Source organism: Microbispora oryzae, assembly GCF_017896165.1.
Lineage (GTDB): Bacteria > Actinomycetota > Actinomycetes > Streptosporangiales > Streptosporangiaceae > Microbispora > Microbispora oryzae.
On the sequence record NZ_JAFCNB010000001.1, the window covers coordinates 398,686 to 513,592 of the forward strand.

Annotated in this window: 98 protein-coding genes and 2 tRNA genes (2 of these 100 running past the window's edge); 46 read left to right on the forward strand and 54 right to left on the reverse strand. The window is 72.0% G+C overall.

What is annotated here, in order from left to right; translation table 11 throughout:
• Positions 1-1,995: the 5' portion of a bifunctional [glutamine synthetase] adenylyltransferase/[glutamine synthetase]-adenylyl-L-tyrosine phosphorylase gene (locus JOL79_RS01830; protein ID WP_307848288.1), read on the reverse strand. The gene continues 1,014 nt to the left of window position 1, outside the view; the window shows 1,995 of its 3,009 coding nt (coding positions 1-1,995); it begins with the start codon at positions 1,993-1,995; its stop codon lies beyond the left edge, outside the window.
• A gap of 346 nt (positions 1,996-2,341) precedes the next feature.
• Positions 2,342-3,058 (reverse strand): type 1 glutamine amidotransferase, encoded by a 717-nt coding sequence (locus JOL79_RS01835; RefSeq protein WP_210153826.1) that lies wholly within the window; start codon positions 3,056-3,058, stop codon positions 2,342-2,344.
• 64 nt (positions 3,059-3,122) lie between these two features.
• Between JOL79_RS01835 and JOL79_RS01840 the strand changes: the two genes are divergently transcribed.
• Complete coding sequence (locus JOL79_RS01840) at positions 3,123-4,040, forward strand: alpha/beta hydrolase (RefSeq protein WP_210153827.1); 918 nt, start codon at positions 3,123-3,125, stop codon at positions 4,038-4,040.
• On the opposite strand, the gene JOL79_RS01845 is transcribed toward JOL79_RS01840, so the two are convergent.
• The 3 genes from JOL79_RS01845 to JOL79_RS01855 form a co-directional block, all read right to left on the reverse strand.
• Entirely contained in the window at positions 4,024-4,734 is a 711-nt protein-coding gene (locus JOL79_RS01845; protein WP_307848243.1) for a hypothetical protein, read from the reverse strand. The genes JOL79_RS01840 and JOL79_RS01845 overlap by 17 nt on opposite strands.
• Before the next feature lie 295 nt (positions 4,735-5,029).
• Positions 5,030-6,391, reverse strand: coding sequence for a type I glutamate--ammonia ligase (gene glnA / locus JOL79_RS01850; RefSeq protein ID WP_210153829.1), 1,362 nt, complete (start codon positions 6,389-6,391; stop codon positions 5,030-5,032).
• Between the two features lie 108 nt (positions 6,392-6,499).
• Positions 6,500-7,495 (reverse strand): ArsR/SmtB family transcription factor, encoded by a 996-nt coding sequence (locus JOL79_RS01855; protein ID WP_210153830.1) that lies wholly within the window; start codon positions 7,493-7,495, stop codon positions 6,500-6,502.
• A gap of 71 nt (positions 7,496-7,566) precedes the next feature.
• Here JOL79_RS01855 and JOL79_RS01860 point away from each other — a divergent pair, with 71 nt between their 5' ends.
• Together JOL79_RS01860 and JOL79_RS01865 are read left to right on the forward strand one after the other, a co-directional pair.
• On the forward strand, positions 7,567-8,793 hold the full coding sequence (locus JOL79_RS01860) for an MDR family MFS transporter (RefSeq protein ID WP_307848244.1): 1,227 nt from the start codon (positions 7,567-7,569) through the stop codon (positions 8,791-8,793).
• Positions 8,794-8,854: 61 nt separating this feature from the next.
• Complete coding sequence (locus JOL79_RS01865; protein WP_210153831.1) at positions 8,855-10,606, forward strand: NAD+ synthase; 1,752 nt, start codon at positions 8,855-8,857, stop codon at positions 10,604-10,606.
• Positions 10,607-10,667: 61 nt separating this feature from the next.
• Here JOL79_RS01865 and JOL79_RS01870 read toward each other — a convergent pair whose 3' ends face one another.
• The 3 genes from JOL79_RS01870 to JOL79_RS01880 all read right to left on the reverse strand — a co-directional run bounded on the left by JOL79_RS01870 (position 10,668) and on the right by JOL79_RS01880 (position 14,315).
• On the reverse strand, positions 10,668-11,294 hold the full coding sequence (locus JOL79_RS01870; RefSeq protein WP_210153832.1) for a TetR/AcrR family transcriptional regulator: 627 nt from the start codon (positions 11,292-11,294) through the stop codon (positions 10,668-10,670).
• A gap of 7 nt (positions 11,295-11,301) precedes the next feature.
• A complete protein-coding gene (locus tag JOL79_RS01875; protein WP_307848245.1) occupies positions 11,302-12,864 on the reverse strand; it encodes an MFS transporter in 1,563 nt (520 codons plus the stop codon).
• Between the two features lie 134 nt (positions 12,865-12,998).
• On the reverse strand, positions 12,999-14,315 hold the full coding sequence (locus tag JOL79_RS01880) for an MFS transporter (protein ID WP_307848246.1): 1,317 nt from the start codon (positions 14,313-14,315) through the stop codon (positions 12,999-13,001).
• 291 nt (positions 14,316-14,606) lie between these two features.
• Between JOL79_RS01880 and panB the strand changes: the two genes are divergently transcribed.
• Positions 14,607-15,452, forward strand: coding sequence for a 3-methyl-2-oxobutanoate hydroxymethyltransferase (gene panB / locus JOL79_RS01885; protein ID WP_210153833.1), 846 nt, complete (start codon positions 14,607-14,609; stop codon positions 15,450-15,452).
• Between the two features lie 43 nt (positions 15,453-15,495).
• Here panB and JOL79_RS01890 read toward each other — a convergent pair whose 3' ends face one another.
• Positions 15,496-16,692 (reverse strand): trans-sulfuration enzyme family protein, encoded by a 1,197-nt coding sequence (locus JOL79_RS01890; protein WP_210153834.1) that lies wholly within the window; start codon positions 16,690-16,692, stop codon positions 15,496-15,498.
• 112 nt (positions 16,693-16,804) lie between these two features.
• On the opposite strand from JOL79_RS01890, the gene JOL79_RS01895 reads away from it, so the two are divergent.
• The 3 genes from JOL79_RS01895 (at position 16,805) to JOL79_RS01905 (ending at position 19,702) form a co-directional block, all read left to right on the forward strand.
• Positions 16,805-18,490, forward strand: a complete 1,686-nt coding sequence (locus JOL79_RS01895) for a sensor histidine kinase (RefSeq protein WP_210153835.1) — start codon at positions 16,805-16,807, stop codon at positions 18,488-18,490.
• Positions 18,481-19,128 (forward strand): response regulator transcription factor, encoded by a 648-nt coding sequence (locus tag JOL79_RS01900; protein ID WP_210153836.1) that lies wholly within the window; start codon positions 18,481-18,483, stop codon positions 19,126-19,128. Before JOL79_RS01895 ends, JOL79_RS01900 begins: the two co-directional genes overlap by 10 nt.
• Before the next feature lie 157 nt (positions 19,129-19,285).
• Complete coding sequence (locus tag JOL79_RS01905; RefSeq protein ID WP_210153837.1) at positions 19,286-19,702, forward strand: hypothetical protein; 417 nt, start codon at positions 19,286-19,288, stop codon at positions 19,700-19,702.
• Here JOL79_RS01905 and npdG read toward each other — a convergent pair.
• Both npdG and JOL79_RS01915 read right to left on the reverse strand, forming a co-directional pair.
• Entirely contained in the window at positions 19,689-20,357 is a 669-nt protein-coding gene (gene npdG, locus JOL79_RS01910) for an NADPH-dependent F420 reductase (protein ID WP_210153838.1), read from the reverse strand. The two genes, JOL79_RS01905 and npdG, sit on opposite strands and share 14 nt — an antisense overlap.
• 51 nt (positions 20,358-20,408) lie before the next feature.
• On the reverse strand, positions 20,409-21,554 hold the full coding sequence (locus JOL79_RS01915; protein WP_210153839.1) for a lipase family protein: 1,146 nt from the start codon (positions 21,552-21,554) through the stop codon (positions 20,409-20,411).
• Between the two features lie 129 nt (positions 21,555-21,683).
• Here JOL79_RS01915 and JOL79_RS01920 point away from each other — a divergent pair, with 129 nt between their 5' ends.
• Positions 21,684-22,265 carry a hypothetical protein gene (locus tag JOL79_RS01920; RefSeq protein WP_210153840.1) on the forward strand — a complete coding sequence of 194 codons (582 nt, stop codon included), beginning with the start codon at positions 21,684-21,686 and terminating at the stop codon, positions 22,263-22,265.
• 58 nt (positions 22,266-22,323) lie between these two features.
• Here JOL79_RS01920 and JOL79_RS01925 read toward each other — a convergent pair whose 3' ends face one another.
• Positions 22,324-23,277, reverse strand: coding sequence for a LysR family transcriptional regulator (locus JOL79_RS01925; RefSeq protein ID WP_210153841.1), 954 nt, complete (start codon positions 23,275-23,277; stop codon positions 22,324-22,326).
• Between the two features lie 103 nt (positions 23,278-23,380).
• On the opposite strand from JOL79_RS01925, the gene JOL79_RS01930 reads away from it, so the two are divergent.
• Positions 23,381-23,779, forward strand: a complete 399-nt coding sequence (locus JOL79_RS01930; RefSeq protein ID WP_210153842.1) for a CBU_0592 family membrane protein — start codon at positions 23,381-23,383, stop codon at positions 23,777-23,779.
• 168 nt (positions 23,780-23,947) lie between these two features.
• Here the strand turns inward: JOL79_RS01930 and JOL79_RS01935 are convergent, their stop codons facing one another.
• A complete protein-coding gene (locus JOL79_RS01935; protein WP_372446716.1) occupies positions 23,948-24,130 on the reverse strand; it encodes a hypothetical protein in 183 nt (60 codons plus the stop codon).
• Between the two features lie 37 nt (positions 24,131-24,167).
• On the opposite strand from JOL79_RS01935, the gene map reads away from it, so the two are divergent.
• Positions 24,168-25,016, forward strand: coding sequence for a type I methionyl aminopeptidase (gene map / locus JOL79_RS01940; protein ID WP_210153843.1), 849 nt, complete (start codon positions 24,168-24,170; stop codon positions 25,014-25,016).
• 1 nt (position 25,017) lies between these two features.
• Here map and JOL79_RS01945 read toward each other — a convergent pair whose 3' ends face one another.
• The 4 genes from JOL79_RS01945 to JOL79_RS01960 form a co-directional block, all read right to left on the reverse strand.
• On the reverse strand, positions 25,018-27,012 hold the full coding sequence (locus tag JOL79_RS01945) for a bifunctional copper resistance protein CopD/cytochrome c oxidase assembly protein (protein ID WP_307848247.1): 1,995 nt from the start codon (positions 27,010-27,012) through the stop codon (positions 25,018-25,020).
• The gene (locus JOL79_RS01950) at positions 27,009-27,581 is read right to left on the reverse strand and encodes a copper resistance CopC family protein (RefSeq protein ID WP_210153844.1); all 573 of its coding nucleotides are present in this window, start codon (positions 27,579-27,581) and stop codon (positions 27,009-27,011) included. The genes JOL79_RS01945 and JOL79_RS01950 overlap by 4 nt, the downstream gene beginning before the upstream one ends.
• Positions 27,582-27,695: 114 nt before the next feature.
• Positions 27,696-28,994, reverse strand: coding sequence for a helix-turn-helix domain-containing protein (locus JOL79_RS01955; protein ID WP_210153845.1), 1,299 nt, complete (start codon positions 28,992-28,994; stop codon positions 27,696-27,698).
• Positions 28,995-29,319: 325 nt separating this feature from the next.
• A complete protein-coding gene (locus tag JOL79_RS01960; RefSeq protein WP_210153846.1) occupies positions 29,320-30,858 on the reverse strand; it encodes a PucR family transcriptional regulator in 1,539 nt (512 codons plus the stop codon).
• Between the two features lie 151 nt (positions 30,859-31,009).
• Here JOL79_RS01960 and JOL79_RS01965 point away from each other — a divergent pair, with 151 nt between their 5' ends.
• Positions 31,010-33,235, forward strand: a complete 2,226-nt coding sequence (locus JOL79_RS01965) for a xanthine dehydrogenase family protein molybdopterin-binding subunit (RefSeq protein ID WP_210153847.1) — start codon at positions 31,010-31,012, stop codon at positions 33,233-33,235.
• A gap of 18 nt (positions 33,236-33,253) precedes the next feature.
• Here the strand turns inward: JOL79_RS01965 and JOL79_RS01970 are convergent, their stop codons facing one another.
• Positions 33,254-33,880: a hypothetical protein gene (locus JOL79_RS01970; RefSeq protein ID WP_210153848.1), complete on the reverse strand. Its 627-nt coding sequence runs from the start codon at positions 33,878-33,880 to the stop codon at positions 33,254-33,256.
• Positions 33,881-34,002: 122 nt separating this feature from the next.
• Entirely contained in the window at positions 34,003-35,358 is a 1,356-nt protein-coding gene (locus tag JOL79_RS01975; protein ID WP_210153849.1) for an excalibur calcium-binding domain-containing protein, read from the reverse strand.
• 156 nt (positions 35,359-35,514) lie between these two features.
• On the opposite strand from JOL79_RS01975, the gene ald reads away from it, so the two are divergent.
• The gene (gene ald, locus JOL79_RS01980; protein ID WP_210153850.1) at positions 35,515-36,633 is read left to right on the forward strand and encodes an alanine dehydrogenase; all 1,119 of its coding nucleotides are present in this window, start codon (positions 35,515-35,517) and stop codon (positions 36,631-36,633) included.
• A gap of 29 nt (positions 36,634-36,662) precedes the next feature.
• Here the strand turns inward: ald and JOL79_RS01985 are convergent, their stop codons facing one another.
• A complete protein-coding gene (locus JOL79_RS01985; protein ID WP_210153851.1) occupies positions 36,663-37,334 on the reverse strand; it encodes a thioredoxin-like domain-containing protein in 672 nt (223 codons plus the stop codon).
• Between the two features lie 112 nt (positions 37,335-37,446).
• Here JOL79_RS01985 and JOL79_RS01990 point away from each other — a divergent pair, with 112 nt between their 5' ends.
• The gene (locus tag JOL79_RS01990; protein ID WP_210153852.1) at positions 37,447-38,151 is read left to right on the forward strand and encodes a DUF305 domain-containing protein; all 705 of its coding nucleotides are present in this window, start codon (positions 37,447-37,449) and stop codon (positions 38,149-38,151) included.
• 25 nt (positions 38,152-38,176) lie between these two features.
• Here the strand turns inward: JOL79_RS01990 and JOL79_RS01995 are convergent, their stop codons facing one another.
• The 3 genes from JOL79_RS01995 to JOL79_RS02005 are packed head-to-tail and all read right to left on the reverse strand — an operon-like array spanning position 38,177 to position 42,074.
• Positions 38,177-39,253 carry a threonine aldolase family protein gene (locus JOL79_RS01995; protein ID WP_210153853.1) on the reverse strand — a complete coding sequence of 359 codons (1,077 nt, stop codon included), beginning with the start codon at positions 39,251-39,253 and terminating at the stop codon, positions 38,177-38,179.
• Between the two features lie 36 nt (positions 39,254-39,289).
• Entirely contained in the window at positions 39,290-39,943 is a 654-nt protein-coding gene (locus JOL79_RS02000) for an SDR family NAD(P)-dependent oxidoreductase (protein ID WP_210153854.1), read from the reverse strand.
• 28 nt (positions 39,944-39,971) lie between these two features.
• Complete coding sequence (locus tag JOL79_RS02005; RefSeq protein ID WP_210153855.1) at positions 39,972-42,074, reverse strand: DUF6421 family protein; 2,103 nt, start codon at positions 42,072-42,074, stop codon at positions 39,972-39,974.
• Between the two features lie 357 nt (positions 42,075-42,431).
• Between JOL79_RS02005 and JOL79_RS02010 the strand changes: the two genes are divergently transcribed.
• Both JOL79_RS02010 and JOL79_RS02015 read left to right on the forward strand, forming a co-directional pair.
• Entirely contained in the window at positions 42,432-44,162 is a 1,731-nt protein-coding gene (locus tag JOL79_RS02010) for a zinc ribbon domain-containing protein (RefSeq protein WP_210153856.1), read from the forward strand.
• 31 nt (positions 44,163-44,193) lie between these two features.
• Positions 44,194-46,074, forward strand: a complete 1,881-nt coding sequence (locus JOL79_RS02015) for a serine/threonine-protein kinase (protein WP_210153857.1) — start codon at positions 44,194-44,196, stop codon at positions 46,072-46,074.
• 55 nt (positions 46,075-46,129) lie between these two features.
• Here the strand turns inward: JOL79_RS02015 and JOL79_RS02020 are convergent, their stop codons facing one another.
• A complete protein-coding gene (locus JOL79_RS02020) occupies positions 46,130-46,888 on the reverse strand; it encodes an adenosylcobinamide amidohydrolase (RefSeq protein ID WP_307848248.1) in 759 nt (252 codons plus the stop codon).
• Positions 46,885-47,763, reverse strand: coding sequence for a Gfo/Idh/MocA family protein (locus JOL79_RS02025; protein ID WP_210153858.1), 879 nt, complete (start codon positions 47,761-47,763; stop codon positions 46,885-46,887). Before JOL79_RS02025 ends, JOL79_RS02020 begins: the two co-directional genes overlap by 4 nt.
• A gap of 121 nt (positions 47,764-47,884) precedes the next feature.
• Here JOL79_RS02025 and JOL79_RS02030 point away from each other — a divergent pair, with 121 nt between their 5' ends.
• Positions 47,885-48,478 carry a histidine phosphatase family protein gene (locus JOL79_RS02030; protein WP_210153859.1) on the forward strand — a complete coding sequence of 198 codons (594 nt, stop codon included), beginning with the start codon at positions 47,885-47,887 and terminating at the stop codon, positions 48,476-48,478.
• 110 nt (positions 48,479-48,588) lie between these two features.
• On the opposite strand, the gene JOL79_RS02035 is transcribed toward JOL79_RS02030, so the two are convergent.
• From JOL79_RS02035 to JOL79_RS02045, 3 genes are all read right to left on the reverse strand, one after another.
• Entirely contained in the window at positions 48,589-48,873 is a 285-nt protein-coding gene (locus JOL79_RS02035; RefSeq protein WP_230984015.1) for a hypothetical protein, read from the reverse strand.
• Between the two features lie 119 nt (positions 48,874-48,992).
• Positions 48,993-49,226 carry a DUF397 domain-containing protein gene (locus JOL79_RS02040; protein ID WP_036321981.1) on the reverse strand — a complete coding sequence of 78 codons (234 nt, stop codon included), beginning with the start codon at positions 49,224-49,226 and terminating at the stop codon, positions 48,993-48,995.
• Complete coding sequence (locus tag JOL79_RS02045) at positions 49,227-50,093, reverse strand: Sco1979 family transcriptional regulator (protein ID WP_504739979.1); 867 nt, start codon at positions 50,091-50,093, stop codon at positions 49,227-49,229.
• A 155-nt stretch (positions 50,094-50,248) separates the two neighbouring features.
• Between JOL79_RS02045 and JOL79_RS02050 the strand changes: the two genes are divergently transcribed.
• The 3 genes from JOL79_RS02050 to JOL79_RS02060 all read left to right on the forward strand — a co-directional run bounded on the left by JOL79_RS02050 (position 50,249) and on the right by JOL79_RS02060 (position 54,654).
• Positions 50,249-50,758: an ATP-binding protein gene (locus tag JOL79_RS02050; protein ID WP_307848249.1), complete on the forward strand. Its 510-nt coding sequence runs from the start codon at positions 50,249-50,251 to the stop codon at positions 50,756-50,758.
• Positions 50,759-51,115: 357 nt separating this feature from the next.
• On the forward strand, positions 51,116-53,503 hold the full coding sequence (locus tag JOL79_RS02055) for a helicase-associated domain-containing protein (RefSeq protein ID WP_210153862.1): 2,388 nt from the start codon (positions 51,116-51,118) through the stop codon (positions 53,501-53,503).
• Positions 53,504-53,640: 137 nt separating this feature from the next.
• A complete protein-coding gene (locus JOL79_RS02060) occupies positions 53,641-54,654 on the forward strand; it encodes an endonuclease/exonuclease/phosphatase family protein (RefSeq protein WP_210153863.1) in 1,014 nt (337 codons plus the stop codon).
• On the opposite strand, the gene JOL79_RS02065 is transcribed toward JOL79_RS02060, so the two are convergent.
• Positions 54,607-55,566, reverse strand: a complete 960-nt coding sequence (locus JOL79_RS02065; protein WP_210153864.1) for a helix-turn-helix domain-containing protein — start codon at positions 55,564-55,566, stop codon at positions 54,607-54,609. The two genes, JOL79_RS02060 and JOL79_RS02065, sit on opposite strands and share 48 nt — an antisense overlap.
• 71 nt (positions 55,567-55,637) lie before the next feature.
• Between JOL79_RS02065 and JOL79_RS02070 the strand changes: the two genes are divergently transcribed.
• Positions 55,638-56,960 (forward strand): APC family permease, encoded by a 1,323-nt coding sequence (locus tag JOL79_RS02070; protein WP_210153865.1) that lies wholly within the window; start codon positions 55,638-55,640, stop codon positions 56,958-56,960.
• Here the strand turns inward: JOL79_RS02070 and JOL79_RS35295 are convergent.
• Positions 56,875-57,306, reverse strand: coding sequence for a helix-turn-helix domain-containing protein (locus tag JOL79_RS35295; protein WP_210153866.1), 432 nt, complete (start codon positions 57,304-57,306; stop codon positions 56,875-56,877). The two genes, JOL79_RS02070 and JOL79_RS35295, sit on opposite strands and share 86 nt — an antisense overlap.
• 345 nt (positions 57,307-57,651) lie before the next feature.
• On the opposite strand from JOL79_RS35295, the gene JOL79_RS02080 reads away from it, so the two are divergent.
• From JOL79_RS02080 to JOL79_RS02090, 3 genes are all read left to right on the forward strand, one after another.
• Positions 57,652-58,416 carry an RlpA-like double-psi beta-barrel domain-containing protein gene (locus JOL79_RS02080; protein ID WP_210153867.1) on the forward strand — a complete coding sequence of 255 codons (765 nt, stop codon included), beginning with the start codon at positions 57,652-57,654 and terminating at the stop codon, positions 58,414-58,416.
• Between the two features lie 73 nt (positions 58,417-58,489).
• Positions 58,490-58,810, forward strand: coding sequence for a GroES family chaperonin (locus JOL79_RS02085; protein ID WP_210153868.1), 321 nt, complete (start codon positions 58,490-58,492; stop codon positions 58,808-58,810).
• Between the two features lie 128 nt (positions 58,811-58,938).
• Positions 58,939-60,117 (forward strand): M20 metallopeptidase family protein, encoded by a 1,179-nt coding sequence (locus JOL79_RS02090; protein WP_210153869.1) that lies wholly within the window; start codon positions 58,939-58,941, stop codon positions 60,115-60,117.
• On the opposite strand, the gene JOL79_RS02095 is transcribed toward JOL79_RS02090, so the two are convergent.
• The gene (locus tag JOL79_RS02095) at positions 60,074-61,528 is read right to left on the reverse strand and encodes an MFS transporter (RefSeq protein ID WP_307848251.1); all 1,455 of its coding nucleotides are present in this window, start codon (positions 61,526-61,528) and stop codon (positions 60,074-60,076) included. The genes JOL79_RS02090 and JOL79_RS02095 overlap by 44 nt on opposite strands.
• A gap of 181 nt (positions 61,529-61,709) precedes the next feature.
• Here JOL79_RS02095 and JOL79_RS02100 point away from each other — a divergent pair, with 181 nt between their 5' ends.
• A complete protein-coding gene (locus JOL79_RS02100) occupies positions 61,710-62,699 on the forward strand; it encodes a LysR family transcriptional regulator (RefSeq protein ID WP_307848252.1) in 990 nt (329 codons plus the stop codon).
• Here JOL79_RS02100 and JOL79_RS33655 read toward each other — a convergent pair whose 3' ends face one another.
• The 4 genes from JOL79_RS33655 to JOL79_RS02120 all read right to left on the reverse strand — a co-directional run bounded on the left by JOL79_RS33655 (position 62,700) and on the right by JOL79_RS02120 (position 69,432).
• The gene (locus JOL79_RS33655; protein WP_307848253.1) at positions 62,700-63,116 is read right to left on the reverse strand and encodes a TIGR02611 family protein; all 417 of its coding nucleotides are present in this window, start codon (positions 63,114-63,116) and stop codon (positions 62,700-62,702) included.
• 144 nt (positions 63,117-63,260) lie between these two features.
• Positions 63,261-64,445, reverse strand: a complete 1,185-nt coding sequence (locus JOL79_RS02110) for an acetate/propionate family kinase (RefSeq protein ID WP_210153872.1) — start codon at positions 64,443-64,445, stop codon at positions 63,261-63,263.
• A complete protein-coding gene (pta, locus tag JOL79_RS02115) occupies positions 64,442-66,499 on the reverse strand; it encodes a phosphate acetyltransferase (RefSeq protein ID WP_210153873.1) in 2,058 nt (685 codons plus the stop codon). The genes JOL79_RS02110 and pta overlap by 4 nt, the downstream gene beginning before the upstream one ends.
• A gap of 176 nt (positions 66,500-66,675) precedes the next feature.
• Positions 66,676-69,432 (reverse strand): cellulose-binding domain-containing protein, encoded by a 2,757-nt coding sequence (locus JOL79_RS02120; protein WP_210153874.1) that lies wholly within the window; start codon positions 69,430-69,432, stop codon positions 66,676-66,678.
• A gap of 216 nt (positions 69,433-69,648) precedes the next feature.
• Between JOL79_RS02120 and JOL79_RS02125 the strand changes: the two genes are divergently transcribed.
• Positions 69,649-70,473, forward strand: a complete 825-nt coding sequence (locus JOL79_RS02125) for a patatin-like phospholipase family protein (RefSeq protein ID WP_210153875.1) — start codon at positions 69,649-69,651, stop codon at positions 70,471-70,473.
• A gap of 48 nt (positions 70,474-70,521) precedes the next feature.
• On the opposite strand, the gene JOL79_RS02130 is transcribed toward JOL79_RS02125, so the two are convergent.
• Positions 70,522-71,433, reverse strand: coding sequence for a LysR family transcriptional regulator (locus JOL79_RS02130; protein ID WP_210153876.1), 912 nt, complete (start codon positions 71,431-71,433; stop codon positions 70,522-70,524).
• A gap of 154 nt (positions 71,434-71,587) precedes the next feature.
• Here JOL79_RS02130 and JOL79_RS02135 point away from each other — a divergent pair, with 154 nt between their 5' ends.
• From JOL79_RS02135 to JOL79_RS02150, 4 genes are all read left to right on the forward strand, one after another.
• Positions 71,588-72,091: an SRPBCC family protein gene (locus tag JOL79_RS02135; protein WP_210153877.1), complete on the forward strand. Its 504-nt coding sequence runs from the start codon at positions 71,588-71,590 to the stop codon at positions 72,089-72,091.
• A 236-nt stretch (positions 72,092-72,327) separates the two neighbouring features.
• Complete coding sequence (locus JOL79_RS02140; protein ID WP_210153878.1) at positions 72,328-72,471, forward strand: hypothetical protein; 144 nt, start codon at positions 72,328-72,330, stop codon at positions 72,469-72,471.
• Positions 72,472-72,554: 83 nt separating this feature from the next.
• Positions 72,555-74,228, forward strand: a complete 1,674-nt coding sequence (locus JOL79_RS02145) for a sodium:solute symporter family protein (RefSeq protein ID WP_210153879.1) — start codon at positions 72,555-72,557, stop codon at positions 74,226-74,228.
• A 9-nt stretch (positions 74,229-74,237) separates the two neighbouring features.
• Complete coding sequence (locus JOL79_RS02150; RefSeq protein WP_210153880.1) at positions 74,238-74,507, forward strand: hypothetical protein; 270 nt, start codon at positions 74,238-74,240, stop codon at positions 74,505-74,507.
• Here the strand turns inward: JOL79_RS02150 and JOL79_RS02155 are convergent.
• Positions 74,492-75,538 (reverse strand): substrate-binding domain-containing protein, encoded by a 1,047-nt coding sequence (locus JOL79_RS02155; RefSeq protein ID WP_210153881.1) that lies wholly within the window; start codon positions 75,536-75,538, stop codon positions 74,492-74,494. The two genes, JOL79_RS02150 and JOL79_RS02155, sit on opposite strands and share 16 nt — an antisense overlap.
• Before the next feature lie 261 nt (positions 75,539-75,799).
• Here JOL79_RS02155 and JOL79_RS02160 point away from each other — a divergent pair.
• From JOL79_RS02160 to JOL79_RS02170, 3 genes are all read left to right on the forward strand, one after another.
• A tRNA-Ile gene (locus JOL79_RS02160) sits at positions 75,800-75,876 on the forward strand.
• Positions 75,877-76,126: 250 nt separating this feature from the next.
• A complete protein-coding gene (locus tag JOL79_RS02165; RefSeq protein WP_210153882.1) occupies positions 76,127-76,366 on the forward strand; it encodes a hypothetical protein in 240 nt (79 codons plus the stop codon).
• A 484-nt stretch (positions 76,367-76,850) separates the two neighbouring features.
• On the forward strand, positions 76,851-79,508 hold the full coding sequence (locus JOL79_RS02170) for an RICIN domain-containing protein (RefSeq protein ID WP_210153883.1): 2,658 nt from the start codon (positions 76,851-76,853) through the stop codon (positions 79,506-79,508).
• Between the two features lie 251 nt (positions 79,509-79,759).
• Here the strand turns inward: JOL79_RS02170 and JOL79_RS02175 are convergent, their stop codons facing one another.
• The 7 genes from JOL79_RS02175 to JOL79_RS02210 form a co-directional block, all read right to left on the reverse strand.
• Positions 79,760-80,107 (reverse strand): hypothetical protein, encoded by a 348-nt coding sequence (locus JOL79_RS02175; RefSeq protein WP_210153884.1) that lies wholly within the window; start codon positions 80,105-80,107, stop codon positions 79,760-79,762.
• 1,086 nt (positions 80,108-81,193) lie between these two features.
• Positions 81,194-83,662, reverse strand: coding sequence for an ATP-binding protein (locus JOL79_RS02180; protein WP_210153885.1), 2,469 nt, complete (start codon positions 83,660-83,662; stop codon positions 81,194-81,196).
• 508 nt (positions 83,663-84,170) lie between these two features.
• Positions 84,171-84,560, reverse strand: a complete 390-nt coding sequence (locus JOL79_RS02185; RefSeq protein WP_210153886.1) for a DUF7715 family protein — start codon at positions 84,558-84,560, stop codon at positions 84,171-84,173.
• A gap of 183 nt (positions 84,561-84,743) precedes the next feature.
• Positions 84,744-85,562 (reverse strand): SDR family oxidoreductase, encoded by an 819-nt coding sequence (locus JOL79_RS02190; RefSeq protein ID WP_210153887.1) that lies wholly within the window; start codon positions 85,560-85,562, stop codon positions 84,744-84,746.
• Positions 85,563-85,944: 382 nt separating this feature from the next.
• Positions 85,945-87,675: a glucuronoarabinoxylan endo-1,4-beta-xylanase XynC gene (gene xynC, locus JOL79_RS02200; protein WP_307848255.1), complete on the reverse strand. Its 1,731-nt coding sequence runs from the start codon at positions 87,673-87,675 to the stop codon at positions 85,945-85,947.
• A gap of 430 nt (positions 87,676-88,105) precedes the next feature.
• Positions 88,106-88,711 carry a TetR/AcrR family transcriptional regulator gene (locus tag JOL79_RS02205; protein ID WP_210153888.1) on the reverse strand — a complete coding sequence of 202 codons (606 nt, stop codon included), beginning with the start codon at positions 88,709-88,711 and terminating at the stop codon, positions 88,106-88,108.
• A gap of 34 nt (positions 88,712-88,745) precedes the next feature.
• Entirely contained in the window at positions 88,746-91,235 is a 2,490-nt protein-coding gene (locus JOL79_RS02210; RefSeq protein ID WP_210153889.1) for an AfsR/SARP family transcriptional regulator, read from the reverse strand.
• Between the two features lie 210 nt (positions 91,236-91,445).
• Between JOL79_RS02210 and JOL79_RS02215 the strand changes: the two genes are divergently transcribed.
• The 4 genes from JOL79_RS02215 to JOL79_RS02230 all read left to right on the forward strand — a co-directional run bounded on the left by JOL79_RS02215 (position 91,446) and on the right by JOL79_RS02230 (position 94,284).
• The gene (locus JOL79_RS02215) at positions 91,446-92,222 is read left to right on the forward strand and encodes an AfsR/SARP family transcriptional regulator (RefSeq protein ID WP_210153890.1); all 777 of its coding nucleotides are present in this window, start codon (positions 91,446-91,448) and stop codon (positions 92,220-92,222) included.
• A 147-nt stretch (positions 92,223-92,369) separates the two neighbouring features.
• Complete coding sequence (locus JOL79_RS02220) at positions 92,370-93,005, forward strand: hemerythrin domain-containing protein (protein WP_210153891.1); 636 nt, start codon at positions 92,370-92,372, stop codon at positions 93,003-93,005.
• Positions 93,006-93,131: 126 nt separating this feature from the next.
• Positions 93,132-93,671: a MarR family winged helix-turn-helix transcriptional regulator gene (locus JOL79_RS02225; protein WP_307848256.1), complete on the forward strand. Its 540-nt coding sequence runs from the start codon at positions 93,132-93,134 to the stop codon at positions 93,669-93,671.
• 133 nt (positions 93,672-93,804) lie between these two features.
• Complete coding sequence (locus tag JOL79_RS02230) at positions 93,805-94,284, forward strand: nitroreductase family deazaflavin-dependent oxidoreductase (protein WP_210153892.1); 480 nt, start codon at positions 93,805-93,807, stop codon at positions 94,282-94,284.
• A gap of 40 nt (positions 94,285-94,324) precedes the next feature.
• On the opposite strand, the gene JOL79_RS02235 is transcribed toward JOL79_RS02230, so the two are convergent.
• On the reverse strand, positions 94,325-95,533 hold the full coding sequence (locus JOL79_RS02235; protein WP_210153893.1) for a YbfB/YjiJ family MFS transporter: 1,209 nt from the start codon (positions 95,531-95,533) through the stop codon (positions 94,325-94,327).
• A gap of 240 nt (positions 95,534-95,773) precedes the next feature.
• On the opposite strand from JOL79_RS02235, the gene JOL79_RS02240 reads away from it, so the two are divergent.
• From JOL79_RS02240 to JOL79_RS02265, 6 genes are all read left to right on the forward strand, one after another.
• Positions 95,774-96,001, forward strand: coding sequence for a PF20097 family protein (locus tag JOL79_RS02240; RefSeq protein WP_210153894.1), 228 nt, complete (start codon positions 95,774-95,776; stop codon positions 95,999-96,001).
• 100 nt (positions 96,002-96,101) lie between these two features.
• Positions 96,102-97,013, forward strand: a complete 912-nt coding sequence (locus JOL79_RS35300; protein WP_307848257.1) for a helix-turn-helix domain-containing protein — start codon at positions 96,102-96,104, stop codon at positions 97,011-97,013.
• Positions 97,010-97,432, forward strand: coding sequence for a VOC family protein (locus JOL79_RS02250; RefSeq protein ID WP_210153895.1), 423 nt, complete (start codon positions 97,010-97,012; stop codon positions 97,430-97,432). Before JOL79_RS35300 ends, JOL79_RS02250 begins: the two co-directional genes overlap by 4 nt.
• 83 nt (positions 97,433-97,515) lie before the next feature.
• The gene (gene galK, locus JOL79_RS02255) at positions 97,516-98,637 is read left to right on the forward strand and encodes a galactokinase (protein WP_210153896.1); all 1,122 of its coding nucleotides are present in this window, start codon (positions 97,516-97,518) and stop codon (positions 98,635-98,637) included.
• A gap of 18 nt (positions 98,638-98,655) precedes the next feature.
• Positions 98,656-99,300, forward strand: coding sequence for a hypothetical protein (locus JOL79_RS02260; RefSeq protein ID WP_210153897.1), 645 nt, complete (start codon positions 98,656-98,658; stop codon positions 99,298-99,300).
• Positions 99,301-99,403: 103 nt separating this feature from the next.
• On the forward strand, positions 99,404-99,898 hold the full coding sequence (locus JOL79_RS02265; protein WP_210153898.1) for a GNAT family N-acetyltransferase: 495 nt from the start codon (positions 99,404-99,406) through the stop codon (positions 99,896-99,898).
• Between the two features lie 162 nt (positions 99,899-100,060).
• On the opposite strand, the gene JOL79_RS02270 is transcribed toward JOL79_RS02265, so the two are convergent.
• Together JOL79_RS02270 and JOL79_RS02275 are read right to left on the reverse strand one after the other, a co-directional pair.
• Entirely contained in the window at positions 100,061-100,588 is a 528-nt protein-coding gene (locus JOL79_RS02270; protein WP_210153899.1) for a hypothetical protein, read from the reverse strand.
• 327 nt (positions 100,589-100,915) lie between these two features.
• Positions 100,916-100,988 (reverse strand) — tRNA-Asn (locus tag JOL79_RS02275).
• 153 nt (positions 100,989-101,141) lie between these two features.
• Between JOL79_RS02275 and JOL79_RS33670 the strand changes: the two genes are divergently transcribed.
• Entirely contained in the window at positions 101,142-101,447 is a 306-nt protein-coding gene (locus JOL79_RS33670; protein ID WP_230984019.1) for a YtxH domain-containing protein, read from the forward strand.
• Positions 101,448-101,634: 187 nt separating this feature from the next.
• Here JOL79_RS33670 and JOL79_RS02285 read toward each other — a convergent pair whose 3' ends face one another.
• The 3 genes from JOL79_RS02285 to dnaG form a co-directional block, all read right to left on the reverse strand.
• On the reverse strand, positions 101,635-102,153 hold the full coding sequence (locus tag JOL79_RS02285) for a hypothetical protein (protein ID WP_230984020.1): 519 nt from the start codon (positions 102,151-102,153) through the stop codon (positions 101,635-101,637).
• Positions 102,154-102,402: 249 nt separating this feature from the next.
• Positions 102,403-103,542 carry an RNA polymerase sigma factor RpoD gene (rpoD, locus tag JOL79_RS02290; RefSeq protein WP_210154182.1) on the reverse strand — a complete coding sequence of 380 codons (1,140 nt, stop codon included), beginning with the start codon at positions 103,540-103,542 and terminating at the stop codon, positions 102,403-102,405.
• Between the two features lie 145 nt (positions 103,543-103,687).
• Positions 103,688-105,607 (reverse strand): DNA primase, encoded by a 1,920-nt coding sequence (dnaG, locus tag JOL79_RS02295; RefSeq protein WP_210153900.1) that lies wholly within the window; start codon positions 105,605-105,607, stop codon positions 103,688-103,690.
• A gap of 172 nt (positions 105,608-105,779) precedes the next feature.
• On the opposite strand from dnaG, the gene JOL79_RS02300 reads away from it, so the two are divergent.
• Positions 105,780-106,601 carry a M23 family metallopeptidase gene (locus JOL79_RS02300; RefSeq protein ID WP_210154183.1) on the forward strand — a complete coding sequence of 274 codons (822 nt, stop codon included), beginning with the start codon at positions 105,780-105,782 and terminating at the stop codon, positions 106,599-106,601.
• Here the strand turns inward: JOL79_RS02300 and JOL79_RS02305 are convergent.
• Positions 106,588-107,901 carry a deoxyguanosinetriphosphate triphosphohydrolase gene (locus JOL79_RS02305; RefSeq protein WP_210153901.1) on the reverse strand — a complete coding sequence of 438 codons (1,314 nt, stop codon included), beginning with the start codon at positions 107,899-107,901 and terminating at the stop codon, positions 106,588-106,590. The two genes, JOL79_RS02300 and JOL79_RS02305, sit on opposite strands and share 14 nt — an antisense overlap.
• A gap of 76 nt (positions 107,902-107,977) precedes the next feature.
• On the reverse strand, positions 107,978-110,614 hold the full coding sequence (ppdK, locus tag JOL79_RS02310; RefSeq protein ID WP_210153902.1) for a pyruvate, phosphate dikinase: 2,637 nt from the start codon (positions 110,612-110,614) through the stop codon (positions 107,978-107,980).
• Between the two features lie 361 nt (positions 110,615-110,975).
• Between ppdK and JOL79_RS02315 the strand changes: the two genes are divergently transcribed.
• Positions 110,976-112,457, forward strand: coding sequence for an alpha/beta hydrolase (locus tag JOL79_RS02315; protein ID WP_307848259.1), 1,482 nt, complete (start codon positions 110,976-110,978; stop codon positions 112,455-112,457).
• A gap of 88 nt (positions 112,458-112,545) precedes the next feature.
• Here the strand turns inward: JOL79_RS02315 and JOL79_RS02320 are convergent, their stop codons facing one another.
• A complete protein-coding gene (locus tag JOL79_RS02320) occupies positions 112,546-113,931 on the reverse strand; it encodes a glycine--tRNA ligase (RefSeq protein WP_210153903.1) in 1,386 nt (461 codons plus the stop codon).
• Positions 113,932-114,134: 203 nt separating this feature from the next.
• Positions 114,135-114,479 carry an antibiotic biosynthesis monooxygenase family protein gene (locus JOL79_RS02325; RefSeq protein ID WP_210153904.1) on the reverse strand — a complete coding sequence of 115 codons (345 nt, stop codon included), beginning with the start codon at positions 114,477-114,479 and terminating at the stop codon, positions 114,135-114,137.
• Positions 114,480-114,580: 101 nt separating this feature from the next.
• Here JOL79_RS02325 and JOL79_RS02330 point away from each other — a divergent pair, with 101 nt between their 5' ends.
• Positions 114,581-114,907, forward strand: the 5' portion of a protein-coding gene (locus JOL79_RS02330; RefSeq protein ID WP_307848260.1) for a DUF6703 family protein. 96 nt of this gene lie beyond the right edge of the window; 327 of the gene's 423 nt are visible here — the first part of the coding sequence; its start codon is at positions 114,581-114,583; its stop codon lies beyond the right edge, outside the window.

Sequence of the window (114,907 nt, forward strand, 5' to 3'; positions counted from 1 at the left end):
CTCCCTGCGGCGCAGCGCGCGCACCGCCGCCACGGCCTTCTCCGTGTCCTCGCCGTGGCGGGCGACAGCGGCGGCGGCCTCCGCCGCCAGCGTCGCGGCCGGTCGTACGGCGAGCTCGGCCGGTGAGCCCAGCATCCCGACAGCGTCCGGGGCGTGCAGCAGTAAACCGGTGACGTAGCGGCTGGTGCCGAGCAGGCGGGCCAGCCGCTCGGCGACGGCGGTCTCGTCGCGCAGCAGCCGCAGATACCAGGGGGTGCCGCCGAGCTTGTCGCTGACCTGGCGGAAGCCGAGCAGGCCGGCGTCCGGGTCGGGCGCGTCGGCGAACCAGGCCAGCATGACCGGCAGCAGGGTGCGCTGAATGGCCGCGCGCCGGGAGACTCCGCTGGTCAGGGCGGCGATGTGGCGGAGCGCGCCCTCGGGGTCGGCGTACCCGAGCGCCTCAAGCCGGGCGGTCGCCGCGGCCGCGGACAGCCGCGTCTCCGACTCCGGCAGCCGGGCGACGGCCTGCAGCAGCGGACGGTAGAAGAGCTTCTCGTGCAGCCGCCGCACCTCCAGGGCGTGCCGCTTCCACGTCGTGGTGAACTCGCCCACCGGGTCGGTGGTCATGCCGAGGCCGCGGCCGATCCGGCGCAGCTCGGCGGTGTCCGCGGGGACGACGTGGGTGCGGCGGAGCCGGTGCAGCTGGAGCATGTGCTCGACCTGGCGCAGGAACGTGTACGCCTCGGCCAGCGCCTTGGCGTCGTCGCGCCCGACGTATCCGCCCCTCGACAGGGCCGCCAGCGCCGACAGCGTCGCGCGGCGCCGCAGCAGCGGGTCGCCGCGGCCGTGCACGAGCTGGAGGAGCTGGACGGCGAACTCGATGTCCCGCAGACCGCCGGGGCCCAGCTTGATCTGCCGGTCCGCCTCGCCGGCCGCCACGTGGGCCTCGACCCGCCGGCGCATCGCCTGGACGTCCTCGACGAAGTTGGGCCGGGCCGCCGCCTGCCAGACCAGCTCGTTCGCCGCGCCGACGTACGCCTCGGCGAGCTCGGCGTCGCCCGCGACCGGCCGCGCTTTCAGCAGCGCCTGGAACTCCCAGGTCTTGGCCCAGCGGCGGTAGTAGGCGAGGTGGCTCTCCAGGGTGCGGACGAGTGGGCCCATCTTGCCCTCGGGCCGCAGGTTGGCGTCCACCTCCCACAGCGAGCCCTCCGGCGTGCTGGTGGAGCACGCGCGCATCATGCCCTGCGCGAGGCGGGTGCCCGTGCGCAGCGCCTTGGTCTCGTCGACCCCGTCTCTCGGCTCCGCCACGAAGATCACGTCGACGTCGGAGATGTAGTTGAGCTCCCGGGCGCCGCACTTGCCCATGCCGATGACGGCGAGCCGGACGTCGCCCGCGTCGGCGACCTCGGCCCGCGCGATCGCCAGGGCGGCGTCGAGGGCGGCCGAGGCGAGGTCGGCGAGCGCCGCCGCGGTCTCGGCGAGTGTGGCCCGCCCGGTCACGTCGCGCCCCGCGAGCTGCAGCAGGCGGGTCCGGTAGGCGATCCTCAGCGCCTCCATCGCGGGCCCGGCGACGGCGGGTTCCGCGGTCTCCAGGGTCGCGCCGCCCGCCACGGGTTCCGCCGCCGCGGGATCGGCGCCGACCGCGAGCAGCAGGTCGTCCCGCAGCTCCCGTTCAGCGGGCCGGTCCGCGGCGGCCAGCACGGCGATGCACTCGGGGTGCCTGACCACGTGATCGCCCAGCGCGGCGCTCAGTCCGAGAACGCCGAGCAGCCTGCGACGCAGCCCCGGCTCGGCGCGGAACGCCCCGAGTACACTCGGATCCCGCTCGACGAGGCGGGCCAGCGACATGAGCGCCAGATCGGGGTCGGCGGCGCCGACCAGGTCGTCGAGCAGCGCGAAGTCGCCGACCGCCTCAGGCCCGAGCTCGTCGAGCAGGCGTTCGGCGCGTGCGCCGTCGGCGAACCCCAGGGCCGCCAGGCGCCCGGCTGTCGTCTGAATGCGCGGCGCGGCGTTCACCGTTCCTTCCTCCAGCCCGACGTCGATCACGTCGGCCCCCCGAGACAGGCCTTCCCAGTAAAGGTACACATGGGGCGGAAGCCTCCTCGCAGAGATCGGCCCCCCGCGGGGACCGCTCCTCACTGACGCCACTGACGGGCGCCGCCGCTGTCGCCTGGTGTGCTCCCCGGCCGTCCGCATGGGGTCGGACGTGCCGGTGGAGCACATCGCACACGGTAGCCCGTGACCTCGTCGCAGTCCTTAGCGGTTTCTCTGCGTAATCGTTACATCACGCGGATTGCCCGCGCACCTTGCGCGGCGCGCACACGTTGCCCGTCGTTCACGCCGCCGTCATCGGCCGTACGGCTCAGCGGTCACCGGTCACCGGGCGGGAGGCGACGACGGCGGCGAAGGCCTCGGCCAGCGGCCGCCAGGCCGCCGCCATCTCCGCCTCCGCCTCCTTCACCCCGGCGTTCAGCTCCTCGATCAGCTCCGGGCCGAGATCGCTCGTGCCGGTCCAGGAGACGAAGATCTCCGCCGTCGCCTCGGGGTGGAACTGGACGGCCCAGGCGGCGGCGCCGAGCCGGTACGCCTGGTTGGGGTAGCGCGGGCTGCCGGCCAGCCGCATGGCGCCGTCCGGCAGCCTGGTCATCGCGTCGTAGTGGTACTGCACGGCGGGCAGCGGGCCGGGCGGCAGCGCGGAGAAGAGGGGGTCGTCCGCGGCCGCCGGGAGCGGCCTGATCTCCCCGGCGCCGATCTCGGGGCCCGCCGTCCCCGGCTCTACCGCGCCGCCGCAGGCCAGGGTCATGAGCTGGGCTCCCAGGCAGATCCCCAGAGTCGGAACGCCCTCCTCGACGGCCCCGGCCATGAGGTCCCTGGTCGCGGGCAGCCAGCCGTAGCCCTCGTCGTCCCAGGCCGACGCGGCGCCTCCGAGGACGACCAGTCCGTCCCCCGCCCGCCCCGGGACCGGCTCCCCGAGGTACGGCCGGACGACCCGGCACGCGATCCCCGCGGCCGCCAGCCATCCCTCGAAGAATCCGAGGCCCGCCTCGGCCTCGTGCTCGATCACCACGACAGTGCGCATGGGCCGAGCTTAGGGAGACGACATGAGAGAGAGGCAGGTGGGTTATCCCGTAAAGTCCGCAATCATGAGGATTGACGAGGTCGCCGTTCCCGGCGGGCGGATGCGCATCGCGCGGTTCGGCGAGGGCTCCCGCCTGATCATCGCGACGCACGGCACGACCGCCTCCCTGATGGCGTGGGGCGCCGTCGCCGCCGCGCTGCCGCCCGGATGGTCGCTGGTCGCCGCCGACCTGCGCGGGCGCGGGCACAGCGCCGGTCTCCCCGGCCCGTACGGCGTGGACCGGCACGCGGACGACCTCGAACTGGTGGCCGAGCACGTCGGCGCCGACTCCACGAGCGTGCTGACCGGCCATTCGCTGGGCGCCTACGTGGCCGTGATGCACGCCGCCCGGCGGGACTACGCCCGCGTGGTGCTGGCCGACGGTGGCCTGCCGCTGCCGGTCGCGCCCGGCCTCGACTCCGACGAGGCGCTGGAGCGCACGCTCGGCCCGGCGGTGCAGCGGCTGCGTCGGACCTTCCCCGGCGTGGCGGCCTACGTCGGCTTCTTCCGGGCCCATCCCGCCCTCGCGGATCACTGGACGCCCGCTGTCGAGGAGTACGTCCGCTACGACGCCGCGGGACCGGCTGACGCGATCCGCTCCCGTGCCGTCGAGGAGGCCGTACGGCAGGACCACCGCTGGCTGCTGACCCGGGGAGCGGACGTCGCCGCCGCGCTGGAGGCGATCCGCTCGCCCCTGATCCTGCTCCGGGCCCCGCGGGGGCTGCTCGACCAGCCGATCGGGTTCCTGCCCGACGACCTCGCCGCGCGGTGGCGGGACCGCCTGCCCGCGCTGCGGGACGAGGTCGTCGGCGACTGCAACCACTACACGATCCTGTTCGACCCCCGATGCGCGGCCCTCGTGGCGGCCCGCCTCACCGGCGAGGCCGCCAGGGGCGACGAGGACTCCGGGGACGACGGAGGCGCGGCTACGGACGCGGGGTGATCCAGGTGGCCCGGGCGGCCGCGACCAGGGTGCCGTCGAGCTCGTAGACGGCGCTCACGCCGAACAGCTTGCGGCCCTCGCGGCCCACCGCGCGGCCGACGACGGAGTAGGACCCCATCGGGTAGACGCGCCGGAAGATCTGCCCCGTCAGCCGGCCGAGCAGGGCCGACTCGACCGGGTGGGGGGACGCGCAGCCGGGGTGATGCGCCCAGCCCGTGACGCAGTCGAGGGCGGCCCAGACGATGGAGTCGGGCACCACCCCCTGGTCGTCCGTCACCCCGTACGGCACCCGCCAGCCGGCCGCCACGAGGTCGGTGCCCTCGACGGGGCCGGGGAAGATCCGCAGACCGTCGCCGGGCTCACGCACCCCGCAGGCGAAGCAGCCGGCGATCGCCTCGCTGTGACGGCCGGGGAAGCCGGCCTCCGCGCGGGCGGCGTCGGTGAACGGCACGAACGGCGGCGGCTCCAGCGTCTCCGCCACGGGGATGGCCTCCACCAGGTGCCGCTCGTCGCGGCGCAGCACGACCGTGTTGCCGACATGGTCGACGGCCAGCTCGGTCTCCAATGGGACCGGCGCGTGCAGGGTGACCTCGATGGGGGTGTCGTGCGCGCCCCCCGCGAGGGCCCCCGCCAGGGTGCCCGCTATCCATCCGCCGTTGGCGATTCCCTCCGGACCCCGGAAACGCCTGGGCACGGTCAAAACGGTCTGCAACCCCGCAGCCGTCCTCATAGAGATACGCCCCTCCCCATGTCACATGCCGAAAAGCTCGTCAGTAAACGACCTAACACGCAGGCCGATTTTACTGTTCCTGGCAGGACATCAGAAAAACATGCGGGAGTGTCAGGATCATTAGCGGACTGTAACGCCGCCATGACGCCATCCGCCCGTCCGGGCGGGCCCGCACGCACGGCGCGCGGCAGACCCGGCCGATGAGGCGGCGGCCCGGCCGGTGACGTCCACCGGCCGGGGAAGGCGCGCTACCGGTGGTTCACAGGACCGGCAGGTAGCGGCCGAGCTCGAACTCGGTGACCTGACGGCGGTACTCCTGCCACTCGGTCCGCTTGTTGCGCAGGAAGTAGTCGAAGACGTGCTCGCCGAGCGTCTCGGCGACCAGCTCGCTGTGCTCCATCGCCGCGATGGCCTCGTCGAGCGACTGCGGCAGCGGCTGGATGCCGAGCGCGCGCCGCTCGGCCGACGTCAGCGCCCACACGTCGTCCTCGGCGCCCGCCGGCATCTCGTACCCCTGCTCGATGCCCTTGAGGCCGGCGGCCAGGATGACCGCGAAGGCGAGGTAGGGATTGCACGAGGAGTCGAGCGAGCGGAACTCGATCCGGGTCGAGCCGCCCTTGTGCGGCTTGTACATGGGCACCCGGACCAGCGCGGACCGGTTGTTGTGGCCCCAGCAGACGTACGCGGGCGCCTCACCGCCGGCCCCGGCGATCGCCTCCGCGCCGCCCCACAGCCGCTTGTAGGAGTTCACCCACTGGTTGCAGACGGCGGTGATCTCGGGGGCGTGCCGCAGCAGCCCGCCGATGAACGACCGGCCGATCTTGGAGAGCTGGTAGTCGGCGCCGGGCTCGTAGAAGGCGTTCCTGTCGCCCTCGAACAGCGACATGTGGGTGTGCATGCCGGAGCCGGGGTAGTCGGTGAACGGCTTGGGCATGAACGAGGCCCACACGCCCTGCTCCAGCGCGACCTCCTTCATGACCAGGCGGAACGTCATGATGTTGTCGGCCGTGGTGAGCGCGTCGGCGTAGCGCAGGTCGATCTCCTGCTGGCCGGGGGCGCCCTCGTGGTGGCTGAACTCCACCGAGATGCCCATCGACTCCAGCATCATGATCGCGTTGCGCCGGAAGTCGTGCCCGGCACTGTGCGGTGTGTGGTCGAAGTAGCCGCCCTCGTCTATGGGCAGGGGCCGCTCGCCCTTCTCCGGCCGCTGCCGCAGCAGGAAGAACTCGACCTCGGGATGCGTGTAGAAGGTGAAGCCCATGTCGGCCGCCTTCGCGAGGGTGCGCTTCAGCACCCACCGGGGGTCGGCGTGCGACGGGGAGCCGTCCGGCATCAGGATGTCGCAGAACATGCGGGCGGCGCCCGGCGACTCACTGCGCCACGGCAGTATCTGGAAGGTGGCCGGGTCGGGCTTGGCCAGCATGTCGGACTCGTACACGCGGGAGAAGCCCTCGATGGACGAGCCGTCGAAACCGATCCCCTCGGCGAAGGCGCCCTCCAGCTCCGCGGGCGCGATCGCCACGGACTTGAGGAAGCCGAGCACGTCGGTGAACCACAGCCGGATGAACCGGATGTCTCGCTCTTCGAGCGTACGGAGGACGAACTCCTGCTGGCGGTCCAAGGCGTACCTCTCGGGAATACAGGTCTGGGCACTTACCAGTGTGCCCTTCGTGTGTTTCACAGGGGTTACGAGGGGGTGTGAGGTCGCCTCCACCTGGCGTGAGACACCTCACTGCCCCGGCGCGACCCGGGCCCGCGCGCGGTCGGGCCCGAGGGCGAGCGCGTCGCCCATCGCGGTCCGCCGGTAGAGGACCTCCCGGCCGAGCCGCTGCCGTGTCACCAGGCCCCCATCGTGCAGCACCGTGAGGTGCTGGCTGACCGCGCCGGGCGTCAGATCCAGCCGCCGGGCGAGGCCGGTGGTCGAGCCCGGCTCGTCCAGGGCCGTCAGGATCTGCGCGCGGGTACGGCCCAGCAGCGCCGACAGCGCCCTCGGCGTGCAGGGCGACCCCTGCGACCACAGCGCGCCGACGCCGCGGGCCGGGTAGCCGATCATCGGCTGGTACGGCTCGTACATCACCAGGACGTCCGGCCAGGTGAACGCGCTCGGCACGAGCACCAGGCCCTCCCCTCCGATGTCGCCGGCGTACGAGTGCCGCTTCGCCGTCACGAGCCGGTCGCCGTGCCAGCCGATCGAGGGGTGGAGGTCGGCGAACAGCTCACGCACCCCGCCGGCCGCCAGCCGCCGGGAGCGCCACATCACATCGGCCTCCAGCAGCGCCCGGACGCGCGGCCACGACTCCTCGAACGCGACGGTCCAGTACTCCCCCAGCCGGTCGGTCACCCGGCGGACGCCCTCGGCGGGGTCGTCCCTGAACCGCGCGAGCGCCGCGGGGTCCGCTCCGGGCACCCAGGCCACCTCGTCGGCCGCGATCAGCGGGTCGGTCCGCCGCACCCGCTCCAGCTCGGCGCCGAAGTCGGGCAGCGGCGTGTCCGGCGGCGGCGTCAGGAAGTCGGGCATGTAGCCGGCGACCGGCACGAGGGCGAACAGCTCGGTCAGGTCGAGCCCGCGAAGGCGCGGTCGCACGGTCCGGATCCAGGGCAGGTGCAGCGAGTGACGGGCCGGGGACCGCAGCACCCGGAGACTGGTGACCAGCTCCCACAACGGGGAGAACGCGAACCGCAGCCGCGCCACGTCGTCCGGCGTGAACCGCCACTCCACCGCCACGGAACCCCCCGACCCTTCAGCTCTCGCTAAAACATTGGCATGCCGGGAGGCGGGTGTCCAAGGGTGGCCTCGTGACCACGGTGATCGAGAGACCAGGATTCCTCCAATCGCGGCTCGGCGGGCTGCCCCGCGCGTTCTGGGTGCTGTTCGCCGGCACCCTCGTGAACCGCCTCGGCACGATGGTGGAGCCGTTCATCGGCATCTACCTCACCCAGGCGCGCGGCATGTCCCTCGCCGCCGCCGGGCTCGTGATGACGACGTTCGGCGCGGGCTCGCTGCTGTCGCAGCCGGTCGCCGGCTGGCTGACCGACCGCTTCGGGCGCCGGGTGACCCTGACCGGCGGGATGACGGCGACGGCGGTCACCTTCGTCGCCCTCGGCTACACGACGAGCCTGGCCGGCATCGTCGTGGCGATGCTCGTGCTGGGTGTCGTGGTGGACGCCTACCGCCCGGCGTCCCAGGCGCTCGTCGCCGACCTGGTGTCGCCGGACGACCGGCCCCGGGCGTACGGGCTGCTGTTCTGGGCCATCAACCTCGGCTTCGCCGTCGCCATGGTCAGCGGGGGCTGGCTGGTCCGGTCGGGCTTCACCGTCCTTTTCTGGGTGGACGCGATCACCTCCCTCGTCTTCGGGGTGCTGGTGTGGCGGGCGATCCCCGAGCGGCGGCCCGCGCGCGAGGAGCGGCAGGAGGGCGGATTCGCCGCCGTGTTCCGCGACCGGCCCATGGCCGTGTTCGTGCTGATCAGCTTCGGGTACGCGCTGGTCTACCTGCAGGCCTACACCACGCTGCCGCTCGCCATGACGGGAGGGGGCCTGACGCCCGGCGCGTACGGCGTCGCGATGGCCGTCAACGGCGTGCTGATCGTGCTGGTGCAGCCGCTCACCAACTCCTGGGTGTCCCGGCGCGACCCGTTCCGGACGCTGGCGGGCGGCTTCGTGCTCGTGGCCGTGGGGCTCGGGCTGACCGCCCTCGTCTCGACGACGGCCGGCTACGCCCTCACCGTCGGCGTCTGGACCGTCGGCGAGATCTTCACCGCGGGCATCCCCGGAGCGATCGTCGCCTCCCTCGCCCCCGCCCACCTGCGCGGCCGCTACTCCGGCGCGTACGGCCTGGCCTGGTCGGCCGGTGGCCTCCTCGCGCCCCTGCTGGGGACCCGGCTGCTCGCCGTCTCGCCCTCGGTGGTGTGGCCGGTCACCTGCGGTCTCGGGCTGCTGGCTGCGGCGGGGCTGCTCGTCCTCGGGCCGGCCGTGCGCAGGCGGGCCGCCGCCGCGGAACAGGCGGCTCACTCCGAGTCCTGACGTCACATCACCCCTTATCGTCGCTTTGACGACAAATAGGGGGACGGCTTAGGGTGGTCCCGTGCCTCAACTGCGTATCGCTCTCGCCCAGACCAATCCGGTCGTCGGTGACATCTCCGGCAACGCCGACAGGCTCGTCGAGTGGACGCACCGGGCCGCCGAGCGCGGCGCCCACCTCGTGGTCTTCCCCGAGCTCTACCTGACCGGCTATCCCGCCGAGGACCTGACGCTCCGGTCGTCGTTCGTGGAGGCCTCCGTCTCCACCCTGTCGGCGGTGGCGGCGCGGCTCGCGGACGAGGGGCTCGGCGACCTCGCGGTGGTGGTCGGCTATCTCGACCGCGCCGACCTCGCCCCCCGCGTCGGCCAGCCCAAGGGCTCCCCTCTCGACGCCGCCGCCGTTCTCCACCGGGGCGGCGTGGCCGTCAGGTCGGCCAAGCACCACCTGCCCAACTACGGGGTCTTCGACGAGTACCGCTACTTCATCCGTGGCGACAGGTTGCCGATCTTCCGCCTGCACGGGGTCGACGTGGCCCTCGCCGTCTGCGAGGACCTGTGGCAGGAGGGGGGGCCGGTGTCCGTCGTCGCCGGGGCCGGCGCCGGGCTCCTGGTCGTGCCGAACGGCTCGCCGTACGAGACCAACAAGGACGACGTGCGGCTGGAGCTGTGCGCCCGGCGGGCCAGAGAGGCGGGCTGCGCGCTCGCCTACGTGAACATGGTCGGCGGCCAGGACGAGCTGGTCTTCGACGGTGACTCGCTGGTCGTGGACGCCTCCGGGGAGCTGGTGGCCCGGGCGCCCCAGTTCAGGGAGCACCTGCTGGTCACCGACCTCGACCTGCCGGAGGCCGCGGGCGAGCTCGGCGAGCTCCCGGTGGACGCGCTCGACGGCACGGTCATCACCGTCGACCGGCTGCTGCTGTCGGCTGAGCCGCTCCCGCCGTACGAACCGGTGGCCCCGGTCGTGGCCGAACGGCTCGACGACCTGGCCGAGATCTACGCGGCCCTGGTCCTGGGCGTGCGTGACTACGTCGCCAAGAACGGCTTCCGCTCGGTGATCCTCGGCCTGTCCGGCGGCATCGACTCCGCGCTGACCGCCACCATCGCGTCCGACGCCATCGGGCCCGAGCGGGTGCACGTGGTCCTCATGCCGTCCCGCCACTCCTCCGCGCACTCGGTCGCCGACGCCGAGGAGCTGGTGCGGCGGCAGGGGCTGAACAGCAGGGTCGTGCCCATCGCCGACATCGTCGCGGCGTTCGAGAAGGAGATCGAGCTGCACGGGCTGGCGGCCGAGAACCTGCAGGCCCGCGTGCGCGGCATGCTGCTGATGAGCCTGTCGAACGAGCACGGCCATCTGGTCCTCACCACGGGCAACAAGAGCGAGCTCGCCACCGGCTACTCCACCCTCTACGGCGACTCGGCCGGCGGCTACGCGCCGATCAAGGACGTGCTCAAGAGCGTGGTGTGGGACCTGTCGCGGTGGCGGAACGCCCAGCCGGGGACGCCGCCCATCCCGGAGAACTCCATCACCAAGGAGCCGAGCGCCGAGCTGCGGCCGGACCAGCGGGACACCGACTCGCTCCCGCCGTACGAGGTGCTCGACCCGCTCCTGCGCGACTACGTGGAGCGGGACATGGGCCGCGACGACCTGATCGCCGCCGGCCACGACCCCGAGCTGGTGACCAAGGTCATCCGGCTGGTCGACCTCGCCGAGTACAAGCGCCGGCAGTATCCGCCGGGGCCCAAGATCACCCCGAAGAACTTCGGCCGCGACCGCCGGCTCCCGATCACCAACCGCTGGCGCGAGTCGCTCACCTGACGCCGGGACGCGCGACGGGGCCGCCGGTGGGAATACCACCAGCGGCCCCGTCCTGTGCCGATCAGTTCTCCGCGGCTCGCTGCCGGAAGCCCTTGAGCGCCTCTTCGACGATCCGCTCGGGCAGCCGCGCCTCGGTGGCCTCGCCCGGCCAGACCCACTTCGTCTGCCACATCATGGCACCGCTGATGATCGCCATCGCGATGTCCACATCGAGGTCGCCGCGCAGCTCGCCGGTCTCGATGCCCTTGGCGAGGATGGCGCGGACGATCTCCCGCCGCGGTTCCAGGGCGACCTCCCGGAACCGCTCGGCCAGCCTCGGGTGCCGGTCCGGATCGCTCAGCGCGATGTTCATGATGCAGCGGGTCCGCTGGTGGCGAGACTCCTCGGCGATCACCTTGAGGTAGGTGACCAGGCTCTCCCGCACGGACGCACCCTGCGGCAGCGGGATCGGCGGCTTGAGGGTGGCCATCGCGTCGACCACCAGGTCCTCCTTGTTGGACCAGCGGCGATAGATCGTCGTCTTACCGACACCGGCCCGGGCGGCGATCGCCTCGATCGACAGCTCCGACACCCCGATGCCCTCACCGAGCAGGTCGAGGGTGGCGTCGATGATGGCCTTCTCCGCCTTCTCGCTCCGGGGCCGGCCCGCTGGGCGGGTCATTCCCTCAGCCGTCTGCTGCATGCTCATCGCCCGCTCACACTACCGCTGATTCCTTCTGCACTTCCTCCTGCGCGACCGGGGCCTGCCCGGTCGTCTTGCCCGGCATCCAGCGTGCCACGACGAGGGTGCCGATGAGGGCCACCACGGCAGATCCGAGGGCGGCCCAGTGGATGCCCGAGACGAAGGCGTCGTTCGCCGCGTTCATCACCGCGGCGCCGCGGGCGCCGAGCTGCTGGGCGACCCCGGCCGCCCCCGAGATCGACTCCGTCACCACCTGGCGGAGCTGCTCGGGCAGAGCCGTCACCTTGCCCTCCATGCCGTTGCGGTAGCTGGCCGACAGGGCCGCGCCGAGGATGGCGATGCCCAGCGTGCCGCCGACCTGGCGCACGACGTTGCTCATGGAGGAGCCGACACCGGCCTTCTCCCTGGGCAGCGCGTTCATGATGGCGGTGGTCGCCGGCGGCATGATGTTGGCCATCGCCGCGCCCTGGACGAAACCGAGCACGAGGATCAGCCACACCGGGGTGTTCACGTCGATCAGGGCGTAGGCCGCCAGGGCCAGCGTGATCACGAGCATCGCCACCGTGCCCACCATCCGAGCGCCGTACTTCTGCACCATCTTCGCGCTCTGCGGAGCGAAGATCAACTGGGAGGCCGCGAACGGCAGCACCAGCGCGCCGGACTGGAGCGGGGTGTAGCCGCGGACGATCTGCCAGTAGAAGGCCAGGAAGAACATCACGCCCATGGCCGAGAAGAAGACCAGGCCGACCGCGGCGATGGCGGTGGAGAAGCCCGCGTTGCGGAAGTTGCGGACGTCGAAGGCGGGGTGATCGATCCGCGACTCGTACCAGACGAAGGCGGCCAGGATGGCCAGGCCCACCAGCGTCGGCACGAGGACCGAGGCGTCGGCGACGGTGCCGAGGTCGCTGATCTTCACGATGCCGTAGACGAGGCTCACCAGGCCGATGATCGAAAGCAGCACGCCGACGGGGTCGAGGGCGGCGCGGTTGGGGTCCTTGGAGTCGGGCACCAGGCCGCCGATGAGCGCCAGGCTGATCAGCACGATCGGCACGTTGACCAGGAAGACCGAGCCCCACCAGAAATGCTCGAGCAGGATGCCGCCGGTGATCGGGCCGATCGCGACGGCGATGCCGACGCCGCCCGCCCAGATGCCGATGGCCTTGCCCCGCTCGTGGATCGGGAAGACGTTCGAGATGATCGCCAGGGTCGCCGGCATGATCGCGGCGCCGCCCAGGCCCATCAGCGCCCGTGCTCCGATCAGCTGCATCGGGTCCTGCGCGTAGGCACTCGCCAGGGATGCGAGGCCGAACAGGACCATGCCGGTCATGAGCATCTTCTTGCGGCCGTACCGGTCGCCGAGCACCCCGAAGGTGAACAGCAGGCCGGCGAAGACCAGGGTGTAGCTGTTCATCGCCCACTCGAGCTCGCTCTGGGTGGCACCCAGGCCGTGGACGGGATCGGCGATCGTCTTGATCGCCACGTTGAGAATGGTGTTGTCAAGCACGACCGCCAACAGGCTGAACACCATCACGCCGAGGACCTGCCAACGGCGTGGGTGACCGGTGTGCGCTTCCACTGACCCCCCAGAAATTTCGATACGATGTTGTTTCGCAACGCGAGCGTAGCGCTTTTTATTTCGATACGCAACAGACTCGTTTCGCAATGCCGATCACTCTCGCGCGGTGACCGTCCGCCGGCCGTACGGGCCGGTCAGGACCGCGCTGAGTCCGCGAGCACGGCGCCGCCGACGGCCGCCGTCTCTCCACGGGTCGCGTCGCCGCCGGCCGTGCCGCCACCGGCCAGGTCTCCGCCGGCCAGGTCTCCGCCGGCCACAACGGGGCCGGGCACCGCGGGCGGGCTCAGGACGCGCCGGAACGGGGTCGCCGCGAGCGCGAGGAGCGCCACCAGAGCCCCCGACGCCGCGAAGGCCCAGCCGGGCCCGTAACCGTCGACGACGGCGCCGGCGAGCGGGCCCGCGGCGGCCACCCCCATGGTCAGGGCGGTGCCGTGCAGGCCCATCGCCTCACCGCGGGCGGACGCGGGAACCCTCCGGTTGACCGCGTCGACGGTGGACGACAGGGCGGGAGCGCAGAGCAGCCCGCACGGAACCACCGCCAGGCAGAGCCACCACCATCCGCCGTGCGCCAGGCCCACCGGCATGGTGGCGGCGCCCAGGCCGCCGATCAGCAGCAGCGGGGACAGCCCCCGGCTGAGGCCGCCGTAGACGAATCCACCGATCATCGAGTAGCCGCCCCACAGGGCGACCACCAGGCCCGTCCACTCGGTGGCGCCGTCGAGCCTGAGGGTGGCCACCAGGGACAGCTCCGTCGCAGTGAGCACGAACGTCAGCCCCGCCGCCAGGCCCAGCAGCATGATCAGCCCCGGGCGGAGCCACTGGCGGCGCGGCACGGCCTCCCGCTCCGCGGACTCGGCCTCGGTCCTGGTCGGCGGGTTCAGCAGGAACAGGCCCAGCCCCGCGCCCACGAGCCCGGCCGCCACGCCGTACATGGTCGCCGGCGCGCCGAACGCGGTGACGGACGCCACCGCGAGGGCGGGCCCCACCATGTACGACACCTCCACCGCCATGGAGTCGAGCGCGAACCCGGTCCGATGGTCGGCCTGCGGCACCAGGGCCGCGACGCACTGCCGGATCGCGCCGAACACCGGCTGGCTGAGGACCCCGGCCACGAGCGAGCCCGCCAGCAGCGCCTGGTAGGGCAGATGGGGCGCCGCGCACCAGAAGGCCGCCTGCGCCGCGGTCGTCGCCGCGAGCACCGGCCGCAGGCCGCTGCGGTCGACGAACCTGCCGGCGATCGGCGAGCCGAGCGCGGAGCCGCCCATGCTCACCGCCCCGACCAGGCCCGCCTGCAGGAACCCGAGCCGCAGGTCGCCCACGACGTGCAGGGTCAGCGTGATGCCGGTTCCGGTCAGCGGGACGCGCGCGATCAGGCCCACGAGCAGCAACGCCCGCATGCCCGGCAGGGCCAGGACCCGCCGATAGGGCTCGATCGCCATCGTCTCGCTCACCTCCGCACGGCATTGTGCCGGGTGGCACCGACAGTTCCGCCACTCAATTACCGCACCCCGGCGCGAGGGCCGGGTGACCGGGTGGTGGACGGAACGGGACCACCCGGCGTAATCCCGGGGCCCTGATCGCGGGGCCCGGCAGGCGTCTCACCAGGCCGGATCGCTCGCCGGGGACAGGGGTGTCGCTGCCCTTGACGGCATGCGATGATCTGAATGTCCGGGGACGCCATAGGGGCGCCACGAGGCCTGGAGGTAGCCATGTCCTCTGTTTCCACTGTGCCGGTTCCATCCATGTCCGGTACGTCCACCGCCACCACGACCGCCCTGTACGGCGGCCGTTCGGGCCGCAGAGTCACCGTCCGCGACATCGCGGCCGCGAAGGAACGGCACGAGAAGTGGCCGATGGTGACGGCCTACGACGCGATGACCGCCAGGGTCTTCGACGAGGCCGGGATCCCCGTCATGCTCGTCGGCGACTCGGCCGCCATGGTCGTCTACGGCTACGACTCGACCCTGCCCGTCACGACCGACGACCTGATCCCGCTCACCGCCGCCGTCGTCCGCGGCTCGTCCCGCGCGATGGTCGTCGCCGATCTGCCGTTCGGCTCCTACCAGGCCTCTCCGCAGCAGGCCCTGGAGACGGCGGCCCGCTTCATGAAGGAGGCGGGCGCGCACGCGGTGAAGCTGGAGGGCGGCCAGCGGGTGCTGCCGCAGGTCGAGCTGCTCGTGTCGGCGGGCATACCCGTCATCGCCCACCTCGGCCTGACCCCTCAGTCGGTCAACGCCCTCGGTGGTTACCGGGTGCAGGGACGCGGCCAGGCGGGCGACGAGCTGATGGCCGACGCCAAGGCCCTGCAGCACGCGGGCGCGTTCGCCCTGGTGCTCGAGTGCGTTCCGGAGGACCTGGCCCAGCGGGTGACGACCTCGCTGAGCATCCCCACGATCGGCATCGGCGCCGGGCCGTACACCGACGCGCAGGTCCTCGTCTGGCAGGACCTCATGGGTCTCACCCCCGAGCCCGCCAAGTTCGTCAAGAGGTACCTCGACCTCGCCGGCGAGATGGACCGGGCGATCCGGGCGTTCGCCGACGAGGTCGTCTCGGGGGCGTTCCCCACCCGCGAGCACAGCTACCGCTGAGCGCCGCCGGCCGCCCCGGATCGGCGCGGCCGGCGCGGGACGGTCAGGCCCCGTCGAGCCCGGCGAGCCCGTCGAGGGCCTGACGGAAGTCGGCCCACAGATCCTCGGAATGCTCGATGCCGACGGCCACCCTGACCGTTCCCTCGCCGATGCCGGCCGCCGCGAGCGCGTCGGCGTCCAGCGACCGGTGCGACGTCGTGGCGGGATGGAGGATGAGCGTCTCCACCCCGCCGAGCGACGGCGCGAGCAGCGCCAGCCGTACCCGCCGCATGAACTCCTCGCCCGCCCCGCGCCCGCCCGCGAGGTCGAAGGAGAAGACGCCGCCGAAGTCGGGCAGCAGCTTCGCCGCCAGCTCGTGCGACGGATGCGTCGGCAGCCCCGGCCAGTGCACCGCCGACACGGCCGGGTGCTCGGCGAGTCGGGTGGCGAGCACCCGGGTGTTGGCGCAGTGGCGCTCCATGCGCAGCGGCAGGGTCTGCATGCCGCGCAGCGTCAGCCAGGCCGCGAACGGATCCGGCGTGGCCCCCAGCCCCAGCGCGTACGACCAGACCGTGCGGTGCAGTTCCTCGGACGCGAAGACGGCGACGCCGCCGAGGACGTCGGTGTGCCCGGACAGATACTTCGTGGCGGAGTGGACGACGACGTCCGCGCCGTGCTCGATGGGGCGGCACAGCACGGGCGAGGCGAAGGTGTTGTCCACGACGGTGACGACGCCCGCCTCCCGTGCCGTCGCGCACATGCCGGGCAGATCGGCGACCTGGGTCATCGGGTTGGCGATCGTCTCCAGGTACAGCAGCCGGGTGGAGGGCCGGACGGCGGCCCGGACCGCGGCCGGGTCCGCCTCGGGCACGTAGGTGACGGCCACGCCGAACCGCTCGGACAGGTCCGCCAGCGCGTGGGCCGTGCCGCCGTACAGCGGGCCCTGGGCGACGACGTGGTCGCCGGGCGACACCAGGGCGAGCAGCACGGAGTTGATCGCGCCCATTCCGGAGCCGGTCGCGACGGCGGCGACCCCGCCCTCCAGCCCGGCGACCGCCTCCTCAAGCGCCCGGACCGTGGGGTTGGACAGCCTGCCGTAGACGTACGCGCCGTCGGGCCGGCCCATCCCGTCGGCGAAGACGGCCGGGTCGTCGAAGACGAAGCCCGATGTCTGGTAGATCGGCATGGAGATCGGCCTGCTGCCCTCGATCACGGGCCGGGGCAGGTGGACGGCACGGGTTTCCGGGTGAAGGGAGCTCATGGCGACCAGAATGACCGATAACGTCCTACTTGTCAGATCAGGGGCCCGATAACCGTTTACGCGGGTGGCGGAGAGCCCCCCCGAGGCCGGGTTCCGCGGTCAGGATGAAGCCATGGACGCCGTCCCCACGCCCGTCCCCACGCCCCTCCCCGGTCTCGGCCCTCCCGGCGCGGCGCACGAGGTGATCTCCGTCGTGACCGCCGCCGGCGTCGCGGTGGCCTTCGTGGGCGCCGGGCTGCTCGCCGTACGAGGCCGCCCCGCCGGTCCGCTGGGCCCGCTGCTGATCGCCGTAGGCGTGCTGTGGGCCCTGGCGAAGCTGGCGCCGTGGCCCGGTCCGCCCGGCCTGCGGACGGCGGCGGCCGGGCTGTGGGCCGCGGTGCTGGCCCATGTCGTCCTGGCCTTCCCCTCCGGCCGCCTCGCCACCCGGCCCCGGCGGGCCGCCGCCGCGCTGGCCTACCTGAGCGTGGCCGTCGTCGCGCTCCTCGGCGCCGCCCGCGCGTGGGAGTGGGCGGGCGCCCGGATCCCGGCGACGGCGGTCCAGGCGGCCGCCACGGGCGGCGCGGTGGTGAGCGGGCTGGTGGTGCTGGGCGTCCAGATCTCCCGCGGGCGGGCCGCCTCCGCGGCCGGACGGCGGTCGTCCGGGCCCGTGCTCGGCGCGGCCGCGGTGGCCGCCGCGCTGTTCGCGACGCTGAAACCGGCGGTGATCGGAGGCGTCGCGGTGGGCTGGGCCGAGCCCGTGCTGCGCCTGGCGCTCGCGGCCGTCCCTCTGGCGTACGCCGGTCTTCTCGTGCGGCGGGAGATCGACCGGGCCGGCGTCGCGGAGCTGGTGGTGCGGCTGCGCGGCCCCGTCCGGCCCGACGGTGTCGAGCGCGCCCTCGCCCGCGCGCTGCACGACCCGGATCTGCGGGTGGGCTATCGCACGCCCGGCCCTGACCTGCCGCGGGGCGCCGGCCCCGACTCCCCCGGCCGGTACGTGGACACCGCGGGCCGGCCTCTGCGCCTGCCTCCGGAGGACGGCAGGGTGGTCACCCGGGTCGACCACGAGAGCACTCCGCTGGCAGTGGTCGTGCACGACCCGGCACTGCTGGACGACCCGGAGCTCCTGGAGGCGGCCTGCGCGGCGGCCGGGCTCGCCCTCGCCCACGAGCGGCTCACCGCCGAGCTGCGGGCCCGGCTGCACGAGCTGGAGGAGTCCCGCGGCCGGATCCTGCGGGCGGCGGAGACGGAACGCCGCCGTCTGGAGCGCGACCTGCACGACGGGGTGCAGCAGCGCCTGCTGTCCATCCCGCTGACGCTGGGGCTGGCGGAGTCGGCGCTGCGCGAAGGTCCCGCCCCCGCCCTCGCGCTCGTCGGCGAGGCGAAGGAGACCGCGCTCGCCGTGCTCGGCGAGTTGCGCGCCCTGTCCCAGGGCATCCACCCGCCCGTGCTCAGCGAGCGGGGTCTCGCCGGCGCGATCCGGGAGCTCGCGGCGCTCGCCCCGCTGCCGGTGCGGCTGGCGCTCGACGTCCCGGACGCCGTCCCCGAGCAGGCCGAGACGGTGGCGTACTACGTCGTCGCCGAGGGCCTGGCCAACGTGGTCAAGCACGCCGGAGCGGGCCGCGCGCACGTGACCGTCGGCCCCCTCGGCGGCGGGCTGCTCGTCGAGGTGGGCGACGACGGGCGGGGCGGCGCGGACCCCGAGCGCGGATCGGGATTGCGCGGGCTGACCGGCCGCGTCGCCGAGGGCGGCGGGACGCTGCTGATCGACAGTGCCGCCGGGAGTGGCACGCGGATCCGGGCGGTGCTGCCGTGCGCGTAGTCATCGCCGAGGACAACATGCTGCTGCGCGAGGGCATCGCGCGGCTGCTGGCCGAGGGCGGGTGCACCGTCGTGGCGGCCGTGGAGGACTCGCCAGCTCTGCTCGACGCGGTGACCCGGCACCGGCCGGACGTGGCGGTCGTCGACATCCGCCTGCCGCCGACCCGCACCGACGAGGGGCTGCGGGCGGCCCGCGAGATCCGCCGCGCCCATCGCGGCACCGGCGTGCTGGTCCTGTCGCAGTACGTCCGGGTCAGCTACGCCCGTGAGCTGCTCGACCAGGGCGCGGGCGGCGTCGGATACCTCCTCAAGGACCGGGTCGGCGACCTCGCCGAGTTCACTGCGGCCGTCCGCCGGGTCGGTGGCGGCGGCTCCGCGTTCGACCCGATCGTGATCGATCACCTGGTCGGCCGGCACGACCGGAGCGGCGACCCGTTGCGTGAGCTCAGCGGCCGGGAGCGGGAGGTGCTCGCACTGATGGCGGAGGGCCGCACCAACCAGGCCATCGCGGAGCGGCTGGGCGTCGCGGAGCGGACCGTCGAGAAACACTGCACGAGCATCTTCGGCAAGCTCGGGCTCGCCGCGAGCCCCGGCGACCACCGCCGGGTGCTGGCCGTCCTCCGCTATCTCAACGCCTGAGCACCCCGGCGCCGGGATGGTGCGGTTGACCGCACCTCCTCCGGCCCCCTCGGGTGCGGACGGCCGCCCGCGCCCCCCGTGCTGCCCGGCTACCCGCGCCCGCCGGGAGTACGCAGACTGGGTCGCCGTGACGCAGGCGACGAGAACGGAGTCCGAGATGACGCCGACGGTGACAACAGGGCGGGCGACGGCACGGGAGGCGTGGACGCGGCGGGTGACGACGGGGAGCCGATGGGTGGCGGCCGCGCTGACACTCGTGATGGCGGTCTATTTCGTCACGTCGGACGCGATCCGCGCGGGCAATCCCTTCCTGCTGCCCGACGCCGTCCTCACCCTGCTCCTCGCGGGGGCGACGGTCGTGCGGGGACGGCTCGCCGCCCCGGCGATGATCTTCGCTTTCGCCTGGGCGGCGGCCGTGTGGACGGTGTCGCTGTGCACGTACGCCACGCGGGGAGCCTTCGCGGAAGGGGCGAACCACATCGCGCTGATCGTCCCCTGCGTCGCCGCCGCGGCCGCGCTGGCGATCACCGGGTGGCCGTCACCGGCCGGGCCCGATTCCGCTAGACGTCCGTGACCCGGATCCCGGCGTGCGCCTTGTAGCGGCGGTTGATCGAGATGAGGTTGGCGGTCAGCGCCTCGATCTGGTGGGCGTTGCGCAGCCGTCCCCCGTACACGCCGCGGGCGCCGGGGATCCGGGACGCGAGAGCCCGCACGATGTCGGTCGCCTCCCGGTCGTCGCCCAGGACGAGGATGTCGAGATCGATCCCGGGCACGGACGGGTCGAGCAGCAGCGACGCCGACACGTGGTGGAAGGCCGCGACGACGCGGCTGCCGGTCAGCACGGCGGCGGCCTGCTGCGCGGCGCTGCCCTCCTCCACGGGCAGCGCGTAGGCGCCCTGCTTGTCGAAGCCGAGCGGGTTCACGCAGTCGACCACGATCTTGCCGGTGAGCGGCTCCCGCAGGGACTCCAGCAGGGCGCGGTGTCCGTCCCACGGCACGGCGACGATGACCAGGTCGGCCTCGGCCGCGACGGTGGCGTTGTCCGCGCCCCGCGCCCCGATCTCCTCGGCGGCCCGCTGGGCCCGTTCCGCGCTGCGCGACCCGATCAGCACGGTGTGGCCCGCCGCCGCGAACCGGACGGCCAGGCCCCTGCCCTGGTCGCCGGTCCCGCCCAGGATGCCGATGGTCAGCGTCGAGACGTCGGGAAGATCCGTGGTGTGCTCTGCCATGTGATCGATGATGCCAGCCTCCGCGACGGGCCCGTCCCGCCGGGGCGCGCGTCAGCAGTTGCCGACGGCGGGCAGGCCGAGGACACGGGAGACCAGCCAGGCCACCGCGAGCGGCCCTCCCTCGGCCGCGCCCAGCACGTGGCTCGGCGCGGGCACCCGGGCCCACAGCACGTCGGCTCCCCGCGCGCAGTAGCGCTCACGCAGGGCCCGGCCCACGGCGTACGGGACGACCTCGTCGTGGCCGGCGTGGTAGAGGAAGAGCGGCGCCCGCGGCGCGGACCCGCCGAGCCGGTTCTCCGCCAGCCGCGCCCGCCACTCGGGAAGGCTCATGACGTCGGTGGTCGTGTAGTCGGACAGCCGGTGCCCGGCGAACCGGGACCGCAGGCGCAGCACGCAGTCGTCGCCCGCCGCGGCGAACAGGGCCGCCCCCTGGGGGGTCAGGTGGTCGGCCAGGCGGAGCTCCGGGTAGGCGGCGTCGAGTCCCATGCCCGCGGCGGCGGCCAGGCCGAACTCGGCGGTGCCGTCGAGGTGGCCGGCCACCGCTCCCAAATCGGCCGGCACCCCGCCCGCCGCGACGCCACGAAGGCGCAGCTCGGAGGCGTACGACGGCTGGAGCTCGGCGGCCCACGCGGCCGACGCCCCGCCCTGGGAGTAGCCCATGACGACGACGGGGGCGTCGGCGGACAGGTCCGCGCCGGGCACGCGGGCGGCCGCCCTGATCGAGTCGAGCACGGCGTGCCCCTGTGACAGCCCGGCCATGTACGTGTGCGGCCCCGGGGTGCCGAGCCCCTCGTAGTCGGTGACGGCGACGGCCCAGCCCTTGGCCAGCAGCAGGCTCATCAGGACGAGCTCCGCCTCGGTGCCTCTCGACATGGCGGCGGAGGCCGCGCACCGGTCGCCCAGCCCGTGGGTGCCCACGGCGTATCCCACGATCGGTCGGCGGCCCGCGTACGGCGTCCTGGGCACGAGGAGCGTGCCGGACACGACGTCCGGCTCCCCGGTGGCCGTGGTGGACCGGTAGAGCAGGTGCCAGGCGCGCACCGGCACCTTCAGCAGTTTTCCCGGGACCACGTAGACCGTGGTGGATCGCGCTTCGACGATCTCGCCCGCGACGACCGCGCGGGCGGGACCGGCCAGGACCGGCAGCAGGAGGAAGACCCCGATCACGGACAGGATGGCGCGAGAACGGAGGTGCATGAAGCCGCCTTCCGGCGATCGGATCACGTTCGACGACGGCGCCGTCGACCGATCGTGACGTTGAGGTGACTCCGTGTCAAGGGGCCGGAACGGCCGCCCTCGTACCGGCGCGTCGGGCACGATGGCCACATGGACGCCGCATCGGTGAACCTGCTCCGCGAGGTGCTCGCCTCGACCGGCTGGCTGGAGCGCACCCGCGATCTCGGCCTCGCCCTCCGGACCACCCGGTCTCCGGGGGGCCTGCTCGTCGTCGGCACCCCGGACGACGAGCCGTGGCACATGACCGCCCACCTGGCCGACGAGGCCCGGCTGTCGGGCCTGGCCCAGCTCTCCCCCACGCTGGTCCGCTGGCAGCCGCCGCCGGACGCGCCGACCCACCTGCGGGTGGGGCTCGACCGCATCCGCGGCGCCGGCCGCGGCGAGACGCTCTTCGTGGTGGCGGAGAGCCGGGCGCCGGTGCCGCTGCTGGAACGGGTGGACGACGCCCGGCGCACGGGCGCGACCATCCTCGCCCTGGACGGCGGCGATCCCGAGCTGGAGTCGCTGGCCCACGACGCCGTGGTCATTCCGCAGGAGGGGGCGGCGCTGAGCTTCGACGGCGCGCAGCACCTGGTCAGCGCGGCGGCCGGGGAGATCACGCGACGACCGGGGCTGCGCGAGCGGCTGGCCCGCCTGGCCGACCGCGTCACCGGTCCCCGTGTCAGCGACTGAGGGCCCGATCGGGTCGTTCTCCCCCGGCCGGCCGCACCGAGCCGCCGGCCCCGCCGCCTCAGCTCTCGCCGCCGCCGGGCCCGCTCAGCTCGCCCACCTGCCGGGCCGCGCCCGCCGCCGCCTCGGCCAGCGCCTCGACGACCACGGCCTGCACCGGGTCGGGCTCACCCGAGGTCGTACGGCTCACGCGGGTCAGCGCCTCGATCCGGCGCGCGCCGACCCCGCGGACGCGGGTGACCTCGACCTCGCCGGGAGGCACGTCCAGCAGGGCGAGCGAGGGCACGATCGCCACGCCCTGCCCGGCGGCCACCAGCGCGAGGACGGGCGGGAACTCGCCGATCACGTGGGCCCGGCGCGGCGTGAAGCCGTGCAGCTGGGCGAGCCGTTCCAGCGCCTGCCCGCAGGCCTGGTCGGGCAGTCCGGCCACCCACGGCAGCTCGGCCAGATCGGCCACGGTCCGCACGGTGGACGCCCAGGCGGGCGGCGCGACGATGCGGTACTCGTCGTCGAGCAGGGCGTGCCGCGAGATCGACGGCGGCGAGCCCGCGGGCCGGCTCGTGTCCCGCTCGGCCACGACGAGGTCGACCCCGCCCAGCCTGAGCTCCCGCATGGCTCCCGGGCCGAGCAGCTCGCGGATCACCGGCGTGATGCGCGGGTGCCGTACGGCGAGATCGGACAGCGCGGGGACGAGCAGGTGGCGGATCACCGTGTGGAAGGCGGCGATCGTGACGGGTCCCGACAGGCGTTCGGTGAAGCGGTTGAGCTCCTGACGCGCCTCGGCGAGCTGCTCCTCGATCCGTTCGGCGTGCACGGCGAGCACCCGGCCGGCCGGGGTGAGGGCGACCCGGCGCTGCGAGCGGTCGACGAGCGCGAGGCCGACCTCCCGTTCGAGCTGGGCGAGCTGCTGCGAAACCGCGGACGGGGTCAGGTGCAGCGACTCGGCCGCCTTCATCACGCCGCCCCTGCGGGCCACCTCGTGCAGGATCCGCAGCCGGCGGGGGTCGATGTCCATACAGCAGAGCTTACGCAAGGCTTAAGGAATCTTCACTTGCCCTACATTTCGAATGGGCGGGATCATCGGACCATGAGAATTCCGGCCGGGGGACGGTAGTCGCATGTCCACATTGATCACGATTGTCGGAACCGTCGGAGCCGTTGTCATGCTCTACGGCTACGCCATGGTGTCGGCCGGGAGGATGTCCGGGGACGGCACCGCCTTCCAGGTCCTCAACCTCGCCGGGGCGGTCACGCTCATGGTGAACAGCGGCTACCACAGCGCGTGGCCGTCCGCCGTGCTCAACATGGTGTGGAGCGGGATCGGCGTGTTCACCCTGGGCCGGCTCGTCAGCAGGCGGGCAGCCGCCCGCCGGGCCGCCGCCGGACCAGGCCCGGCGGACGGCGCGGCGCAGGAGACAGCGCAGGACACCCCGGGGGACACCCCGGGGGACACAGTGCGGGACACCCCAGGGGACACAGCACGCGAGTACGGCCGGGAGCCGGCCCCCGTGGGGTGACGTGCCGGGGTGGCACGCCGGGAGGGGGACACGCCGGGGTCGCATGCGGGGGCCCCATGCGGGAGTGACACGCCGATGACACGCCGATGACACGCCCGGGGCGGCGCTGCCCCGGCGGCGTCGCTCCGGTGTCAGCCCGGCATCAGCAGGGGCGCCGGCCGGCCACGGTCACTCGTCCCATTCGCGGTCCTTCTCGGCCCAGGCCTTGTTGCGCTCCGACGCTGTTTTCAGGGCGTCCGCAGCGGCGCTCTCCGACTCGTAGGGGCCGAGCCGGTCCTTGTTGGGGCAGCCCTTCTCCGGCTCCACCCGCATGTGCTTGAGACAGAACCACCATTGATCGCTCACGCTCATCATCGTGCCCTCTGTGCGCGCAACTAGACTTGTCGCCATGACGACGCTCCTCCGTCCTGGCCGAATCTCACCCACGCGCAAGGTCCCCGCCTCGATTCCGCGCCCCGAGTACGTGGGCAGGCCCGAGCCGAAGAAGGGCGGCGGCGACGTCCAGACGCCGGAGACCGTCGAGCTGATGCGGGTCGCGGGGCGGATCGCGGCGCAGGCGCTGGAGGAGGTCGGCCGGCACGTCGCCCCCGGGGTGACCACCGACGAGCTCGACCGCATCGGGCACGAGTTTCTGTGCGACCACGGCGCCTATCCCTCGACGCTCGGCTACCGCGGCTACCCCAAGTCGCTGTGCACCTCGATCAACGAGGTCATCTGCCACGGCATCCCCGACGACACCGTGCTCAACGACGGCGACATCATCAACGTGGACATCACCGCCTTCATCGGCGGCGTCCACGGGGACACCGACGCGACGTTCCTCGTCGGCGAGGTCGACGAGGAGTCGCGGCTGCTGGTCGAGCGGACCCGCGAGGCGATGATGCGGGCGATCAAGGCGGTGGCCCCCGGGCGGCAGCTCAACATCGTCGGCCGGGTCATCGAGGCCTACGCCAAACGCTTCGGCTACGGCGTGGTGCGCGACTTCACCGGACACGGCATCGCGACGTCGTTCCACTCGGGGCTGATCGTGCCCCACTACGACGACCCGTCGCTGTCGGTCACGCTGGTGCCGAACATGACGTTCACGATCGAGCCGATGCTCACGCTCGGCACCATCGACTACGAGATCTGGCCCGACCGCTGGACCGCCGTCACGAAGGACCGCAAGCGCACCGCCCAGTTCGAGCACACGATCCTCGTCACCGAGACGGGCAGCGAGATCCTCACCCTGCCGTAGGCTACTCGGCGGCGCGGTCGCGCCGGTCCAGCGAGGCGAGGTAGTCGTTGTAAGCGTCGAGTTCGGCGTCGCCCGAGCCGCCGTGCTTCGCCGCGGCGGCGTCGGCCCGCCGGTCGGCGCGGCGCGCCGCGCGCTCGTCGTCGCGCCACCACTGGAATCCCAGCGCCAGCAGCACGATCAGCGTGGGGATCTCGCCGAACGCCCAGGCGATGCCGCCGCCCGTCTGCTGGTCGGCCAGGGACGACGCGCCCCAGGTGCGGCCGAGCTGGCCGTACCAGCCGGAGGCCAGCACGGTGCCCATGCTCATAAGCGCTATCCCGAAGAACGCGTGGAACGGCATCGTGACCATGAGAAGCAGCAGCCGGCCCACGTGGGGCAGCCGGTGCGGCGCGGGGTCGATCCCGATGATGACCCAGAAGAACAGGAAGCCGCTGAACAGGAAGTGCACCAGCATGGCGATGTGCCCGAGGTGCTCCTCCATGGCGGAGCCGTACAGCGAGGTGAAGTACAGGGCGTAGGTGGACACCACGAAGATCGCCGTCGCGATCGCCGGATGGGTGAGCACCGACGCGACCCGGCTGTGCAGGATCACCATCAGCCACTCGCGCGGGCCTCGGTCGCCCCGCCGTACGGCCGGCTTGAGCGCGCGCAGCGCGAGCGTGATCGGCGCACCCAGCACCAGGAAGATCGGCACCAGCATGGAGAGCACCATGTGCTGGGTCATGTGCACGCTGAACAGCACCGGCCCGTATCGGGCGACACCGCTCTGGGTGGTCAGGACCAGGATGACCACGCCGATCGACCAGCTCACCGTCCGGCCCAGCGGCCACGCGTCGCCCCGGCGGCGCAGCCGCACCACGGCGGCGCCGTAGAGCCCGGCCATCGTCGCCGCCAGCGCCGCGAAGAACAGGTCGAACCACCACAGCGTGACGAGGTTGACGAGAGAGACCGGCGGCGGCATGAGATAGCCGAGGAGATCGAAGGCCCGGTCGACCGGCACGGTCACCGGGGGCGGCGCGGTCCTCGACAGCGCGACCGCGAGGCCGACGGTCCCCGACATGATCAGCAGTTCGCCGAGGGCGAGGCGCTGGAAGGCGTGCGGCTCCCCCGCCGCCAGGCGGGGCACCGTCCGCACACGGTGTGCCCGGCCCACGACCCCGAGCCCCGCGAAGGCGGCGGTCTTGGCCAGCAGCAGCAGCCCGTACGCCGAGGTGAACAGGGCCTCCACGGTCGACAGGCGGGCCACCGCGCTCGCCACGCCGGACAGGCCGACCCCGATGAAGCACCACAGCGCCATCCGGGAGAACCGGGCCGCGGCCACGTCGAGCCCGCCCGCGCCGCGCATCGCGTGCAGGCACAGTACGCCGAGACCGCCGACCCACAGGGCCAGGAAGAGCAGGTGGAGGGCGACCGAGGTGGTGGCCAGACCGTGGTTGGGCGCCGAGGACGAGTGGCCGGTCAGGGCGGGCGGCAGCAGCGTCAGGAGGGCGAAGACCAGCAGGCCGCCGGCCGCGCCGACGGTGATCGCGCCCCGGGCGAACAGCGCGATGGCGACCGCGAACAGCACCACCAGTGTGAGCGCGATGCCCTGGGGCACCTGGCTGGCGAAGCTCGTCAGCTCGTCGCCACCGAGGATGTCCGTCGCCGGCGCGCCGAGCGTCTCGGAGAGGGTGAAGACCAGCGACGAGCCCGCCGCGACCGCCCACACCAGCGCGCTCCACGAGGCGGCCTTGACGTATCCCTGCGCCGATTTGCCGAGCACGCCCTTGTCGCTCGGCAGCAGAGCCGCGGCGAAGGCCAGCAATCCGACCGTCACCAGGCCGCTCACGTCGACGGCGAGCTTGGAGATCGGGAGCATCCAGCGGGTGAGCGTGCCCTCGTCGGGCAGGCCGGGAATGACCCGGGGGGTGGCCGCGCCCCCGGCCACCATGCCGATCACGAGCGCCGCGACCGCGGCGCACAGCGCGGTGAGGGCGAGGCGCGCCCCCCTGCTCACGGCTTCTTCCGAAGGCTAAGGAACATCCCGATGCCGATCCCGGCGATACCGAAGATCACGGCCCACACCCATCCGGGCACCGTGCCCGAGCCGCTGTCCGCGGACGCGTCCGCGGGCTCGGAGCCGGGAGCCTGGGTGCCGGGAGCCTGGGCCGCGGCGGAGTTCTGTGCGGCCGGGCCGGCGGCGGTGGCGGTGCCGGCGGAGCCTCCGCCCGTCAGGGTGAAGGGGATCTCTCCCTCGACCGGGTGGCCGTCCGACGAGACCACCCGCCAGGCGATCGTGTAGCGGCCCGGTGGGGCACCGCCGGTCACGGCCTCGGTCACCCTCGGGCCGTCGACGGTCGGCTCGCCGCTCTCGTATCTCTTGCCGTCCGGGCCGTTCACCACCACCACGGGGAACCGTACGGACTCGGTGAACTCCAGGACCACCCGGCTCAGCCGGTCGACCTGGGCGCCGCTCTTCGGGTCGCTGCTCCTGAGCGAGGTGTGCGCCTGCGCGGGCAGGGCGGGAGCCACGGAAAGCAGGAACGCGACGGCGAACGCGACGGCGGCGAGGATGGTCTTCTTCATGGCACTGCCAAGGCTACCGACGCGGGGGCGCGGTCACTCATCCCGCTCCCGCGGGGGACGGCCGGGCGAAGGGCCGCCGCGCCCCCCGCGGACGGGAGGCGCGGGGCCCGCCGATCAGAGGCCGGCACAGGCGAGTGCGCGCCTGAACGCCACGTTGCTGCTCTCGTGCCGGCCGAGCCTGGCCAGCGTCTCGGCGGCGGCCTGCCAGTTCTCCGCGATCAACCGGGTGGTGGGCAGGGTGTCCAGGGTCCGGACGGCCGACTCGGTCTCCGCCAGGGACTCCTCGTCCATGCGCCGCATCCAGTACGCCTGCCCGAGCACGATCTGGGTGTCGCCGATGACGGCGGAGCTGCCGCCGTCCCCGAGGAGTTCCCGGGCGGCGCGGGCGTGGTCGAGCGCCTCCTCGGCGTTGCCGAGGGCCATCTCGGTGCGGGCGATGTTGAGCTCGCAGCGGGCGATCGACATCTTGCCCGCCGACGACTCCTTCAGCTCCTGCAGCGCCCGCTTCGCCAGCTCGCGCACCATGAGCGGGTCGTCGGGCCGCACCTGGAAGAGCAGCATCGCGTACTGCGAGCGGAGCCGGGCGAGGTTGCGCGCGTCGCCGTTCTCGGACTGGATGGCCAGGGCCCGCTCGACCAGCGACTTCGCCTCCTCGTACGAGCCGACGATCTGGGCGTAGATGGCGGCGTTCCAGCAGGCCGCGACGATGGAGCGCGGGCTGCCGAGCTGTTCGGCCGCGGCCAGCAGCTCGGCGGAGAAGTGCCGGGCGCGGAGGAGGTCGCCACGCTCCAGGTACACGAGCAGCAGGGTGGAGCCGAGCTCGATCAGGGCGTCGGTCCACTGCGGGCGGGACACCGCCGGGCCGAGGCTCGACTCGCCGACGCGCACGGCGGACTGGAAGTCGCCGAACTCGCGGTAGCAGCGGCAGAGCGCCACGGCGATCTGGGTGCGGCGCTCCGGCGCCGGCGCCTCGCCGGTCTCCCGGCTCAGGGACTCCAGGACCGCGATGGCCTCGGGCAGGTTGCCGCACGCCTCGGTGGCCAGCGCGTAGCCGTACTGGGCGTCCTGCCTGAGGGCGGGCAGGCCCGCGAGGTTGTTGTTGTCGAGCAGCTCGGCGTAGAGCCGCCTGGCCTCTTCGAGGTCGCCGTTCTCCAGCGCGAGGGCGGCGAAGCGCAGCCCGAGCTCCAGCTCCTCCATCTGCTCGGCGGTGACGCCGTTGACGAGATAGGTGAGCGAGCAGTCGAGCTTCTGGGCCAGCAGCTCCAGCACGGCCGGGGTCGGCGTGCGCTTGCCGCTCTCGATGAGGGACACATAACTGTCGGAAAGCTCGGGGTGAGCCAGCTGCGCCTGGGAAAGACCACGCTGGCGGCGAATTGTCTTAATTCGCTCGCCGACCAAACCTTGACTGGTCACTTATACCCCTTGAGAAGATAGAGACCGGACAGTCGTTCCCCTACGAAAGAGACCCTCATGCGCCGCCTCGTACTGTTTGCCCTCGCCGCCCTTATCACGGCAGGCGTGGCTACTGCCGGCAATGTTACGACCGTGAGTGCCTCCCCGTCGATAAGGGCGGGCCTCTACGAAGGCTGCTGCTGACCCGGTCCCCCAAAGATCTTCCGGGTTCTTCAGCCGTCTTCCGACCGGCTCGGACACAGCCGGGGGAGGCGAATGCACGATCCTCCCCAGTCGGCCACGGGGCTCCCTCCGCTCACGTGGAGGCAGCCCCTGTGGACCGGGATCACCCGGCGCGCAGGGCGAGGAAGAGGTCGACGCGGTCGGCCATCGACGACAGGTCCCTGCCGGTGAGCTCCTCTATCCGCCGGACGCGGTAACGCACGGTGTTGACGTGGACGTGCAGCCGCTCGGCGCAGCCGTTCCACGAGCCCGCGCAGTCGAGGAACGCCCCGAGCGTGCGGACCAGCTCGGCCCCGTGTGACCGGTCGTAATCGAACAGCGGCCCGAGCAGCCGGTCCGCGAACGACCTGCGGACGTCTCCGGGGACGGTCGCCAGCAGCAGGGCGTGCGTGTAGATCTCGTCACTGGTGACCACTCCCCCGCCGCGCGCCTCGGCCACCCGCCGCGCGTGCCCGGCCTCCTCAACACCGCCGCGGATCGCCGCAGGACCGGTCAGCTCGCCGCTGACCCCGATGGCCACGGTCGTGCCAGCGAGCCCCGCGGCCAGCCGGGCCGCCCGCTCGCGAAGGGCGCCCGCGAGCTCGCCCGCCGCCGTTCCCCGCAGCGGAACCAGCGCCACCGAGCCGTCCGCCCCCGCCGCCGCCACGGCGCGGCGGTCCAGAAGCTCCTCCACCACCCGCCCGCCGAGCAGGGCCGGATCGGGCCCGTCGCTCGCGCCCTGCCTGGCCGCGGTGGCCGTGACCACGGCGTACGGCTCGGCCACGTCGATCCCGCAGGTCCGCAGGCGGGCCGACAGCTCCGACGGGTCGCCGCCCGCGAAGGCGAGCGCGACGAGCTGCTCGGCCAGCCGCCGCTCCACCCGCCGGCCCTCCTCCAGCCGGGTGCGCTCCATGGCCACGCACGCGGCCAGCTCGAAGCCGATCTCCGCGTCGACCTCCCCCCGGCACACCAGCGCCCATCCGGCCGCCCGCGGCGAGCGGTCCACCGCGAACACGGTGTACGCCGCCTCGCCGAGCGGGTCGCGGCGGCCGGGCCGGCCGCGGACCACGACCGGCAGGGCGACCGCGGAGAGGTAGTCGCGGGCCAGCCGTACGGCGTGTTCCTCCGGCAGGTCGCCGGCGACGACGGAACCGGCCGCGGTGACGACCGCGGCGGCGACGCCGAGCTCGGCCGACACCAGCGCGAACAGCTCGCCGAGGCTCGCGCCCTCGGCGACGGCGGCGACGATCCTGCGGTGCCTGCCGAGCGCGCCGCGCAGGTCGCCGGCCCGGATCGCGGTGATCCTGCGGTCCACGAGCTCGGTGACGGCGCCGAACGACACCTCGACGGGCACCTCGATCAGGGGCAGGCCCCGCTCCCGGCAGGCCTCGACCAGATCGTCCGGCACCAGGCCGAGCCGGGCGTCGCCCGCGCCGAGCGCCGCGACTCCCGCGTCCACCAGGGCGTCCACGAAGCCGGCCGAGTCGCCCGCCCCCCGCCGCCACATCAGGCCGGTGAGCACGAGCAGGCCCTCGGACAGGTAGCGGCGCGGGTCCGGCAGATCGGTGATGAGGACGCCGCCGATCTCGCGGTCGAGCGCGTCCTCCCCCGCCAGCAGGGCGAGCCGCAGCTCCGGCACGGCGAGTAGATCCCTGAGCAGCACGGGGACAGCGTATGCCGCGCGGCCCGCGCCGTTGGAGGAACCTACAAGCGCGGCCCGGCCGCCCGCCGCCGGTTTCACCGTGGCGCCGATAGGCCGCCCGCCGCCCCGGTTGATGTACTGCCGGAAAACGGGATCCAGAGCGGAGCGGCCGATGACGACGGAGACGGGGCGGCGCTCCGGCGTGGGCGAGAGCGTCCTGCGGCCGGACGGCACGCTGAAGGTGACCGGCGAGTTCGCGTACTCCTCCGACCTGTGGCTGGAGGGCATGCTCTGGGGCGCCACCCTCCGCAGCCCGCACCCCTCCGCGTGGATCAGGTCGGTCGACGTCGGCCCGGCCCTCGCCGTGCCCGGCGTCTTCGCCGTGCTGACGCACGAGGACGTGCCGGGCGACAAGTTCTACGGCTACGAGCACAGGGACCAGCCGGTGCTCGCCGTCGACCAGGTCCGCTACCAGGGCGAACCGGTGGCCCTCGTCGCCGCCGACCATCCGGAGACGGCCCGCCGGGCCGCCGCGGCGATCGTCGTCGAGTACGAGCCGCGCGAGGCGGTCGTCGACCCGCGGCGCGCCGCGTTCGACCCCTCCTGCCCGCCCGTCCACCCGGAGGGCAACGTGGTGCGGCACCAGCCGATCAGGGTGGGCGGCACGTTCGCCGCCGAGATCGTGGTGACCGGCGAGTACGAGGTGGGCATGCAGGACCAGGCATTCCTCGGGCCGGAGTCCGGCCTCGCCGTGCCCGCGGAGGACGGCGGGGTGGATCTCTACGTCGCCACCCAGGGGCTGCACATCGACCAGGGGCAGGTCGCGCCCTGTCTCGGCCTCCCGCCGGACCGGGTGCGGCTGACGCTCGCGGGCGTGGGCGGCGCGTTCGGCGGCCGGGAGGACCTGTCCATGCAGGTCCACGTCTCGATGCTGGCCCTGCGCACCGGCAGGCCGGTCAAGATGGTGTACGGCCGGGAGGAGTCGTTCTTCGGGCACGTCCACCGGCACCCGGCCCGGATGCGGTACGAGCACGGCGCGGACCGCGACGGCCGGCTCGTCTACGTCACGGCCGAGATCGTGCTCGACGGGGGCGCCTACCGGTCGTCGACGCCCGCCGTCGTCGGCAACGCCGCCTCCCTGGGAGTCGGGCCGTACGAGGTGCCCAACGTCCGGGTCGACGCGTACGGCGTCTACACCAACAACCCGCCCTGCGGCGCGATGCGGGGCTTCGGCGCGGTGCAGGCCTGCTACGCGTACGAGTCCCAGATGGACCGGCTGGCCGAGGCGTGCGGCCTGTCCCCGGTCGAGATCCGGGTGCGCAACGCCGTCTCCCAGGGCTCCCGCATGGTCACCGGGCAGGTGATCGACTCCCCGGCCCCGCTCGCGGCCATGCTGCGGGAGCTGGAGGCCATGCCGCTGCCCGCGCGGGGCGGCTCCGGCGACCTGCGGACGCTGCCCGGCGGCGTCGCCCAGACCACGCACGGCGAGGGCGTGCGCCGCGGCGTGGGCTACGGCGTCGGCATCAAGAACATCTGTTTCTCCGAGGGCTTCGACGACTACTCCACCGCGCGGGTCCGGGTGGAGCTGATCGGCGGCGAGCCGCACGTCCTGGTGCACACCGCCGCCGCCGAGGTCGGGCAGGGCCTGGTGACCGTCCAGGCGCAGATCGCCAGGACCGAGCTCGGCATCGAGACGGTGACCGTCGCCCCCGCCGACACCAGGGTCGGCAGCTCCGGGCCGTCGTCGGCGTCCCGTCAGTCGTACGTGACGGGCGGCGCCGTCAAGACGGCCTGCGAGGCGGTGCGGGCACGGCTCGACGCGATGCGGGCCGCGGATCCCGGTCTGACGCTGCCGGAACTGCTCGCCCGGTCGGGGCCCGTGGAGGAGACCCGGGAGTTCCACCACCGGCCGACCTCCCCGCTCGACCCGGTGACCGGGCAGGGCGACTCGCACACCCAGCTCGCGCTGTGCGTCCACCGGGCCGTCGTCGACGTCGACGTGGAGCTCGGCCTGGTCAAGGTGGTGGAGCTCGCCGCCGTCCAGGACGTGGGCCGTGTCCTCAACCCGCTGGCGTTGGAGGGACAGATCCACGGCGGCACCGCTCAGGGCCTCGGGCTCGCCCTGATGGAGGAGATCCAGGTGCGCGACGGGCGGGTGCTGAACCCGTCGTTCACCGACTACCTCATCCCCACGATCCTGGACATGCCGCCCATGCGGCTCTCGATCCTGGAGAACGCCGACCCACACGCGCCGTACGGGCTGCGGGGGGCGGGCGAACCGCCGACGCTGTCGTCCACCCCCGCCATCACGGCGGCCGTACGGGCCGCCACCGGGCGGGAGCTGACGCGCGTGCCGGTGCGCCCCGAGGACATCGCCCTCTCGCCCGCCGGCGCGTGAGGGGGCCGGGCGGCCCGCTCAGTCGGCGATGAAACCGACCGACCGGACCTCGTACCCGGCGCTCTTCGATCCGCGGACGTGCAGCACGGTCGCGCCGCCCTCATAGGAGTAGGCGCACGCGTAGCCGTGCGGCTCGGGGTTGCAGCCCTGGAAGAAGTACGTGACGCCGTGCGGGTCGAATCTCCCCCGGAACAGCGTGGCCACGGCACCGCTCCGGCCCACCTCCAGGGCCCGGTAGCGGTCGTGCCGCTTCCAGGAGTCGAGGAAGTACGCGGCGACCGCGGACGGCCGGGTGATGTGCCGCGACTCGTAGACCTTGACGACCTTCCGACCCGACACGATCATCAGGACGCCGTTCAGCCCGCCGGGCACCCGCACGCTCGTGTGCGTGAAGCGGCAGACGGATCCGGAGCACCCGGCGAAGGCGTCGGGCGCGCGGTAGGGGTAGGCGAACAGGGTGGCGACGGCCGCGGGCGCGGCCACCTGGGCGGCGGCCGCCCGATCGTGGCGCAGCCAGGCGCCCATCAGCTTCTTGGCCACCGTGGAGGGCCGGGGCGCCGCGGTCGCCGAGGCGGGGGCGGCGGAGAGCAGGAGCGCGGCGGCCGCGGCCGTGGCGGCGGCGCCGGCGAACCATCGTCTGGACACGTCCCGGACGGTATCCGCGGCCCCTTGCACCGCGGTTGCCCCCCGGTTGCAGCCGATCCGGTCAGGCGTCCGGATCACAGACCGTCCGGATCACAGGCTGCCCGGCTCACACCTCGTCTGGCTCACACGTCGTCGGGATCGCAGGCCACGCCGTCGTTGTCGACGTCGCGGTACCAGCCGTACTCGACGTGTACGCCCTTGGTGTACGGCCCGAGCCCGGCCGCTATGGCCTCCTTGCAGGTGGAGTACCGCTGGGTCGCGCCGTTCTGGTGCCCCGTCGTCTGCACCGCCAGGCCGCCCGTCCCCGTGTTGGAGAGAGACGTGCCCGGTGACGTACCGCCCGACGTGCCCCCGGACGTGCCCTGCCGGCTCTGCTGACCTTGCTGGTTCAGCGGGCTCTGCTGACCCTGCTGGTTCAGCGGGTTCTGCTGCCCCTGCGGGTTCTGCTGACCTTGCTGGTTCAGCGGGTTCTGCTGACCCTGCTGGTTGAGCGGGTTCTGCTGACCGGAGGCGCCACCGGGGCTCGCGCCCGGCTGGGCGGCGGGCGGCGCGGAGCCGGTCAGCAACGCCAGCAGGCTCTCCGCCTGTTCCTTGGCGAAGCCCGCCACGCTCAGCGTGTCCTGCGTGATCTCCTGGGCCACCCGCGGAGCGGCGACGACCTTGTTGTCCACCACGATCGCCAGTTGCTGGTTGACGGTGTCGTGGGTGAGCTCGGCGACCTGGTCGCGGTCGGCCGGCGACAGCACGACGCGGACCGAGTAGGTGCCGTCCCGCTCGGGCGTGAGCTGCACCTTCTGCACGGTCGTCACGCTGACGCCGGGGTCGAGCTGATAGCAGGTGACGCCCTTGTCGTCGGGGACGGCGTCGTCGGCCGGGCACGGCGCCGGACGCACCCCGGTGACCGGGGCCAGGTGCATGGGCGTGCGCAGGCGGACCGACGTCGCCTTGGTCAGCGGCGGCGCGTCCGGGTTCTGGGTCATGAGGATCGCCACCGCGCCGAGCACGCCCGACATCACCACGATCAGGATCAGCGCCACGACCAGGGCGATGGTGATCCCCCTGCCCGCGTGGACCGGCGCGGCGGCCGCGTCGCCGGAGCCGTCCGCCTTCTCCGCGTCCTTCTCAGGGTCCTTCTCGGGGTCCTTCTGCTCGAGACTCGCCGCGGGGCCGGGATCGTCGTGCTTCCTCCGCCTGCCCCTCCTGCCCCGTCTGCCCCGGCTCTCGTTGTCCGGTGCGGCCGGGGAGGGCTCGGCCGGCGCCGTCCCGGAGGAGGGGTCCATCGGGCCGGCGGCGTCCGCGGGCTCGGCGGGCGGCAAGACCTCGGTGGCGAACCCCGCGTCAGCGAACCCCGCGTCGGCGAGACCGGCGTCGGCCGCTCCGGGAGTCCCGGCCTCGGCCGTGCCCGGCTCCGGCCACCGTCCAGCCGGCTCGTTACCCGGAACGGGTGCGCTGTGCATCCCCACCTCGATCCCTGCCATCGCCCGAGAGCCTACCGACCTCCGCCATGCGCCGGTAATCGCCGGGCCAAGGAACGGTCAGTCAGCCACTTTATTCACCATTTGTTACGAATGGCTGGCAAATGGTTGCACCCTCCCGGATGGCCTCCGCCGTAGGAGCGCGCACACAGTGAAGGCATGAAAGTCGGAGTCCCCCGGGAGATCAAGACCCACGAGTACCGCGTCGCCCTCACCCCCGCCGGAGCCCACGAGCTCGTCCGGCACGGGCACGAGGTCGTGGTCGAGACCGGCGCGGGCACCGGCTCGTCCATCGCCGACGCCGACTTCGCCACCGCCGGCGCGCGGATCGCCGGATCGGCGGACGAGGTGTGGGCCGAGTGCGAGCTCATCCTGAAGGTGAAGGAGCCGGTGCCCGAGGAGTATCACCGGATGCGCGGGAGCCAGGTGCTCTTCACCTACCTGCACCTGGCGGCGTCGCGGGCGTGCACGCGCGCCCTGCTCGACGCGGGCGTGACCGGCATCGCCTACGAGACCGTGCAGACCGCGGACCGGTCGCTGCCGCTGCTCGCGCCCATGTCGGAGGTGGCCGGCCGGCTCGCCGCGCAGGTCGGGGCCTATCACCTGATGCGCCAGGGCGGCGGCCGCGGGACCCTTATGGGCGGGGTGCCCGGTGTCTACCCGGCGAAGGTGGCCGTCATCGGGGCGGGAGTGTCGGGCATGAACGCGGCGGCCGTCGCCATCGGCATGCAGGCCGACGTGCTGCTGCTCGACCGGGACGTCGGCAGGCTCCGCCAGGCGGACGCGATCTACCAGGGACGCTGCACGACGGTCGCCTCGAACGCGTACGAGATCGAACGGGCGGTCGTCGACGCCGACCTCGTCATCGGGGCGGTGCTGGTGCCGGGCGCGAAGGCCCCGACGCTGGTGAGCGACGAGCTCGTCTCCCGGATGAAGACGGGCTCGGTGCTCGTGGACGTCTCGATCGACCAGGGCGGCTGCTTCGAGGACTCACGGCCCACGACGCACGCCGATCCCGTGTACCGGGTGCACGGCTCGGTCTTCTACTGCGTGGCCAACATGCCGGGAGCGGTCCCCCACACGTCGACCTACGCGCTCACCAACGTCACACTGCCGTACGCCCTGGCGATCGCCGACCTCGGCTGGCGCCGGGCCCTGACGGAGGACCCGGCGCTGGCCCGCGGGCTCAGCACGTACGACGGGCGGCTGACCAGCGGGCCGGTGGCCGAGGCCCACGGGCTCGATGCCGTGCCCGTGGCACTCGTCCTGGCCTCCTGACCCGGCCGGGAGGGGAGACCTGTGAGGGCTCAGGAGCCGGACGAGGCCCCCGGCATGGCCGGCGCCGTGCTGTCCGCCTTCGGGAGCGGCTGGTCGCCGGTGAGGCTGACGCCCCCGGTGCACGCCGCGCCCGGCTCGGGGGTGTAGGTCGGGTTCTGCTTGTAGTTCTGGATGTACTTGGGCAGGCGCGGGTCGTCGGCGCCGGTGAGCACGAGCTGGTGGTTCCAGGAGCTCACCACGACCTTGCCAGGCAGGCCGGGGTAGGGGCTCAGCAGCATGTACGGCGCGGAGGCGAGCGTCTTCAGCTTGTCCACCTCGGCCTTGGGCAGGTCGGGACGGTAGGTGATCCACACGGCGCCGTGCTCCAGGGAGTGCACGCCGTTCTCGTTGTGGATGGGCTTGTCGTAGACGCCGCAGTTCTCCCAGGCGTAGTTGTGCTGGCCGCCCACCGGCGGGGTCTCCTTGTAGGCCACCGTGCCCCAGGTGTGGTCGGAGCCCTTGTAGCTGAAGGTCTTGACTCCGTCGAGCGTCTTCTCGGCCCGGTCCTTCACCACGTAGAACCCGACCAGTGCCACCAGGACGACGATGACGAGGCCGCCGATACCCCACATCAGAAGCGCGGCGCGGCGTTCCTTGCGCTTCTGCTCGGCCCGCATGCGGGCGAGATGCTCGCGCCTCGCCTGCGTCTTCTCCTTCGTCATCCATCCTCCAAGCGCCGGTCAACTTTCGCCCCGTACTGCGATATGGAGAATAGTGGGTGGAGATGCCCCTTTGGGGTGGCGACAACTGGCCGGAAGAGTAGCCTGTTGCGCGATGAGCATCGACTCAGCCGACCCCCCCGGCCCCGCACCCCGTCCCCGGCACGTACTGCCCGTGCTCGGCGTGATCGCCCTGCTGGTCGCGGGAGCGCTCCTCGTGTTCTCGACCAGGTCGGACACTCCTGGAGACACCTCGCCCGAGGCGGGCTTCGCCCGCGACATGGCCATCCATCACGCCCAGGCGGTGGACATGTCGATCATCGTGCGCGACCAGACCAAGGACGGGCCGCTGCGGACCCTGTCGTACGACATCATCACGACGCAGGGCGCGCAGCTTGGAATTTTCATGGGCTGGCTGCAGGCGTGGGGCCTGAAGCAGGCGTCCGCGCAGCCTCCGATGGCGTGGATGTCCGGCCACGCGCACGGCGGCGCGCCGCCCACCGCGCCCACCGCGCCCGCCGCGGTGGCCTCCGGCGGCTCCTACATGCCGGGCATGGCGACGGAGGAGGAGATGAACCGCCTCAAGGCCGCCACCGGCAAGCAGGCGGAGATCCTCTTCCTCCAGCTCATGATCCGCCATCACGAGGGCGGGCTGGAGATGGCCGAGGGCCTGCTCAAGCTGTCCGACCGGCCCGAGGTTCGCGACCTGGCCCAGCACATCGTCACCGGTCAGACGGCCGAGATCCGCATGATGAAGGAGATGCTGACCGAGCGGGGCGCCCAGCCGCTGCCGTCGATCCTCCCGGCGTCCGCGGCCTGAGCACCCCGCCTCGGCGGGGGCGCGCTCAGGAGGCGCGGAGCTCCTCGGCGAGGGCCGCGACGAACGCGTCGACGTCCTCCTCCGTGGTGTCGAAGGCGCACATCCAACGCACCTCGACCATGCCGCCGCCGATCTGCTCGTCCCAGTTGTAGAAGCGGTACCGCTTGCGCAGCCGGTCCGCCGCGTCCATCGGCATGATCGCGAAGACCGCGTTGGCCTCGACGGGGCGCGGCACGGTCACGCCGGACAGCCCGCGGACGCCCTCCGCGAGGCGGGCCGCCATCGAGTTGGCCCGGCGCGCGTTGCGCAGCCACAGGTCCCCGCCGAGCAGCGCCTCGAACTGCACCGACACGAACCGCATCTTCGAGGCGAGCTGCATGCTCGTCTTGCGCAGGTACGGCAGGCCGTGCACGGCCGAGGGGTTCAGCGCGACCACCACCTCGCCCAGCAGCAGGCCCGCCTTGGTGCCGCCGAACGACAGCACGTCGACCCCCGCGTCCGTGGTGAGCGCCCGGAGCGGCACGTCGAGCGCGGCCGCCGCGTTGGTGAGCCGCGAGCCGTCCAGGTGGACGACCAGACCCAGCTCGTGGGCGTGGTCGCAGACGGCCTTGATCTCGGCCGGGGTGTAGAGGGTGCCGAGCTCGGTCGTGTTGGAGATCGACACGGCCCGCGGCTGGGCCCGGTGGGGGTCGCCGAAGCCCCACGCCCGCCGGTCGACCAGCTCGGGCGTCAGCTTCCCGTCCGGCGCCGGAACCGGGAGGAGCTTGAGACCCCCGGTCATCTCCGGGGCGCCCCCCTCGTCGGTGTTGATGTGCGCCGTCTCGGGGCAGATCACCGCCTCCCACGACGCGCACACCGAGCGCAGCGAGACCACGTTGGCCGCCGTGCCGTTGAAGACCGGGAACGCCTCGGCCTGCTCGCCGAAGTGCCGGCGGAAGATCCCCTGAAGCGCCTGCGTGTACGCGTCGTCTCCGTAGGAGAGCTGGTGTCCCCCGTTGGCGAGGGCGATCGCCTCCAGCACCTCCGGGTGGATCCCGGCGTAGTTGTCGCTGGCGAACGTCTTGGTCGCCGGATCATGCCGCCGTACGGCATCTGTAGTCACGAAATCTCCCCATTTGATCGGTGCACCCGGGGGTCATCAGGGCGTGAGATCGATGCGCCGGCCGTTGACGGCGCCCGGCTCCTCGTCCCACAGCCCCGAGACGGCCGTCGCCAGGTCCGCCACGTCAGTGAAGGACTTGTACGCGTTGTCCGGGTTTGCGGCCCGCATCCCATCGTGCACCAATGCGTTGACCACGAGCACCACGGCCGCCGCCCTGCTCCCCTTCAGGGCGTCGGCCAGCGCCAGGGTCCATGCCTCGGCCGCCGCCTTGGCCGCGGCGTACGCGGCGTTGCCCTGGGTCGGCTTCCCCGCCGCCCGCGACGACACGATCACGAACCTTCCGTCGCCGCTGGCCCGCAGCAGCGGCTCGAACGCCAGCGACACGTTCTGGAGGGTCCGGATCAGCAGGCCGTGCAGCAGGTCCCAGTCCTCGAGCCGGGTCTGCGCGAAGGCCGGCGACCCGCGCCACCCGCCGACGAGGTGGATCACGCCGTCCACCCGCCCGTGCTCGGCCTCGACCCGCCGGGCGAGTTCGCGGACCGCGTCCGGGTCGAGCAGGTCGACGGCGAGCGCGCCGCCCCGTCCCGACCTGTTCACCCCGACGACCGTGTCACCCAGCTCGGTGAACCGCCTGGTCACCGCGTCGCCCGACGGGCCGCCCGCGCCCGTCACGAGGATCACTCTGCTCATGCTCGCCTTTCCTCCCGGCGGCCCGGGGTCACCGGGCCCGGATGCCCTTGGTCGACTCCACCACGTCGGCGAGCTTACGGCGGAGGGCCTCGTAGAACATGCTCAGGGGGAACTCGTCCGGCAGCACGGCGTCTACCATGGCCTTCTGCTCCGCGGGCAGGGCCTGGATCCCCTGGTGCCACGCCGACGCCGGATTCGGCTCGACATACCCGGCCACCAGGCGGTGGGCGGCGAGCCAGTGGGCGGTCTTGGACCTGTCGATGCCGTCGCGGTAGAGCGTCTCGACCTCGCCCCGCAGGTCGGCGACCCTGTCGGCGACGCGCGCCCAGTCGATCGACAGCCGGTTGTCGGTCCAGCGGACCACGCCCCTGCGGTGCAGGTAGGCGAAGAGCAGCTGGCCGCCCAGCCCGTCGTAGTTGCGCACCCGCTCGCCCGTGATCGGGAAGCGGAACAACCGGTCGAACAGGATGGCGTACTGCACGAGCCGCGCGTGCGGCACGCCCGCCACCTCCAGCTTGACCGCCTCGCCGAACGCGGTCAGGTCGCAGCGCAGTTCCTCCAGCGAGTACAGCCAGTACGGCATCCGCTGCTTGATCATGAACGGGTCGAACGGCAGGTCGCCGTGGCTGTGGGTCCGGTCGTGCACGAGGTCCCACAGGACGAACGTGTCCTGGGCCAGGTCCTGGGAGGCCAGCAGCCGGGCGGCGTCCGGCGGGAGGGACAGCTTCAGCGTGGCCACGGCCGCCTGGCTGACCACCCGGAAGCGGGCCGCCTCGCGGTCGCAGAAGATGCCACCCCAGGTGAACCTCGGGGGCAGGTGGCGGACGGCGACCGTCTCGGGGAAGAGCACCGCCGAGTTCGTGTCGTAGCCGGAGGTGAAGTCCTCGAAGGCGATCGGCACGAACATCGGGTTGTCGTAGCCGTTCCGCTCCAGCTCGGCGAGCCAGTCCGGCCAGACCACCCGGATCCAGACGGCCTCCAGGTTGCGGTCGCGGTTGCCGTTCTGGGTGTACATCGGGAACAGGACGAGGTGCTCAAGACCGTCCTCCCGCCGGGTGTCGGGGTGGAAGGCCTCCAGCGAGTCGAGGAAGTCGGGAACGCCGAGCCCGCCCGACACCCACGCGCCGATGTCGCAGACCACGGTGTCCAGGTAGGCGCGGTCGTGCGGGAAGTGCGGCGCGAGCCGCTTGATGTGCTCGGCGACGTCGGAGAGCAGCTCGACGGCGAGGTCCTTGTCGCCGCTGATCGAGCCGTCCTTGGCCTGCAGCGGACGCAGGCGCTCGACGGCGGACTTGAGCCCGGCGAACTCGGCGGCCACCTCCTCACGGGAGGCGCGGCCGGAGGCCGCGCGGCCGTCCGGCACGCGGGCCGCCCAGGTCACCAGGTTGGTCCACAGCTGGGCGTGGTCGTAGTCGGAGATCGAGTCGTCGCCGAAGAGGTCGGAGTCGGCCAGCACGACCACCCGGCCCCGGCCGTGCCGGACCGCGGCCGCCAGCGGGCGTCCGGCGGGGTCGGCCGTGGGCGACGTCTCGAACAGGACCGTCGCCCCGGCGGGGACGCGCAGGCCGCCGGCCCGGTAGAAGCACGCCTGGCGCACCTCGGCGAGCAGGTCCTGGCGCACCCCGGCGTCGGGCCCCTCGGCGGCGGCGCCCCCGGCGGGCACACCCATGATCCAGGTGGCGACCCGGTTGTGGCAGTGGGCCGGGTCCTGCACCGTCGTGTGCTCCACCGCGACGCCGAAGCGGGCGAGCAGGTCGCCGAGGTTGCTGCCGTACTTGTCGTGCTCGCACTCGGCCAGCACGATCAGGCCGCCGCCGTCCCTGACGTACGCGTCGAGGACGTCGATCTCCTCGGCGGTGAAGACCGGGCGGCCCACTCCCGTCGTCCGTTCCCAGCGCTCACCGGACGGGTGCGCCACCACGAACACGTCGCGGCCGCCCAGCAGGGCGGCGGTGATCGGCCCCTCGGTGTGCGCGGCGACCGTGTGCCCGAGCCGGCGCAGGACCCCCGCGGCCTCCGCGTAGCTGTTGTCGTCCGGGTGCGCCGGGTTCATGGTCTCGGCGACGTCGCGCCGGATCGTCCATGCCTCGCTGTGCGCCTCGTCGAACAGGACGGACGGGAAGGCCTTCATTAAAAATCTCCCGTTCTGTGAGCTGTCTTCCGAAAAATATACACATTTCGGACGGGCGCAAAATAACCGATCAACATGAGGCCGCCCGCGAGTGGGAGTCCCGCCGTACCGGCCGGCGGTCGCGCGTACGAACCGCCCGGTCACCGTGCGATGATCCTGAGGGCCGGGGCTCGCGAGCCCGATCTCGGGATCGCCGATCCGCCCGGCGCCGCGGCGCCAATCGCGCGGCAAGTGGTTTGCAAGCCACGGCACGATCATGGGCCTGTATCAAGTGGGTGTCGGTAAGGATGCCGACCTTGTCGGCCCCCGGCACCGCTGAGAACCTTGGACTGTTCCGATCAGGCATAGGAGACGCAGATGCCCCGCCTGCACGCCCTCATCGCGGGGCTGGGCGCCGTTGCCGTCATGGGCGTGCCGACACTGGGCACCCCGGCGGCGGAGCGTCCGGCGAACGTACTCGCGCTCGGATTATCCGCGCTGCATCCCCACCCGAGCGGATCCACCGACCGCGTCACCCCCGGCGCCGTCAGGGTGGAGTCGAGCTCGCACGTCTCGATCACCCTGCTGGACGACCGCAGCGTGATCCAGCAGGTCGTCCGCGAGTACGACACCGATCTGGCCGAGGGCAGCGGTTTCACCGTCACCCCCGACGGCGTCGTCGTGACCGCGACCCAGGTCGTCCAGGCCGCCAGCGACCCGCGGATCTACGCCGCCAACCGGGTGTTCGCCGAATACTTCAAGGTCAAGATCCCGGCCGACTTCAAGCGGCACACGCTGAAGGACGCCGACCTCGACCGGCGCCTGCAGGCGTGCTACCCGCCCCAGCGCGCGGACTCGACCTGCATCTCCTCGGTCACCACGAAGGTGACCGTCTACCCGTACCTCGACCCCCCGCCGGCCGACGGGCTGCCCGCGCAGATCCTGACCGCGGGGACGTCGCCGGCCGCGGCCGCGGTGATCAAGGTGACACGGGGCGGCGAGAAGCAGACCCTGCCGACGGCGCCGCTCGGCACGTCGATCGCCACGACGGTCGAGTCGCTGGACGTGATGTCGCTGCCCTCTCGGCCGTCCGCCAAGCAGCCGCCGAAGCTCGACACCGCGCACCTCGACCCGCCGGGCAGCCGGACGTTCAAGGAGACCGAGCGCACCAAGCTCGACGGGATCCTCGCCAACGGCGGCCCCGGAGCCGGGCTCATCGACGACGGCAGGAGCGAGATCGTCGGGCTCGTGTCCGGCGGGGGCGACGTCCCCACGACCATCACCCCGGCCGACGACATCCGCACCGCCCTGGTCACCGCCGGGGTCACCCCGCGGCGCGGCCCCGTCGACGCCGTCTTCGAGAACGCCCTCGCGTCGTTCCACAACAAGCGCTACTCCGACGCCGTCCCGGTGCTCCAGCAGGTGCTGAACCTGCGCCCCGACCACGCGGTCGCCCTCGATCACCTGCGGGTCTCGCGGGCCAAGGCGGGGACCGCCGAGGACGCCGGGGCCAGGCCCCGGGCGACCGGCGCCCCCGTCGCCGCGTCCTCCACCCGGTCGCCACTCGTGTGGGTGGCCGGGGGCGTCGTGGTGATCGCCCTCGCCGCCGCGGTGGCCGTGCCGCTGCTGCGGCGCAGGCGCGGACGGGGCGCGGACGGCGCGGGGCCGGGCCGGGCGGAGCAGCCGCCGGTGGAGTCGTGGCCGCCGCACGCCGTCACCCAGGTGTTCCAGGCCCCGGGCGAGAGTCAGCGGGCCGCCGACGAGGCGCGGACACCGGCTCCCTCCTCCTCTTCCGGCGCCGCCGCGTCGGGAGCCGCCGGCTCCCTGGGCGCCTTCGGGTCTCCGGGCGCCGACTCCTATCCCCCGATCTCCCATCCGTCGGGCCCCCACGCGTCCGGGCCCCATCCGTCCGGGCCCCATCCGTCCGGGCCCCATCCGTCCGGGCCCCACGCGTCCGGGCCGGCGTCGCCCCCGTACGGCCAGCCGCGTCCGGCGGACCTGTCGCCGCCGCGGGGGCAGGCGCAGATGCAGTTCTGCACCCAGTGCGGCATGCGGCTGGGCCAGGGACACCGTTTCTGCGGCTTCTGCGGCAACCCGGCGGACGTATGAGCCGGCCACACGCGAATCGGAGGCTCGCATCATGACCGAGGGTCCCGCGACGCCCCCGCTGGTGGGGCGGCGGCTCGGCGACTACATGATCGAGGCCGCCGTCGGGCGCGGCGGCATGGCCACCGTCTACCGCGCCCGCGACCAGCGGCTCGGCCGGCCCGTGGCGCTGAAGATCCTCGCTCCGCAGCTGGCCCACGACGACAGGTTCCGTGACCGGTTCGTCCGGGAGTCGCGGCTGGTGGCGAGCATCGACCACCCCAACATCATCCCGATCTACGAGGCCGGCGAGCGCGACGACCTGCTGTTCATCGCCATGCGCTACGTCGACGGCAGCGACATGCGCAAGCTCGTGCGGTCGACCGGGCCGCTGCCCGTGGCCCGGGCCAACCCGTTGTTCACCCAGATCGCGTCCGCGCTGGACGCCGCCCACGCCAACGGCCTGGTGCACCGCGACGTCAAGCCCGCCAACATCCTGGTGACCGACCAGGACCACGTCTACCTGACCGACTTCGGGCTCACCAAGAGCTCGTCGGCGGAGGCCGGGCTGACCAGCCACGGGCACTTCATGGGCACGCCCCGCTACGTCGCCCCCGAGCAGATCCGGGGCCTGCCGGTGGACGGCCGCAGCGACCTGTACGCCTTCGCCTGCGTCGTCTACGAGGCGCTCTCCGGGCAGCCGCCGTTCCAGCGCGACACCGAGCTCGCCCTTCTCTACGCGCACGTCTCCCACGACCCGCCGCCGCTCACGCCGTACCGGCCGGATCTGCCGCACGCGGTGAACGCCGTGATGATCAGGGCCCTGGCCAAGAACCCGGACGACCGCTTCGCCACCGGCCACGCGTTCGTCTCCGCCCTGCGCGACGCGATCAGCGGCGGCCGCCCGGACGGGCGTCACGCGCCCGCGGCGGGCCCCACACCGGGCCTCGCCGCCGAACCCTCCGGGGGCGCCGGCCGGCAGCCGGGCGCGCGTTCCTACCCTCCGGTGTCACACCCGCCCGTGTCCCACCCCTCGCACCCGCCCGTGTCACAGCCACCCGTGTCACAGCCACCGGTGTCGCATGGGCCGGTCTCGTCCGCGCCGACGAGCTATCCGCCCTCCGGGGGCGGGGCGGCGTCGCGGCCGCCGCACCCCGGGACCTATCAGCAGCCCGCGTACCAGCAGGCCGCGTACGAACAGGCCGGGTACGAACAGGCATACGAGCAGCCCACATACGAACGGGGGCCGGCCGTCACCACGCCTGGAGGATCCCCCGTGGCCGGGGCGGCGCCCGGGCCCGCCGGGAAGCGGCGGTTCCCGCTCGGGCCGCTCATCGGCGGGCTCGCGATCCTGGTCTCGATCGCCGTGGCGGCGACCCTGATCCTGACCCGGGGCGGGGACACCGCGGCCACGTGGAACACCTATCCCGGATCAGTCGCCGCGCCGTTCACCATGGCCTACCCGTCGACCTGGGGAAACGCGAAGACCAACAGCGATCAGTGGATGATCGCCTCGCCGTCCGTCGAGGAGTTCAACGCGCTGTTCGCCGTCCCCGGGAACGGCGACTGGTCCAAGGTCGGCCCGATCATCAGTCAGCGACCCGATCAGGCGGTCGGCGTGTTCGGCCAGGTGAGCAATGCCATCAGCACGACGGACTCCCCGCTCGATCTCCAGCAGAGCCTGCAGTCGGTGCTCCCCGGCACCATCGGCTACACGGGCGCGCCCGTGGCGGCCACAGTCGGAGCCGCGCCCGCCTTCAAGCTCAGCGGGGTGATGAGCGACCCGCAGCAGACCACGCGGCTCGACTTCACCGCCTACGTGGTCCGGCGGGACGCCGGCGACACGAGCGTGCTCATCACGTTCTTCTGCCCGTCCGGCCGCTGCGACCAGACGCTCATCGACCACATGATCAACAGCGTCGCCTTCACCTCCTGACCACCGGGCCGGGCGGGTTCCCGCCTGGCCCGGCCGGGCGCTGGGCCGGTGCCGCTCAGCCGATCGGCCCGGCCGCGCGCCCGTACCAGTCGCGTGTGCCCTCCAGGACGGCTCGGTGAACGGCGCGGGCGACGCGCGATCCCCATTCCGAGCGAGGACCGCCGAACAGCTCCTCGGGACCGTCCTCGCGTACGGCGACGCAGACCGCGTCCGAGGCGGTGCCCGTGCCGGGCACCCCCGACTCGATCAGAGCCTGGGTCTTCGCCTCCGTCACGGTCGCCACGGCGTTGACGAGCGCCGCGTCGCAGAACGCCACCGGCACGGCGACGACGATGTTGACGGTGCCCACATGATTGACGGTGCCCACATGATTGACCGGGCCTGCGTGGTTGACCGGGCCTGCGTGGCCGGGCCGCGCGTACCCGGGCTCGATCTGTTCCGGCCGCGCCGGCGCCGCCCACACATGGTCCTCGTCCTCGGGGGCCGCGGCCCAGGTGGGGATCCCGAGACCGACGGTGGCCACCGCCCGCGCGTCCCCGTCGTCCGCCGTGGCGTACCGGGCCACCGGAGCGGCCGTGAGCATGCCCACACCGTGACCCCGCGGCCCGATGGACCGGAGGTGGTCGATCGGATCCATCCGCGCGTAGCCGGGCGGCACCTGGGCGTTCACGACCCAGTCCCGGCGGCCGATGCCGCCGCCGAGCATCGCCGACGAGATCATCCGCCAGCCGGGGCCGAACCGCCAGAGCAGGGTGCCGAGGCGGGCGCCGTCCTCGAACCGATGGCTGAGCGAGGGTTCGGCGACCGCCTTCACCGCGGCTGGCGGAGCTGACGCTCCGCCTCCTCGATGATCCGCTGAAGGCGCAGGCCGTGGGCGGCGTCGAGGGGATGGCCGCCCCCTCGCCGTACGGTCTCGGCGAACTGGCGGGCGACCTCGGGGAAGACGTCGCCGACGACGTCCGACCCGATGAAGACGGCGTTGCCGCCCGATCCGTACGCCTCCACCCGGGCCGGCGGCGCCTCGCCCCCGGCGGCCATGGACAGGGACGCCTCGCTGACCGCGCCGCTCTCGTGTTCGAGGAGCAGCCCCACCCAGCGGAGCGGATCGCCGTGGGCGCGGACCGCGACCACCGGCCCCAGAGCGGCGTCCAGCATGTCGATCATGTGGGGGCCGACGTCGAGCACGGCTCCCCGCTCCAGCCGCCAGGGCGTGGAGAACGGCCCGCCCAGCAGTCCGCCGCCGATGTTGGCCGCGTATCCCCCGAACGGCTCAAGGCCGCGCGCCCGTTCGATGAAAGCGGCCGCGACGTCGGAGTAGCGCAGGGTGAAGACCATCTGCGAGGCCACCCCGGCCTCCCCGATCGCCTCGGCCAGCCGCCGGGCCCCGTCGAGGTCGGCCGCGAGCGGCTTCTCCAGCAACAGCGCCTTTCCCGCCTTCGCGGCGAGCACGCCGAGCTCGGCCTGCACGTAAGGAGGCACCGCGAACGCGACGGCCCGCGACGCGTCCAGCAGCTCCTCGTACCGTTCGAACGCCGGCACGCCGTACCTGTCCGCCAGCGTGCGCGCGGCCTCTGGCCGGCGCGCCCACACCCCCGCGAGGCGGGTGTCCGGCCCCGCCGCGAGTATCCGCGCGTGGACCATCTCGGCCCACGGCCCCGCTCCGACCAGTCCCACCGGCACGCGCTCCATCACGGCCCTCCTCCGCCCGGGACCCTACTGCAGTCGTCCGGCCGGGGGTCAAGGCGGGTCGGGGAATCTCCGGCGCCCGGGCGATGGTTGGCCTGTGCCGTACCGGCTATATGGAGCTGACATGAACGTCATACTGTTGCGGCACGGCGAGACCGAGTGGAGCAGGGCAGGGCGGCACACGGGCCGCACCGACCTGCCGCTCACGTCGCGCGGCGAGGATCAGGCGCGGGCCCTTTCCGCCGTGGCCGGCGGCCACGACTTCTCGCTCGTCCTGGTGAGTCCCGCCCAGCGGGCCCGCCGTACGGCGGAGCTCGCCGGAGTCGCGGCCTACGAGGTGGACCCCAACCTGTGGGAGTGGGACTACGGGGGCTACGAGGGAGTGACCACCGCCGAGATCAGGCGGACGCGCCCCGGCTGGTATGTGTGGCGTGACGGGATCGTGCCGGGCGACCGCGACCATCCCGGCGAGTCCGTCGAGCACGTCGGCGAACGCGCCGACAAGGTGGTCAGCCGGATCCGCGCGACCGACGGAGACGTGCTGATCGTGGCGCACGGGCATCTGCTGCGGGTGCTCGCGGCCCGGTGGCTGGGGCTGCCGGCCGCCGACGGGCGGTATCTCCGGCTGGACACCGGCACCTACTCGTCACTGGGGTACGAACACGACGAACCGGTGCTGCTGCGCTGGAACGCTCCGGTCCGGTACGAACCGGCCTGAGACCCCGCCCCCGGCGTCTCCCGCGCCCGGGGCGGCCCCTGGTCCTGCCGCCGTTCCGCCGCGTGGTCGTGCCCGGCCCCCGTCGTGCCGCGTCGCGCGATCAGGCCGGATCAGGCCGCGGTCGGGCTCTGATCGGCTTCGGAGAGCTGCTGGGGTCGCGGCCCCCGGCCCGTCAGCCATTCGAGGACCCTGCGGTGGCCGCGCCGGGCGTCCTCGAAGTGCCCCCACCGCCAGTACCTCGGCTGCTCCCGCACCCCGGTGACCCATGTCCGGTACGACACCGACCTGGGCCGGCCGTCCTGGGGAGCGGCCGCCGAGGCGACACCGTAGGTGCGGATCACCACGCGACCGCCTGGTGCGAACAGCACGTCGTCGGCCACCGGGTAAAGAGTCATCTGGTCCAGCACGACAGGCCCCCCAAATTTCTGGCTTACGTGGGAACCAATCTGCCGGACCCTTGTTACGCCGCCCGCGCGGCGTCGTTACGCCGGTTCACCGGCAAGTTAACTCGGCGTTACACAAGGAGGCCGTCGAACTCGCCGTCCTTGACCCCGAGCACGAGTGCCCGGATCTCGTCGCGGGTGTAGATCAAGGCGGGCCCCTCGGGATAACGCGAGTTGCGGACCGCCACACTGCCGTCGGGGAGCTCGGCGAGCTCGACACAGTTGCCGGTGGAGTTGCTGTGGACGCTCTTCCGCCAGGTGACCCCGGCAAGGTCGGTTGCGGGCATCCCGTTATATGTCTGCATTTAGATCTCTCTGAGAAGATCGCCGAGAATCTCGGCGGTACCCCCCGGCGTCGTGCTCTCCACGCACAACTGCTCCATCGCCGTGAGGTAGGGATCGACGTCCTCACGTTTGTCCAGATAGAGGGCACCCCAGAGCTGCTCGACGTAGACCACGTCCGACAGGTCGGACTCGGGGAAGCGGAGGATGGTGAACGCTCCCCCTTCGGCCGCGTGCATCCCGAAGCGGAAGGGCATCACCTGAAGGGTGATGTTGGGCAGCGTGGACACCTCCAGTAAGTGCTGGAGTTGCTCCCGCATGATCGCATTCCCTCCGATGGGCCGCTTGAGCGCGGCCTCGTCGACGACCGCCCAGAGCCGGGGGCCGTCCTTGCGCGTCAGCCGATCCTGCCGCTGCATGCGCAGGTGCACGCGTTTTTCCACCTCGCCGTCCGGGGCGTCCGGAAAGCCGAGCTGGATCACCGATCTGGCGTACGCTGCGGTCTGCAACAGGCCGGGCACGAACTGCACCTCGTAGGTGCGGATCACGCTGGCCGCCTCCTCCAGTCCGACATAGGTGACGAACCAGTTCGGCAGCACCTCGCCGTACTTGTGCCACCAGCCCGGAGTGTTCGCCTCCCGGACCATCTCCAGCAGGCCGCGCCGCTCCGCGTCGTCGTGCACGCCGTACAGCGTGAGCAGGTCTTCGACATCGCGTGTCTTAAACCCGACCCGGCCGAGCTCCATCCGGCTTATCTTGGACTCGGAGGCCCGAATGTGGAATCCGGCGACCTCGCGGGTGAGTCCCCGCTCCTCGCGCAGCCGGCGAAGGCTCGCACCGAGCATGATTCGCCGTACGGTGGAACCGGACCCGGGCGGATCTATGAACACGCGCTATTCCTCCGCTTTGTGGACTGGTTCACAGTGTGTCAAAGATCGCCCCCTTCGTCCCAGTGTTGGTTGGGGGTAACGGTAGCGCCTGCCCACCCTGCTTGCACGTGCATTCGCTCTTGCACATGCACATGATTGTCCAGCATCATGATCTCGTGCAGTCCACGAACCTGGTCCGCAGCCAGAATCAGTGGTCGGCGCTCGATTGGTGGCCGCCGATCGGCTGGTGGCCGGACCCCGCGCGCGATCTCCTCCAGCCCGGGTCCGCCGCCGCGAGCGCCACCTTCGTCCTGCTTCCCCGTGCCGAGTCGGTGCATTCGGCACGCAGCTTCGCGGCGGGAACGCTGACCGGCTGGCGCATGGGCGAGCTGCAGGACGGCATGGAGCTGATCGTCTCCGAGCTGGCCACCAACGCCCTCCGGCACGGCCTGATGCTGGGCGCGACGCCGTCCCGGGAGGTCATCCGGCTCTCGCTGATCCGCCGGGGTGCGCTGGTCACCTGCGCGATCACCGATCCGGGCGCCAAGGCGCCGGTGCTGCGCGACCCCTCCCCGTTCGAGCCCGGAGGTCTGGGGCTGCACATCGTCGAGTCGCTCAGCGTGTGCTGGGGCTGGTGCCCGCTGGCTCCGCGAGGCAAGGCGGTGTGGGCCGTGCTGTCCGCCTGAACCCGGGCGGGCGCCCCCCGCTTTCGCCGTGCCCGCCCTTACCTGCCCGCCAGATCTGCCTCGCGTTCGGCCCGGTCCGTCCACCGAAGAGCGCTCCCGTGCAGCCCGGAATGCACGGGAGCGCCCTCCGGCCGACGGCCCGCCCCGGCAGGACATCCGCCGAAGTCCCAGCGCGAAGGGTCAGGATGTGCTGAGATCGGACCGTAACGGCCGAACGGCATGCCCGTTTTCGTAGCGATCGGCGGAGAACATCGTGATCTCTGGATTCGTGACGGCGCGCCGTCTCCAGGTCCGCCGGCCTGATCGCGAGCGTGCGCCCCGCCAGCGCGGCCTCCCGAGAACTCCGGAAGACCTGCGATGGACGATCACCTAACCGGCTGGCTGAGCAGCCTCGACGAGGACAGGCTGGCACGCGTCCTGGCCAACCGGCCGGACGCCATCGCGGCGCCCTGGCCCAGGCGCCTGGACGCCCTCGCCCAGCGACTCACCGACGACGCCGCCGTCATGCGGGTGATCCGCACCCTCCCCCTCCCTCCGCTCGAACTGCTGCAGGCCTGCCTGGTCCTCGGCGACCGGCCGAGCGAGGACGAGCTGGCCCGGTTCCTCGGAGTGAGCACGTCGGAGGTGATCCCGTGGCTGGACCGCCTGTACGACCACGCGGTCGCCTGGCCGGGCCGGGACGGCCGGATCTCGCTGGCCGGGGCGGTGGCGCGCTGGTGGACGGCCCCCTGCGGCCTGGGCGAGCCGCTCGCCGCGTACCTCGAGTCGTGGAAGATGACCACCGAGGCGCTGCGCCGCGTCTGCCGGGTGCTCGGGCTGCCGGCCCAGGGCGGCAGGCGCCAGACGGTCGCCAGGATCGGCGCGCTCCTCGGGGACAGCGAGCGGCTCGGCGCTCTCCTTGAGGAGGCCCCCGAGGGCACGATGGAGATGCTCGACGGCTTCGCCTGGGACGGACCGGTGCGCAGCGTGCACGGCAACCGCTTCGTCGTGACGGGCACGCCCGAGAAGTGGGCCCTCGACCGCGGCCTGCTGTTCCGGACCCAGTGGGACCTGGCGGAGATGCCGCGCGAGGTGGCGCTGGCCCTGCGCGGCCCCGACTACCGCGCCCCCTTCACGCCGTACCCGCCGGAGACCGCGACCGCCGAGGCCGACGCCGAGCGGGTCGAACACGAGATGTGCCTGGCCGCGCCGCGCGTGCTCGACCGTGCCACCGCGCTGCTCGAAAACGTCGACAAGACGTCGCTGCCGCTGCTGAAGAGCGGCGGGGTGGGCGTCCGCGAGGTGCGGCGGCTCGCCCGCGAGACCGGTTGCTCCGAAGGGGAGACGCGGCTGCTCGTGGAGGTGGTCGCGGTCGCGCGGCTGATCCGGCTGGACGACGACGCGAGCGGGCTGGTGCCGGCCGAGCGGTTCGGCGCCTGGCGGCTGGACGAGCCCGCGGCCCGGCTGTGCGTCCTGCTGTCCGCCTGGCTGCGGATGGAGCGCTCGTCGCTGCGCCGCGCCGAGGGACGCCCGTCGACGCTCCTCGGCGACGAGCCCGCCGGCGAGACGATCGCCCGGATCCGCTGGGCCGTGCTCGCCGCCCTCGCCGACCTCGGCGAGGGCAGGGGCTTCGCCACCGTGCAGGAGCTCGTGCAGCGCGTTCACTGGCGGGCGCCCCTGCTGGACAAGGAGCTTCTCGCGCAGTGCACGCCGGCGGTCCTGGAGGAGGCCCGCCTGCTCGGGCTGCTCTCCTGCGACGCGCTCACCGGCCTCGGCCGGGCGCTGGCCGCGCTCGGGCCGGTCGCGGGCGACGAGAGCCAGGCGGGTGTGCCGGAGGTGGAGCACGACCCCGAGCTCGCCAGGTGCGCCACGCGGGCGTTCGCCAGCGCGCAGCGGACCGCGCTGTTCGGCGCCGACCTCACCGCCGTCGTGACCGGGCCGCCCTCGGTCGACCTCGCCCGGTTGCTCGATCGCGCCGCCGAGCGCGAGACCCAGGGTGAGGCCTCCGTCTGGCGGTTCAGCCCCGCGAGCGTGCGCAGGGCCCTGGACGCGGGAGACACCGCCGACTCCCTGATCGCCGACCTGTCCGAGGCGGGGGCCCTCCCGCAGCCGCTGACGTACCTCATCCGCGACGCCGCCCGGCGGCACGGCGAGGTGACGGTCTCGTCTGTGGGCTGCATCATCCAGGGATCCGACCCCGCCCTGCTGGCCGAGATCGCCGCCCATCGGCGGCTGTCGCGGCTCGGGCTGCGGCTGCTGGCCCCGACCGTGCTGGCCGGCGCCGCACCCGCCGGCCCGACGCTGTCCGCGCTGCGCGAGGCCGGATACGCGCCGGTGCCGGTCGACGACACCGGGGAAATCACGGTACGCCGCGAGCCGCAGGGCGGCCGGCTGATCCTCCTCCCGGGCGGCCGGGTGGCCGAGCTCGAGCCGCCCGCCACGCTGGTCGAGCCGCCGCCCGACCCGCGCGAGCACGCGAAACGGCTGCTGGTCAGCGGAGCCCCCCTCGCCGAGGGCGGCAGGAGCGGCCAGACATGGGCGGTCATCGGGCGGATGGCGACCCGGCTCCCCGCGGCTCAGCAGTCCCTGCTCGGCTTCGTGGTCGACCGGGACGTGCGGGCGCTCATCACGCTCCGCGACGGCGTGACGGCCACGATCAGCCACGGCGAGCTGCGCAGCGGCGTCCTCGACGCGTGGTGCGAGGAGGCCGGCGACTACCTGGAGTTCCCCCTTCACGAGATCGCCTCCGTCATCGCCGCGAGCTGAGATTTCCCGCCGGGCCGCGCCGTGTCTCCGTAAGATCGCCAGGGGCGGGGGGACGACGGGGGGCCGAGAGCGTGACGACGGGGACGGCGGGTACGGCGACCACGGCCACACGGCGGGCCTCGGGGAGACGGTGGCCGGTGACGGCGCTGGTCTGGACGCTCACGGCGCCCTTCCTTCTGTGGGCGGTCCTCCGGCTGCTCCCCTCCGACGTGCACTTCCGGTGGGTGCAGCTCGTCGCCTTCACTCCGTGGGTCGCCGCGGCGTCGCCGCTGGGGCCGCTGGCCGCGCTGCTCACCCGGCGGTGGCGGGCGTTCGTGATCGGGGTGGCGGCGACGACGGCGCTCGCGGCGTGCGTGGTGCCACGCGCCCTGCCCGAGGGACAGCCGGACACCCGCGGACCCGCGCTGCGCGTGCTGTCGGCCAATCTCCTCCTGGGTTCCGTGCCGCCGCGGGCGCTGCTGGCCCTCGTCCGCGACGTCCGGCCCGACGTGGTCACGCTCCAGGAGTTCACCCCCGCGCTGGCGCGGGGGCTGCGGGAGGCCGGGATCGCGGGCCTCCTGCCGTACGGCGTCGAACGGCCCGTGGAAGGCAGCGGCGGCTCTGCCGTCCTGTCCCGGTATCCCGTCCGGCTCGACGCCACCATCGAGTTCGGCGGGTTCCGGCAGACGGGCGCCGTGGTGCGGGTGCCAGGGGCCGGTGACGTCCACGTCGTCTCCGTGCACCCCTGCGCCCCCAGATATCCCGTGCGGCTGCGGTGCTGGACCGACGGCCTCGCGGCTCTGCCCCGGCCGGACGGGGACACCCGGATCCTGTCCGGAGACTTCAACGCCACCCTCGACCACGCCGGGCTCCGTGCCCTGCTGAACGCGGGCTACCGGGACGCCGCGGACGCGACCGGTGGCGGGCTCGCGGGCACCTGGCCGTATCAGCGATGGCGGTTCCTCGGGCTCGACGTCCCCCCGGTGACGATCGACCACGTCCTCGCGAGCCCCGGCGTGGCCGTGCGGTCCTTCGCGGTCCGCGCGCTGTCCCTCAGCGACCACCGGGCGATCGTCGCCGACCTGACCCTGCCCGCGCGGCGGGCCCAGGTCACGGTGGGGGCGTCAGGTCGCGGTGCGGTGGCGGAAGACGTGCCGGTACCGCTGGGGTGAGACGCCGGTGGCGCGGACGAAGTGGTAGCGGAGCGTGGTGGCCGTGCCGAAACCGGCCCGGCGGCCGACGTCCTCGACGGACGCGTCCGTGGTCTCCAGGAGCTCCTGCGCGAGGCGGATGCGCTGCTGAAGCAGCCATTGCAGCGGAGTGACGCCCATGACCTCGCGGAAGCGCCGGGCGAAGGTGCGATCGCTCACATGCGCCGCCCGGGCGAGACGCGAGACGGTGAGCGGCTCGTGCAGGTGATCGCGGGCCCAGTCGAGCACGGGCGCGAGGGGGTTGTTCTCCGCGGTGTCCGAGATCGGCCGGGTGTACTGCGCCTGGTTGCCCTCCCGGTGGGGCGGCACCACCATGCGGCGGGCGACCTCGTTGGCGACGGCGGCGCCGTGGTCAAGGCGCACGAGGTGCAGGCAGGCGTCGATGGCCGAGCCGGTCCCGGCCGAGGTGATGATGTCGCCCTCGTCGATGTAGAGCGGCGCGGGATCGACCTTGACCGCGGGAAACCGGTGCGCGAAGTCGTCGCTGTTGAGCCAGTGTGTGGTGGCGCGCCGGCCGTCCAGCAGGCCCGCGGCGGCGAGCACGTAGGCGCCCGAACAGATGGACATGACGCGCCCGCCCCGCAGGTGCGCGGCGCGCACCGCGTCGACCAGCTCGGCCGGCGGGTCGAGCTGGACCGGCCGGGCGACGGCCGCCACCACGACGGTGTCGGCCTCCGCCAGGGCGTCAAGCCCGTACGGCGAGTCGACCCGCAGGCCCGTGGCGGTGTTCACCGGCCCGGCCGCGCACAGACGCAGCTCGTACCACGGATCGACGAGGTCGCTGCGGTCGACGCCGAAGACCTCGCAGGGAACGGCCAGCTCGAACACCGGGGCGCCGGCGGTCACCGCGAGACCGATCACATGCCGGTTCATGGCAGGAATTCTACGCATAATGGCGTTTCTGCCGCTGGCTGCTCATGGCCCACGCCCGGATGCTGAGCTCCATGAGTGACATGACGGGAAAGGGACGGTTGACCGCCGTTCAGGGCACGGCGATGTACGTGGGGGCCGTCCTGGGCACGGGCGTCATCGCGCTGCCAGCGCTGGCCGCGGAGGCCGCGGGACCGGCCTCGCTGGTGGCATGGCTGGGGCTCGTCGTGCTGTCCGCGCCGCTGGCCGCGACGTTCGCCGCGCTCGGCGCCCGATATCCCGACTCCGGAGGCGTGTCCACCTACGCCCGGCTCGCCTTCGGAGAGCGCGCGGCGGCGGTGGTCGGCTGGTGCTTCTACTTCGCCGTCCCTCCCGGCGCGGCCGCGGCGGCGCTGTTCGGCGGCGCCTACGTCTCGGCCGCGCTCGGCGGCGGGACGGCCACCACGACCGTCACGGCGGCGCTCCTCATGGTCGTGGTCACCGCGGCCAACGCCGTGGGCCTGCGCGTGAGCGGCACGTTGCAGCTCGCGCTGGCGGGACTGCTCGTCACGCTGCTGCTGGTCTCGGTCGGACTCTCGCTGCCGCACGCCCACCTGAGCAACCTGAGCCCGTTCGCCCCCCATGGCTGGACCGCCGTGGGGCCGGCGGCGGCGCTGCTGGTGTGGAGCTTCGCCGGCTGGGAGGCGATCACCCATCTGGCCGCCGAGTTCCGCCGCCCGGACCGCGACCTGCCCAGGGCCACCGCCGCGGCGGTGGCGATCGTCGGGGTCCTGTACCTGCTGGTCGCCTTCGCCACCGTCACCGTCCTGGGCACCGGCGCGGCCGGGACCCGCGCGCCGCTCGGCGAACTGATGGCCACGGGCCTGGGAGGAGGCGCCCGATGGCCGGCCGCCGGCGCGGCGGTGCTGCTGACCCTCGGCGCCATGAACGCCTACTACGCCGGCGCGGCCAAGCTCGGCGCGGCCCTCGGCCGCGACGGGGCGCTGCCCGCGTCGCTGAGCCGTGGGAGCACGGCGGGCGACGTGCCGCGGCGCAGCCTGGCGGTCAACTCGGCCATCTCGTTCGCCGCGCTGGCCGTCGTGGTCGCGACCGGGCTGGGATCCCGCCCGCTGGTGCTGCTCACCACCGGTTCGTTCGTGACCGTGTACGCCGTCGGCGTCGCGGCGGCCGTCAAACTGCTGCCCAGGCGCGGCGGGAGCCGGATCGCGGCGATGGCCGCCCTCCTCGCGGTGATCGCCCTGCTGCTCATGTCCGGCGCGTACCTGATCTGGCCGGTGGCGGTGGCGGGGGCCGCGTCGCTCTACCAGCGGCTCAACCGGCGCCGCCGGCGACGGGCCGTCCCGGCCCGCCGGGTGGGCGATCGCCCTGAAAGCTCCGTCGATACGCCATCGGGGTGACACCTGCCGATCTGGTGAAGTGATGACGCAGATTGCCGGCCGAACCCATACCGCAGAGCCTGCCGATGTGTTCGATCGGCAGATCTGTCGACTCCAGCAGCTCCCGGGCCCGCGCCAGCCGTTGCACGTGCAGCCAGCGCAGCGGGGTGGTGCCGGTCGCCTCGTGGAACCGGCGGACCAGCGTGCGCGGGCTCAGCCCGGCGAATCGCGCTATCCGCGCCACGGTGAGCGCGCCCAGGTGATGGCCGCCTGCTACATCGTCGCGTACGGCGCCATCTCCGTGCCCGCCGTCGCGGCCGGCTTCACCGTGAGCCGCCTCGGCGCGGTCCGCACCTTCCAGGTCCACGGCGCCGGGATCGTCGTCGTCTCGCTCGTCACGCTGGTGGTGGCCCGCTCTGCTCGGTCAAGAATGATCTACCTTTAGTTTTGTCCTGGTTGCCCTATTTACTCACTCTTTCCATATACTCGTGCCCCATATCCCCATCTGGGAAGATTATTCCCGCCATATCGCAAAGCCGTCGTAACCCTTACCCCCAGAGGTGGGCGCCTCCTCCACGCGCCCGGACGGCCCGTCCTCCCCCCGGGACGGGCCGTCCGGTGCCCCGGCGCCCCGGAACCCGCCAGCCAGCCGGGAGCCCCCGTGCGACGACGGCCCGTCCCCCGCGGGCCGCGATCGACCGAAAGGAGCTCCATGCGCAAGAGAGCACGTCAGGCGCTCACCGCGACGGCGGCCGGCACCGTCCTCGTCTGCGCCGTCACGGCGGCCCACGCGGCCGTGACGGGCGAGACCCCTTCACTTCTCGGGGACGACACCCCCCGCGTCCTGCCGGAGGCCGCCGCCGCCATGGCCGTCGCCGAAGCGGCTCCCGCCGCCCCACCCTCCGGCCCCACGGCCGGCTCTTCCCTTCGCTCCGCGATCGCCTCCCCCAGCCCCACGGCTTCTGCCCCCAGCCCCACGGTCGCCTCTCCCAGCCCCGCAGTTGCCTCTCCCAGCCTCGCGGTCGCCTCTCCCAGTCCCACGGCTTCTGCCCTGCGCGCCATGGCGGCTCCGCCGTCCAGCGCCCCGGCCGCCTCGCCCGCTCCCAAGCGCCCCGCGCTGCCCGCCGGGGTGGCGACCGCCACCTCCTTCTGGGACGGCCAGACCGCCTCCGGCAGACCCATGCGGTACGAGACCGTCGCCAGCCCCTACTGGCCCCTCGGCACCACAGTCAAGATCACCTATCGCGGGCGCAGCGCGAAGGGCGTCGTCGAGGACTTCGGCCCGGCGGAGTGGGCGGTCGCCCAGCACGACATCCCGGCGATCCTCGACCTGTCCGAGGAGATGATGGCCGACCTCACCGGCACCCGCTCCGACACGGTCCACGTCCGCTTCCAGGTGCTGAAGTGGGGCAAGGGCGGCGTGTACCGGCACTCCGGCACGGGCTACGGTCTCGCGATGGGCAAGGAAAAGGGCTGACCGGCCCCGCGGACCTCGTCCGGCCGCCCGGCCGGGATGACACCCCCCGGTGAGCCGCGCGTAAACTGCCCGCGTGCCCGATCCGAAATTCGAGATCCAGATGCTCCACGACCGCGTGATGGTCAGGGCGGAGCAGGACGCCGAGGAACGCCGCAGCAGCGCGGGCATCGTCATCCCCGCCACGGTGAAAATGGCCAACCGGCTGGTGTGGGGCGAGGTGTGTGGCGCGGGCTCCAGCGTGCGGTCGGTGAAGACCGGCGACAAGGTGCTCTTCAACCCCGAGGAGCAGTACGAGGTGGAGGTCCAGGGTCAGGTCTACCTCGTGATGCGCGAGCGCGACCTGCACGCCGTGGCCACCCAGCAGACCGATCACGGCACCGGCCTCTACCTCTGACCGAGTTTGCCGGTGTTCGCCCGCGTTCGACCGCGTTCGCCGTTCATCCGGAGGACACCCCGGCGTGGCCGCGGGTTCTCCGCGCTATCGTGACCAGCCGTACGTCCCCGCGTTAACGGTGGTGGGTCATGAGCCTTCAGGATGAGTTGGTCGAGCTGCGCAGGGCGCTCCACCGGGAGCCGGAGATCGGCCTCGACCTGCCCCGCACCCAGGAGAAGGTGCTGGCGGCCCTCGACGGCCTGCCCCTCGAGATCGCCATGGGTGAGCGGTTGTCGTCGGTGACGGCCGTCCTGCGCGGCGGGCGGCCCGGGCCGGCCGTCCTGCTCCGGGCCGACATGGACGCCCTCCCCGTGCACGAGCGGGCCGACGTGCCGTACCGCTCGCGCTTCGACGGCCGGATGCACGCCTGCGGCCACGACCTTCACACGGCGATGCTCGTCGGCGCCGCCCGGCTGCTCACGGCCCGGCGGGCGGACCTCGCGGGCGACGTGGTGTTCATGTTCCAGCCCGGTGAGGAAGACCTCGGCGGTGCCAAGATCATGATCGAGGAGGGGGTGCTCGACGCATCCGGATCCACCCCCGTCGCGGCGTACGGTATGCACGTCTTCTCCACGACGGTCCCGCGCGGCCTGTTCCTGACCAGGGGCGGGCCGGTGCTCGCGGCGGCCGACACGTTGATCGTGACCGTGCGCGGCCGCGGCGGCCACGGGTCCGCGCCGCACCGCGCCCTCGACCCGGTCCCGGCCGCCTGCGAGATCGTGACCGCCCTGCAGACCCACGTGACGCGGACGTTCGACGTCTTCGACCCCGTCGTGGTGACCGTGGGCAGCTTCCACGCGGGCACCGCGGACAACGTCATCCCCGACGAGGCCAGGTTCGCGGCCACGGTGCGGACCTTCTCCCCCGCCTCCCGTGACCGCGTCAAGGACGGCCTCGTACGGCTGGCCCGCGGCATCGGCGAGGCCCACGGGCTGACCGTGGAATGCGAGTTCGGCGTCGGCTACCCGGTGACCGCGAACGACGGCGGCGAGGCCGACTTCGCCGCCGGGGTCGTGCGCGAGCACCTGGGCGACGACCGGTTCTTCCCGCTGCCCACCCCAGCCACCGCGTCCGAGGACTTCTCCTACGTGCTGGAGCGGGTGCCGGGGGCGTTCCTCATCGTGGGCGCCTGCCCGCCCGGCCGTGACCTCGCGACGGCTCCGGCCAACCACTCGGCGAGCGCCGAGTTCGACGACGCGATCCTGTCCGACGGGGCCGAGGTGTTCACCGAGCTCGCCGTCCGCCGCCTCGCGCTCGCCGGAAACTGACCCCGTCTCGGACGCTCCTCCCCCCGGCCAGGGCGACGACGGCCGCGGCGGCCGCGCAGACGCCCGCCGTCACCAGCGGGACGGCGGCCGGGTGGAGGGGCGGGCCACCGCCCGGCGCGACGCCGACGAAGGCGCCCGCGACCGCCACCCCGACGGTCGCCCCGGCCTGCCTGACCGCGTTGAGCAGCCCCCCGGCCGAACCGGCCGCGCCCTCCGGGGCGGCCGACACCACCAGGGCCACCAGCGCGGGCAGCGCCAGCGAGACCCCCACGCCGACGCCGGCCAGCCCGGCCGCGACGACCGGGTAGGGAGCCCCGGCGGCCAGGGCCGCGCCGAGCGCCGCACCCGCCGCGGTGAGCAGTCCCAGCCCGGCCAGCACGGGTGGGCGAGGCCCGAAACGCGCCACGATGCCGCCCGTGACCAGCGGGTTGAGCGCGAACGGCAGAGTCATCGGCAGAAAGGCCGCTCCGGTCTGCGCCGGGGTGAGGCGCAGGGCCGCCGGCAGCAGCAGGGGCAGCGCGAACAGCAGGGCCGACAGTGCGAAGTTGACCACGCCGCCGGAGAACATGGCCGCGGCCATCCCGGGGGCGCGCAGCACGGCCGGCGGCAGCACCAGGGACGTGCTGCGCCGCTCCCTCGCGGCGAAGGCCGCGGTCGCGCCCGCGCACGCCGCGGCGGAGCAGGCGGCGTGCACGCCCTCCCCCGCGCCCAGCGCGATGACGGCGTCGGTCAGCAGCGCGAGCGCCGCGCATGCGGCGACCTGGCCGGGCCAGTCGACGCGGCGGTCCCCGCGCGGACGGCGGAGCGCGCTTCCCGCCGTCAGGGTCAGCGTGACGGCCGCGAGCGGGACATTGATCAGGAACACGGCGGGCCAGCCGGCGAGGCCGACGAGCAGGCCGCCCGCCACCGGCCCGGCCACGAGGGCCGCGCCGCTGATCGCGGCCCAGGCCGCCACCGCCCTGGCCCGCGCCACCGGCTGCGGGTAGAGCCCGGCGATCATCGCCATGGACGCCGGGACGACGGCGGCCGCCGCCACTCCCAGGACCGCCCGGAGCGCGACGAGCGTCCAGACGTCAGGGGCGAGCGCGCACAACAGCGAGACGAGCCCGAACGCCGCTACGCCGGCCCGGAACAGCCGGTGGGCGCCGTACCGGTCGGCGGCGGCGCCGCCGGAAAGCAGGAGGGCGCCGAACGCGACCGTGTAGGCGGTGACCGTCCACTGCAGGGCGGCCGTCGAGGCCCCCAGCGACCGGGCCAGGTCGGGCTCGGCCACCGCGAGCACGCCGGTGTCGAGCAGGACGACGAAATAGCCGAGCGAGATGCCCAGCAGGGGCAGCGCCCGGCTGCGATCGGCCGCCGAACGGGGTCTGTGATCGATCGCGGGACCGGCTGGGGAACGGGCTGCGGGCACGGGAACTCCTCACGGCAGGGGCGGGGGATGACACGCCGGTGGCGTGACACGGGGCACGACCCACGGCATGACCCGGGGGCATGACGCGGTCCAGGATGTCCGGGCGCGTCCCGGGGCTCCACCGGCCCGGCCGCATGCCGCGTTCGGCGGAACCGAACGCGGGACGTGGGAGCCTGGGACGGTGGAGTTGCGTCAGCTACGGGTGTTCGAGGCGGTGGTCGCGTACCGGACGGTGACGGACGCCGCCGTGTGGCTCGGCCTTGCCCCGTCGTCGGTCTCCGAGCAGATCCGGACGCTGGAGAGGTCGCTGGGGGTGACCCTGTTCGATCGCGGCCCGCGGGGGATGCGCCTGACCGAGGCGGGGCGGCGGCTGGTGCCGTGGTCGCGGTCGCTGCTCGAGCAGGCCGAACGCGCCCGGGAGGAGGTCACGGGCTGCCCTGTCGTCCTGCGGCTCGGGGCCCTGGAGACGATCGCCGCGACTCACGTGCCGGGTGTGCTGGCGCGGCTCGCCGAGCGGCGGCCCCGCCTGCGGGTGGAGGTGCGCCCGGCCGCCGCTCGCGACGACCTCCTCTCGTCCGTGGCCGCGGGCGAACTGGACGCGGCGCTGCTGCTCGACAGCGGCGGCGCGCTCGGCGGCCTCGGCTTCGCCGCTCCCGGAGGCGGCGCCGGGCTGGAGTTCGCGGACGTGGAACGGGTGCCGCTCACACTCGTGGCCGACCCCGCGCACCGGCTGAGCCGAGCGCCGCGGGTGACGCGGGCCGACCTGCGGGGCGAGCGGCTGCTCGTCAACGTCCCGGCGTGCTCGTTCGCGCTCGCCGGGGAACGGCTGCTCGGTCCCGGCGTCGAACGGGTCCACGCGGGCGGCGTCGCCGTCATGCTGGCCTGGGCGGAGCGCGGCATGGGGATCACCCTGCTGCCGGAGTTCGCCGTCGCCGACCGGCTCGCCGCGGGCGCGCTCGTCCGGCTGCCGCTGGAGGTGCCGGGCGCGCCGGACGGGCCGGACCTCGCGCTGCGGCTGGTGTGGCGGGCGGGCGGCGAGGACCGGCCCGAGGTGCGTCAGCTGCTGTACGCGGCCAGCGCCGGCGCACGGGCCGAGCCTGACGGGCCGTCCGACGGGCCGTCCGACGGGGCGCGGCGGGAGCCGGGGGCGCCGGAGGGGCGGATCACCTGATCACCTGAGCAGGTAGATGGCCTGCTGCACCAGGTCGATCCCGGTCGACAGCCGGACCGAGGCCCAGACGATCACCGCGGCACAGGCCATCGTCAGCACCCCGGCCACGATCCGCACCGCGAGGTTCTGCCGGCCGAGCCAGTCGGTGGCGGCGCGCACCCGCACGCGGGCGAAGACAAGCAGCCGGGACGCCCAGGCGAACTCGGTGGCCAGCACCGCCAGCCCGGCGAAGACGATGAGCCAGCCGGGTCCGGGGAACGGCACCAGGATCAGGCCACAGACGATTATGGCCGTGCCCAGCACGCCGATGACGATCCGCAGGGTGAGCCGGCCGCCGGGCCGGGCCCGGATCCGGTCGAGCCAGCCGGGGTCGGCCTGCTCCCCGTCCTCCGCGCGGCCTCGCTCGGTCGTCGTCACACCGATCACCCCCGCTGACCAGGATAGCCATCACCCGATTCCGGCCGGCCGCACCGAGCGGGCGTGGACGACACGCCGGTTCGGCCAGGCGAGCAGCCGGGCGAGTAACCGGGCGGGCTTACCGGGCGGGCTTACCGGGCGGGCTTACCGGGCGAGCGCGGCGACGCGGGCCGCGGTCTGGTCGGCGATCTCCAGCTCCTCGTCCGTGGGAACGACAAGCACGGCCACCTCCGCCCCGTCCGGGGAGACCACCCTGGCCTCCCGCGACGGTGCCGCGTTGCGGCCGGCGTCGACCTCGATGCCGAGCCGCGACAGTCCGGTGAGGGCCAGGGACCGCGTCCGTGAGTCGTTCTCCCCCACGCCGGCGGTGAAGACGATCGCGTCCACCCGGCCGAGGGCGGCCACGTAGGCGCCGACGTAGGCGCGCACGCGGTAGCCGTAGACGTCCATCGCGAGCCGGGCGTGCGGGTCGCCCGCGTCGACGAGCCGCCACACCTCCCGCATGTCGTTGGCGCCGCACATTCCGAGCAGCCCGCTGTCCCGGTTGAGCGCGGCGTCGACGTCCTGGACGCTCATGCCCGCCACCCGGTTGAGGTAGGCGGGGAGCGCGGGGTCGACGTCGCCGGACCGGGTGCCCATCACCAGGCCGGGGAGCGGGGTGATGCCCATCGAGGTGTCGACGCTGCGGCCGCCCCGCACGGCCGTCGCGCTCGCGCCGTTGCCCAGGTGCAGCACGATGCTGTTGACCTCGTCGTACGGCCGGCCGAGCAGCTCGGCGGCCCGCCGGGACACATACGCGGCCGATGTGCCGTGGAAGCCGTACCGCCGCACGCCGAGCTCATCGGTCCACTCGCGCGGCACGGCGTAGGTGTGCGCGTACGGCGGGATGGTGGCGTGGAAGGCGGTGTCGAAGACGGCGACGTGCGGCAGCCCGGGGAAGGCCCGCCGGGCCACCCGGATGCCCTCCAGGTTGGCCGGGTTGTGCAGGGGGGCGAGCGGGGCGAGCTCCTCGATCGCCCGCTCCACCTCCTCGTCGATGAGCGTGGGCTCGACGAACCGGCTGCCGCCGTGGACGACGCGGTGGCCGACCGCGGTCACCCCGTCGAGGGACGGGCCGTGCTCGGCGAAGGCCGCGAGGACCGCCCGCAGCCCCTCCTCGTGGCTGGGGAATCTCCGCTCCACCCGGACGTCGCCGTGGACGAGGAGGCCGCCGTTCTCACCGATGCGCTCGACGAGTCCCCTGGCCGTCCAGCGACGGCTCGCCAGATCGATGAGACGGTATTTGATGGACGAGGATCCGCTGTTCAGCACCAGCACCTGGCCGGTCACCCTGTCTCCTCCCGCGCCTGAGCCTGGATCGCCGTGATCGCCACGGTGTTGACGATGTCGTTCACCGTCGCGCCTCTGGACAGGTCGTTCACGGGCTTGCGCAGTCCCTGCAGGACCGGCCCGACGGCCACCGCCCCCGCGCTGCGCTGCACGGCCTTGTAGAGGTTGTTGCCGGTGTTGAGGTCGGGCACGACGAACACGGTGGCGCGGCCCGCGACGGGACTGTCCGGCATCTTGGTGCGCGCCACGCTGGGCTCGGCCGCCGCGTCGTACTGGATCGGCCCCTCCACGGGAAGATCGGACCGCAGCTCGCGGACCAGGGCGGTCGCGGCGCGGACCTTCTCGACCTCGGGCCCGGCGCCGGACTCCCCCGTCGAGTAGGACAGCATGGCGACCCGCGGCTCGACGCCGAAACGGGCGGCGGTCTCGGCGGACGAGACGGCGATGTCGGCGAGTTGCCCGGCTGTGGGGTCGGGCACGACGGCGCAGTCGCCGTACACGAGGACCCGGTCGGCCAGGCACATGAAGAACACGCTGGACACGACGCCGACGCCGGGCGACGTCCTGATGATCTCGAAGGCCGGCCGGATGGTGTGGGCCGTGGTGTGAACGGCCCCGGACACCATGCCGTCGGCGAGCCCGAGGTGGACCATGAGGGTGCCGAAGTAGGAGACGTCGGTGACGATGTCGCGGGCCTGCTCCAGGGTGACGCCCTTGTGCGCCCGCACCCGGGTGTACTCGCGGGCGAAGGTCTCGCGCAGCTCGGGGTCGAAGGGACTCACCACCCGCGCGTCGCCGAGTGACAGGCCCAGCACGGCCGCCGCGGCCCTGATCTCCTTCTCGTCGCCGAGCAGGGTCAGCTCGGCCACACCGCGGCGCTGCAGGCTGTCGGCGGCCCGGAGGATCCGCGGCTCGGCCCCCTCGGGCAGCACGATCCGGCGCCGGTCCGCTCGCGCCCGCTCCAGCAGGTCGTACTCGAACATGAGAGGGGTGATCGCGCCCGCCTTCGTGACGCGCAGGCTGCGCATGAGCGCGGCGGTGTCGACGTGGTCGGCGAAGAGCCCGAGCGCCGTGTCGATCTTCCCCTTGGCGTCGGGGGTGAACCGCCCCTCGGCCGCCGAGAGCTTGGCGGCGGTGGGGAACGTGTCGCCGTCCGTGACGATGATCGGCAACTGGATGTCCATGCCGTCGAACAGCCGGACGACCTGGTCGGGCAGCTCCATGCCGCCGTTCAGGATGATGGCCGACAGCGCCGGGAACGTGTCCGCCCGGTGCGCCGCCAGCAGTCCGGGGACCAGGGCGGCGGCCCGGTCGGCGGGGACGATGACCGCGACGCCCTCGGTCAGGCGCTCCAGGATGTTCGGCAGCGACATCGCGCCCACCATGAGCGCCCCGGCCTCCCGGCCGAGCTGGGCCGCGTCGCCGCGGAACAGCGTGCCGTCGCACGCCGCCATCAGGTCGCTGACCGTCGGCGCCGACAACCGGGCCACCTCCGGCAGCACGTACGCGGGGACGCGGGCGGCGACCTCCCCGACCCGGGCGGGCGCCACCCGGGTGACGATCGTGGCCAGCTCGGTGGCGTGCCGCTCGGCCAGTTCCTTGCCCGACATCTCCACGGCGGCGGCGATCTCGTCCGGGGTGCGGCCGAGCCCGGTCACCACGTTGATCACGGGGGTGCCGAGGTCGGCCGCCAGCTCCGCGTTGAACGCGAACTCGGTGGGCGCGCCCACGTCCGTGTAGTCGGTGCCGATCACGACGACCGCCTCGCAGCGCGCGGCGATCTCCCGGTAGCGGGCCACGATGTCGCCGGTCGCCCGCTGCTCGTCGGCGTGCACGTCCTCGTAGGTGACCCCGGCGCACATCTCGTACGGCAGGGTGATGCCGAACCGGGCGATGGCCGTGTTGATCAGGCTGTCCTCCCGGCCGCGCCGGACGACCGGCCGGAACACGCCCACGCTGCCCACCTGGCGGGTCAGCGACTCCAGCATGCCCAGGGCGACGGTCCCCTTGTTGCTCCTGGCGTCGCCGGCCGCGACGTACACCCCGATCGCCATCCGCGCTCACCCCTGCTCCGGCACGGCCCTCGCGACCCGCCGCTGCACAGGCTACGCGACGGCGGCGGACCAGCGGCCGCCCGGACGCGATCTGTGGACAACGGCCCGGGGAACGGAGAGCGGGACCGGCCCGGCTGATCCGGGCCGGTCCCCCTCAGGTCAGGCGGTGACGCAGGTCAGGCGGGGATGCAGGTCAGCTGGGCCGGGACGGCGTTGGTCCCGTTCCAGGAGCCGGTGAACCCGAACGTGACGCTCATGTTCGGGGCGAGGTTGCCGTTGTAGGACATGTTGGTGACCGTGACGGCCGTCCCCGACTGGGTCGGCGTCCCGTTCCAGAGCTGGGTGATCGTCTGGCCGTTCGGGAACGTCCACTTGACGGTCCACCCGGTGAGCGTGACGCTGCCGGTGTTCTTCACCGTCACCTCGCCCTGGAAGCCGCCCTGCCACTGGTTGACGACCTGGTAGGTCGCCGTGCAGGCCTTGCCCCCGTTCGGAGTGGAGCTCGGGCTCGGGCTGGGACTCGGGCTGCGACTCGGGCTCACGCTCGGGCTGGGACTGGCACTGGGGCTCGCGCTCGGGCTGGCACTGGGACTCGCACTGGGACTCGCACTGGGACTCGGGCTCGCGCTCGGGGTGGCCGAGGGAGAAGGCGAGCTGCCGCCGGTCCGGTCGCCGTACACGATGCCGCGCCCGTTGGTGCCGACGTAGACGCGGCCGTAGATCCGGGGGTCGCCGGTCAGCGCCTCACCCCAGTTGCCGTACTGGTGCTGGTCGTCGTTGATCCGCACCCAGCTCGCGCCGGTGTCGTCGGAACGGAACAGGCCGGCCACGCCGTCGACCGTGCCGACCAGGTAGAGCGCCTGGTAGCTCTGGCCGGGCGCCGCCTTGCCGAAGCCGACGTTGGTCGACGTGCTCACGTTCGACAGCTTCGTGAACGACGCGCCGGAGTTGGTGGAGTGCCACAGGCCGCCCTCACCGGCCAGCCAGATGTCGCCCTCCTTGCCGGGCAGCGCCTTGAAGTGCACACCGGTCGTGGGCAGTCCGGTCGCCGCGGTGGCGCTGAAGCTCGCGCCGCCGTTGGTGCTGACGTAGAACTTGCCGCCTGAGTAGGCGTAGAACTTCTGCGCGTTCACCCGGTCGGACTCGACGATCGCGTTGGCCGGAACGCCCGAGGAGGCGGACCAGCTGTTGCCGAAGCCGACCGAGTAGACGACCTGGATGCCGGGGTCGGCGGGCGCCCACACGAACCGGCTGCCGTCGGCCGCGGCGGCGACCGTGCCACCGTTGTTGACGCCGCCGGGCTCCGTGCCCTGGAACCAGTTGGCCCCACCGTCGGTGGAGAAGGCCACGTGGCTGTCGTTCGGGCGGTCGGAGTCGGTGAAGTTACCGGCCCGCACCATCACGCTCGGGTTGGTCTCGGCGTAGTCGAGCGAGGTGCCCGAGCTGAATACGGGCTGGTTGAACATGGCCGGCGGCACGGCGTTGAGGTCGGTGTGGCGGAAGCCGCCGAGGTCACCGAGCGCGCTGATCAGCGGGGCGCCGGTCGGCGGGCTGATCAGGTCGAGGACGGCGGTCTCCTCCAGGCCCTTCACCATCGGCTTGATCGTGAACTGGCCGCCCGAGTCCCACTTGGTGAGGTCGGTCGTGCCGTAAATCGTGGCGCCGGTGCCGTACATCATGCGGTCGGAGTTGTACGGGTCGATCTCGACCGACTCGTTCATCCAGCCGAGCTTGGGCGTGACCTCCGGCGGCTGCGGGTTGGTGCCCATCGTCAGCCACGGAACACCCGAGATGTCCATCTTGTAGCGGAAGCTGCGGCTGGGGTACGAGGTCCAGTCCCAGATGCGGGTCCAGGTCGCGCCGCTGTCGGTGCTACGCCAGAAGATCGCGTCCGGCCACCAGGAGACCTGGGTGGCGACCATGATCGTGCCGGGGTGCTGACGGTCGATCGTCAGGCCGCTGTAGCCGAAGTAGTCGTCGGAGCTGCTCGACGGAATCGGGCTGATCTGGGTCCAGGTGCCGGTGGCGGTGGCGTAGCGCCACACCTCGCCCTTGGCGCCGTCGTACGGACCGCCGGTGTCGCTGGTGGCGATGTAGAGGTAGCCGTTGGTCGTGTCGAGCACGCCCTTGTGCGCGATGTAGCCCGTGGGCTGCCCGGCGATCCGCTGCCAGCTCGCGCCGCCGTCGGTGGTGCGGTAGACGGTGTTGCTCTTGTCGGCCACGCCCACGTAGATGGTCTGGGTGGCGTTGCCCGAGGTGCCGGTGCGCTTGTCGAACGTCACCCAGACGACGCCCTGGTTGTCGCCGTTGTAGGCGTCACCGGGGCTCGCGATGTAGTTGCCCACGTTGGGGAAGTTGGTGACCTTGGCCCAGGTCGCGCCGGAGTCGGTGCTGCGCCACAGGCCCTGACCGCTGGGCGCGCCGAAGTAGAGGACGCTGTTCTTGTTCGGGTCCACCGCGAGGCGCTCGCCCATGCCGCGGCCGGGCATGTTGCCGCCCAGCTTGAACGGCAGGGGCGAGACCTGCCACGTGTCGCCCTTGTTCGACGAACGCAGGATCGCGCCGTTGTTCGGATCCCAGCTGTTGGTGTACATGCCGACGGCCGCGTACACCTTGTTGGCGTCGACGGGGTCCGCCGCGATGCTGGCGACGCCGTTGTAGCCCCAGTTGGAGGCGCCGACCCAGTCGAGCAGCGGCGTCCAGGACTGGCTCGACTGGTTCCAGCGGTACGCGCCGCCGATGTCCGTCCGGGCGTAGATGAGGTCCTTCTGCACCTGGCTGAACACGATCCCGGGGACGAAGCCGCCGCCCTGGATCTGGACGTTCTTGAACGAGTACGGATCCGCGGCGACGGCCGACACCGGCGCCATCCTGATCACGGCCGCGAACAACGCCACGGCGGCGATCACAAGCATGCTGACGTATCTTCGCATGGACGGTTTCCCCTTCGGGCTCGGCAGAGCCCCGGCAGGCCCTTCCGGGCATGGACAACCGCCATGCACGACCAGGTGGGGACCCTGACCGTCGACCGCCCACGTGCATGGAACTGACGGAAGATTCACACAGGACGCGGATGCCGTCAATAGTTGGATAAGTGAACTAATGAGGTCTGTGCTGGACACGCCACCAGTAAGAACATAATTCTGCTTATGACTACTGCTCTTGTCCTCGGCGGCGGCGGGGTGGCGGGCATCGCCTGGGAGGCGGGGATCCTCACCGGCCTGCGCCGCCTCGGCGTGGACCTGGGGACCGCGGACCGCGTCGTCGGCACCTCCGCCGGATCGGTCGTCGGCACACTGGTGTCCACCGGCGCCGACCTGGAGGAGGCCGTCGCCCACCAGATCGCCGTGGACACCGGCCCGCCCCCGGCCGTCGACGTCGAGGCGACGATGCGGGCCTTCGCCGTCATGTCCGACCCGTCACTCGACCGTCTGGAGGCCCGGCGCAGGGTAGGGCAGATGGCCCTGGCGGCCGCGGTCGACCACGCGGCCGATCGGCTCGCCGCGATAGGCGAGCGCCTGCCGATCAAGCTGTGGCCCGAACGCGATCTGCTGATCACCGCCGTCGACGCGGCGACCGGCGAGTTCGTGGTGTGGGACCGGCGCGCCGACGTGCCGCTGGTGCTCGCCGTCGCGTCGAGCTGCGCCGTGCCGATGGTCTTCCCGCCCGTGGAGATCAACGGCAGGCGGTACGTGGACGGCGGCGTCCGATCGGTGACCAACGCCGACCTCGCCGCGGGAGCCCGGGCGATCGTGGTGCTCGAACCGCTCGGCGCCCTGACCCCTCGCGAGGTCCTCGACGCCGAGCTGGGCGAGGCCGGGGCCGCCACGTCGTACGTGATCCATCCGGACGAGGCGTCTCTCGCGGCGTTCGGGACGAACGTGCTCGACCCGGCGCTGTGGGGACCGGCCTTCAGAGCCGGCCTCGACCAGGCCCCCGCCCTCGCCGAGCCGATCGCCGCCGTCTGGTCCTGACGCACCCACTGGTCCTGGCGCGGGCCCTGGCGCGGGCCCGCGAAGGGCTCAGGCGGAGGCGGAGCGTTCCGTGACGATGCGGACGGCTTCGTCGGTAGCCGCGTCGGTGAGGGCGCCTATCAGGGGGTTGGCGTTGGCGGTGAGCCAGGCGAAGGCCCATCGGATGGGTGGGGCGTCACGGACGGGGATGTAGACCACGTCGGGTCGGGCGTAGAAGCGGGCGGCCTCGGCGGCAGCGGCGGCGACGGCCTGTCCGGTGGCGGTCGCCTTGAGCTCGTCCTCCCAGTTGGAGACGGTCGGGCCGCGGGCGATGAGGCGGCCTGACGGGGTGCGGAAGGGTTGGAAGGCTTCCTCCATGGACGCCGGGATCGGTGACCGGGGCGTCATGAAGGTCAGGTCGCCGTAGTCCTCCAGGCTGACCGATTCGCGGTTCGCGTAGGTGTGGGTGGCGGCCATGGCCAAGACGACTGGTGAGGTGTGGGTGATCGGTCCGACGGTGATGTCGGGTTCGCGGACCGGCAGCCACAGGTGGGCCACGTCGATCGTGCCCTCCCGCAGGGGTGTGAGCGGGTCGACGACGTTGAGCTCGCAGTGCACGAGCCGGGCGGTCGGGTGCCTGGCCTGGAACCGTTCGACGATGCCGTTGATCATCCAGCCCTGAGGTCCCATGGTGCCCAGGGTGAGGGTGCCGCTGATGTCGCCGGCGGAGACCGACACGTCCTCGACCCCATCGACGATCTGCTGGTAGGCGGGCCGCAGGGACTGGTAGAGCCGCTGCCCGGCAGCGGTGAGCCCCACAGCGCGGCTGGTGCGGTCGAACAAGGGCACGCCGATCCGGCGTTCGGTCTTCTTGATCGACTGGCTGACACGGGCCGGGGTGATGTGGAGGCGTTCCGCGGTGCGGCTGAAGTGCAGTTCCTCGGCCAGCGCCAGAAAGATCTCGATATCGCGGAGCTCCACGTGCCGGTTGTCCTGATCTTTAAGCGTTCGGTTAATGAAAGGTTATCGGACCCGTCGTTGATCGGGACCAGCCCGCAGGCGAGAGTGGGACGCGTCACCCCTGCTGAACGGCCTGAACCAGGCCCGCGAAGGAGCCCCTCGAATGTTTCAGGAGATGCGTTACCGCGGACCGTCGCTCGACGAGCTGCACGAGAACTACGCCAAGCGGCACCGGATCGACGAGGCCGCGCCCATCCGATCCACGCACGAGGTGGTGATCGACGCACCTGCCGAGCGCGTATGGGCCCTGCTCGCCAACCCTGCCGGCTGGTCGGCATTCGACCCGGCCATCCACGACGTGCGCATCGCCGGCGAGGGCGACGTCACGGTGGACACACGGTTCACCTGGGTCAACGGCCGCACCTCCATCGCCTCACGGTTCGCCGTCGTCGAGCCGCTCCGCGAGATCACCTGGACCGGCAGCGCGATGGGCTCGCGCGCCGCGCACCGCCACGTCATCACCACCCGTGAGGACGGCACCACACTCCTGCGAACCGAGGAGTCCATGGCCGGAACCCTGCTCGGGCTCTTCTACAACAGCGCGAAGCTGCACACCGAGCTGACGCGCTGGCTCGGCTCGATCAAGACCGCCGCGGAGCCCCGGGTAACGGCCATCTGATCAGGGACCTTAAGCCACGGTCCAGCGATCAAGATCATCCCCAGCGTCGATCACTGCTCATGGAGTGAACCCACAGATCATGGATCGGCACCCGCACAAGGTCGTGGATCTGGAGCAGGACCCGATCGATTTCTCCCTCGACCGGGTCGCCGCGGTGACCTCCTTTCCGACCATCTCGCCCTGGTACGCGCCATCGAGGCGGAAGCGGCCCACATCCCGCCGCCGATCCTGAAGGCGTGGATCGCAGCCGGGCCGCAGACCGGCATCTGCGCCTGCCGCCGTACCTGCGCCGGATCGCCGACCGCGACCTGCTGAAGATCGACAACGCCGAGAGCGCCGCCGCCCACCTCCCCCGGCCGATGGGGACATCGGGGAGTTGACCCCCGGCCGAGTGCGCACGCTCTGCGGGCGGCAGCGGGCACGTCGAGGTGAGAGACGGGACAACGCGGGTAGCCGACGTCGCGTGCCCGATGCCCCCTTACTGGCCGCACAGGATCTGCGGCTCGACGTCAACGTCCTCGACTACGTGATCCTCGCCCTGTACTTCCTCGTGGTGCTGGGGATCGGCTTCGCCGCCAGGCGGGCCGTACGGTCGAGTCTGGACTTCTTCCTCTCCGGCCGCGCGCTGCCCGCGTGGATCACCGGCCTGGCCTTCATGTCCGCCAACCTCGGCGCCACCGAGGTGCTCGGCATGGCGGCGAACGGCGCGCAGTACGGCGCGATGACCCTGCACTACTACTGGATCGGCGCGGTCCCCGCCATGGTCTTCCTCGGCGTCGTGATGATGCCGTTCTACTACCGGTCGGAGGTGCACAGCGTCCCGGAGTTCATGCGCCGCCGCTTCAACGGGGCGACGCAGTTGCTCAACGCCGGGACGTTCGCCCTCGCCCAGATCCTCATCTCCGGCATCAACCTGTACGCCCTCGCGCTGATCATGGAGGCCCTGCTCGGCTGGCCCCTGTGGCTGTCGATCGTGGTGTCGGCGGCCATCGTGCTCGCGTACATCACGCTCGGCGGCCTGTCGTCGGCGATCTACAACGAGGTCATGCAGTTCTTCGTGATCGTCGCGGGACTCGTACCGGTGGTGATCATCGGCCTGACCCGGGTCGGCGGCTTCTCCGGGCTCGGCCAGAAGGTCAGGGAGAGCGTCCTCGGCGAGGGCGGGCTGCACACCTGGGCCCACACCGCCGGCAGCGGCAACCCGCTCAACGCCAACTGGATCGGGCTGGTCCTCGGCCTCGGCTTCGTGCTGTCGTTCGGCTACTGGACGACCAACTTCGCCGAGGTGCAGCGCGCGCTGTCGGCCCGCAACACCCACGCGGCCCGGCTCACGCCCATCGTCGCGGCCTATCCGAAGCTCGTCATCCCGATCGTCACCGTGATCCCCGGCCTCATCGCGCTCGTGCTGTTCGGCGACCTCGGCAAGGACGGCGGCCCGACGTACAACGAGGCGATCCCGCTGCTGATGAACGAGTTCCTGCCCAACGGCGTGCTCGGCGTCGCGGTGACCGGCCTGCTGGCGTCGTTCATGGCCGGCATGGCCGCCAACATCAGCGGCTTCAACACGGTCTTCACCCAGGACATCTGGAGGGCGCACGTCAACGGCGACCACCCCGACGAGTGGTACGTGCGGCTCGGCCGGATCGCCACCCTGGCCGGCGTCGCCGCCGGAATCGGCGCCGCTTTCATCGCGGCCGGCTTCGGCAACCTCATGAACTACCTCCAGTCACTGTTCGCGTTCTTCAACGCGCCGCTGTTCGCGACGTTCATCATCGGCCTGTTCTGGCGGAGGATGACCCCGTGGGCCGGCTTCTGGGGGCTGCTGACCGGCACGGTGTGCGCCTTCGGGTCGTACATGCTCTACAAGGCGGGCGTGCTCGACTTCGGCACCGAGCTCAACGCCAGCTTCTGGGGCGCGGGCGTCGCCTTCGTGGTCGACGCGATCGTCTCGGTCGTCGTCACGCTCGTCACCGCCCCGAAGCCGGACGGCGAGCTGCGCGGGCTCGTCTACGGACTGTCCGACGCGTCCGTCGCGGACGACGCGCTGGCGGGAGACCGCGCCTGGTACCGCTCCCCCGTGGCCCTCGGCGCCGGGGCGGTGGTCCTCGCCGCGGCGTTCTACCTGCCCTTCCTGTAGGAGGTCGCCATGGCCGCCCCTCGACAGCTCTTCGACATCCGCCGCGTCATCGGCGGTCTGTTCCTCGTGTACGGACTCATCCTCACCGCCACCGGCCTCCTGGACGGCTCCGCCGCCCTGCGTAAGGCCGAGGGCATCCGGATCAACCTGTGGACCGGGATCGGCATGCTGGTGATCGGCGGCGCCTTCCTGCTCTGGGAACGCCTGCGCCCGTCCGAAACCCCGTCCGACGACTCGCCGGTCGCCGACGAGGGGGACGCTGCTCACCCGGCGCCGTGAACACCCGCCCGGAGGAGAACGGGAGGGATCAGCACCGCCGGGATCCCCACGGTGGTCCCGTTGTCCACCCTGGCCGTCCGGGCTCCCGCTTCCGTTCCGGTTCCGGCTCCTGGCATTCCGGAGCGGCCGACCGCGATGTCGACGGCCATCCTGGCCGCGGCGGCGGCCTCGGCCGCCACCGGCATGCGCACCGCGGCCGTCTGGCGGCCGTCGCCGATCCGCAGGACGGCCCCCGGACCGGCCCCCACGCCCACGAGCGGAGTCCCCTTGGCTCCCGCCGCCACCAGCGCGTCCGCCGCGCCGCCCGCCATCACGTCGTTCGTACAACAGACACCCGCGACACCCCCCGGCCCGCCGAGCGCCGAAAGGGCCCGCTCCGTCTCCTCCCGGGCTCCTCGCGGACCACCGTCCGCGACATCGCCCTCCCAGCCGATCGTCAGCCGGCCGTCCAGGACGGAGCGCACCCCAGTGGCGAGAGCCGCCGCGTACGGATCGCCGGGCGGCCCTTTCAGCAGCACAACCGGCCCGGCCGAGGCCACGCGGCGAGCCCGGACGGCGTCGAGCAGTGCCCGCCCCAGCAGGGCCCCCATCGCCGCCGGGTCGGAAGAGACGTAGCCGTCGATGGGCCCGTTCGCCAGCCGGTCGTAGGCGACGACCTTCGCCCCGAGCAGCTTCGCCCGCGCCACCGTGGACGCCGTGCCGGAGGGCCGCACCGGGCCGAGGATCAGCACCCGGACGCCATCGGCCAGCAGCGCCGCCACCTGACGCTCCTGCCTCGCCGGGTCGCCTTCGGCGTTGCGGTAGACGACCTGGCAACGACGGCAGATCGAGGAGATCGCCCGGACGACGGCGGGCCGATCCTCCCTGTCATACCTCTCCCGCTCCGGCAGCAGCAGGCCGATCCGGAAGCCGTCACGAACGGTCCCCACGGCCGCGAGACCCGTGTCCGGGTTCTCCCGGGGACCGGCACAGCCGGGAAGCACCGCCAGGAAGACCAGCCCGGCACACCATGACGCCAGTCGTCTCCCCACACAGATCCCCCCGATTCCTCGCAGAGCCACCCACGTAACGGAGCCGACCCATCCCCCGTACCCGACCAAACAGGACATAACGCCCGGTCATACGCGGTGCGAGACCATGGTTGGGGTCTTCTTGACGCCGATCTTCACGACGCCGGCTCGTCGCGGGCACTCCCGTGGGGGGCGTGTCCACCTTTCGCTACGGGCGTACGCGTCGGAGGGGGCCTTCGACGATCCCCTCAGCCGCTAAGTTGTGAGAGACTCCACCATTGCGGGGCGGTAGCTCAGCCGGTCAGAGCATCGGACTCATAATCCGTGGGTCGTGGGTTCAAGTCCCACCCGCCCTACCACGTACGACCAGCCATCCGCGGTCTCACCTGCGGTTTCACGGTTGGTCACGCTTGTCCGGACATGCAGCCGAGGCGGCCTGGAGCAGCCATATGCCACTGGTCGCGGAACATGCGCGGAATGCTCGCGGCACCGTTTCCCCAGGTAAGCCAGGCGGTTTCGACGCCTCGTGGAACGATTCCGCGCCCGTACGCCGAACGACCCCGGATCTCTTCAGGGTTCTGATTAGGGTGTGATCATAGGCGTTGACGGGTGGCGGCGATCAGCCGCGAGCACCTGCGGCGGCTCCTCCGAGCCGGTGGAGTGAGCTGGCAGCTGATCGCCGCGCTCGACCGGGCCACCGGCAAGCTGTGCTACCGGATCCGCACGCGCAAACGCTGGCGTGAGGTGATGTCCTTCCTCAAGACACTCCGGGCGCGCTGGCCCGGCGAGAAGCTGTATGTGATCGCCGGCAACTACTCGCCGCACGAGCATCCCCAGGTCCGCTCATGAGCTGCCGACGAGCTTCGCCGCCAGTTCCGGAGCCGCCGATACATCCTACGTACAAGGTGTCCAACGCGGCCTGAAACTTACATAAGGATCGGGATTTCCGATATCAATCGACCGTGACGGGGAGCGGACGGCCGCAGTCATCCTATCTCTGTGGAACCCTGAGCCTTGACAGGTGATACCCCCGGCTTTATACGTGATGTCCGGCCATACCGTCGAACCGATACGACGCTCCCATTGTCAGGAGACAGCGTGCCCCCCATCAAGCCGTCGGTTCTCGCGGATGAACCGCGACGGCCTCAACCGCCAGGCAGTGACGTCTGCAGAGGGACGGCACCATCGCCGCGGGCGTGGCGGACGGACGCCGGGGCGCCGCCATTGATGGCATCGCGGATGACGGCCGGATGAGACGCGCATCGCACAAGGGATGCACCCGGAAGGATCATGCATGAATCGGAGCGATCTTTCTCATCGCGCCGGGCGGCCGATGAGATGGCCGACTGTGGTGGCGGCCTTGCTGGTCGCGTTGATCGGGGCTCAGCCGGCTCTGGCGGCACAGCGGTCCGCATCATCGGAGTCCACCGCGTCGGTCGCCGCCGCCGCTGGAGACGTCGACGGCTTCACAGCGGGCAACGCCGCGGTCGCCTCGGTCGATCTCGCCGGGACGTGGAGCTTCACCCCGGCGGGCCGGTCGACGACGTCGATCAAGGTGCCCGGAGGTGGCTGGTACAAGCAGGGTTTCACCGATGTGTCCCAGGCGGTGTACTCGCGTACGGTGACGGTGCCGGACTCGGGGCAGCCGCAGTCGACGTGGATCGAGTTCGGCGCCGTGAACCACCAGGCGACCTTGTCGGTGGACGGCCGGGTGGTCGCGACGCAGACCACGGCCTTCACCCCGTCGAAGTTCGACATCAGCGCCTACGCCGCCCCGGGCACCACTCATACGATCAGCGTTGACGTGAAGGGCCGCGGCGCGCTGAAGAACTCGGCGAACGGCAAGTACATCGTGCCCGTGGCCGCCGACTGGTCCGAGGCGGTCCCGCAGGGCATCTACCGCTCCGCGTTCCTGCGGGTGTATCCGGCCGTGTACGTCAGTGACACGTTCATCCGCACGTCGGTGGCGAACCAGACCCTCGGCTACGACGTATGGGTGACCAACACCTCGGGCAGCGCCCGAACGGTGACGGTGACCGGCGAGCTTTCGTCGGACGGAGGCGGGACGTTCAGCTACCCCGCGCCGCCGGCCCGCACCGTGACCGTGGCGGCGCGGTCGACGGCGAAGGTCACGGTCGACTCCGTCGCGTGGAGCCTCGGCAGCGTCTCGTACTGGTGGCCGAACGTCCCCTACAAGTCGGGATATCGAGCCCAGCTCCACCGTCTGAAGGTTCACGCGGCGACCGACGACGGCCGCACCAGTGACGCGACGTACCGGTTCGGGTTCCGCGAGACCACCCAGAACGGCGAGTACTACTACATCAACGGCGTCCGCGTGAACTTCCGCGGCGACAACCTGCAGGGCGCGGACTACGACCGGATCAACAACGGCGGCAAAGGCGACGCCTACGACACGCTGCCCGGCTTCCTCCCGCCTTCGTCGGGCAACGGGGGCTGGCCACAGGCCGTGGACAACTACCAGCGGCTCAACTACAACGTGGTGCGCATCCACCAGGAGCCGGCCAGCCCGTACATGCTCGACGTGGCCGACGAGATGGGCCTGATGATCATTGACGAGACCGGCATCCGCGGCAGCGCGCAGGACTTCGTCGCCGGGCATGACAACATGGTCGCCCACGCCCGCGCACTCACATTTCGGGACCGCAATCATCCCGCGGTCATCCGCTGGAGCCAGGCCAACGAACCGACCTTCGGCAATGACTCCGAGCAGTTCGAGCAGGATCTCTACGCGGCGATGAACGGCAACGACGGCACCCGCCCGGTCAGCCTCGACGCCGCGCCCGGCGCCGACTCGCCCAGCCGCTACCCGAACATGAGGTACGCCAACTTCGCGGTCTTCGCGCACTACCTCGACGGCGTCGGACAGTACGGTGAGCGACTGGCTCCCGCGACCGGCCGGCCCGACGGTGAGGGCGAGTACGTCTGGAACAAGTGCAACACCAAGCAGGGCTTCATGTGGTTCGCCACGGCGACGGCGGCCAAGCGTGGCAAGGACGCCGCCGACCTGCGCCCGTACACGTTGCTGTCCGCGTGGGCCGGTTTCGTTCCCGGCGTGCGGACCACGGACTTCGTGCCGGAGGAGGGCGGTCATCCGCTCTACGGCGCGGACAACCTGTCCGATCCCTGGAGCAACCCCCAGGTCCAGCGTGTCCAAGCCGCGTTCAACCCCGTCACGGCGATCGACCTGCCCTACTGGTCGGCGTCCGGTGTCTCCGACGCCAACGGCAGCTTCCCGCTGCCGCAGGCCGTGAACACCTACGCCGCCAACGCCTCCGTCACGCGAAACATCACCGTTTTCAACGACGACCTGCGCGGCACCTCCGTCGGATTCTCCTGGTCCGCACGGCTCGACCGGCCCGACGGCACCGTCATCGCGTCGGGGGAGAGCACACTGAACATCCCGCTCGGCACGCGGGTCACCCAGCCGGTCACCTTCACCACACCGGCGAGCGGCTCACGGGTGTACCTGGTGCTGACGACCACCAAGTCGGGCGCCACAACGTTCAGCGACGCGGTCGAGTACTTCAACCTCGGATCCGGTCCGAGCGGCCCGGTGTCGGGCGCGGACTACCGCATCGTCAACCGCAACAGCGGTAAGCCGCTCGGCGTGGCCGGCGGTTCTTCCGCCGACGGCGCCAAGGCCGTGCAGCAGTCCGGTTCCGCCGCGTGGACCGTCACCAGCGGTCAGGGCGGTACGTACACCCTGCGCTACGTCCCCACCGGCAAGGTCCTCGACGTCAACGGCAGCAGTACGACCCAAGGGCTGCAACTGCAGCAGTGGACCGCCAACGGTGGCACCAACCAGCTGTGGTACCTGCGGTCCACCGGCGATGGCTATTACACGATCGTCAGCTACAGCAGCGGGCTGTTGGCAGACGTGTACGGCGCGTCGACCTCCGACGGCGCCCAGGTCGTGCAGTGGACCGCCAACGGCGGCGCCAACCAGCAATGGCAGTTGGTCCCGGCCTGAGACCACCTGGGGCGGCCCGGCCAAGGCGGCCGGGCCGTACCCTGCGCCGCACCCGATGAGGAAACCGGTAGCGTGCCGTCACGCGTGAGCTCACGGAGCTTGGTGTTCTGGTTTGCTCGACCGAGGCCGCCGCGACGAAACCCGGCCGCGCGGTGGCAGCGCGCTCGGGCGGGTCTTCCCACCCTGGTTCCAAGGGTCTCGCCTCCCCGAACCGAGTGCGGGATGGCCTCGCCGGGATCCGGCGGCGGTCGTCAGCGCCTTCCCGGCGACGGAGGGAGAAGGGCGACCTGGTAGCGGTCGCGGTAGGCCACCCGGGAGCCGGGGGCGTTCTTGACGCGGATCACCCGTACGGTGTGACCCGCCTCGCGCAGCTCGGCCCAGTGGGCCCGGCCATACACGCGCCAGCCCTCCTCGGTGTACCAGAACCGGACCCGGCGGTTGTTCAGCGGCGGCAGGCGCAGCCCGTCCAGCGAGGAGCATGGACCTCCCGACGCCCACGCCCCGCGCAGCCGCGTGCCCGAGGGCCGCTCGCCGTCGTCGCGGGGGAAGTCCGCGTCCACCCAGCTCGTGATCGTGTCCGCCAGGATCCGGTAGAGCATGCCAGCACCTCCCACTCCAAGGATGGGCCGGATCGCCGGCGGTGACCAGGGTGCGGAGCCTCAGGCGGAGTACGGGCACTCGCGGGTGGGCCTGGCGCACCAGCCTCTGGGCGACCTCGAGCCTCTGGGCGACCTCGAGCCCGACGCCCGGCAGCCATTCGGGCGTCGTCGGAAGGGTGCGAGCAGCTGCGCTGCAAGGAGATCTGAGTCGTCGGCGTGCCTGTCGTGACGGTTGGATCTTCGAACTGAACCAGATGGCGGTTTCGCCCTACTTTCTGGGCCTAGGCCAGTCAGGTTCTTAAGCGATGCCGAGGTGGCATCGTCCGGCCTGTTCCCGGCGCTCCGTCGTAGGCGAAGCTGGAGCGGTCGCGCCGCTCATCAGGTGCCCTCGGCGCCACCTTGCCCTCCTTGTTCACGATGATGCTACGAAGTCCCGGAGGCGATCTACCGCTGCCCCGCCCGTCGAACCGCCGCCCACTACCGACTCCCCTCGGACCGGCCGTTACGGCTCATGCGTGTTGCGGCTTCGTCCTTTTCCCGCGGTGACCGGAGACGATGATGACCGGGGCGAAGTTTTCGCTGCGGCTGTGAGCCCACGTGGGGGTAACCGAGCCGTTCGAGGTGTGCGTACGCGTCTTGCTCGAGCCGGCCGCCGTGAACTTGTGGCGGGCCTTGTGAGACTCCTTCGGCCGTATCGATGTTTTCGGAGAGGTCGTGGCGTCGGCAGTCGCGGGTGGACTCGTCGACACCGATGACGAGAGTGGGGGTGTGGGCAGCAGAGAGGAGACGATTACGCTACGGATCAAGTGGACGTCGGTGAACAGCCCCGTCGAGGCGGCGAAGCCGAAGGAGTAAGCCGCAGGCACGGGTTCTCGGGATCGCGGTCAAGGTTCCCTGAAGTTCGCCCGGCAGCGTCGACGGCCAAGGTCCTGTGGTGGAGAAGTTCGACGTCGCCGTCTGCTCCCAGTCGCCGAAGTAGTTGCCGAGCACGTCCAGCCCGATGCCGAGGTATCCCCCGTTCACGCCCGGAAGGAAGGGGCCGCACGGAACGATTCCACGACCGTACGCCGAATGCGAGAGATCGCCTCACTCCCTACTGCGACGGTCTCCGTTCAGGCGCGGGACGAGCGAGGCCGGGCGGCTGGTTCTGCGGAGGATGTCCTCAGCTTGAGCATGTAAGGGGGCGGCACCCATCGAGATGATCGCGGGCATGGCTTCCCCGACTATCCGCACGGCCTCCGCCTGCTGTCCGGTACGCAGCCGGACCTCGGCGACGGCCAGCCGGATCTGGGACAGGACGTGCCTTTCCTGGTTGTGGGTCGCCAGATCCGCTGCGAGCGCCAGTTGGGCGTCGGCCTCCGCATATTCCCCGCTGTCGATGGCGACCCGGCCCAGCCCCAGGCGGGCATGGGCTTCGCCCTTCCTATCCCCTATGTCGGCCAACGCGCCGGCCACCGAGAGCAACATCGCACCAGCCTCATCAAGGCGCCCCGCCTGCCGGTATGCCTCGCCCATGTAGAGCAGCACGGTGAGACGACACCAGGACATCTGACTCCTCGACGCCACCTCCAAGGCCGTTTCGAGTAGGGGCAGGGCCTCGTCCGGATGCCCCTCGCCCAGGTGGATCTGGGCCAGACCACGCAGTGCCATGGCCTCGGCAAGGTCATCTCCGATCTGGGGCGCGACTTCCCGGATGTGCAAGTAGCGGCGCATGGCGTCGTCATGGCGACCGCGCCGGCGATCCAGCATCGCGCGTGACTTCCACAGTTCAATCCGACCGTGCGGTTCGTCCTGGTCGGTGAAGATCCGCTCGGCCGTGTCGAACAGGGTATCGGCGTCGTCGACGCGCCCGAGAAACATGTGCAAGTCGCCGAGCAGAGTGGCGCACAGTCCTTCGACTCGCCGGTCGCCCGATCGTCGGGCCGCCTGCTGCGCGGTGGACAGCAGTGTCCGGTATTCGGCTGGAGAGTTCTGCACGGCGGACAGCCAGCTCCCGGCGAGGGCGATTGCCCAGCACTCCTCGAACAGCTCGAGTGTCAGGGTCTGTCCGACCAGGCCGGAAATCGTGGACGACTCCGCCTCCAGCCAACCGATCCCATGTTCGGCGGCGAGCGCGAGGATCTCCGGATCTACTCCAGAGCCGATCTTACGGGCCAGCCGCACCTGGTAGTCCAGCCCGCGGTCCGCCTCTCGTGCCGCGGCGGCCAGGCTGGCCAGATGCCTGGCGGCGGTCTGGATCGTGCCGATGGCCGGTTCCCTTTCGGCTATCCGCTCGCGGCCGTACGCGCGCAGGAGGTCGTGCATGCCGTACCTGATCTGCCCGGCACGATCCCGTCCGAGCGGCTCCACCCCGTGGGCCTCGGCCAGCCGTTCCATCAGGTCTTCAGCCTCGGTGAGGCTTACACCGATCACCGCGGCGGCCAGCCACAACGGGAAGTCCGGGACGTCGAGCACGGTCAGGCGCCGCAGCAGCCGCCGTTCCGGCTCACTCAATACCTGGTGGCCCACGTCGAAGCTGGCCCGCACGGCGAGATCGGAATAAGACAGCACATCCAGCCGCCGGTGCTCGTCGGCCAAGCGCCGGGCCAGGTCGTGTAACCGGTGATGTGGTCGGGCCCCGAGTTGGGCACCGACGATGCGCAGCGCGAGCGGCAGACCACCGCACAACCTCCCCACCTCGCGCGCGCTCTCGGCCTCTACGGCGACCCGTTCGGCTCCGGCGATGCGCGCCAGCAGGTCTACTGACTCCTGCTCATTGAACGGGCGCAGGCCGATGAGTGCCTGCGCACCCAGCCCGGCGAGCCGCCTGCGGGAGGTGACGAGCACCGCGCAGTTCGCCGAGCCGGGTAACAGATGCCGTACCTGCTTCTCGTCCGAGGCGTTGTCGAGCACAACGAGTGCCTGACTGCGCGACATCAGCGTGCGAAACAGCGCCGCGCGCTCGTCCAGTTCTTCAGGAATCGATCCTGGGTCCACACCGAGCGCCCGCAGGAACCCGGCGAGCACCTCCTGCGGCCTGGCCGGCGCGGCGTCCGCGCCGCGCAGGTTCACAAACAGCTGGCAGTCGGCAAACCGAGACAGCACCTGGTGCGCGACATGGACGGCGAACGCCGTCTTGCCGATGCCCGGCGCGCCGGTGACCACGCAGGTCCGCGGCGCCGCATCGGTCTCACTCAGTGCCTGTACCGCGGCGGCGATCTCCCGCTCGCGGCCGGTGAAGTCGCCGGCGTCGGCAGGTAACTGCGCAGGCGCGGCCCACGGTCGCTCGGGCTTCTCGCGATCGGTTCGGCCGTTCGGGACGCGGTCGGCCCATGAGAGCGCACGCCCCGACTCGATGAAGCGTTCCCGCTCAGCACCGGCAAGCTCCAGCGCCGCCGCCACCAGTTCCACCGTGCGAGCCCGGGGACTGCGCCCCCGCTCCATCTCGCCGACCGACCGCGCGCTGATACCCGCCCGCTCGGCGAGCTCCTCCTGAGTGAGCCGGCATCGAAGCCGATGCCACCGCAGCAACGCCGCGAACGCGCCCCGCCCGGAAGAAGTCCCATTTGCGATCATGCCGTGAGACTAACTTCCGATGGAACGTCCGATCAAACGTCCCGGTGAGGGGAAAGGGACAGCCTGTTTCATAGTTCGAGAAAGCTGGCACCATGATGTGTGGCCACGCTGCCACGATCCGCACTCCCGCCAAGAGAGCGAAAACCGATAAGGCTCAGGCGAGCCGGCTGATCGATCCTACGAGATATGTCAGGACGGGCCGCGACTCGGCATCAATTCCCCGGGAGAACTACGAATGAAGCCCCGGAGTATGTTCATGGCTGCCACTTCAACAGCTCGCTACTCGCACCAGACTTGATCCATGAGACAGGCAACCATGCAGCCGATGAGCGGCGACATATCAATGGCTTGGTCAGGACACTGACCACCCCGCTCGCCATCGACCCGGGCCGAGCAGAACGGGCCGCCGGGTCCGCTTTCCCTTCTGGATGACACCCACCTCGCGAAGGCCGGAGGGTCCCGGGGTGACCCGAGACCCTGCGCGCTCGCGAATCCACCGGCACAGAGCTCAATGGAGATGGAGCAATCCCCGAACGTTGATCCTCTCGAGCCGTCGCTCGACCACCACGCCCACGGGCCAGTCTTGGACGAGCCGGAGCAACTCGCTGGCCTCTTCCTCGGCGGCGGACGGGTTGTATCCCTGTTGATCGAGGCTGGAGCGGATGGCTTCGACGTAGTCGTCCCGAGTGAAGTCCTTGATCTCGCGGACGATCGCGGTAGTGGTGGCGCGGTGGGAGTTCAGCCCGGCGAAGGCGCGGCCACACCCGCACCTGCCGTCCGGATCCTCGCTGTCCTTAGTGCAAACGATGCCGAAGTGGACGAGTTCGCCCTCGACGCAGTGGTTGAAGTCGTTCTTGCGGTGACCTTGCGTCGCCGCGGTGGCAGTGAGCAGTTTCACGGTGCGTTGCTCCCTTGATTGTCGGGGGGTCACGGCGGCAGTCGCCGCCTCCGGATCCAGAGATAGCAGTCCGCACCGACAACAACACAGTCCGTGACATTCACTGTCCGCTATGGGAGCAATGGAAAAATTGGCCGGGATCTGCGGCAAATGCCGGGACGCGTGACGCGCCGATGTCAAGAGTCACCTCACGAACTCCCGTGCACCCCGCAGCCTGGTCGCAAGATGCGGCTGAGTCCGGCCGCAGTCCAACCGCACATCCATCGGCCCGCGCAGACCGGCGTCGGCGCGCCGGCCAAACGGCAGCCGGGCCGAGTCGAGACCATCACGCCGCGCGATAAGACATCCAAGCTCATATCGGCTTACCGCATCCGCCCCGGCCACGTGATGGATCCCCGCGCGATCAGAGCAAGCGAGCTCCACGATTGCCGCCGCCAGATCGCGGACATGCACGGGGCAGCGCACATCGTCAGTGAAAAGGATCCCGCGCATTCCGCCCACGGCCAGCGAACGCACCAGGGCTTCATGTGAGGAGTCGCCGTCCCCGATAATCAGAGAAGTCCGTACGATCACCGCCGCGGGATTGGTCACCCGCACCGCCGTCTCAGCGGCCGCCTTCGCCGCCCCATACGGAGTGACCGGATCGGGAACGCAGTCCTCGGTATAGGTAATCGCCTCACCAGAAAAGACGGCATCGCTGGAGACATGTACCAAGCGTGTGTCGTTCGCTGAGGTCGCGATCGCCACATGAGCGGCACCCACAGCCGTCGTCGCCCAGTCCGGTTGCCGGAAGGCCGCGTTGATGACGACGTCGGAGCCGAACGCGCCGATCAGGCCGGCCACGGCCCCACGGTCACGAACATCGAGCGGCAGCCAGGTGACTCCCGCGGCCGTTCCCGGCCGAGTCAGATAGGTCGCGGCCACGACGTGGCCCTCCGTCGCGCACTGCCGCACGAGTTCCCTGCCGAGAAATCCGCTGCCGCCCACAATGAGGATTCTCATGGCTGTGACCGTAGCGGGTCGATCAGCCCAGGACCTTGGGTTCCCACCACCGCAGACCACGCTTCCGCGTTCTATTCGACGCCACTAGATTCTTTCCCCGTGAATACAGTCCAGTGGAGGGCACGGCCGCTCTCGGTGTTGTAATTCATGGTCGTCGTCGTGGCAAGGCTGATCAGTTTCTATGGAACCAGCACCACCACCTGGTATTACGAGATCGTGTTCATGATGTTCGCCACCTGGGTCGTGCTGGTCCTGTACTGGCTCTCGTGCTCGCGGGTGACGTTCCGACGGCCTGACCAAGCCGGTGCGGCCCCTCACTCATGGGAGGGGCCGCGCCTGTCCCCTTCGCCGGTCGGGCTCAGGGGGATGTCTCACCTGCCGGTCAGACCACCGTGCAGGGAACGCCGTTGAGGGTGAAGGAGGTCGGCTCCGCGGTGTTGCCGGTGTGGTTGGCCTGGAAGCCGATGTCGACGGTGGCCCCGGGGGCGAGCGTGCCGTTGTAGCTGACGTTGGTGGCGCTCACCTGGCCGCTGGAGGGCGAGAAGGTGGCGTTCCAGCCCGAGGTGATGGACTGGCCCGAGGGCAGGGTGAAGACCAGCGTCCAGCCGTTGATCGTCGAGTTCCCGGTGTTGGTGATGCTGATGCTGGCGGTGAAGCCGCTGTTCCAGGAGTTCATCGTGTAGGCGACCCGGCATCCTCCTGCTGTGCCGCCACTGGGCGACGGGGACGGCGAGGGCGACTGGGAAGGCGAAGCCGAGGGTGACGCCGAGGGTGAGACGATGACCGACGGGCTGGGCGAGGGGCCGCCGCTCACGCTGGTCACGAAGGTCGTCATGCTTCGAGCGGGAAGCGTGGCGGTGAACGAGCCGTTCGACACGCTGGTCGATCCCTGGGGCGCGACGTTCCTGTTCGCGTCGGTCACCCAGGACGAGACACTGGCCACGGTGCTGTTCGCCACGGTGAACTGCTGGCTGACCGCGGAGGTTCCCTTGTTGATCGCCACGACGACGACAGTGGAACCGCTGCCCCGGTACGCCGAGACGTAGACGTTCGACGCCGGGTTCGCCGGCGCGTCGACCCGCACATATCCGGGACGGACGAACCTGGCGAACTGCGCCATGATGGCGCCGCGCTTGCTGATCTGGCCGTCCTCCCGCATGGGGCCGTAGCTGCGCCGGATGTACCACCAGACGTACGCCTGGAACTCAGCCTCCACCATGGCGCGGTGCATGTGTTCGCCCACGTCGAGCGCCTGGGGCCAGGTGTCCGCCGAGTCGGTGCTGTTGGGGTAGTACACCTCTGTCATCCAGAGGTCCTTGCCCGCGCCCTTCTGCTTGAAGAGGGGGTACGGGAAGTTCGAGTACGGCGTGCCGTAGAGGTGCGCCCCGATGATGTCCACGTTGGCGAGCGCCGCGGAGTCGTTGAGGATCGGGTCCGACATGCTCTTCACGTACTGGAAGGACTCGGGCGCCATGACCTTGGTGTTGATGGACCCGGCGTTCTGCTTCAGGAAGTTCACAATCTCGGTGGCGGTCCACCAGGTCCAGGTGGAGGCGTAGTCGGGCTCGTTCTGCACCGATATGGCGTACAGGTTGACGCCGTTGTTGCGCATGTACGTGTTGAAGTCGTTGAGGTGCTGCGCGTACGCGGCGTACGAGCTGTACTTGAGGCGCTTCGCATTGGTCTGACTGCCGCGGGTGAAGGTCTCGGTCATGCTCGCGGGAGGGTTCCACGGCGACGCGAAGACGGTCACCCCCAGCTCGGCGGCCCGTTTCGCCGTCGCCAGGTCACGGCTCCAGTCCGACTGGTTCTCGTTGACGGGGATTCGCAGAATGGAGAACCCAAGCTTGCCCTCGCCGGTGCCGAACGCCGTTTCCCGCTGGGCGGCCGTGAGGTCGCCGGCCCAGGCCGCGTGGGTCATGCCGCCGAAGCCCCGGATCGTCTGCCGCGACGCCGACGGATCGATGACCACTGTCGCGGCCGCCGCCTCCGAGATCCCCAGGACCGACGCCGCCGCCGTGAGGACCGGCAGGCTCCCCATCGTCGTCAGGACGGACCGGCGGCTCAGCAGCCTCCGCTCGCCCTTCACGGGGTCATTCTGACCTTGCGTCATGTCTGCTCCTCTTGACTGTTGGTGCCTATCCGCGCCTGCTCGGTCCCGCCTGCCGACCGGCGCCCGCCTTCGGGGTCGCTAGTGGGATGTACTGTGGTCCTGTTAGCGATAACATTTTTGGGTTCGATCGACTCCGCGATCGCCGGCGACGATGCCTCGCATGGATCGGCACGCGAGTGCGACGGGATACGGACCGTCAGGTGGTCGCGGAGGGTGACACTTCAGCGGAGTGTCGTTCGGCTCAGGGCAGGGGGCAAGCAGGAGGCGGCCCGCGTGCAGGTGAGCTGTGCGAATGCCCCGCCGAACGGTGAACATTTCAGGTCAGGGACCTGCGGCCCCACAGAGGTTCCGCCATCGACGACCTCGTGAATCCGTGCCGGCGCCCGGGACGCTCACGCGGCGGCGGCACCCGCCACCGGTGCCGCCTGACTCACGGCGACGGCGCCCTGCCCCCGCGCAGGTAGGCGATGCCCATGTCCAGGGCGGCCTCCAGGTGGGCGGTCTCGCCCGTGGACATCTGGATGAGGACGCCCCCCTGGATGCCCGCGAGCAGCGCGGCCGCGGCGTGATCGGCGTCCAGGGCGGGGTCGATCTCACCGGTGTCCTGCATGTGCCGCACCCCGGCGGCGATCTCACCCTGCCAGCGGTGCATCAGTTCGGTGACCACGGCCCGCGCGCCGGGTGAGCTGTCGCCCAGATGCGACGTGACGGAGTTGAGCGGGCACAGCCGGCCCTGCTGCCGGTAACGGTCGACGACCTTGTCGCGCCACGACTGCCAGGCGGGCCAGGAGGTGAGCTCGTCGAGCTGGGGCCGCTGGTCCTCCAGGACTCGGCCGGCCTCGTAGCGCGCCACGGCCAAAAGCAGTTCCTCGCGCCCGCCGGGGAAGTAGTGGAACAGCTGGCTCTTGCTCGCCGCCGTGACGGCGAGCACGTCGTCGAGGGTCGTGCCGGCGACGCCGTGTTCGCGGATGTGCTCGGCCGCGCCCTCGAGGATGCGCTGCCTGGTCGCGGCTCCCTTGCGGGTCAGCGAGCGCATGGCCGTCCCCCCAATCTGGACTCTGCGGTCCAGGCTAACGGAACAGATTTCCGTGACGTTCTGCCCACAGTTCCTCGTCCAGATGGCGATCTCGCCATCGCTCCGGCGGGTCGGCCAGCCAGTCGTGGCCGAATACGGCGAAAGGGTGGTCGGCGCGGACGCACTCCAGCTCGTGCTGGCCCAGGTAGTCCATCAGTGGCCGCCAGAACGGCCCGTTGGCGACGACGAGGTAGGAGGCGGCCAGCCCCGGTTCGTGCAGCCAGCCGCGGGTCATCCGGGCCTGGAACAGGTCCGTGATGGGAGACGGCTTGGCCTCGTAGGCGGGACAGATCAGGTGCCGGGCGATCGCGATGTGCGCGCCGGGCGGCATCGCCGTCCGGCGGCCGACGTCGTGCCAGACATCCGCGACGACGGGATCGGCCTCCAGCTCGTCCCGCTCCGGCCTGCGCAGGGTCAGCCAGCTCATGAACGCGCGCAGGCGCCCGGTCCGGCGGCACCGGAGCACCTCGAACGTCTCGGGCCTGCGCTGTAGCCAGAACCGGACGGACCCGGCCGTGAACTCGCCGTGCGTCTCACGTGCCATGGCGACGAGCTCGTCGTGGTCGGCGGGAGTCGCCGCCGACATCCGCAGGTCCTCCTCCCCCACCTTCGACACGTACCGGGACAGGACTGCGCCCCGGCGGCGCAGGTGGCTGATCGTCCGCATGACGGCCACGCTCGCGTGTGGTTCGCGGGCGTCGCGCAGGAGCTCCCCCATGACGTAGCGGCGAATCCGCCGGTGCATCCGCTCGTAGCCGAGCGGATCCCGCCACCGCAGGTGCTGGTCGAGGGCCTCTCTCAGCACGCCGTTGACGGTCAGACCGTGGGCGGCCGTCTCGACGCCGGGCTGCCGGCCGAGCCAGTCGAACAGCTCCTCCGCCCGGCCACCTGGCACCGCGGCCCGCAGCAGGTCCTCGGTGGTGTCGCGGGCGTGCGCGCACACGTACAGCGCCTGCCGGTGGGCGGACGTCGGCGCCTGACCGGCCAGCAGCGCGAGCACGTTGTCGACCACGTAGCGTGCGGCCTCACGCCGGGACGGCTGTCCGGTGACCGACATGTTCCTGCCGACCTCGGCGGCGAGCGACAGGGCGAACGGGTTGCCGGCGGCGAAGCCGGCGATGGACGCCCGGAGGCTGGGATCGACGCCGCGGGATTCGAGCAGCGCGGCGGACTCCGCGGCGCTGAGGGTCTCGAGATGCCGGACGACAAGCGTTCCGGCCCAGCGCGGATCGGTCAGCCAGGCGGCGCTGGGCCCGTTCCGGCCCGCCAGCACGATGACCGCGTCCCCGGGCAACCGCCGGAGATAGTCGTCACGCAGCCACGGCTCCAGGCCGCCCAGCTCTTCGCAGGCGTCGATGAGCAGAACCGGCCCGGGAACCCCGGAAAACTCGGCCGCGTATCCTTCGAGGCGTTCGCGCGGGTCCGTGGCCGGGCCCTGGAGGTGCCACACCTGCCTGCCCGCGTCGGTGGCGTCGTGGGCGAACTCGCGCAGGAGTGCCGACTTGCCGATGCCCGCGGGTCCGCGGACGAAGAGGACCCCCGGGCCGTCGCCGCGGCTCTCCTCCAGCATGTCCCGGAAGGCGGCCAGCTCGGCGCCTCTTCCGGCGAACCGCCGATCGAGCCGCCGATCGTGGCGCGGATCGAGTGGCCGAGTGGGCTCCACGCGTCTCTCTTCCACGGGGGCCACGGCGGGGGCGAACTCCTCGTCGTGGTCCGCGTCGGCGCGGAGAATCCGCTCGTGGATCGCCCGCAGCCGTGGCCCCGGGCTGACGCCCAGCTCCTCACTCAGCAGGTCGTAGACCATCCGGTAGACCTCGATGGCCTCCGCCCGCCTGCCGCCGCGGTAGAGGGCGAGCAGGTAGATCTCGTACAACGGCTCTTCGAGCCGGTTCCGCTCGATGAGCAGCGGGACCTCGGCCACCACCTCGGCGTGCCGCCCCAGCTCCAGGCGCAGCCGCAGTGACTCCTGCGTGGCGGCGAGCCTCAGCCGTTCCAGCCGGAGCCGCTCACATTCGGCGGCCTCGCCCGGCACACCGGCAAGCGCGGTGCCCGTCCAGAGCCCGAGCGCGTGTTCCAGATGGTGCGCGGCGGCCGGGATGTCCCCGTCCGCGCGTGCTTCCCGTGCGGTTTCCACCAGGTCGGCGAACTCGGTGGCGTCCAGGGCGAACCGCGACAGGTCGAGCATGTAGCCCCCGGAGTGGGAGCTGATCGCCGAGTCATGTCCGTGCTCGGACAGCAGCCGCCGGATACGGGAGACGTATGTACGGATGACGGCCTCACCCGTGGCCGGCGCCCGTTCGCCCCACAGGCCGTCGACCAGTTCGCCCAGCTGCACGACGCTGCCGGCGTTGGCCAGCAGCAGCGTCAGGACGGCCTGCTGTTGCGGCGTGCCCAGATCCACCCGGGCGCCGCCGCATTCGAGGCCGGGCGGTCCGAGAACGGTGAATCTGGATGGGGCCGAGGCCGGGTCAGACGCGGTGGGCACCGTACGCACGATAGACGCGGCGGGCGCGGCGGGTTCGCCCGGCCCGCCACCGCGAGCGTCATGTGACGCTGTGCGTGTACGCCGCCCGCGAGGGGGCGCACGGCCGGAAGATCTGTCCAACCCCGAGGTCAGTAGGCTGATGCGCGGTGACCGGGCACGGCTGGGGACCGCCGGTGCCGGGTCGTGCGACGCGAGGGGGCGGAAACCGCGATGGCGGGGGTGAGCTTCGGGCTGCTCGGCCCGATCATGGCCTGGCGGGACGGGGAGGATCTGGACGTGGGGCCGCCGCAGCAGCGCGCGGTGCTCGCCCTGCTGCTTCTGAGCGAGGGACGTCAGGTCGCGCTCGACGAGATCGTGAGCGCCGTGTGGGGCGCCGAGGCGCCGCGCGGCGCCGTCGCGACGACCCGTGCCTACATCTCCCGGCTTCGCCAGGCTCTGACCTGCGGCGACGCCGCCGGGCCGGGCACCGAGGCGGAGATCGGCTCGGCGGGCCGCGGCTACCGGCTGGTCACCGGCCCCGGCGCGATCGACGTGGCGGTGTTCCGCCGCACGACCGCCGCCGCGCAGAGCGCCCGCGAACGGGGAGACGTCACGGAGGCCTCCCGGCTGCTGCGCGACGCGCTGACGTTGTGGCGCGGTCCGGCGCTCGACGGGCTGAACGGCCCCTTCTTCGAGGGCCGGCGCGCCTGGCTCGAACAGCTCCGCGCGTCGGCCGTGGAGGAGCGCTGGGCCCTCGACATCGAACAGGGCGCCTGCGGCGAGGCGATCGCCGAGCTGACGCGGGCGACGGCGGCGGAGCCGTACCGCGAGCGGTTGTGGGAGCTGCTGATGCTGGCCCTCCACCGCGACGGCCGCCGGGATGAGGCGTTGTCGGCCTATAACCGGATCGCCCGGCTGCTGGACGACGATCTGGGCCTGGGGCCCGGTCCCGGTCTACGGCGGACGCGCGCCCGGATCGGGACGCCGGCCGGCGCCTCCCTGGTGTGAGCGGGCCGCGATCTCCCGCCGGACGAGCCGCCGTGCCTCCCTCCGGGCCGCCGATCCAGCGGACGTATAGCTCCGATATAGACGCCCGTCCCGGACGCCAACCGTTCGTCGACACTTCCGTTCCATGCTGTCCCTACGCTCGCTGCCATGTCGAGCAACTCCGAGGCCGTCGCCGTCGTCGAGACGCGCCTCATCCACGAGTCCCACCGGCGCGCCACGACGCTGCTGTCCGAGGCCGCGACCCGGACCTCCGTCGCTTTGCCGGCCCTGGCCGAGCTGCGCGATTTCCTGGTCGCGCACCTGCGGCACCACCACGAGACCGAGGACCACAAGCTGTGGCCGATGATCGCGTCGGTGGCGCCGGACGTGGCGGGACGGTTCGCCGAGCTCAGCGAGGAACACGACGAGCTCGACGCCGCGCTCGACGCCCTGGGAGCCGCGCCGATCCACGCGGACGGTGACCGTGACGGGCTCGCGCGGGCGGCCGAGGTGGTCCGGTCACTGGTTCACCGTCATCTCGAGCACGAGGAGCCGCTGCTGTTTCCGGCGTTGCGCGAGCACGTCTCTCCCGGCGAGTGGACGGCGTTCTCCCGCGAGGTCGTCGCGACCTCGCCGATGGAGGGGGCGCACCTGATCGTCGGCTTCCTCGACCAATCCGGTACGCCGGAGGAGGTCGCGATCGCTTTGGCGGGGTTGCCGGAGCCGGCGCAGCGCTTCGTGCCGGCGATGCGCGAGCAGGCGCACGCCGCCCTCGCCGTCCTGTCCGGCACGAAGGAGGGCTGACAGAGGGCCTGCCGCATACGGGCCCGGGGATCGCGGCGCTTTCGGGGGTTCGCCGCGCTCCCCGGGCCTCCGGCCGCCCTCCGCCGGTGTCCACCGGAGCCCGCACCGGTGCAATAACGTGATGGAGTGGTCAAGGGCAAGGGCATGGAAACGGCCCCGGTCGTGAAAAATCCGGACGTCGAGCCGACGGGTGACGACCTCGAAGCGCTCACCTCCGCCGTGCTGGCGGTGTCCCGCGTACTCGTCGCGATCTCCGCTCGTTCTCTTCTCGCCGCGGAGGACAAGGTCACGCTGCCCCAGTTCCGGATGTTGCTGGTCGTCGGGCAGGGTGAGACGAAGCTCGTCACGCTGGCCCAGCGGCTCGGCGTCAACCCCTCCACGGCCATGCGCATGGCCGACCGTCTCGTCGCGGCCGGGCTCGTGAGCCGGGAGGTCAACCTGAACAACCGCCGCGAGACGCTGCTGCGCCTGACCGACAGCGGGCGGCGCATCGTCGACGAGGTCACCGCCCGCCGCCAGGCGGAGATCTCCGCCATCCTCGCCCGCATGCCGGCCTCCCGGCGCCGGGCCGTGCTGGCCGCGATGCGCGAGTTCAACGACGCCGCCGGCGAGCCCGCGCCGCGCATCTCCTTTCCGCTGGGCTGGCCGGACCCTCCCCCCGCCTGAGTACGGAGCGGGCCGTCGCCCGCGATCACCCCGCCCGCGGCAAATCATTGCATAATGCAAAGAACAACCGTTGGGCGCGGCGGCGAGACGGGGTGAGCCCGCGCCCGCACCTCCGCCGGAGGAAGGCACCGCAATGGAGTTCATCGGACGCCCAGAACCCCCCACCGGACTTCGGCGGGCGCTGTTCCGGCTGCCCATCGGCCTCTACCGGGCCCGGCTCGGCTGGCTGCTCGGCGGGCGGTTCCTGCTGCTCAACCACATCGGCCGGGTGAGCGGGAAGGTGCGGCAGGTCGTCGTGGAGGTCGTCGAGCACGACCGCACGGACGGCGGCTATGTCGTCTGCTCCGGATTCGGGCCGGACGCCGACTGGTACCGCAACCTCCGGGCGACGCCGGAGGTGACGGTCGAGGTCGGCACGCGCACGATTCCCGTCACCGCCAAGCCGCTCACGGCGGAGGAGGGCGGGGAGTTCATGGCCCGCTACGCCCCCCGCCATCCCAAAGTGGCGATCAGGCTCGTGCGGTTCATGGGCTTCAGGGTGGACGGCTCGGAGGCCGACTACCGGGCGGTCGGCCGCGAGCTTCCCTTCGTACGGCTCGCCCCAAGAGGCTGAACACGAGACCGGAGACCGTCCGCGCCCGGTCGGCCGCCACCTATGAAGCCGCGTGTTCTCGCTGGAACAGCGCGGCGACGGCGGCCAGGACGAGCAGCACGGCCGACAGCCACAGGCCGCGGGCGATGCCGCCGTCCCCATCGGAAAGCAGGCCCGACAGCAGCGGCCCGACGGCCTGGCCGACGGAGAACGCGACGGTCAGCAGGGCGATGCCCGCCGTCCACCCCGACGCGGGAAGCATGCGCCTGGCGATCACCGTGGCGGCCGTCGGCCCGGCCATGAAACTCGCCCCGAAGATCACCGCTGACACCAGGGCGGCGGGCACGCCCGCCGGCATGAGCAGCACCGGCAGCACCCCGAGGAACACCAGGGCCGCCACCAGCGCGGGCGCCCGGCCGCCGCGCAGGGCTCCCGCGACGTGCGCCCACACGGCGAGCGTGGCGGCGACCGAGGCGACACCGAGCACGACGAAGAACAGCGCGGTCGTGGACGAGCCCAGCCCCTGGGACTTGAGCAGCGCGATGACGAACGTCATGTAACTGACGTAGCCCGCGCCGTACAGCACGTACCAGATGAACGTCGGCAGCAGGCGGCGCGCCTGACCGCCGGCCAGCAGGGCCGCGTGCGCGCCGGTCGCCTCGGGCACCGCGCGGGCGCCGAGCCAGGCCGGCAGCAGCGCGACGACGGCCAGCGACCCCATGAGCAGCCAGCCGAGCCGCCACCCGCTGTCGCCGCCGGCCAGCGCGGCGGGCACCACGAGGCCCGATATCACCACGCCGATGCCGACGCCCGCCATGTAGACGGCCACCAGCGAGGCCGAGCGGCGCTGGACGGCCCCGGAGGCGATGCGCGCGGCCAGCGCGGATCCGACGACGAACGCCACGGCCGTGGTGAAGCCGCCGATGAAGCGCAGAGCCAGCAGGACGGCCATGGTCGCCGTCGCCGCGGTCGCGAGCAGCGCCAGGGCGCTCACGGCCAGCCCGCCCACGAAGGCGGCCCTGCCCCCGAGCCGCCTGGCCCAGTGGGCGGCGGTGGCCGCTCCGAGGATGTAGCCGAGGGCGTTGGCGGTGTTCATGCCGCCCGCCTGGGCGTAGGTCCAGTGCAGTTCCTGGTGCATGGGCGGGAGCAGCAGCGCGTAGGCGAACCGGGTGAATCCCAGCGCCACGACCGGGCCCGCGGCCAGGCCGAGCGCGATCGTCGCCTGCCGGAGCGCCCCGGCCTGCCGCGCGGGGACGGAGACGGCGGTCATGCCCGGCCCCCTCGCAGTACCTGACCCATCATGATCGTGGTCTCCTCTCGTCTCGGGTGTCACGAGAGGTCAAGCCGGCGGACGGCCGGAACGATGGCCGTCGTTCGGGCCGCGATCTCCTCGGATCCGGCCGCACGCGCGGCGATCACGGGCGAGGTTGAGACGGCCAGGATCGCGTCCCGTCATTTCCGGTGAAACCGACACGTGATCTCTGGAGCGTCCTGACGTAAGCTCCGGATCATGAGGCATGAGCCGCTGTCCTGTCCCCTGTGCTCCACGAATATGGAGGAGGGGGTCGTGGTGGGAAGGTCGCCCGGCGTGAAGTTCAAGAAGCGGACGACCGTGTTCGGAGATCTCGGTGGCGAGCTCCTGACCACCGGCATCTTCAATCACAGCGTCGAGGCGCTGCGCTGCGACAACTGCGGCACGGTGGTCATCCCGGGACGCGCGGTCTCGTCGAACTCCTGACGGCGCGCTCCCCCGCGCCATCATCGGAGCCCGTACGGCTCGTGGAGGGCCGTTTCCGGGGAGACTCGTGACAAGCGAGACTCCGAGGGAGGGGCATACGGTGGCTACCGAGGAGATCGGGACGACGCGGGCTGGCGCCGAGGGCCGCGGAGAGCCCGCGTACCTGCGCCGGCGGCCCGCTCCGGCGCTTCGGCCACTGGTCGCCTGGTACTCCGGCTACCGCATGGCCGGCACGCCCGGGACCGTCCACCGGGGGCTGCCCTCGCCGTACCTGACCATGATCGTCACGCTCGACGATCCGCTGGTGATCGCGGCGCATCCCGATCCACACATCCCGCCGGGGTCCTACGACACGCTCGTCGGCGGTCTGCACACGACGCCCGCGCTGATCGCCAACGACGGGCGGCAGTCGGGCGTCCAGCTCGCTCTCACGCCCCTCGGCGCGCGGGCGCTGCTCGGCACGCCCGCCGGGGAGCTGTCCGGGCTCGACGTGGACGGCGCCGACGTCCTCGGCCCGCTGGCCGGCGAGCTGCGCGAACGGCTGCTCTGGGCACGCGGGTGGGAGCAGCGCTTCGCGGTCCTCGACACCGCCCTGTCCCGGCGGGCCCGGCTCACGCGGGAGCAGCCCGCACAGGTCGCGCGGGCGTGGCGGCGGATGCTGGCGTCCGGCGGAGACGTGACGGTGTCCGGCCTGGCCCGTGAGGTCGGCTGGAGCACCAGGCACCTCAACGGCCGCTTCCGCGAGGAGATCGGCCTGCCCCCCAAGGAGGCCGCGCGGGTCGTGCGCTTCGACCGGGTCAGGCGGAGGCTGCAGAGCGCGGCCGGCTCCGGCTCGCGGCCGCTCCTGGCCGACGCGGCCGCCGCCTGCGGCTACTACGACCAGGCCCACCTCGCCCGCGAGTTCGGCGCGTTCGCCGGGTGCTCCCCCAGCCGGTGGCTGGCGGAGGAGGGCGGTCAGTTCCGAAACGTCCAAGTCACCGGCCACGGTGGGGCGGCAGACTCAGCGATATGACCGACACCACAACACCATCACCGCAGGTCTGGCCGACCCTTCGGGCCCGCGACGCGCGCGCCCTGATCCGTTTCCTCGTCGACGCCTTCGGCTTCGAGGAGACCGCCGTGTACGGCGAGGGCGACAGGGTGGAGCACGCCCAGCTCTCGTGGCCGCCCGGCGGCGGGATCATGCTGGGCTCGGTCCGGGACGACCCGGACGACGGCTGGAAGCTCGCACCCGGCTCCTTCGGCGCCTACGCCGTCACCGGCGATCCCGACGCGCTGTACGCGCGGGCGACCGCGGCGGGAGCGCGGGTCATCCGGGAGCTTCAGGACACCGGCTACGGCTCCCGCGAGTTCGCGGTGCGCGACCCGGAGGGCAACCTCTGGTCGTTCGGCACCTATCGCGGCGAGCCGCGCACGGCGCCCGAGGCGTAGCCCCCCCGCCGTCGGGTACGGCGGAGGCCGCGGGAGTCGCTACCCTACGTACGACCCCCGCGCTTGTTGAGGAGTGTGCGATCGTGCGCGTTGTTGACGCTTTCCGCGAGGCCTACGGCACCGAGCCCGCCGGGGTCTGGCACGCCCCCGGGAGGGTCAACCTGATGGGCGAGCACACGGACTACAACGACGGCTTCGTGCTGCCGTTCGCGGTTCCCTGGGGCGCCACCGCCGCGGTCGCCCCGCGCACGGACGGCGTGGTCCGGGTCATGTCCCTGCAGGCGCCGGGAGAGAGCCAGGCGGTGGACGACCTCGACGAGGCGCGCGGCTGGGCCCGCTACGCGGTGGGCGTCGTGTGGGCGATGCGGGACCGCGGCCTCCCGGTGAAGGGCGCGGACGTCGCCGTCGACGGCGACGTGCCGCAGGGCGCCGGCCTGTCCTCGAGCGCGGCCCTGGAGATCGTCGTCGCGCTCGCGCTGAACGACCTCTACGACCTCGGCCTGGAGCGCATGGAGCTGGCCAGAATCGGGCAGCGGGCCGAGAACGACTTCGTCGGCATGCCCTGCGGGATCATGGACCAGGCGACCTCCGCCCTGGGCAGGGAGGGCCACGCCCTCTTCCTCGACTGCCGCTCGCTGGCGAGCCGGCCGATCCCGTTCGACCTGTCCACACACGGCATGCGGATTCTGATCATCAACACCGGCGTCCACCACGAGCTGGCCGACGGCCAGTACGCCAAGCGCCGTCAGGAGTGCGAGAGCGCCGCCAAGCACCTCGGCGTACCCGCTCTGCGCGACGTCACCGACCTCGCCGCCGCCCTCCAGCGGCTCACCGGGCCCGAGCGGGACCGGACGCAGCACATCGTCACGGAGAACCACCGGGTCGAGGCGATGGTCGGGCTGCTGCGCGCCGGGGCCGTCCAGGAGATCGGCGCGGTGCTGAACGCCTCCCACATCTCGATGCGCGACCAGTTCCAGATCTCCTGCGCCGAACTGGACGTCGCCGTCGAGTCCGCGATCAAGGGGGGTGCCCGCGGCGCCCGCATGACCGGCGGCGGCTTCGGCGGCTCGGCGATCGCGCTCGTCGCAGACGACCGGGTGGACTCCGTGCGGGCCAGGGTGCTGGCGGCCTACGAGGAGCGGGGCTGGGCCCCGCCGACGTTCTACTCCGCCACCCCCGCGGCCGGGGCGCGCAGGATCCGCTGACCCCCGCGCCGCCGCGACGTGGACTCCAGTGGGCAGGTCGAGGGAACGGTCAGGCGCCTGGCCGCCCAGGTGTACCGCGCCTTGCACGGGAACGGCCTCCAGGCCGAGCCCGTGGTCGAGCTCGCCTGCCTGATGGAGGAACTCGGCTTGAGCGGCCCGGCCGTACGAGAGATCTTGGAGCGCCGGCCGGTGGATCTGAGCCCTTCGGACGTCGACCGCCTCGGGCGGGGCCTGCTTGAGCTGATGGACTTCGAGCATGGCTTCGACCTGGAGCCCGGCTTGTGGGAGACCCTGGAGAGCGCGGTCGAGGCCGTCGAGCGCGACCTCCGCTCCTCCGGAATCGAGGGGGCGCTGAGGATCACGATGCCGGACTGGGACGACCATGGATGCGCCCGGGTGGAATTCCGCGGCGCCTGTGGCTCGCCTCCCATCTGGCCGAGCACCGGCAGGGACGCCGAAGTCGCGCTCGCCGAGGTCGCCGACGCCGCTCAGGACGTCGTCATGGATGTCGTCTGGACCGTGTGGCCGACCTGCCCCGACCATCGGCTCGGCCTGCACGCCGCGCTGGTGGAGGGGGCCGCCGTATGGCGGTGCGCGGGCGCCGGCACGCATACGGCCGCCACGATAGGTGACCTGCCACGGCCACGGCGACCGCACCGGTAACGGCCGTAATGCACGGAAAAGGCGTTGCCGCCGATGGTGTGACCCCGGATATGGTCACGCGCCAGAAGCGCCATAAGGCGCGGCCGTCCCACAAGGAGTGCGCGTGACCACGTTCGATGTTCCCGTTCGTCTGGAGACCGAGCGCCTTGTGGTGCGGCCACACGAGCCAGCCGATCATGACCAGGTGGCCGCGCTCGTCGTGAACGGGGATGCGTCCGGCGTCCTTCCGCCGGGCTCTCCCTCTGCTGTCGAGGAGGTCGAGGAGTGGCTCGCTGAGGGCGTTCACGGACTGCGGCGCTCCGGCAAGGGCGTACAGCTGGCGATCTTCACCAAGGACGGCGAACTGGTCGGCGGGATCAACCTGCGGGGAACCGACTGGGACACCGGCATCACCGAAGTGGGCTACGGCGTGGGCCCCAGGTCTCGCGGGCGGGGCATCGCACCCGAGGCGCTTCGCGCGGTCACGCGTTGGGCTTTCTCGCTGGGCCTCCGTCGGGTGGAGCTACGCACCACTTCCGAGAACGAGGCGTCCCAGCGTGTCGCGGCCAAGGCCGGATTCACCTACGAGGGCACGTCGCGAACCCCAGCCCGTCCATAGCCCGCACCCATGTTCGGACGAAGGACAGCCCCGGTCCGGTGGCCGGATGGCCGCCGAACCGGGGTGAGAGGCCTCTGGGCCGCCGGCGGCTCTACGCTGTGCGATCTAGGTGATCTACGCGATGTGCGAAGCGTCGGCGAGACCGCGAACCGGTGGCCACTGTCAGCAGTGCGATGCCTGATAACCGGTGCTGACCCTGGTCGAGCCGTACGAGTGCGTCGTGTTGGTGGTGGTGGGATACCACGACTCGACGGCGCCCTCCGCGAAGATGCAGTTGTTCGGCGAGTACACCGTCACAGGGCCGGCGTAGTAGTAGTAGCGGCCATACGTGCCGGCTGTCGCGGGGTCGCGCTTGGAGCCGATGTTCGTGCACGAGGTCTTGCTGGGCGTGGTCTGCGAGCACTTCACCAGCACGACGTACATGCCCTTGAGGATTCCGTAGGAGTTCGGTCCGGTCGCGACCGTGACGGCGCAGTTGTTGCCGGTGGAGCTGTCGTAGTAAACGTCCAGGTACGCCCTCAGATCGCCGTACACATCGTCGTACATCGGGATGTGCTCGATCCGGCTGCCGCTGCACCCGTCGGCCGCCTGGGCCGGCGCCGACACCGTCGTGGCCAGCCCGACGACGCAGGCTGCCGTCAGCAGCAGAGCCATGGCGCCACGACGGATCCGGCGTCCTAAGTCGTTCATCAGGTCCCCCTCGTCTTGATATCGGCCGCACGGCAGATATCACGCGCAAAGGCTGATTCGTGATCATCAGCCCATTACGGGAAGGATCTTAGGCGACGGCGATCTAGACGACAATCGTGGATGACTACTCGTCAGGCGGATCGCATCGCCGGCCGGGCCGGGTGTCCGGCGCCCCGGCGTGCCGACATCAGATCAGGCCCGTGAACCTCCATGGGGCCGAGGCCGTGGACACGGCCTTCGGCGAGCAGACCCGGTAGCGCCTCCCCCGTGGCCCCAGAACGACTCAGGCCCCCTTCCCGGATGGGAAGGGGGCCTGAGCCTTCTCGGCTCCCGCGATAGGACTCGAACCTATAACCTGCCGGTTAACAGCCGGCTGCTCTGCCGATTGAGCTACACGGGATCGCTCTGCTCCGCGCTTTCCGGCCCTCAGGCCTTCCTTGCGGCGCGGAACTAGATTAGCGCACTCGGGGGGGTGTCTGTCACATCCAGTGCTGTTGGATATGTGCAGGCCCTGCGGGTAGGGGGGCGGGGAACACGAGCGCGGAGGTGGAAGATGCGGTACAAGGCGGTGTTCGCCAGCGGACTGGCCGTCGGCTACATCCTGGGCACACGGGCCGGCCGCGAGCGGTACGAACAGATCAAGCGCTTCGCCCAGCGGGTCGCCGACAGCCCCACCGTGCAGGAGGCCGCCGGGCTTGTGGGCGCCCAGGCGTCGAAGGTGGCGGGCAAGGCCAAGGACATCGCGGGCGACAGGTTCGGCGACAGAGTGCCGTTCCTGCGCCGCCAGGAGCCCTGGGAGGGCGACCCTGTGGGGGCCGCCACCGGATGGCCGGGCTCCGACGCGGACCGGACCACCTGACCGGCCGTCCCGCCCGGGAGAGCCTCCGGCCGCCGCCGGAGGCTTTTTTTCGTGGTCGGCGCGCTTCGGCGTGTCGCCCAGCCTGCCATCACCCACATATACCGGAATCGCGGAAAGTGTCCGCGAATCGCCACTCGAACGGCAATGCTCCGGATATATGACATTTTGTCCGGATCGAATCCGGGAGTCAGACGCCGAGGCTCCGCCGTACCTCTTCGAGGGCCTGCTCGGCGAGCGCCCGGAGGCCCGGGTCGGCCGGGTCGAGGCCGGGATCGAAGACGAACTCCCAGCGGGGCGCCTCGTGCCCGGGGATCCGGCGCGCCACCAGCCGCACGCCTCCGCGCGCGTCGAGCGGCACGTGCCGGCTCGCCACGATCGAGGCGGTCACCCGCTCGCGGATCGTCTCGGGCAGCGAGCCCGGCTCGGGCAGGAGCGCCCGGTGGACCGCGCGGTCCGTCATGGTGAGCGTCACCCCCTCCTCGTCCCACACGGCCTTGTCCATCCGGTGCCAGGGCAGCCGGAGCCCGTCCGGCAGGTACAGCGCCTGGGTGGTGGCCACGATGTGGCCCCCGCCGGCCGCTGGGGCATGGCTGATCACCCGCTCGCCGGTTTCGAGGGAGAGTGAGGCACGGATGTCGGCCGGGAGCCGCCGGGAGCCGAACAGCCCCCCGGCGCGGCCGAAGAGGGATGGCTTCGCGTCAGCCAATGGACACCGCCAGTCAGCACGTCGTCGGTAGTGGTGCCCGGCGTGACCCGCCGCGGACGGCGCATCCCGGACACTCTCCCGGCAGGCTATCCGCCGGGCCGATCAGGACGCGTCCCGGCCCCGTGTGCCTGGCCCCCCGGGCCGTACAGATACGGCGGTACGGATACGGCGGTACGAGACGGCGGTACGAGACGGCGCAGGGCCCCGCGGAACCGGGCGGGTTCGCGGGGCCCTGCGCGAGTGGAACGGTCAGTCGAGGTAGTCGCGGAGCATCTGCGCCCGCGTGGGGTGGCGCAGCTTGGCCAGCGTCTTCGACTCGATCTGCCGGATGCGCTCCCGCGTCACGCCGAACTCCCTGCCGACCTCCTCCAGCGTGCGCGGGTGGCCGTCCGACAGGCCGAACCTGAGCTGGATGATCCGCTGTTCCCGGTCGGACAGCGTCGCGAGGATGTCGTCGAGCTGGTCCTGCAGCATGATGAACGCCGCCGCCTCGATCGGCACGACCGCGTCGGCGTCCTCGATGAAGTCGCCGAGGTCGGAGTCCTCCTCGCCGATGGGCGACTGGAGCGACACCGGCTCCTGCGCGATGCGCTGGATCTCCACCACCCGGTCGATCGGCAGGTCCATCTCCGCCGCGATCTCCTCCGGGGCGGGCTCCCTGCCGAGGTCCTGGTGGAGCTGCCGCTGCACGCGGACGAGCTTGTTGATGGTCTCGACCATGTGGACCGGAATGCGGATGGTCCGCGCCTGGTCGGCGATGGCCCTGGTGATCGCCTGCCGGATCCACCAGGTGGCGTACGTGGAGAACTTGTAGCCCTTGGTGTAGTCGAACTTCTCCACGGCCCGGATGAGACCCAGGTTGCCCTCCTGGATCAGGTCCAGGAACAGCATCCCGCGGCCCACGTACCGCTTGGCGATGGAGACGACGAGCCGCAGGTTGGCCTCGATGAGGCGCTGCTTGGCCCGGACGCCCTCCCAGACGAGGTCTTCGAACTCGGGGCGGGCCGTCCTGATCGCGGGGCTCTCGCAGAGCTTGTCCTCGGCGAACAGGCCGGCCTCGATGGCCTTGGCGAGCTCGACCTCCTCTTCGGCCGTCAGCAGGGGCACCCTGCCGATCTCCCGGAGGTAGATCCTCACCAGGTCGCTCGTCGGCGCCCTCCGCGCGAGGTCCTCCTCCTCCTGCCTGCTGGGCTCCTCGTCGCCCTGCGGCTCTAGGACCTCCACCCCGTTCTCGGCGAGCATCCGCACGACGCGCTCAAGCGCGTCGGCAGGCAGCTCGGATCGGTCGAGCGCGGCGGCCACGTCGTCAACCGTGACGCTTCCGCGTTCCCTTCCCTTCGCGACGAGGTCCGCCACCTGATCGACGGATGGCGTCCTGCTTGGCAGCACCGATGCACCCACGCAACACAGTGTGCGGTACGGGCACATCAAAATGGCAGGCCTATTTTTGTCACTCAAGGTAAGGCGGAAGGAATGCCGAATCGAGATCCAAATTAATGTTTCATCGAACTCGGAGCTGGAAAGGGATGGTTATTCAGGCCCCGGCAGCTCGTTCTCGCAACACACGTCTCTGCTGCTCCAGGGCGACAAGCTCGCCGAACAGGCGGTTGTACTCCTGCTGTTCGTCGACCGGATTCAACCGTTGCAACCGCGACTTCAGCTGTGCGACCGCACGGCCCACCGCGACCTCCTGGAGTTTCGCGAGCACGGCCGCTCCGTAACGTTCCTCGGCGCTCACGTCGGCCTGCGGCGGCTCCACGGCGAACCGCGTGACGAGTGACGAGAGATCGATTCCCGGCTCCGCCGCGGGCGCCGCCACGGCGGCCTGGGCGAGCAGCCGGTCGACCCAGTCGCGCCCGCCGGGCCCCCCGGCGGCGGTCCCCCCGGCGGCCGTGACGAGGCCGTGCAGCGCCACGTGCTCGGGCAGCGTGAACGTCTCCGGCGGCAGCGCGTCGAACTCGGGGCCGAGCAGCGCGGGCCGCTGCACGGCGAGCTTGAGCGCCTCGGCCTCCAGCCGCGCGGCGGGGTCGAGCGGCTCGCGGGGGGCGGCGGCCCGCCCCGGGCCGGGCCGCCGCCCCGGCCGGCCCGCCTGCTCCGGGCCGCGCTGCTGGGTGCGGGCGATGACCTGCTGTATCCGCTGGATGACGAAGCCCTCGTCGAGGAAGCCGAGCCAGCGGTCGAGGTCGACGACGTAGGTCTTGCGCAGCCCCGGATCCTTGATGGAGGCGATCACCGGCGCCGCGGCGTCGAGCGCGGCCAGCCGGCCCTCGTTGGTGTTGAGGTCGTAGCGGGACAGCACGCTGCGGACGGCGAAGGCGAACAGCGGCTCACGGCCCGCGACGAGGTCGCGGACGGCGGCGTCGCCGTGCTTGATCCGCAGGTCGCACGGGTCGAGGCCGTCGGGCTGGACCGCGACGAAGGTCTGGGTGACGAACTTCTGCTCGTCCTGGAAGGCCCGCAGCGCCGCCTTCTGCCCGGCGGAGTCGCCGTCGAAGGTGAAGATCACCTCGCCGCGGAACTCGGCCTGGTCGAGCAGCAGCCGGCGCAGGACCTTGATGTGGTCCTCCCCGAACGAGGTGCCGCAGGTCGCCACCGCGGTCGGCACGCCGGCCAGGTGGCAGGCCATCACGTCGGTGTATCCCTCGACGACGACCGCCTGGGACCGCCGGGCGATCTCCCGTTTGGCCAGGTCGACGCCGTACAGCACCGCGCTCTTGTGGTAGATCGGGGTCTCCGGCGTGTTCAGGTATTTCGGCCCGTCGTCGGAGTCGAGCAGCTTGCGCGCGCCGAAGCCGATCGTGTCGCCGGTGATGTCGCGGATCGGCCAGACGAGCCGCCCGCGGAACCGGTCGACCGGCCCCCGGCGGCCCTCCCGGGCCAGGCCGCCCTTGATCAGCTCCTGCGAGGTGAACCCGCGCGACATCAGATGCCGCGACAGCGCCTCCCATCCGGCCGGGGCGTACCCGACGCCGAAGTGCTCGGCGTCGGTCCGTTCGAAGCCGCGCTCCGACAGGAAGCGCCGCGCGGGGGCCGCGTCGGGGGTGGTGAGCTGGGCGGCGTAGAACTCCGCCGCCGCCCGGTGCGCCTCGATGAGACGCACGCGCTCCCCCTGCTCGCGGCCCGGCACATAGCCGCCCTGCTCGTATCGGAGCTGGATCCCGGCCCGCTGCGCCAGCCGCTCGACGGCCTCGGTGAAGGTCAGACTCTCGATCTTGCGCACGAAGGTGATGACGTCGCCACCCTCGGCGCAGCCGAAGCAGTAGTAATAGCCGCGGGCCGGAGTGACGTTGAACGACGGGGACTTCTCGTCGTGGAAGGGGCACAGCCCCTTGAGGTTGCCGCCACCCGCGTTGCGCAACTGGATGTGTTCGCCGACCACGTCGGCGATCTGAGAGCGCTCCCGCACGAGCGCGATGTCGTCGTCGCTGATCCGCCCACCGTTCCGCCCTGCCACGTTCGCGAGTCTAGAGCCTGCCCCCGACAGGATGAGCTGTCGCCGTCACAACGGCGGCGCCCGCGGGGAACGATCCGCGGCGGGGGAGAGCCCCCGTCCGTCAGCCAGCCGTTACAAATCTGTTTGTCCCGATACAACGGAAAGGTTCGGTAACGTCATCCTGGTGGAGACCATGCGATCGGGGAGACTGGCCGCCCTCCTGGGCGCCGCGTGCCTTGCCGCCTCGTGCGGCGCGCCCGCCGGGGTGGCGGGCGTGAGCACGTCGCCGCCCACGCCCCCCGCGGGCGCGAACGGCGCCGCCACGGGCGTCCCTCCCGTGGAGGACCCGGTGCGGGTGCCCCCGCCGAAACTGTCGCCGTACACGTACGTCTTCCCGGTCAAGGACTGCAAGGCGTCCTACGCGCGCAAGCTCCTGGTGCTGCCCAAGACGACGATCTGGGCGGGCCGCGGCTGCGCGTTCGTGTCGCCCGTCGACGGCGTGGTGACCGAGGTCAACGACGCCAACCGGTGGAGCGCGAGCACCGACAGGGGCCAGGACCGCGAGGGCCGCTTCGTCAGCGTCAGGGGCGAGGACGGCGTGGTCTACCTGGGCGGTCACCTCGACTCGGTCGAGCCCGGTCTCGCACCGGGCGCCAAGGTCAAGGCCGGTCAGCAGCTCGGCAAGGTGGGCAATTCGGGCAACGCCCAGGGCACCGCGACCAATCTCTACTTCGCGATGTCCTGGCCCGCGCCGCCGCAGTACTGGTGGATCCGTCGCGGCGTCGTCCCGCCGTGGACCTACCTGGACGCCTGGGACGACGGCAACCGCACCCTCTCGCCCCGCAAGGAGGCGCTGAGACTGCGTCAGAAGCTCGGGCCGCTGCCCAAGTGCGTCAAGCTGTGCGCGTCCCAGCCGGCCAGTAGCGCCCCGGACCAGCAGCAGCCGCCGCAGCAGTCGCACAAGCCGACGAAGACCACCAAGCCGGACGACCCGAAGGTGGTCATCCCGCTCTGAGCGGCCGCATCCGGCCGGAGGAGAGCCGGCGGTGCCAGGCCGTCGCCGACGCGTCGGTGAGCGAGGCGATCTGGTCGACCACGGCCCGCAGCCGCCCGGCGTCGTCCGGCGCGTTCTCGAACGCCGGGCGCAGGGCCGGCTCCAGCGTTCCGGGGGCGCCCGCCATGATCAGCTGACCCAGCTCGGCGATCAGCTCGCGCTGCCTGGCCTGGGTCGCGTGGTGGTCCTCCCGCGACATGACGTAGCGGGCCGTCACGCCCTTGAGCAGCGCGCACTCCAGCCGGGTCGTCCGCGGCACCACGAGGTCGGCGTCGTGGCGGCCGTCCGCCTCTCTCACCCGGGCGCCCGGCACGGCGCGGCTCCCGTACGCCTCCCGGGTCGCGTCCTGCGCGGACCGGCAGAACCGGCCGATGAGAGAGCTGGTGAGGCGCTTGAGCGCGGCCAGGTCGGCCGGCCCGGCGTCGAACCGGCCCGGCCACAGCGGCTCGGCGAGCAGCCGGGCGAAGATCTCGGCGAGCTCGGCGGGGTCGGCGTCGGGGGCGTACCACTCCCGGGCCAGGGCGCAGACGGCCAGGCGCTCCTCCGGGTCGCGCAGGTCTCCGGCGGCGAGGTGGCCCGAGGCGAGCGCGTCCTCCAGGTCGTGCACCGAATAGGCCACGTCGTCGGCCCAGTCCATGATCTGGGCCTCGAAGCTCAGCGCGTAGTCGGGCGCCCCCTCCCTGATCCACTGGAAGACGGCCAGGTCGTCGGGGTAGGCGCAGTACGGCAGGCCCGCACCGGCGCGCGGGATCCCGGGCACCCGGCACGATGGGGCGGCCCAGGGATACTTGCAGACCGAGTCGAGCGCGGCCCGGGTGAGGTTGAGCCCGGCGCTGCGGCCGTCCTCCGTGATGACCTTGACCTCCAGCCGCGTCAGCAGGCGCAGGTTCTGGGCGTTGCCCTGGAAGCCGCCGCACGGCCCGGCGAGCTCGTCGAGCGCCTCCTCGCCGTTGTGGCCGAACGGCGGATGCCCCACGTCGTGCGCGAGGCACGCCGTCTCGACCAGGTCGGGGTCGCGGCCCAGGATCTTGCCCATCTCCCTGCCGATCTGGGCGCATTCGAGGGAGTGGGTCAGCCGCGTGCGGGGACTGTGCAGGCCGTAGTAGTCGGCCGGGGTCACCACCTGCGTCTTGGCCGCGAGCCGGCGCAGCGACGCGCTGTGCAGCACCCGGGCACGGTCCCGCTCGAACGCGCCGCGCTCGGGGTTCCCCGGCGGTTCGGGCACCCATCGCGCCTGGTCGTGCTCGTCGTAGCGGGCCATGCCTCCCCCTATCCTCCGGCCGCCCCCCGGCAGCGGGGAAAGGAGCGTACCCCCTATCGCCACGATTCACGACACCTCACCGCGAGTCGGAATCGCTGTCCAGGAGCGCGGCGCGGGCGGCCTCCAGCCGCGCGACCGGGACCCGGAACGGCGAGCACGAGACGTAGTCGAGCCCGATCTCGTGACAGAAGTGCACAGAGTCGGGGTCGCCGCCGTGCTCGCCGCAGATGCCGAGCTTCAGGTCCGGCCGGGTTCTCCTGCCCTCCTCCACCGCGATCCGCATCAGCCTGCCGACACCCTCGCGGTCGAGGGACTCGAACGGCGAGACCCCGAAGACGCCGAGGTCGAGATATCTGCCGAAGAACGCGCTCTCCACGTCGTCGCGCGAGAACCCCCAGGTCATCTGGGTGAGGTCGTTGGTGCCGAAGGAGAAGAACTCGGCGGCCTCGGCGATCTGGGCGCTGGTCAGGGCCGCGCGGGGCACCTCGATCATGGTGCCGATCCGCGCGTCCACGCCCGTCTCGGCCAGGATCCGCGCGGCCTCATCGCGGACGATCTCCAGCTCCTGCACCGCGCCGACGAGCGGGATCATGATCTCCGCGTGCGGGTCGGCGCTGTGCCGGGCGGCCGTGGCGATGGCGCGTACCTGCATGGCGAACAACCCGGGGACGGCCAGGCCGAGCCGTACGCCCCGCAGGCCGAGCATGGGGTTCTGCTCGTGCAGCCGCCGGACCGCGCCGAGCAGCCGCCGGTCCCGTTCCGGCGCCGCGCTCCCGGCCAGCGCCACCTTCACGCTCAGCTCGGTCAGGTCGGGCAGGAACTCGTGCAGCGGCGGGTCGATGAGCCTGATCGTGACCGGCAGGCCCTCCATCGCGGCGAACAGGCCGGTGAAGTCGGCCGTCTGCAGGGGTTCGAGCGCGTCGAGGGCGGCCTGGCGCTCCTCCTCCGCCGACGCCAGGATCAGGTCCTCCACCAGGCGCCGCCGGTCGCCCAGGAACATGTGCTCGGTCCGGCACAGCCCGATGCCCCGCGCGCCGAACCGCCGGGCCCTGGCGGCGTCCTCGGGGGTGTCGGCGTTGGCCCGCACGTCCAGCCGCCGCACCGAGTCGGCGTGGCGCATCAGCCGGTCGACCGCGGCGACAAGTTCGCTCCCGGCGGTCCCGTCCTCGAAGTAGCGGGCGACGGGCGAGGGGACGACCGGCACCTCGCCGAGGTAGACCGCGCCGTCGCCGCCGTCGATCGAGACGACGTCGCCCTCGTTCACGACGACGCCGCCCGGGGCGGTGAAGTGCCCGGCGTGCACGTCGACGTCCAGCTCCTCGGCCCCGCAGACGCAGGTCTTGCCCATGCCGCGGGCGACGACGGCGGCGTGCGACGTCTTGCCGCCCCGCGAGGTGAGCACGCCCACCGCGGCGATCATGCCCGCGAGGTCGTCGGGGTTGGTCTCCCGCCGGACCAGGATGACGGGCTCGCCCCCGGCCGCGAGCTCGACGGCCCGCGCGGAGCTGAAGACGACCCGGCCGGTCGCGGCGCCGGGTGAGGCGTTCATTCCGGTGGTGAGGCGCCGCCTGCCGGGGCCGGCGGAGAACCGGGGGAACATCAGGTGGACGAGCTGGTCGCCGTTCACCCGGCGCACGGCCTCGTCCAGGTCGATCAGGCCCTCGTCCACGAGCTGGGACGCGATGCGGAAGGCGGCCTCGGGGGTGCGCTTGCCGACCCGGGTCTGGAGCATCCAGAGCCGGCCCCGCTCGATCGTGAACTCGATGTCGCACAGGTCGCGGTAGTGGGTCTCCAGGGTGGCCATGATGCCGAGCAGCTCCCGGTACGACTTCGGGTCGATCGCCTCGAGGTCCTGCAGCGGGACGGTGTTGCGGATGCCGGCCACGACGTCCTCGCCCTGGGCGTTCTGCAGATAGTCGCCGTATACGCCGGGCAGGCCGGTTCCGGGGTCGCGGGTGAAGGCGACGCCGGTTCCCGAGTCGTGGCCCATGTTGCCGAACACCATGGCCACCACGTTCACGGCCGTGCCGAGGCCGGACGGGATGCGCTCCTGTCTCCGGTAGAGGACGGCGCGGGGGGCGTTCCAGGAGGAGAAGACGGCGGCGACGGCGAGGCGCATCTGCTCGCGCGGGTCGGCGGGGAACTCGCGGCCCGTCTCGTCCCGCACGATGCCCTTGAACGTCTCGACGAGCCGCACCAGGTCGGCCACGTCCAGGTCGACATCCTCCCGGTCGCCCTTCAGCGCGTCGAGCGCGCCTTCGAAACGCTCGCCGTCGATGCCGAGGACGGTCCTGCCGAACATCTGCAGGAGCCTGCGGTAGGAGTCCCACGCGAACCGCTCGTTGCCCGCCTGCTTGGCCAGGCCGAGCACGGACTGGTCGTTCAGCCCGATGTTGAGGACCGTCTCCATCATGCCCGGCATGGAGAACCTGGCGCCCGAGCGGACGCTGACCAGCAGGGGATCGGCCGCCTCGCCGAGGCGCTTGCCCATCCGGACCTCCAGGTCCGTCAGGTGGACGGCGACCTCCTCATCGAGCCCGTCCGGCATCCGGCCGTGGGAGAGGTAGTGGCGGCACGCCTCCGTGGTGATGGTGAAGCCGGGGGGAACGGGCAGACCGAGGTTGGTCATCTCCGCCAGATTGGCGCCCTTTCCGCCGAGCAGATCCTTGAGATCCTTGTTGCCCTCGGGGAAGTCGTAAACGTACTTGGGCATGCGACACTCCTTCTCCGGCCGCCACGAGACCGCGAATGTGGCCCACATCCGGGACTCTACCGGCGAGAAATATCGCCAAACGCCACACCCGCCCGAATACGACATAAGGCCAGCTCAACCCAGTGGAAGAGGTCTAATCCACTTCATCGAACGGCAAAGACTGGCGGCCTTTTCCGATCGACGTCGCTGGTATATACCAATTTCCCGGAAAATGCCCAGCGGCGGTCTCCCGGCGAATGGTGCAGACCATTGCCGTCGCACCATCCGCCGGCGATCTCGCGGCGCGTTCACCCGTCCATGGGGCGAGCGTGCGATATAAAGGTGCAACCCTCCGAATACAGTCGACTCCGGAGGGTTGCACGTGTCGTTCAGGATCTGGCGTGTCGCGCTGGTCGGACTCCTCGGGCTCGGCGCCATGGCGCCGGCCGCCACGGGGTGCGGAGGGAGCGCGCTCTCCCCCACCGGGCACGCCAGCGGGCAGGACAACCTCTCCTGGCGGCCGTGCGAGGAGACGGCCTCGTCGTCCGGGTTCGAGTGCGCCATGCTGCAGGTGCCGCTCGACTACGCGAAGCCGCAGGGCAGGAAGATCGGCATCGCCATGATCCGGCTGCCGGCCGCGGACAAGGCGACCCGGCTGGGGTCGCTGGTGTTCAACTTCGGCGGGCCCGGCGGCTCCGGCGTCTCCACCCTCATGAACGCGGCCGGGGCGTTCTCCACTCTCGGCCGCCGCTACGACCTGGTGAGCTTCGACCCGCGGGGCGTCGACCGCAGCAGCGGCGTCCGCTGTCTCAGCGACCAGGAGATGGACCGCTACATCACCCGCGAGCCCAGCGCGAACACACCGACGGAGACGCAGCTCATCACCGAGTTCGCCCAGGGATGCCGGCGCAACGCCGGGTGGATCCTGCCGTACGTGGGCACGGTGAACGCGGCGCGGGACATGGACGCGATGCGGGCCGCCCTGGGCGAGCCGCGGCTCAACTACCTCGGCTTCTCGTACGGCACCCATCTCGGCGCCGTCTACGCCACGCTCTATCCCGGTCACGTCGGCCGGATGGTGCTCGACTCGGCCGTCGACCCGTCGGTGGGCATGCTCGACGTGGCCAAGACCCAGGCGCTCGGCTTCCAGAAGGCGTACGAGGACTACCTGGCCGACTGCACGAAGACCCGCACGAGCTGCCCCCTGGGCGCCGACAAGGCGACCGCGGAGGGCACCGTGATCAAACTGCTCGACTCGCTGCGGCAGACCCCCGGCAAGGCCGACAACCGCGTGGTCACGGCGGACATCGCCAGGGCCGGGATCACCCAGGCCCTCTACAGCAGGCTGACCTGGCCGCTGCTGACCGACGCCATCGAGTCGGGCCGCAAGGGCGACCTGCGGGGCCTGCTCGCGATGTCCGACCAGTACGCCGGCCGCCGCCCTGACGGCACCTACTCGACGCTGCAGTTCTCGCTGGCCGCCATCGTGTGCGCGGACACCACCGACCGGCCGTCGGTGTCCCAGGCGGAGGACCTGGCCCGCCGGCTCGACCGGCAGACCCCGGTCTTCGCGCCGACGGCGATCAGCGCGGGCAGCTGCAGCGTGTGGCCGGTGCCCGGCGACGACGCCGCCCGGCGGGTCAACGCCACTGGGTCGGCCCCGATCGTCGTGGTGGGCACGACCAACGATCCGGCCACGCCGTACCAGTGGGCGCCACGTCTCGCCGATCAGCTGCGGACCGCCGTGCTGCTGACGCTGAACGGCGAGGGGCACGGCGCGTACGGCCAGAGCGCCTGCATCGACACCAAGGTCAACGCCTACCTGCTGGATGGGAGAGTCCCCGCCAAGGGCCAGCGCTGCTGACGGGGGCCTCCTCGGCGGTGGACCGGCAAGCGCGAAAAAGGCGCCCTCCGGAGGAATTCCGGAGGGCGCCTCGCCGGCCGTGCGGCCGTCAGTCGTTCAGGTGCGCGCGCAGGTAGGACTCGACCTGGTCGAGTGCGACCCGCTCCTGGGCCATCGTGTCGCGCTCCCGGATGGTCACGGCCTGGTCCTCCAGCGTGTCGAAGTCGACGGTGATCGCGAACGGGGTGCCGATCTCGTCCTGGCGGCGGTAGCGGCGGCCGATCGCGCCCGCGTCGTCGAAGTCGACGTTCCACCGGCGGCGGAGCCGGGCGGCCAGGTCACGGGCCTTGGGCGACAGGTCGGCGTTGCGCGACAGCGGCAGCACCGCCGCCTTCACCGGGGCGAGCCGGTGGTCGAGCCGCATGACCGTCCGCTCCTCCATGACGCCCTTGGCGTTGGGCGCCTCGTCCACCGTGTAGGCGTCGAGCAGGAAGGTCAGGGTCGCCCGGTCGACGCCGGCCGCCGGCTCGATGACGTACGGCACGTAACGCTCGCCGGACTCCTGCTCGAAGAACGACAGGTCGGTGCCGGACGCCTTGCCGTGCGCGGTGAGGTCGAAGTCGGTGCGGTTGGCGATGCCCTCGAGCTCGCCCCACTCGCCGCCGGCGAAGTTGAACCGGTACTCGATGTCGACGGTCCGCTTCGAGTAGTGGGACAGCTTCTCCTGCGGGTGCTCGTAGAGCCGGAGGTTGTCCTTGTTGATGCCCAGGTCGACGTACCAGCGCAGCCGCTCGTCGATCCAGTACTGGTGCCACTCCTCGTCGGTGCCGGGCTTGACGAAGAACTCCATCTCCATCTGCTCGAACTCGCGGGTGCGGAAGATGAAGTTGCCCGGCGTGATCTCGTTGCGGAACGACTTGCCGATCTGACCGATGCCGAACGGGATCTTCCTGCGGGCCGACTGCTGCACGTTGAGGTAGTTGATGAAGATGCCCTGGGCCGTCTCCGGCCGCAGGTAGGCGAGGCCCGACTCGTCCTCCACCGGGCCGAGGTAGGTCTTCAGCAGCCCGCTGAACTGCCGCGGCACGGTGAAGGTGCCCTTGTTGCCGCAGTTGGGGCAGGTGATGTCGGCCAGGCCGTTGGCCGGCGCCGACCCGTGCTTCTCCTCGTACGCCTCGATCAGGTGGTCGGCCCGGTAGCGCTTGTGGCACGACTGGCACTCGGTCAGCGGGTCGGTGAAGGTCTCGACGTGGCCGCTGGCCTGCCACACCTCTCGGGCCAGGATGACGCACGAGTCGAGGCCGACCACGTCGTCCCGGCCCTGCACCATGGTCTTCCACCACTCGCGCTTGACGTTGTTCTTCAGCTCGACGCCGAGTGGCCCGTAGTCCCAGGACGCGCGCAGCCCTCCGTAGATCTCGCTCGACGGGAAGACGAGTCCCCGGCGCTTGGCGAGGCTGACGATCGTTTCCAGGACGTCGGTGCGGCGTGCCATCAGTGGAGCTCCATCCGGCTGGGTGTCGGCGTTGAGATCGGGAGGGGATCGCGAGGTCCCCGGTGGATCGACGGACAGGCCGGCCATCGCGTGCCGGCGGCCGATCGGCCGGCACCTGCCCGAATCTGCGTCAAGCTTAGGGGAATCCGGAGCCCGGCGGCTCCGGACGCGGTCTCCGGCCCGCCGCCGGCCCGGCCGCCCCCTCAGATCATGCCCGCGGATCCCGTGGATCCCGGCGACCCGGCCCCGCCGCCGCCCGCGACGCCGTCCGGCAGCCCGTAGACGCCCTCGAACGCGCTCGGTTCGTTGATCATCAGGGTCATCAGCGGGTACATCGCCATGCGGGCCGCCGAGAGCGCGCGGCGGTAGAACCCGGCGCCCTCCCATTCGGTCACCACGGCCCACAGGACCGGCTCGTCGACGGACCGGCCGACCTGCCCGCGCAGGTATCCCGGCTGGGCCGCGAGCACGTCGAGGATCGCCCGCGCCTGCACGGAGAACTCCTCCGTCCGGGCGCCGGGCACCGAGTAGCGGATCACGGCGAGCATGGGGCCAGCATGCCATCTCCGCGCCCGCAGGGCCCTCACCGGCCCGCGCGGAGACCGCGCGCGCCGCCCTCAGGGCGCGGTCGCGGTACTAGGCTCGAACCGTGGCACGCGACACCGACCCGACACGCCGCCCGAAGGCGCCCGCGCATCCTCTGGCCAGGAAACCCGCGCCCGGAACGGCCGGCGCCCGGCCGCCGCGGCGCCCGCTCCCCCAGGGCGAGCAGTTCTTCACCCCCGGGGCCACCGGCGTGCGCCGGGCCGTCGAGCTGCGCAGCGCCGCCCCGCTGGTCTTCCTCTTCCAGCTGCCCCGCTGGGTCGTGCCGCTCGTCATGGTCGTGCTGCTGCTCGCCGGGCTGGTGGTGGCAGACTGGCGCGGCGGGATCGCGGTGCTGCCCGTCCTCGCGTTCGTCGGGTGGCTCGCCTACATG

What these genes read in the sequence shown, in the direction of transcription:
- JOL79_RS01835 (WP_210153826.1), bottom strand. Translation starts at nt 3,058, where the DNA reads ATGCGCACTGTCGTGGTGATCGAGCACGAGGCCGAGGCGGGCCTCGGA.
- JOL79_RS01840 (WP_210153827.1), top strand. Translation starts at nt 3,123, where the DNA reads ATGAGGATTGACGAGGTCGCCGTTCCCGGCGGGCGGATGCGCATCGCG.
- JOL79_RS01870 (WP_210153832.1), bottom strand. Translation starts at nt 11,294, where the DNA reads ATGAGCATGCAGCAGACGGCTGAGGGAATGACCCGCCCAGCGGGCCGG.
- panB (WP_210153833.1), top strand. Translation starts at nt 14,607, where the DNA reads ATGTCCGGTACGTCCACCGCCACCACGACCGCCCTGTACGGCGGCCGT.
- JOL79_RS01890 (WP_210153834.1), bottom strand. Translation starts at nt 16,692, where the DNA reads ATGAGCTCCCTTCACCCGGAAACCCGTGCCGTCCACCTGCCCCGGCCC.
- JOL79_RS01895 (WP_210153835.1), top strand. Translation starts at nt 16,805, where the DNA reads ATGGACGCCGTCCCCACGCCCGTCCCCACGCCCCTCCCCGGTCTCGGC.
- JOL79_RS01905 (WP_210153837.1), top strand. Translation starts at nt 19,286, where the DNA reads ATGACGCCGACGGTGACAACAGGGCGGGCGACGGCACGGGAGGCGTGG.
- npdG (WP_210153838.1), bottom strand. Translation starts at nt 20,357, where the DNA reads ATGGCAGAGCACACCACGGATCTTCCCGACGTCTCGACGCTGACCATC.
- JOL79_RS01915 (WP_210153839.1), bottom strand. Translation starts at nt 21,554, where the DNA reads ATGCACCTCCGTTCTCGCGCCATCCTGTCCGTGATCGGGGTCTTCCTC.
- JOL79_RS01920 (WP_210153840.1), top strand. Translation starts at nt 21,684, where the DNA reads ATGGACGCCGCATCGGTGAACCTGCTCCGCGAGGTGCTCGCCTCGACC.
- JOL79_RS01925 (WP_210153841.1), bottom strand. Translation starts at nt 23,277, where the DNA reads ATGGACATCGACCCCCGCCGGCTGCGGATCCTGCACGAGGTGGCCCGC.
- JOL79_RS01930 (WP_210153842.1), top strand. Translation starts at nt 23,381, where the DNA reads ATGTCCACATTGATCACGATTGTCGGAACCGTCGGAGCCGTTGTCATG.
- JOL79_RS01935 (WP_372446716.1), bottom strand. Translation starts at nt 24,130, where the DNA reads ATGAGCGTGAGCGATCAATGGTGGTTCTGTCTCAAGCACATGCGGGTG.
- map (WP_210153843.1), top strand. Translation starts at nt 24,168, where the DNA reads ATGACGACGCTCCTCCGTCCTGGCCGAATCTCACCCACGCGCAAGGTC.
- JOL79_RS01950 (WP_210153844.1), bottom strand. Translation starts at nt 27,581, where the DNA reads ATGAAGAAGACCATCCTCGCCGCCGTCGCGTTCGCCGTCGCGTTCCTG.
- JOL79_RS01965 (WP_210153847.1), top strand. Translation starts at nt 31,010, where the DNA reads ATGACGACGGAGACGGGGCGGCGCTCCGGCGTGGGCGAGAGCGTCCTG.
- JOL79_RS01975 (WP_210153849.1), bottom strand. Translation starts at nt 35,358, where the DNA reads ATGGCAGGGATCGAGGTGGGGATGCACAGCGCACCCGTTCCGGGTAAC.
- ald (WP_210153850.1), top strand. Translation starts at nt 35,515, where the DNA reads ATGAAAGTCGGAGTCCCCCGGGAGATCAAGACCCACGAGTACCGCGTC.
- JOL79_RS01985 (WP_210153851.1), bottom strand. Translation starts at nt 37,334, where the DNA reads ATGACGAAGGAGAAGACGCAGGCGAGGCGCGAGCATCTCGCCCGCATG.
- JOL79_RS01990 (WP_210153852.1), top strand. Translation starts at nt 37,447, where the DNA reads ATGAGCATCGACTCAGCCGACCCCCCCGGCCCCGCACCCCGTCCCCGG.
- JOL79_RS02000 (WP_210153854.1), bottom strand. Translation starts at nt 39,943, where the DNA reads ATGAGCAGAGTGATCCTCGTGACGGGCGCGGGCGGCCCGTCGGGCGAC.
- JOL79_RS02005 (WP_210153855.1), bottom strand. Translation starts at nt 42,074, where the DNA reads ATGAAGGCCTTCCCGTCCGTCCTGTTCGACGAGGCGCACAGCGAGGCA.
- JOL79_RS02010 (WP_210153856.1), top strand. Translation starts at nt 42,432, where the DNA reads ATGCCCCGCCTGCACGCCCTCATCGCGGGGCTGGGCGCCGTTGCCGTC.
- JOL79_RS02015 (WP_210153857.1), top strand. Translation starts at nt 44,194, where the DNA reads ATGACCGAGGGTCCCGCGACGCCCCCGCTGGTGGGGCGGCGGCTCGGC.
- JOL79_RS02025 (WP_210153858.1), bottom strand. Translation starts at nt 47,763, where the DNA reads ATGGAGCGCGTGCCGGTGGGACTGGTCGGAGCGGGGCCGTGGGCCGAG.
- JOL79_RS02030 (WP_210153859.1), top strand. Translation starts at nt 47,885, where the DNA reads ATGAACGTCATACTGTTGCGGCACGGCGAGACCGAGTGGAGCAGGGCA.
- JOL79_RS02035 (WP_230984015.1), bottom strand. Translation starts at nt 48,873, where the DNA reads ATGACTCTTTACCCGGTGGCCGACGACGTGCTGTTCGCACCAGGCGGT.
- JOL79_RS02040 (WP_036321981.1), bottom strand. Translation starts at nt 49,226, where the DNA reads ATGCAGACATATAACGGGATGCCCGCAACCGACCTTGCCGGGGTCACC.
- JOL79_RS02055 (WP_210153862.1), top strand. Translation starts at nt 51,116, where the DNA reads ATGGACGATCACCTAACCGGCTGGCTGAGCAGCCTCGACGAGGACAGG.
- JOL79_RS02065 (WP_210153864.1), bottom strand. Translation starts at nt 55,566, where the DNA reads ATGAACCGGCATGTGATCGGTCTCGCGGTGACCGCCGGCGCCCCGGTG.
- JOL79_RS02070 (WP_210153865.1), top strand. Translation starts at nt 55,638, where the DNA reads ATGAGTGACATGACGGGAAAGGGACGGTTGACCGCCGTTCAGGGCACG.
- JOL79_RS02080 (WP_210153867.1), top strand. Translation starts at nt 57,652, where the DNA reads ATGCGCAAGAGAGCACGTCAGGCGCTCACCGCGACGGCGGCCGGCACC.
- JOL79_RS02090 (WP_210153869.1), top strand. Translation starts at nt 58,939, where the DNA reads ATGAGCCTTCAGGATGAGTTGGTCGAGCTGCGCAGGGCGCTCCACCGG.
- pta (WP_210153873.1), bottom strand. Translation starts at nt 66,499, where the DNA reads ATGGCGATCGGGGTGTACGTCGCGGCCGGCGACGCCAGGAGCAACAAG.
- JOL79_RS02120 (WP_210153874.1), bottom strand. Translation starts at nt 69,432, where the DNA reads ATGCGAAGATACGTCAGCATGCTTGTGATCGCCGCCGTGGCGTTGTTC.
- JOL79_RS02125 (WP_210153875.1), top strand. Translation starts at nt 69,649, where the DNA reads ATGACTACTGCTCTTGTCCTCGGCGGCGGCGGGGTGGCGGGCATCGCC.
- JOL79_RS02135 (WP_210153877.1), top strand. Translation starts at nt 71,588, where the DNA reads ATGCGTTACCGCGGACCGTCGCTCGACGAGCTGCACGAGAACTACGCC.
- JOL79_RS02150 (WP_210153880.1), top strand. Translation starts at nt 74,238, where the DNA reads ATGGCCGCCCCTCGACAGCTCTTCGACATCCGCCGCGTCATCGGCGGT.
- JOL79_RS02170 (WP_210153883.1), top strand. Translation starts at nt 76,851, where the DNA reads ATGAGATGGCCGACTGTGGTGGCGGCCTTGCTGGTCGCGTTGATCGGG.
- JOL79_RS02175 (WP_210153884.1), bottom strand. Translation starts at nt 80,107, where the DNA reads ATGCTCTACCGGATCCTGGCGGACACGATCACGAGCTGGGTGGACGCG.
- JOL79_RS02180 (WP_210153885.1), bottom strand. Translation starts at nt 83,662, where the DNA reads ATGATCGCAAATGGGACTTCTTCCGGGCGGGGCGCGTTCGCGGCGTTG.
- JOL79_RS02190 (WP_210153887.1), bottom strand. Translation starts at nt 85,562, where the DNA reads ATGAGAATCCTCATTGTGGGCGGCAGCGGATTTCTCGGCAGGGAACTC.
- xynC (WP_307848255.1), bottom strand. Translation starts at nt 87,675, where the DNA reads ATGACGCAAGGTCAGAATGACCCCGTGAAGGGCGAGCGGAGGCTGCTG.
- JOL79_RS02205 (WP_210153888.1), bottom strand. Translation starts at nt 88,711, where the DNA reads ATGCGCTCGCTGACCCGCAAGGGAGCCGCGACCAGGCAGCGCATCCTC.
- JOL79_RS02215 (WP_210153890.1), top strand. Translation starts at nt 91,446, where the DNA reads ATGGCGGGGGTGAGCTTCGGGCTGCTCGGCCCGATCATGGCCTGGCGG.
- JOL79_RS02220 (WP_210153891.1), top strand. Translation starts at nt 92,370, where the DNA reads ATGTCGAGCAACTCCGAGGCCGTCGCCGTCGTCGAGACGCGCCTCATC.
- JOL79_RS02230 (WP_210153892.1), top strand. Translation starts at nt 93,805, where the DNA reads ATGGAGTTCATCGGACGCCCAGAACCCCCCACCGGACTTCGGCGGGCG.
- JOL79_RS02235 (WP_210153893.1), bottom strand. Translation starts at nt 95,533, where the DNA reads ATGACCGCCGTCTCCGTCCCCGCGCGGCAGGCCGGGGCGCTCCGGCAG.
- JOL79_RS02240 (WP_210153894.1), top strand. Translation starts at nt 95,774, where the DNA reads ATGAGGCATGAGCCGCTGTCCTGTCCCCTGTGCTCCACGAATATGGAG.
- JOL79_RS02250 (WP_210153895.1), top strand. Translation starts at nt 97,010, where the DNA reads ATGACCGACACCACAACACCATCACCGCAGGTCTGGCCGACCCTTCGG.
- JOL79_RS02270 (WP_210153899.1), bottom strand. Translation starts at nt 100,588, where the DNA reads ATGAACGACTTAGGACGCCGGATCCGTCGTGGCGCCATGGCTCTGCTG.
- JOL79_RS33670 (WP_230984019.1), top strand. Translation starts at nt 101,142, where the DNA reads ATGCGGTACAAGGCGGTGTTCGCCAGCGGACTGGCCGTCGGCTACATC.
- JOL79_RS02300 (WP_210154183.1), top strand. Translation starts at nt 105,780, where the DNA reads ATGCGATCGGGGAGACTGGCCGCCCTCCTGGGCGCCGCGTGCCTTGCC.
- JOL79_RS02305 (WP_210153901.1), bottom strand. Translation starts at nt 107,901, where the DNA reads ATGGCCCGCTACGACGAGCACGACCAGGCGCGATGGGTGCCCGAACCG.
- ppdK (WP_210153902.1), bottom strand. Translation starts at nt 110,614, where the DNA reads ATGCCCAAGTACGTTTACGACTTCCCCGAGGGCAACAAGGATCTCAAG.
- JOL79_RS02320 (WP_210153903.1), bottom strand. Translation starts at nt 113,931, where the DNA reads ATGGCACGCCGCACCGACGTCCTGGAAACGATCGTCAGCCTCGCCAAG.
- JOL79_RS02325 (WP_210153904.1), bottom strand. Translation starts at nt 114,479, where the DNA reads ATGCTCGCCGTGATCCGCTACTCGGTGCCCGGCGCCCGGACGGAGGAG.